The following is a 113,135-nucleotide window of genomic DNA, read 5'->3' on the forward strand; positions in this document are numbered from 1 at the left end:
GGGCGATCATGCCCCCGTGTCGTCAAAAAGCTACCAGCCAAATATCCTGTCAGAACACTGAAGGTGCCTAAGTGAACTGCATTAGCGCTTTCGAGCGCCGTTTTTAATTTTCCTATTGCAGATAATAATTATCCACGATAGTATATATCCATGATAAAGGAGCCGATCCAATGAAGCTGGGCGAGGGCGTTGAGGCAGCTATCCATTGCGCTGCCACGCTGGCTAGTGTGGAGGGGAACAGCACCATGCCTGGCGCCGCTCTGGCCGAGTCCTTTGGCCTGTCGCCTAGCTATCTGCTGAAGCATCTCAACATGCTGAGCGCGGCGCGCATCCTGGAATCGGTGCCCGGGCCTGCCGGTGGCTATCGGCTGGCGCGGCCGGCCGAGCGCATCACGCTGCTCGACATCGTGCTGGCCATCGAAGGGCGCGAGCCGGCTTTCCGTTGCGGCGAGATCCGCCAGCGCGGTCCGGTGAAGCTCGATGCTTCGGCCTATGTCAAACCCTGCGGCATCAACGCCGCGATGCTGAAGGCCGAGCGTGCCTATCGCGCCGCGCTCGCCGAGACCAAGCTGTCCGATATCGTGGCCACCTATGCGGCAGAAGGCGATCCCAGGTCGCTTGCTGCGAGCTGCGCCTTCGTCGAGCGCCACCAGCGGCCGCAGAAATCCAGTTAACCCCGTAGACCCAAACCCAAAGCAGATTTGAAAGGACAGGAAGATGAAACAGAGGCTGCAATTTTTCGCCAAGGCGCCGGAGATCATGAAGGCTGTGTCGGCGCTCAACAAGGCGGTGGACGAATGCGGGCTCGAGGTGAGCCTGCTGCACCTGATCAAGCTCAGGGCATCGCAGATCAATGGCTGCTCGTTCTGCGTCGAGATGCACAGCCGCGAGGCGAGGCGCGACGGCGAGACCGAGCAGCGGCTCTATCTGGTTTCAGCCTGGAAGGAATCGCCGCTGTTTTCCCTGCGCGAACGCGCTGCCCTGGCCTGGACCGAAGCCGTCACCTTGATCGCCAGCAATGGCGTGCCGGACGAACTCTATGCAAAGACGCTCGAGCATTTCTCGGAAGAGGAACTGGTCAAGCTTTCCGTTGCGCTCGGCATGATCAACACCTGGAACCGGCTGTGCATCCCGTTCCAGGCCATTCACCCGGTGCCGGCGGCGAAGGCCGCCTGATTGTCCGGTTATGTTGGGAGCGCCGTCGAAAGGCGGCGCTCCACTTTCAAAGGGAGCGTTTGATGCCTGCCGATTTGCCTTCGACCTTGTTGTTTCTCGCTCGCCTGTTGCTCGGCGGCGCCTTCGTCTTCGCCGGCCTGCGCAACATCCAGAACGCGGCCTTCCTGACCCAGCTGATGGCCGCGCGCGGTGTGCCGCAGGCAAGATTGGCGCTGTGGCTCGGCATCGTGCTTCAGATCGCCGCCGGCGTGCTGGTCATCGCAGGATTGTGGACGGCACTCGCGGCCGCGGTGCTGCTGCTGTTCCTCATCGTCGCCACGCCGATGTTTCACAATTTCTGGGACCATCAGGGCCAGGACCGTGCGTCCCGCATCAACGGCTTCGTCGGCAATGTCGCGCTGAGCGGTGGCTTTCTGACCCTGATCGCGCAATCTGTTTGACGCACAGTTCCATGCCGACTGCGGCCTCTGGTGCCCACGGCTCGATCATAAAATCGGAACCAATCGAGCCGTTGACGCATTTCACACCTGCATGCCCAGCATCCAGGATGGAATATGAAAATCGCCCATGTCGCGCCGCTTTATGAATCGGTGCCGCCAAGGCTCTATGGCGGCACCGAGCGCATCGTCTCGTATCTGACCGAAGCGCTGGTCGATCTGGGCCATGAGGTGACGCTGTTCGCCAGTGGCGACAGCCAGACTTCCGCGACGCTGGTACCCAGCCGGGAACGCGCGCTGCGCCTCGATCCGCGTCCGCTTAAATCCGAGATCGCGGCGCATCTTTCGATGCTTGCGCAGGTGAGGGAACGGGCGTCGGAGTTCGACGTCATCCACTTCCATCTCAGCCATTTCCTGCACTTTTCCTTCTTCGAGGATCTCGCCGACCGCACGGTGACGACACCGCATGGCAGGCTGGATTATGTCGACCTGGCGCCGGCCTATGAACGGTTTCCGCGTTTTCCCCTGATTTCCATTTCGCACAGCCAGAAGGCGGGCTTTGCCAACGCCAACTGGTTGGCGACGATCCATCACGGATTGCCGACCACTCTCTACGAACCGACTTTTGAGACGACGGCGGAAGAACCCTACCTTGCCTTCCTCGGCCGGTTCTCACGCGACAAGCGCCCGGACCGCGCCATCGAGATCGCCTTGCGTTCGGGGCTCAAGCTCAAGCTCGCGGCAAAGATCGGCGACGACGACCGCGCCTATTTCCACGAGGTGGTCGAACCGTTGATCGACGGCGATCGCATCGTCTATGTCGGCGAGATCGAGGAGGACCAGAAGGCGGAATTTCTCGGCAAGGCGGCCGGCCTGCTGTTCCCGATCGACTGGCCGGAGCCGTTCGGCCTTGTCGCCATCGAGGCCATGGCCTGCGGCACGCCGGTCATCGGCTGGAATTGCGGCGCGCTGCCCGAAATCATCGATCAAGGCGTCACCGGTTTCATCGCTGACACGGTGGACGGCGCGGTCGCCGCGGTGCCCGACTTGCTGCAACTCGACAGGCGAAAGGTGAGGGCCGTTTTCGAAAAGCGGTTCTCCGCTCGAAGAATGGCTGGCGATTATCTGGCCGCCTATGCGGGCCTGATCGGCGTCCCGAGCGCGGCGAAGGCGTCTTGAGCAACGACGTGCTCGAGCCACGACAACGAAACAACAGGGATCTTTGACGAATGGCCCAACTCGATGAGCGCCAGCTCGATCCCGCGGTTGCGCTTGCATCGCTCGACGCCACCGCCCCTCGCGAGCCGCATCGGTTGTTTGCCCTCAAGCAGGGCGATTGCTTCGCGGTTGCCGACGCCTATGGCGACATACGCGGAGCCGGCGACGGTTTCTTTCGCGACGACACACGGGTTCTTTCCGAGTTCCGGCTGACCGTCGGCGGCAGGCAGACATCGCTGCTCGGCGCCTCGCTCAGCCAGGACAATGTGCTGTTCACCACCAATTTGACCAATCTGCCGATACAGAGCGCCGGTGGACGCGACATCCCGCAGGGAGCCATTCACATCGAACGCGTCAGGCTGCTTTGGCAGGACAGGCTGTTCGAACGCATCACCCTTTCCAATTACAGCCGGGAACACTCGACGATCAGCGTTTCCCTGCACTATTCCGCCGATTTCCGCGACATGTTCGAAGTGCGCGGCTCGACACGGCTGAAGCGCGGGCTGGCCCATGCCGCCGAAACAGACGCGACGTCCGTCCTGCTGCGCTATGACGGGCTCGACGGCCTGGCCCGCCTCTCTGCGATATCGTTCTCGCAGGCGCCGGACCAACTGACAGCCACCCGTGCCGATTTCCTGATCGCCGTCACCAAGCGCAGCAGGAAGGTGCTTTATGTCGAGGTCGGTCCCGAGGTGGCCGATAAGCCCGACCGCGACCGGTTTCGCGCCGCTGCCGCCCGCGCCCGCTTTGGCATGCGGGCCAAACGTCGCCATGGCGCGACGGTGCGCAGCTCGGGCCGCGTCTTCAACGACTGGGTCGAGCGCGCCCGCGCCGATGTCGCGCTGCTGACCACCGAACTGGCGACCGGCCCCTATCCCTATGCCGGCATCCCCTGGTTCTCGACGGCGTTCGGTCGTGACGGCGTCATCTCGGCACTGCAGATGCTGTGGCTCAATCCGGGCCTGGCGCGGGGCGTGTTGGCCTTTCTGGCCCAGCATCAGGCGACCGAGACATCGCCGTTCAGCGATTCGCAGCCGGGCAAGATCATGCACGAGACCCGCAAGGGCGAAATGGTGGCGCTGCGGGAGCTCCCCTTCGGCCGCTACTACGGTGGCGTCGATACGACACCGCTCTACATCTATCTTGCTTGTGCCTACGCCGATCGTACCGGTGACACGGCGTTCATCGACGGCTTGTGGCCATCGCTGTGCGCTGCGGCCGAATGGACGGAGGAGGCGGGCCGGGAGACCGGATTCGTCACTTACCAGCGAGCGGCCGAGTCCGGCCTCGCCAACCAGGGATGGAAGGACAGTTTCGATTCGGTCTTCCATGCCGATGGCCGCATTCCCAAGGGTCCGATCGCCCTGGTCGAAGTGCAAGGCTATGTCTTTGCCGCTTTCCGGGGGCTGGCCAAGCTTGCCCGCCGCCGTGGGGAGGACGACAGGGCCGACCATTGGGATGGTCGCGCCGAGGCGATGCGGGTCGCCGTGGAACGCGATTTCTGGCTTGACGATCTCGGCTTCTATGCCCTCGCGATCGACGGTGCGGGCGAGCCCTGCAAGGTGCGGACCTCGAATGCCGGGCATCTGCTTTTTGTCGGATTGCCTGAGCCGGCGCGGGCCCAGATGGTCGCCGACCAGCTGCTTTCCGCCTCCTTCCATTCCGGCTGGGGACTGCGGACGCTCGCCGACGATGCCGTGTTCTTCAATCCGATGTCGTACCACAATGGCTCGATCTGGCCGCACGACACCGCCCTGTGCGGTGCCGGCCTGGCGCGCTATGGCGAGCGTGAAAGCGTGGTTCGCCTGATGAGCGGCACATTCGAATCCGCGGTCCATTTCAACATGCGGCTGCCCGAACTGTTCTGCGGTTTTACACGCGCGCCGGGCGAAGCACCCATCGCCTATCCTGTCGCCTGCCTGCCGCAAGCGTGGTCGGCGGGCTCGGCCTTCATGCTGATGCAGGCCTGCCTTGGCCTGGAGATCGACGGCTGGGATGGCGAAATCCGCGTCACCCGCCCGAGGCTGCCGATCGGCATCGACACGCTGACACTGCGGCACCTGGGCGTCGGCGACCGGGTCGTCGATCTCACCTTCCAGCGCGTCGGCGATCGGGTCGTCGCTTTCCTTGCCGACCGCCATGAAGGGCTGGTGCCGCTCATCGTAAGGACATGATCCGAACAAAATTGGCGGAACCGATCCGAGCTTTGTGCGTTGCAAAAATACGGGTCCGAACGCCGACCACGTGGTCGGCGGACCTTTTCAAACGGGAAACACGAAAAAACGGTCGCCGACGGCCGGGTGAGTTGACATTCAATGACAAACTACGGTGCGGAACTGCTCTGGGTTCTGATCTTCGCGAGCCTCGGTTTTTCCGCTCTTGCCGTATTCCTCTGCCTATCGCGGCAGCGCCGCAGCCACCCTCCGGCGGTTGCCCATACAGCGGGCGAAGACGTGGCCGCGGAGGCGGCGCGCAAGGTGATACGTGAGTTCGAAAAGAACGGCCAATCGGCCGATGCGGCGCTGGTGACGTGGTCGCCCGAGACATTGCGCAAGATCCTTGCCGACGATCTGCCCGATGCGCAGGTCATCGTGGTCTCCAACCGCGAGCCCTATATCCACAACATCAAAGATGATGGTGTCGAATTGCTCGTGCCGGCCAGCGGGCTGGTGTCAGCGCTCGAACCGATCACCCGCGCCTGTGGCGGCACCTGGATCGCCTATGGCGGTGGAACCGCGGACCGTCTGACGGTCGACCAAAATGATCGCGTACAGGTGCCGCCCGGCCATCCGTCCTACACGCTGCGCCGGGTCTGGCTGACCGAGGAAGAGCATCAGGGCTACTATCTCGGCTTCGCCAATGAAGGCCTCTGGCCGCTTTGCCATATCGCCTTCACCCGGCCGATTTTTCGCGCCTCCGACTGGGCTGCCTATGAAGCCGTTAACCGGAAGTTTGCCGATACGGTGGTTGCCGAAGCGCGCAACGAGCGGCCGATCGTGCTGGTCCAGGATTACCACTTCGCGCTGCTGCCGCGCATGATCCGCGAGCGCCTGCCGGAGGCGATCGTCATCACCTTCTGGCACATCCCATGGCCGAACTCGGAGGTGTACAGCATCTGCCCTTGGCGTGAACGCATCCTCGAGGGGCTGCTCGGCAGCTCTATCATCGGTTTCCACACCCAGTTCCACGCCAACAATTTCACCGAAAGCGTCGATCGCTTCCTGGAAAGCCGCATCGAGCGGGCCGATGCGGCGATCTCCTATGGTGGCCAGACGACGCTGGTGCACGCCTATCCCATCTCGATAGAATGGCCGGCGGACCTGTTGGCAAAATTGCCTCATGTCGATGACTGCCGCGCCCGCCTGCGCAATAGGTTCGGACTGAAAGCGGATGTGAAGCTGGCCGTGGGGGTCGAGCGTCTCGATTACACCAAGGGCATTCTGGATCGGTTTCAGGCGCTGGACGAATTGTTCAAGCGATACCCTGAATGGATCGGAAAACTGGTTTTCCTGCAGGTCGCGGCCCCCAGCCGTGGCACGCTGCCGGCCTACAAGCTGCTCCACGACGAATGCCACCGCTATGCCGAGGAGCTCAACCAACGCTATGGCAGCGAGGGCTACAGACCGGTGATCATGGTGGCCGAGCATCACTCGCAGGAACAGGTCTATGAGATCTATCGCGCCGCCGACATATGCATGGTCACCAGCCTGCATGACGGCATGAACCTGGTCGCCAAGGAGTTCGTCGCGGCGCGCGACGACGAACAGGGCGTCTTGATGCTCAGCACCTTCGCCGGCGCCTCGCGCGAATTGCTGGAGGCGCTGATCGTCAACCCTTACGACGCCGCCATGATGAGCGAAGCGCTGCTGCAGGCGCTGATCATGACTTCAGACGAACAGCGCGAGCGCATGCGGCCCATGCGCGAGACGATCCGCAACAACAATGTCTATCGCTGGGCCGGCAGCATGCTTCTGGATGCAGCGCGCTTGCGCAAGCGCGGTGACCTCGACCGGGTAACCGGTGTCGGTGACCGGCTGCCTAGCGTCGACAATGTCGTGTCCATGTTCGAGCGCAAGCGGGTAGTCATGTCATGAACGAGGTTCTGCAAAAGATGATCAGCGAAAGCCCGCAAAAGCCGCAGGCCGTCATGCCGAAACCGCAGACTGTGCTGACCGGCGAATGGGCGTTGTTCCTCGACATCGACGGCACCCTGCTGGAACATGCCGAACACCCGGACGCCGTCTCGGTCAGCGACGAGCTTCGCTCCTTGCTGCAAGGCCTGGACCGCAAGCTGGACGGGGCGTTGGCGTTCATCACGGGCCGGTCCGTTGCGGCTGTCGACCATCTGTTTCAGCCTTTGAAACTGCGCGCGGCCGGGCTGTATGGATTGGAGCACCGGCTTCTCCCGGACGACGACGTCGAAGTCGCGGACGAGCCGGCGGATATCGCGGCCCTTGCCGACGAGATCGAGGCCGAGCTCGGTCGTGGGGCCTATATCGAGCGTAAGGGAAGGGTGCTGGCCATCCACACGCGCGCCGCCCCCCATCTGCTTCCGCGTGCGACGCAGCTTGTCGAGCAGGCGCTGGCCACGCTGCCAAAGGGCTACCGGGTGGTTGCCGGCAACGCCGGCGTGGAATTGCTGCCGCTGGAGGCCGCCAAGGGCGCCGCGATCCGGCGTTTCATGGAGATCGCGCCATTCACGGGCCGTCGCCCGGTCTTCCTGGGCGACGACACGTCGGACGAAAACGGCTTCGAAACCGTCAATGATGCGGGCGGCATATCGATACGGGTCAAGCCACCGGCGCACACCACCGCGCAGTACGGGCTGGTCGGCGTTGCCGAGACGCTGGCCTGGCTGAGAGGTCAACTTTAGGTCCAGCTGACGCACCGCGATCGCGCCTCCTGGAAAAGACAAGGAAAGGAACGGTTTCGATGGGACGCTTTGCACAATTGGTCCGAGAGATCACCCCGAACTGGCTGCACTCTCGCTCCTCCCGCGATGAGATTGCCGACGTTTCACCGTCGGACGCGGATTTCAGCTGGCAAGAAGCGGTCGACAACAAGATGTATGGGGCGGATACATCTGACTATTCCCATGTGTCGGAAAAGCCTGTTTCGGCAAAACCGACAGGCGACAGGCCTGCGGACGAGAACGACCGTGTTCCCAAGAAGGCCAATTAAGGGTCCCGCCGGAGCCCGATAATCGCTGTTCCTATGCCGCAAATCGCAGGCCGCCATCGCAGGTCAGCACCTGGCCGGTCATGAAGCCGTTGGAGACGAGGAAGGCGATTGCGTCGGCGACGTCTTCGGCCCGGCCGACGCGGCCGACCGGGGTCTTGCCGGCATAGTCGGCAAAGATCGTTTGCTTTTGCTCCTCGGCCAGAAAATCCCACCAGGGCGTGTCGATGACGCCGGGCGCCACGACATTGACGCGCAGCGGCTTCAGTTCCACCGCCAGAATCGGCACCACGGTCAACAGCATGCCGTTGATGGCGGCGATGCCGGCAACGCCGGGCGTCGCGAGTTGCGCCGAGACCGCCGAGACGAAGGTCACCGAGCCGGCCTTGTTCAGCGTCGGCAGGGCCGCCTGCAGGCAGGACAGCTGCGGCCGGACTTTCTCATCGACGCCACTGCCGATGTCGCTCAGGTCAAGCGTCGGGAAGGGGCCAAGGCCCTTGCCGCCGCTGGCCGCCAGCACCAGATGGTCGATAGGCCCGAGGCTCTCGAAGAACTGGCGGACCTCATCCGGCTTCGAGGCGTCGAAAGCAGCCTTCTCGGCAGCGCCACCAAGGTTTTTCCAAGCGCTCTTCAGTTTGTCCTCATTGCGCCCAGTGATGGTCACCTTCATGCCCGGGCCGAGCAGCTTGCGTGCCGTCGCCAGGCCGATGCCGGACGAGCCGCCGATGATGACGGCATGTTGGATTGTCTTGGTCATCAATGGTCTTCCTTCGATGTGAGGGAGGCCGGGTCGATGAGATCGAGGCTCAAGCTTCGCAGCCGTTGTCTTGTCTTGGCGTCATAAGCCTGGGCGTCGGCACGGGATTCCCGCAGGCCGTCGAAATAGAGGCCGCTTTTTCCGTCGAGCGCGGGTGAGGCGGCGAGGTTGAGGATGGCCTCGGCACCGGTCTCGACCGAACTCCACGGCGTCACATCAGCCTGCCGGACCATGGTGGTATTCATGTAACTCGCCGGGTGCAGCGCGTTGACGGTGACGCCGGTACCTTTCAACTGTTCGGCCAAATCGACGGTGAACAGGATCTGCGCCAGCTTGCTCTGGCAATAAGCGCGCACGCCGTCATAGGCGCGGGTCAGCATGACATCGCTGAAATCGATCGCCTGCTGCCCCGCCGAGGCGACATTGACGATGCGGGCCGGCGTGCTCGCCTTCAGTAATGGCAGAAGCTCCGATGTCAGCACGAAACCGGCGAGATAATTCACCGCGAAGCGCAGTTCGTAGCCGTCGGCGCTGATCTGTCTTTTGGCACCTTGGCCCGCCGTGCCGATGCCGGCATTGTTGATGAGGATGTCCAGCCGATCCGTCCTGGCGCGCACCGCCTCGGCGAGATGGTGCACTTCGGCCAGCGACGAGAGGTCGGCGACCAGAAGCTCCGCCATGCCGCCGGCCGCTTCGATCTCGGTGACAACAGCCTTGCCGCGCCTCGCATCGCGGCCATGCACCATCACACGGGCGCCCGCGGCGCCGAGCCGTTGCGCGACGACGCGGCCGACGCCATCGGTCGAACCGGTGATGAGGATCGTCTTGTCTTTGAGTTCCATGTTCAGAGCCTCCGTTCTGTTGCTCTGAACGGAAGATGGGACAGTTGGCGCGAGCCAAACAGTTCAAACTTTATCCTGGTATCAATACTGCTATACTGGGCGCATGGAGTCCCAACCCCACGCGGCCCCAAACCACTCCGCTGAAGACAGCCGCCGGCGCGAACTCGGCGCCTTCCTGCGCTCGCGCCGCGAAAGGCTGACGCCCTCGGCCACCGGCATCGCCACCGGTCTCAGGCGGCGCACGCCGGGACTACGGCGCGAGGAGGTGGCGATGATCGCCGGCGTCGGCACCACCTGGTACACATGGCTGGAGCAGGGGCGGGAGGTCAGGCCCTCGGTCGAGGTGCTGACGGCACTCGCCGAAGCACTGCGCCTCGACGCCGCCGAAAAACAGCATCTGTTCATCCTTGCCGACCGCCAGCAGCCGGAGCGCCGTGCCGTGGCGCCGGAAAGGGTCGACGGCCCCTTGCTGCACATGCTGCAGAGCCTGGTGCTGCAGCCGGCCTATGTGGTCGGGCGGCGCTGGGATGTGCTAGCCTGGAACCCGGCGGCGGTGGCGGTGTTCGGCGACTATGGCCTGCTGGAAGGGGATGCCCGCAACATCGTCCACATGGTGTTCACCAGCCCGCACCACCGGCGCCTGCTGGTCGACTGGGAGCAACTGGCGCGCACCGTGCTGGCCTCGTTCCGGGCCGCGAGCGCCCGCTATGTCGGCGATCCGGATTTCGAGCGGCTGATCGAGTTGATGACGCGTTCGAGCCCCGAATTTCGTGCCTGGTGGCCGCAGCGCGACGTCGCGCACCGATTGTCGGGGGTGAAACATGTCCGGCACCCGAGCGCGGGCGCCATGAGCTTCGAGCATATGAGCCTGTCGATCGGCGACGGCTCGGACATGAAGCTGATCGTCTACACGCCGCTCGCCGAGCAGAATTCGATCGCCAAGCTGCAGACATTGCTGGATGAACTGCCGGCCAAGCGGCGCAGCGCCTGAAGCGTCAGGTCTTCGGCTTCAGCCCATCAAGAAACAGTTGTTCCAGGAAGCGGGCCGCATCCTCGAAGCGGCCGTCGCCGCCGCGGTTCGGCCCGAGCACGGCGCGGACCTGGACGTCGAAATCGGCATAATGCTGCGTCGTTGCCCAGATCGAGAAGATCAGGTGCCACGGATCGGTCTTGGCGATCTTGCCAGCGCGCATCCAGCCCTTGATGACGGTCGCCTTCTCGTCGACCAGCGTCTTCAACTCTCCGGCCAGCAGCGGCATGATGCGCGGCGCGCCTTGCAGGATCTCGTTGGCGAACAGCCGGCTCTCGCGCGGAAAGTCGCGCGCCATCTCCAGCTTGCGCCTGATGTAGCTGCGCAGTTCGGTAAGGGGATCCCCAATGTCGTCGAGTTCGCGCAGCGGCGCCAACCAGGTGTCGAGCAGGCGCTGCATCAGCGTTTCGTGGATGTCTTCCTTGCGGCGGAAATAATAGAGCAGGTTGGGCTTCGACATGCCTGCGGCTTCGGCGATCTGGTCGATGGTCGAGCCGCGGAAACCGTTGGCGGAGAAAACCTCGAGCGCCGCCTCCAGGATGAGTTCGCGCTTTTCCTGCTGGATGCGGGTGCGGCGAGGGGCGTCCGTGGCGATGGTCACCGTTGCAAGCCCTCGTGTTGAGGGTCCTCTGGACCAATTCTCTGGACCAGTTTTTCCCTAGCCTGTGGAACGCACTTCAGGTGCCGCATTTCCGCTAGTAATCCTTGACCGCCGAGAGGGCGGTGCTAACGTTTGTCCAATCGGTCAAAAATTTGCGTAGCATGAAAACGCGGCAAAGACCAAGCGTTGGGCGCAGCGAAACAGTTTACAAGGGGAAGTCCTGGTCATGTCCAACCGGCTGAAAGTCACGCCGAACGATCTCAGCGCATTCTGGATGCCGTTCACGGCAAACCGGCAGTTCAAGCAGGCGCCGCGCATGATGGTGTCCGCCAAGGACATGCACTACACGACCAGCGACGGCCGCAAGGTGCTCGACGGCACCGCCGGCCTGTGGTGCGTCAATGCCGGCCATTGCCGGCCGAAGATCACCGAAGCGATCCAACAGCAGGCCGCCGAGCTCGACTATGCGCCCGCCTTCCAGATGGGCCATCCGATCGTGTTCGAACTGGCCAACCGCCTGGTCGACCTCGCGCCCAAGGGCATGGATCATGTCTTCTTCACCAATTCCGGTTCGGAATCGGTCGAGACGGCGCTCAAGATGGCGATCGCCTATCACCGTGTTAAAGGCGAGGGCTCGCGCACCCGGCTGATCGGCCGCGAGCGCGGCTATCACGGCGTCAATTTCGGCGGCATCTCGGTCGGCGGCATCGTCACCAACCGCAAGATGTTCGGCACGCTGCTCGGCGGCGTCGACCATATGCCGCACACGCATCTGCCGGAAAAGAACGCCTTCACCAAGGGCGTGCCGGAGTATGGCGCGGAACTCGCCAACGAACTGGAGCGTATCGTCGCTCTGCACGACGCTTCCACCATCGCTGCCGTCATCGTCGAGCCGGTCGCCGGCTCCACCGGCGTCATCCTGCCGCCGAAGGGTTATCTCGAGAGGCTACGCGAGATCTGCACCAAGCACGGCATCCTGTTGATCTTCGATGAGGTCATCACCGGTTTCGGCCGTCTCGGCACGCCGTTCGCCGCCGACTATTTCGGTGTCACGCCCGACATCATGACCACCGCCAAGGGCGTCTCCAACGGCGTCATCCCGATGGGCGCGGTGTTCGTGAAGAAGGAGATCCACGACGCCTTCATGACCGGCCCCGAGCACATGATCGAGTTCTTCCACGGCTACACCTATTCGGGCAACCCGATCGCCTGCGCGGCCGCACTCGGCACGCTCGACACCTACAAGGAAGAGGGCTTGCTGACCCGCGGCGAGGAGCTGGCGCCGTACTGGGAAGACGCGCTGCATTCGCTGAAGGGCGAGCCGAACGTCATCGATATCAGGAACATCGGCCTGATCGGTGCGATCGAGCTGGCGCCGATCGCCGGCCAGCCGACCAAGCGGGCCTTCTCGGCCTTCGTCAAGGCGTTCGAGCGCGGCGCGCTGATCCGCACCACCGGGGACATCATCGCGCTGTCGCCGCCGCTGATCATCACCAAGGGCCAGATCAACGAATTGATCGACCATGTGCGGGAAGTGCTGAGGTCCATCGATTGACGGACTGACACGATATCCCTCGCCCTGGAGGAGAGGGTCGCCGCGAAGCGGTCGGGTGGGGTCGGTGCGGCAGCGCGCCGACCTGATCTTTTGCTGCAACGAACGGTTGCAGTCAGGCGGGCAACGCGCCGATCCCGGTCAGGATCACCCGCTTGATATTTTCCTTGGCTTCCCGCCATTGCCGGTCGGACAGCGGCTTGCCGCCATTGAGCGTCTCGATCTGGTGACCGAAATCGGCGTAGTGCTGGGTCGTAGCCCAAAGCATATAGAGCAGATGGCGCGGATCCACCGGGTCCATCTTGGCTTCCTCGATCCAGCGCCTGATGATCTCGACGCGGCCGTCCGTCCATTCGCGCAGCGTCGATTCCATATAGTCCTGAAGCACCGGCGCACCGTGCATCACTTCAGAGGCCCAGACCTTGGAGCCGTCAGGATGGCGGCGTGATATTTCCATCTTGGCGTCGATATAGGCACTGATGCCGTCTATGGGTCCGCGCGCCGCGTCGAAGCAATTGGCCGCCTGTAGCCAGATTTCAAAGATGTTTTGAACGACCGACCGGTAAAGCTCTTCCTTGGTGGCGAAATAGTAGTGGAGATTTGCCTTCGGCAGTCCCGCCAGATCCGCAATCAACTGCATCGTGGCGCCGCCGAACCCTGCCTCCGCAAACACCTTCTCGGCAGCGACGAGAATGGTTTTTTCATTCTCTCGTCGGATCTCCTGTCGCCGCATGGGGCGGGTGGGTTCTGCCATATCTACCCCAAGATTCTAGTTGACCGCTTGGTCAGGTTGTGTAGTTTAAAAGCTGACCATACGGTCAAGCTGTAAATCACTCAAGGGGCGACAAGAACCCTGGCGTAGATGGGAACTCAAGATGGCCGCACCCGGTGAGAATCTGCGAATCAATTCAGACCGTTTGTGGGATTCCATCATGGAGATGGCGAAGATTGGCCCCGGCATTGCCGGCGGCAACAATCGTCAGACCCTGACCGACGAAGACGGCGAAGGGCGGCATCTGTTCAAGCGCTGGTGCGATGCGGCCGGGCTCGAAATGGGCGTCGATGAAATGGGCACGATGTTTGCCCGCCGCGAAGGCACCGATCCCAGCCTGCCGCCGGTCTATGTCGGCAGCCATCTCGATACGCAGCCGACCGGCGGCAAGTATGACGGCGTGCTCGGCGTGCTGGGTGGGCTTGAAGTGGTGCGCTCTCTCAACGATCTCGGCATCAAGACCAAACATCCGATCGTCGTCACCAACTGGACGAACGAGGAGGGCTCGCGCTTCGCGCCGGCGATGATGGCGTCCGGCGTGTTCGCCGGCGTGCTCGACCAGGCCGATGTGTACGGGCATGTCGACAAACAGGGCAAGAAATTCGGCGAGGAACTCGAGCGCATCGGCTGGAAAGGCAGCGAGAAGGTCGGCGACCGTAAGATCCACGCCTTCTTCGAACTGCATATCGAACAGGGTCCGATCCTCGAGGACGAAGATATCGACATTGGTGTCGTCACCCATGGCCAAGGCCTTAAATGGCTGCAGGTGACGCTGACCGGCAAGGAAGCCCACACCGGCTCGACGCCGATGCCCAAGCGCCGCAATGCCGGGCTCGGCATGGCGCGGGTGATCGAACTGGTGCACGAGATAGCCATGGACTACCAGCCCGATGCCGTCGGCGCGGTCGGCCACATGGAGGTCTATCCCAATTCGCGCAACATCATCGCCGGGCGCACCGTCTTCACCGTTGATATCCGCTCGCCGGAAAAGGAAGTGCTGGACGCGATGGATGGCCGCATCCGCGAAGGCATCGACACGATCTGCGATGCACTCGACATTCGCTACGAGATCGAACAGGTCGGTGCTTTCGATCCGGTGACCTTTGATGCCGGCTGCGTCAAGGCGATCCGTGATGCCGCCGAACGCCTCGGCTATTCCCACCGCAACATCGTCTCCGGCGCCGGCCACGACGCCTGCTGGATCAACCGCGTCGCGCCCACCGCCATGGTGATGTGCCCTTGCGTCGATGGCCTCAGCCACAACGAGGCCGAGGAGATCACCAAGGAATGGGCTTCGGCGGGCGCGGACGTTTTGTTCCACGCGGTGGTGGAGACGGCGGAGATCGTCGGGTGAGAGGTCGGCGCTGTACCCCCACCCCTAACCCCTCCCCACAAGGGGGAGGGGGACTTCCGTTGGTGCTAATCTTGGCAAATTGTCTACGTTTCCACACCGAGAGGAAAGTTTGGGCTCGCGGCAGCGTTCCCTCCCCCTTGTGGGGAGGGTTAGGGTGGGGGTCCACCTTCGCAAGAATCCTTTTTATGCATTCTTTCAAAGGCTTTGAACGTCGGGCTGTGATAGCGCGACGCCAAGTCTCCCTCCCTTGCGGGGAGCGATTGAGGGTGGGGGGTACTCTTGGCACCGACCGGAATTGATCCTGCTGCTATCGAACGTGCCAGGGTCCTGCGTCGGAACATGACGGAAGGCGAGCGGAAGATCTGGTCCGAGTTGAAGGAGTTCCGTCGCCTATACGGTTTACACGCCAGAAAGCAGGCACCGATCGGCCCTTACGTTGCTGACTTTGTTCTGCATGAGAAGAACCTCGTTATCGAGGTGGATGGAGAGCATCACTTCACGCCGGAGCAAATGGAGAAGGATCGGACACGCGACGCATGGTTTGGCCGACAGGGCTATCGTGTATTGCGGTTTTCGACCGGAGATCTGGCGAACTCTTTCGATGGTTGCATCGAGGAGATATTGGGAGAAGTTGGAGTCATGTAGCGCCGCCGCTTCGGTCCTGAACCGATCTGAAACACTACCGAGACGCTCGTAAGAAGCGCGGCAAGAACAAGGGAACAGCCAATGACCAAAGTCATCCGAAACGGCACCATCGTCACTGCTGACCGCACCTGGAAGGCCGATGTGCTGATGCAGCACGGCAAGATCGTGGCCATCGGTTCGGGCCTGCATGGTGACCACGAGTTCGATGCCACCGGCTGCTACATCATGCCGGGCGGCATCGACCCGCACACCCATCTCGAAATGCCGTTCATGGGCACCTATTCGGCCGATGATTTCGAATCCGGCACGCGCGCGGCGCTCTCCGGCGGCACGACCATGGTGGTCGATTTCTGCCTGCCGGCGCCGCAGCAGTCGCTGCTCGAAGCCTTGCAGATGTGGGACAACAAGACCTCGAAGGCGTCCTGCGACTATTCCTTCCACATGGCGATCACCTGGTGGGGCAAGCAGGTGTTCGACGAGATGGCCACTGTCGTCGACAAGGGCATCACCTCGTTCAAGCATTTCATGGCCTACAAGGGCGCGCTGATGGTCGACGACGACGAGATGTATGCGTCGTTCCAGCGCTGCGCCGATCTCGGCGCGCTGCCGCTGGTGCATGCCGAGAATGGCGACGTCGTTGCCGCCCTGTCGCAGAAGCTGCTGGCTGCCGGCAACAACGGCCCCGAGGGCCACGCCTATTCACGGCCACCCGAAGTGGAAGGCGAGGCGACCAACCGCGCCATCATGATCGCCGACATGGCCGGCGTGCCGCTCTATGTCGTGCATGTCTCCTGCGAGCAGAGCCACGAGGCGATCCGCCGGGCGCGGCAGAAGGGCATGCGGGTGTTCGGCGAACCGCTGATCCAGCACCTGACGCTGGACGAGAGCGAGTATTTCGACAAGGACTGGGACCATGCGGCGCGCCGCGTGATGAGCCCGCCCTTCCGCAACAAATTGCACCAGGATTCGCTGTGGGCGGGCCTCCAGGCGGGCTCGCTGCAGGTGGTGGCGACCGACCATTGCGCTTTCACCACCAAGCAGAAGCGCAACGGCGTCGGAGATTTCACCAAGATCCCGAACGGCACCGGCGGGCTCGAAGACCGCATGCCGGTGCTGTGGACCACAGGCGTCAACACTGGCCGGCTGACGATGAACGAGTTCGTCGCGGTGACCTCGACTAACATCGCCAAGATCCTCAACATGTATCCGAAAAAGGGCGCCATCGTCGAAGGCGCGGATGCCGACATCGTCGTCTGGGATCCCAAGCGAAAGAAGAAGATCACTTCTAAGCAGCAGCAGTCCGTCATCGACTACAACGTGTTCGAAGGGTTCGAGGTGACCGGTCTGCCGCGGTTCGTGTTCTCGCGTGGCGAACTGTCGATCCAGGAGGCCGAGATCAAGGCCAAGCCCGGGCATGGAGAATTCGTCGGCCGAGAGCCGAATGCGGCGGTCAATCGGGCGCTGTCGACGTGGAAGGAAATCTCCGCGCCGCGCAAGGTGGAACGCACCGGCATCCCGGCGACCGGGGTTTGAGCTTGGCGCGTTCGGCCGCGCTCATTTCGTTGGTCCTGATGGCAACTGCCTCAGGTCCGGCAGCAGCGGACGGCCTACTGGCCGGCTCCTGGGGCAATGATGTCGGCTGCGCCGGCGTCAAAGCCGGTTATCAGGAGAGCGATGCCTATATCGTGCTGACCGCCGAAGGCGTCGAGACCTATGGCAGCGGCTGCCGGTTCACACAGCAATTGACATCGGTGCTGGGCGCGCAATCGCTTGGCGCGACCTGTTCGGCGGAAGGCGAGGCGGGAACGACAATCGAAACCGTCATGGTCACCAACAAGGGGGAGGATGGTTTCTTCGTCACCATCCCCGGCCTTGAGGAAATGGGGCCGCTGCAATTATGTTCGTGACGGTGCCGATGGCGGCCATTCCGTCGATGCTGGCCTCACGCGACCAGCGCATCCAGTTCCGGCAGCAGGACGACGCTTTCCTGTTCGTTGGAATCGGTGCGCGCAATGACGGCCGAAGACGGGGCGCTGCTCAGATTGGCCGGCAGATGCGGCACGCCGGCGGGAATATAGAAAAGGTCGCCGGCCTTGGTGACGATATGATGCTCGAGCCGGTCGCCGTACCAGGTGTGGACTTCGCCGGAGAGCACATAGATCGCCGTCTCGTGGCTCTCATGCATATGCGCCTTGGCGCGCGCGCCGGGCGGGATGGTGAGCATGTGCATGCAGATGCCGGAGGCGCCGACGGTTTCGGCGGTAATGCCGGCGAAATAGGTCAATCCCTGCTTGCCTTCATAAGTGCTTTCAGGGCGGATAAGATGACAAGTGGGTTTGGGCGACATCGGGGAAACTCCGGGCGTCGATCGAGTGGGACAAGACCAATGGGACAGGGCGAGTGGAAAACAACATCGCGATAAAAGCAATCGGATTCCAGCCGCCGCAGGGACGGAAACAGGCAGGCGGCAGCCGATGACGGGGACTTCGCCAGCCGTCGTCGCGGCAAGCAAACTCGGACTGACCTTCCAGACCAATGACGGGCCGGTGCAGGCGCTGTCCAATGTCGATCTCACCATCGGCAAAGGGGAGTTCGTCTCCTTCATCGGGCCTTCGGGCTGCGGCAAGACCACGCTGCTGCGCGTCATCGCCGATTTGGAGAAGCCGACCTCGGGGACGATTTCGGTCAACGGCATGACAGCAGAACAGGCGCGCGAGAAACGCGCCTATGGCTATGTTTTCCAAGCCGCCGCGCTGTTTCCCTGGCGGACGATCGAGCGCAATGTCGGGCTGCCGCTGGAGATCATGGGTCTGTCCAAGGCGGAGCAAGGCGAGCGTATCAAGCGCACGCTCGAGCTCGTCAACCTCTCTGGCTTCGAGAAGAAATATCCCTGGCAGCTCTCGGGCGGCATGCAGCAGCGCGCCTCGATTGCCCGTGCGCTGGCCTTTGATGCCGACCTGCTGCTGATGGACGAGCCGTTCGGCGCGCTGGACGAGATCGTGCGCGATCATCTCAACGAGCAATTGCTGGAATTGTGGGGACGCACCAACAAGACGATCTGCTTCGTCACCCACTCCATTCCGGAGGCCGTCTATCTGTCGACGCGCATCGTCGTCATGTCACCGCGCCCGGGCCGCGTCAGCGACATCATCGAATCGACGCTGCCGAGAGAGCGGCCGCTCGACATCCGCGAGACGCCGGAGTTTCTGGCGATCGCAGCGCGCGTGCGCGACGGGCTGCGGGCAGGGCATAGCTATGATGATTGAGCGCCCTGGCAAGCGAGCGGCCACCCACGCCTTCGTCATCCTAGGGCGCCGCGAAGCGGAGTGCGAAGAGGGAGCGCCCCACCAGACCTTCGTCATCCTAGGGCGGAGCAGGCGCGAAGCGGCCTGCGCAGACCCTAGGATCCATGCCGCGACGTGCGCCGAAGGGCAAAAACGGTTCAGAATATCGGCCAAGCAGGGCGAGGCACAGGGAGCCTTGTTCCGCACCGTTGCGGAGCACAGAGGTAACGGCATGGATCCTAGGGTCTGCGCCGCGTCGCTTCGCTCCTTGCTTCGCCCTAGGATGACGAAGGCGTGGTGGGCCGCCCGCGTTACGCAGAGCGCACGCCTCGCGGGCGAGGGCCGCTAGATGGACACCTTCCGCGACAAACTCATCCCCGTCACCTCGATCCTCGCCGGCGTGGTCGTGCTCTGGTATGTTTTCGCCGTCATCCTCAACACGCCGTTCCAGCGCGATCTCGACCGCCGTGCCAATGAGACCTCCACGTTCAGCCAACTCATCGGCAAGACGCTGTCGCAGCCGAAGCCGACATTGCCGGCGCCGCACCAGGTGGCGGTGAATTTCTTCGAGAACACCTTCCTGCGGCCCATCACTTCGAACCGCAGCCTCGTCTACAATGCCTGGGTGACGCTGTCGTCGACACTGCTCGGCTTTGCCTTCGGCACTGCGCTCGGCATCATCATTGCGGTCGGCATCGTGCATTTGGCAACGCTCGACCGCAGCCTGATGCCGTGGATCATCGCCTCGCAGACCATTCCCATCCTGGCAGTGGCGCCGATGATCATCGTCGTGCTGGGGGCGATCGGCATCAGCGGCCTGATCCCGAAGGCGATGATCTCGACCTATCTGTCGTTCTTCCCGGTGACTGTCGGCATGGTGAAGGGGCTGCGCTCGCCCGAGATCATGCATCTCGACCTGATGCACACCTACAATGCCAGTCGTGCGCAGACCTTCTGGAAGTTGCGCGTGCCGGCCTCGGTGCCGTTCCTGTTCACCTCGATGAAGGTGGCGGTGGCGGCAAGCCTGGTCGGCGCCATCGTCGGCGAATTGCCGACGGGCGCGGTCGCCGGCATCGGCGCCAAGTTGCTCGCCGGCGCCTATTACAGCCAGTCCATCGACATCTGGTCGGCGCTGGTTGCTGGGTCCGTGGTGGCGGCACTTCTGGTCATGGTTGTCGGCATTGCCGGGCGTATCGTCGACCGCGCCATGGGCGGGAGGCCGGCATGAACTGGCTGAAACCCTCCTGGCAAGCGGTGCTGGCGATCGTGCTGTGCCTGATCGCTGTGGCGCTCGGCGCGATCGCCGTGCCGAAAGTGGATGCACTGGCGCAGCCCGCAGGGACGTTGATATATCCCTATGCGGCGACGAACTGGCTGATCTTTGGCGTGCTGCTTGTCGCCGCTTTGATCTCGATGGCCAGAATACCGTCCATCGTCGAAGCCGTTGTGCTTTTCATCGGCGCGCATCTGGTCGCCTGGCTGCTGATTGGCGGCATCGCCGGCTTCGAAGGTCTGGCGCGGGCGCCGTATTTCCTGCTGCTCGCGGCCGCATGGCTGCTTGGCTGGCGCTGCGTGGCGGTGCTGTCATCATTGCGTCCTTTCGCCAAATGGGCTCGCACCGCGCTGCGCCTGATCATCCCGGCCATCTTCGGCGCCTGGATCCTAATCATCTGGGAAGCGGTGACGCGCGGGGCCGGCATACCCTTCATCCTGCTGCCGCCGCCAAGCGCGATCGGCGCACGCATCGCCGGTTCGCTGCCGGTGCTCGGCGCCGATGTCCGCCAGACCATCTTCAAGGCGGTGATCTTTGGCTATGTCGTGGGCAGCGGCGCCGGCTTCATCACCGCGGTCCTCGCCGACCGTGTGCCGTTCCTGCGGCGCGGGCTCTTGCCTATCGGCAACATGGTCTCGGCGCTGCCGATCATCGGCGTGGCACCGATCATGGTGATGTGGTTCGGCTTCGACTGGCAGTCCAAGGCGGCGGTGGTCATCATCATGACCTTCTTCCCGATGCTGGTGAACACGGTCGCCGGCTTGGCCGCCTCCGGTCACATGGAGCGCGACCTGATGCGCACCTATGCGTCGGGCTACTGGCCGACGCTGCTGAAGCTCAGGCTGCCGGCAGCCGCGCCCTTCATCTTCAACGCGCTGAAGATCAACTCGACGCTGGCGCTGATCGGGGCCATCGTCGCCGAGTTCTTCGGCACGCCTGTCGTCGGCATGGGCTTCCGCATCTCGACCGAGGTCGGGCGGATGAACATCGACATGGTCTGGGCCGAAATCGCAGTTGCAGCACTTGCGGGTTCGGTCTTTTATGGCGTGGTCGCTCTTGTCGAAAGAGCCGTCACGTTTTGGCATCCCTCTGTCCGTGGTGGATAGGGGCGGTGGGTTTAGGGCACTAACTTCAGAGGGTAAAAAAATGAAAAGACTGATTATTCCCGTTCTGGCCGGCGCGATGTCGCTCGCCGCGTTCCAGGCAATGGCCGCCGACAAGGTGACGTTGCAACTGAAATGGGTCACGCAGGCCCAGTTTGCCGGCTACTATGTCGCCAAGGCCAAGGGTTTCTATGAGGCCGAAGGTCTCGACGTCGACATCAAGCCGGGCGGTCCCGATATCGCGCCCGAGCAGGTGATCGCCGGCGGCGGCGCCGATGTCATCGTCGACTGGATGGGCGGTGCGCTGGCTGCCCGCGAAAAGGGTGTGCCGCTGGTCAACATCGCCCAGCCGTTCAAGAAGGCCGGCATGGAACTGGTCTGCCCGAAGGACGGCCCGATCAAGACCGAAGCCGACTTCAAGGGCCACACGCTCGGCGTCTGGTTCTTCGGCAACGAGTATCCGTTCTACGCCTGGATGAACAAGCTCGGCCTCAAGACCGACGGCGGCCCGGACGGCGTCACCGTCTTGAAGCAGAGCTTCGACGTGCAGCCGCTGATCCAGAAGCAGGCGGATTGTATCTCGGTCATGACTTACAACGAGTACTGGCAGTTGATCGACGCCGGCTACAAGCCCGAACAGCTGACCGTGTTCAACTACTCGGCCATGGGCAACGACCTGCTCGAGGACGGGCTCTATGCGTCCGAAGACAAGCTCAAGGACCCGGCCTTCGAAGACAAGATGGTGCGTTTCGTGCGCGCCTCGATGAAGGGCTGGAAATACGCCATCGACAACAATGACGAAGCCGCAGGCATCGTCATGGACGGCGGCGGCCAGGACGAGAACCACCAGAAGCGCATGATGAGCGAAGTCGCAAAGCTGATCGACAATGCCGACGGCAAGCTCGACCCGGCGACCTACGAGCGCACCGCCAAGGCGCTGCTCGACCAGAAGATCATCACCAAGGAGCCGACCGGCGCCTACACCACTGCCATCACCGACAAGGCCGTGAAGTAAGCCTGGTCGGCAACACATCTATCCAGAACGCGGCGCCTCCGGCAGAAATGTCAGAGGCGCCGTTCCTTTATGGTGTTCATGACGAAACTGGTTTCGATCGAGGCGACGCATTTCAGCCGCGCGATCTTTTCCTTGATGAAGCGCTCATACTGCTCAAGGCTTCCCGTCACCACCTTCAGCACATAGTCGCGCGAACCGGTGACGAGGTGGCATTCCAGCACCTCTTCCCAGCCGCGTATCGCGTCCTCGAACATGACGATCTCGTCCTCGTTCTGGCGGCTGAGCCGGATGGTGGCGATGGCGACCATGTTCCAGCCGAAGGCTGAGGGATCGACCAGCGTGGTGTAGCCCCTGATAATTCCGGTTTCCTCCAGCCGCCGCACCCGCCTCAGGCAGGGCGACGGCGACAGGCCGATCCGCTCGGCAAGCTCGTTGTTGGTGATGCGGGCGTCTGCCTGCAGTTCGCGCAGGATCTTGCGGTCGAAATCATCGGCTATCTTCTGCTGCATTTTTGCGCCCATTCAGCAATTCGTTGCGGGAGTGCAGTCATATCAGCTTGAAAATAGCAAGGACTGGCGGATGAGGATCGCATAAATTGCCGCGCGATATCACTCGAAAAAGGCAGGAAAGATCATGACCGCGCCACGCCCGTCGAAAACCCATATCGGCAACCACAAGCTCCACCCGGAGACGCTGATGCTGAGCTATGGCTTCGATCCGCAACTTTCGGAGGGCGCGGTCAAGCCGCCGGTGTTCCTGACCTCGACCTTCGTGTTCAAGTCGGCGGAAGAAGGACGCGACTTCTTCGATTACACCTCCGGCCGCAAGGAGCCGCCGAGCGGCACGGCGTCCGGCCTGGTCTATTCGCGCTTTAACCATCCCAACAGCGAGATCGTCGAGGACCGTCTGGCAATCTATGAAGGGACGGATGCCTGCATCCTGTTTTCATCAGGCATGTCGGCGATCGCCACGACACTGCTCGCCTATATCAGGCCGGGCGACGTCATCCTTCATTCGCAGCCGCTTTACGGCGGCACCGAGACGCTTTTGACGCGCACGCTCTCCAGTTTCGGCATCGGTGCTGTCGGTTTCGCGGACGGCGTCGACGAGACGGCGGTGCGCACGGCCTCCGACGCCGCCGTCGCGAAGGGCCGCGTGTCGGTCATCCTGATCGAGACGCCGTCAAATCCGACCAACAGCCTGGTCGACATCGCGCTGATGCGGAAGATCGCCGACGAGATCGGCGCGAGCCAGGGGTCGACGCCGATCGTCGTCTGCGACAACACGCTGCTCGGCCCGGTGTTCCAGCGGCCGATCGAACATGGCGCCGACGTGTCCGTCTATTCGCTGACCAAATATGTCGGCGGCCATTCCGACCTGATCGCGGGCGCCGCCATGGGCGGCAAGGCGGTCACCAAGCCGATCAAGGCGCTGCGCGGCGCGATCGGCACGCAGCTCGACCCGCATTCCTGCTGGATGCTCGGCCGCTCGCTGGAGACGCTGTCGATCCGCATGGAGCGGGCCAACGACAATGCGCGGCTGGTCGCCGAATTCCTGCGCGACCATGCCAAGGTCGAGAAGGTGCATTACCTGCCGTTCCTGGGCGAGGAAACGCCGGCTGGCCGCACCTACAGGGCGCAATGCACTGGTGCCGGCTCGACCTTCTCCTTCGATATCAAGGGCAGAGAGAAGGCGGCTTTCGCCTTTCTCAACAATTTGCAGATCTTCAAGCTGGCGGTGAGCCTGGGCGGAACGGAATCCTTGGCCAGCCACCCCGCGGCCATGACGCATTCGGGCATACCCTTCGAGGTGCGCGAGCGCATCGGCGTGCTGGAGACCACGGTCAGGCTGTCGATCGGCGTGGAGCACCCGGACGATCTGATCGCCGACCTGACGCAGGCGCTGGCGGCGGTCTGACGCTCCCCGTATCCGGGGTATCGCGCGGTCCATTAGTTTGCACGTAAGTGTTACTCGCGCGCAGCCATTCGCTCTTATAAGCGTTGTGCCGATACATCCGCGCGCCGGGGAGCCGTGGCTGGAAGTCATCAGCAAACGGAGATCCTCATGCGTATCCAATCCTTGGCGCCGATGCTTTCGGCACTGGCCATCTCGGCGTCCTTCCTTACGGCAGCGCCGGCCCTGGCCGAGACGGTGAAGCTGAAAGCGACGCTCGACGGCGCCCAGCAGAACCCGCCGGTGACCACAAAAGGCAAGGGCACCGCAGCTCTTACCTTCGACACGGCGACGAAGAAACTCAGCTGGAACGTCAAATATTCCGGCCTCAGCGGGCCGGCGACCGCGGGACACATTCACGGCCCGGCTGCGATGGGCGAAAACGCCGGGGTGGCGATCCCGTTCAAGGGCAAGCTCAAGAGCCCGATCAAGGGATCGGCTGTGCTGACCGACGCGCAGGCCGCCGACCTGATGGCCGGCAAGGACTATGTCAACGTACACACTGCGGCCAACAAGGACGGCGAAATCCGCGGACAGATCGAGGCCGCGAAATAGCGCAAGCCGCATGACGAAAAGGGGCGGGCGACCGCCTCTTTTTTTGTTTGGATTACGCCTTGTCGCGTATCTGCGTCATCGTCTTGGTCGGCGTGATCGCTTCGGGGTCGAGGCGGATTTCCACGATCGCCGGCTTGCCGCTGGCGCGGGCACGTTCGAAGGCCGGGGCGAAATCGGCGGTCTTGTCGACCGTTTCGCCATGGCCGCCATAGGCGCGGGCGAGAGCCGCGAAGTCGGGGTTCTTAAGATCGGTGGCGACGACGCGGCCGGGATATTCGCGCTCCTGATGCATGCGGATGGTGCCGTAGATGCCGTTGTTGACGACGACCACAATGATAGGCAGGTCATACTGCACGGCGGTGGCGAATTCCTGCCCGTTCATCAGGAAGCAGCCGTCGCCGGCAAAAGCGACCACGGTGCGCTCCGGAAACAGCTCTTTGGCAGCGACGGCCGCAGGCGTGCCATAGCCCATCGAGCCCGATGTCGGCGCACCTTGAGTGGCGAAGCGGCGGAAGCGGTGGAAGCGATGCACCCAGGTCGCGTAATTGCCGGCGCCATTGGTGAGAATGGCGTCGTCGGGCAGCATCTTTTCGAGGTAGTTCATGATCGGGCCCATCTGGACCGAGCCGGGGCCGCCTTCAGGTGGCGTCGACCAGTCGAGATAGGCGGCATGCAGCTTTGGTGTCTCGGCTGCCCAGGTCGGCTCCGAGGCCGGCTTGCGCTTGGCGAAAGCGTCGATGAAGGCGGACGGCGAGGCGTTGATCGCCAGTGTCGGCCTGTAGACGCGGCCGAGCTCGCCAGCGTCGGCATGGACATGGACCAGCGTCTGGTCGGGGTAGGGGCTTTTCAGCAGCGTGTAGTCGGACGACGGCATTTCGCCCATGCGGCCGCCGATCAGCAGCACGAGATCGGCCTGCTTGATCGCTGTCGCCAGCTTCGGATTGATGCCGATGCCGACATCGCCGGCATAGTTCGGGTGCAGATGATCGAACAGCATCTGGCGGCGGAAGGAGCAGCCCACCGGCAGCGACCACGCCTCGGCGATCGTGCGCATTTGCGCCACCGCCTCGGCGTCCCAGCGCGTGCCGCCGAGGATGACGAACGGCCGCTTGGACTTGGCCAGCAGCTTTTCCAGCGCATCGAGCTCCGCTTCGCCCGGCCGTGTCTCAACCGGCGTGTGCGGCAAGGCGATAGGTGCTTCGACGATGCTGGTCAGCATGTCTTCGGGCAGCGAGATCACCACCGGGCCGGGCCGGCCCGATGTCGCCACCGCGAAGGCGCGGGTGACGAATTCGGGGATGCGCGAGGCGTCGTCGATCTCGACCACCCATTTGGCGATATCGCCGAAGAACCTCTTATAATCGACCTCTTGGAACGCTTCACGCTCCTTGGCGTGGCTGGCGACCTGGCCGATGAACAGGATGACGGGTATAGAATCCTGCATGGCGATGTGGATGCCGGCCGAGGCGTTGGTGGCGCCGGGGCCGCGGGTGACGAAGCAGATGCCGGGCTTCCCGGTCAGGCGGCCGTGGCAATCGGCCATCATCGCGGCACCGCCTTCCTGGCGGCAGACGATGGTGCGGATCGCAGAATCGTGCAGCGCGTCGAGCACCGCCAGATAGGATTCACCCGGCACACAATAGATGCGGTCGGTGCCGTTGGCTTCGAGCGCGTCGACGATGAGTTGTCCGCCGGTCTTCATTGTCCAGACTTCTCCAGTTCGGCAAGGATTTCTTGCGTGTGCTCGCCCAGGCGCGGCGAGGGGCGCTCATAGACCAGCGGCGTGCCCGACATCACCATCGGCGCACGCACCGAAGGCAGAAGATTGCCATGGCCGTCCTCGAGATCAAGCCGCATGCCGCGCGCGATCGTCTGCGGATCGGCAAACATCTGGCCGATCGTGTTGATCGGGCTCGCCGGCACGCTGGCCGCTTCCAGCTTGGCCAGCAGCGGATCGCGGTCAAAAATCTTCAGCGCGTCGATCATGCGCTCACGCAATTTCACCCGGTTGGCGACCCGGGCGGGGTTGGTGGCGAAATCGGGATTGGCAGGCAGATCGTCCAGCCCGACAGCGGCGCAGAATTTGGCGAACTGGCCGTCATTGCCGACCGCCAGGATGATGTGCCCGTCCCTGACCGGCACCACCTCGTAGGGGGCGATGTTCATATGCGCATTGCCCATCTGCACCGGCGATTTGCCGGAGACGAGATAGTTCAAATTCTGGTTGCCGAGCGCCGAGATCTGGGTGTCGAAGAGCGCCATGTCGACGTGCTGGCCTTCGCCGGTTTGTTCGGCATGGCGCAATGCTGCCTGGATGGCGATGACCGAATAGAGGCCGGTGAAGATGTCGGAGATGGCGACGCCCGCTTTTTGCGGCTCGCGGCCGACCTCGCCGGTGATCGACATCATGCCGGCCATGGCCTGGATGATGAAGTCGTAGCCGGCGCGCGGCGCATAGGGTCCGTCCTGGCCGAAGCCGGTGATCGAGCAATAGACGAGGCGCGGGTTGATCTTGCGCAGGCTGTCATAGTCGAGGCCGTATTTCTTCAGACCGCCGAGCTTGAAGTTCTCGATCAGCACGTCCGAGGTGGCGACCAGCCGGCGCACGGTCTCGGCCCCTTCCGGTGTCGAGAAATCGATGGCGATGGAGCGCTTGCCGCGATTGCAGGAATGGTAATAGGCGGCCGACAGGTTCTCGCCGTCCTTGCCCATGACGAAGGGTGGCCCCCATTTGCGGGTGTCGTCGCCGCCATCGGGGCTTTCGACCTTGATGACATCGGCGCCGAGATCGGCAAGCAACTGCCCGGCCCATGGCCCGGCAAGGATGCGGGCGAGTTCGACGACGCGGACGCCTTTCAGCGGGGGCTCAGCCATGGATCACCGTGGTTGCCGCAATCACCGTGACTGCTGCGAAAGCAGAGCCTCTATCAAGCCCTGCAACGGCTGTCACGGCTCTTGCAATGGGCCAATCCGTGACGCTTTGAGGACTTTGTCGGCCCAGGCGGCGAAATCATCCATGATGATGTCGCGATTCACCTCGTTCAGGCTTTCGTGGCGGGTGTCGGCGTAAACCTTTGAAACCAGATTCGAAAAGCCCATCGCGCGCATGCGGCTGGCAAGATGCGTGATCCCTTTGCCATAATCCGAGGCGGGATCTCTTTCGCCGCCGACGATGCTGATGGGCAGGTCGCGCCGGATGCCGGCAAAGCCGGCATCCTTGCCGCCGTTCAGCGCCATCGAGACCACATCGCGCCACATCGATACCGAGGCATCCCAGCCGCAGAGCGGATCGGCGATGTATTTCGCCACTTCCGCCTCGTCGCGCGACAGCCAGTCGAATAATGTGCGGTGATTGGGCACCGCCTTGCCCCAGGCCTGGAAGGTGAGCTTTGGCAGAAGGCGCGACGGCACGTCGGAGCCGAGCCGCATCCGTTCCCAGGCAAGGATGCCCAGCGCCGCCTGCCCGAGCAGGCCTTGCGAAAAATTGCCGTTCCAGATCGCGGCGGCATGAATGCGCGGCGAATGGCGCAACAGGTAGTTCAGCGCGACCGACGCTCCCATCGAATGACCAAACAGGATGACCGGTCTGTTTGGCTGTTCGCTGGCGATGAGATCATGGATGGCGCCGACGTCGGCTATCACCTTGGCCGGGCCGCCGCTGGCGGCGAACCTGCCGAGCGGCGCGTCGGGCGCCTTGGTCGCGCCATGGCCGCGATGATCGTGGACATAGACATCGAAGCCGCGGGAGCCAAGAAAATCGGCAAAGCGGGCATAGCGCGCTGCGTGCTCGGCCAGGCCATGATTGATCTGGACGACGGCGCGTGCCCGGCCATCGGCCTGCCTGACGAAAAGATTGAGCTCGGCACCGGTTGGGGAGCGAACCACGCGCTGCTGGCTGAATGACATGCCGCTCGGTCCCGCCCTTGCATTATCGTCGTTGGCTTTGTTTGCGCCGGCCCACATTATGCGTCAATCCAGCAAACCCGCTTTTCGCGACGATGTTTCTTGCGTTTGGCCAGCAAAATATCGCAATTCTGACATGGAGACAGCTTCAGTCTGTCGCCCACTTGTCCAGCCGAGGATTTTCCATGCGCATTGGTGTCGTTTTCGGATTGGCCATGCTGGCCGCGTCGCTGGCCGGTGCCGCGCGTGCCGACGTCAAGATGAGCGTTTCCTTTGTGGCCGACGCTGCCTGTCCGGCAACGCAAGCCATCAAGAACGGCAAGAACCCCGGCAATGTCTCGACCGATGCCGGGCAGAGCTATCAGCTGCTTGCCGGCAACAAGGATACGCCGACGCATTATCTCATCCTGGTGCCGGGCGCCGATCCGGAGCGCCGCTGGGTGAAGGTCAGCTGCGGCCACGTTTCCGGCAGCAGCGCGGCGACCGTGCCGGCCGCACCTGACGGGCAAGGCAAGCCGGCGGCATCGGGGAAACCCGAATACGTCTTCGCGCTGAGCTGGCAGCCGGCGTTTTGCGAGACAAAGTCGAACAAGACCGAATGCAGGGCGCAGAGTGCTGGTGATTTCGACGCCACGCATTTCACCTTGCACGGTCTCTGGCCGCAGCCGAACGGCAATTTCTATTGCCAGGCGACGGCGAGCGACAAGGCCAACGACAATCCGGCCCACTGGAAAGACCTGCCGCCGGTCAATCTTGACGCCAACACCCGCACGGAACTCGATCAGGTGATGCCCGGCACGGCCTCCCACCTCGATCGGCATGAATGGATCAAGCACGGCACCTGCTACGGCAAGAGCCAGCAGGACTATTTCTCCGATGCGCTCAACCTGATGCGCGCGGTGAACAGCTCGCCGGTGCGCGAACTCTTTGCCAAGAACATCGGCGGCAAGCTGACGGCGGACCAGATCCGCGGCGCTTTCGACACTGCCTTCGGGGCGGGAGCAGGGGATCGCGTGCGCGTTTCCTGCGTCATCGATCCGTCGAGCGGCAGGCGGCTGATCGGCGAACTGACGCTCGGCCTCGCGGGTCCGATCGGGCCCAACAGCTCGCTTAAGGATCTGCTGCTGGCTTCGGTGCCGACCAACAAGGCCGGCTGCCCGACAGGCAATGTCGACGCGATCGGCTTCCAGTAACTCTCAACAGAGATACCGGACTGTCGCGCTGCCGCGCCCTGGTGCTATGCTGCGAGCGCATCATTCTGGCGGGGGCGGCAATGGATGGCATGACGAGCAGCGCGCTGGCGCGGCTGGCTTTCTGGGCCAAGGGCATGGTCTCGATAAACGATGCCCGCATGGAATGGCCGGGCTTTTCGTATACCGACGCCGAGTGGGCACGCATGCGGACGCTCTCCGAACCGATCGGCGTCGGCACCTACCAGCTGTTCACGATCGTCAATGCGGCGATCTTCATCACGATCGCGGCGATCGGCATTTTCGGTGTCTTCCTGCCGCTGGCGACGCTGCTGTTTCCCATAGCGGCGGAAACCAGCGCGCTGAAGTTTTCGCTCCTGCTGGCCGCTTGCGCTTTCCTGATCATCGGGCTCGGTCTGCCGATCTCGATGCACCTTTCGGCCATGCTGGTGGGCGGCAAGACGGTGCGGGCGGTGCTGGTTCCAGCACTCGGCGACGAGGCGTTGGCGTCAAAAGTGTCCTGGCAGATCAACCGCATCATGCTGGTCATGTGCGGCCTGCTGGTGCCAGGCATCCTGCTGTTCATTGCCTACGATATCCAGGCCGGGCCGATCATCACGGTGCTGAAATGGCTAGCGATCGCGCTGATGGCGGTTTCGACCGTGACGGGCTTTCGACGGCAGAGGAATTCGTAACGAACTAGATCTGTGCGGATTTGGTCCGCGCAGCGGCCGTGTCGGCTTCTTGGCCGCCCGGCTCGCCGACGACGCGATCGCGGCCGGTCGACTTCGCCTTGTAGAGACGCTGGTCGGCAAGCGCGAACAGGTCGGCAAGGCAGCGCGTGGTTTCGCTGACGCTGGAAACGCCGGCGCTGACGGTGAATTCGAATCGACTGGTAGCCGCTGAAGCCTTGATCGCATGGCGAATGCTTTCGCCAAACAGCCTGGTGACCGAGTGCGGACGAGAACTGAGGATGGCGAATTCCTCACCGCCGATGCGGAACACCTGGTCCTCGGGACTGGCGACCTCGCGCAGCAGCGCGGCAACGGCTTTCAACACCTTGTCGCCTTCGGCATGGCCGAAACGGTCATTGATCGATTTGAAATGGTCGACATCGATGATCAGCAGGCTGAGCGGCCTGGCGGTGCGCAGGCTGGCCTGGACGGCGGCTTCACCGTCGGCGTCGAAGCGCCCGCGGTGCAGCAGGCCGGTCAGGCCGTCCCGCCCGACATGTTCGACCAGCGCTTCGTAGCGTTCGCGATAGGTCAGCGTATCGAAGATATCGGTCAATCCGCGCGGCGCGGTGACTTGGCGCTCCTCGAACCATTTGAGATAGGCGACGAGCATGGTGCTGAACGTCACCGCCGCCGCCATCTTGGCGAACCAGCCGCCGAAAAAGACGGCTATCGGCGCGCCGGCAACGAAATGCAGGGCGGTGAAAAACCCGGCCTGGTCGAATGTCAGCACGCAAGCGACCGAAATCAGGATGCGCGCGAACGGCGCCTTGCGCAGATAACGCCCGAGCTTTTCATAAAGCAGGATGATCAGGATGGCATCGACGAACAGCAGCGTCGTGCCCCACACCATCAGCCAGCCCATCTGGTCGATGAAGCCGATGTCTGGGAGCCTGCCGTCGGGAAGTGCCGCGATGACGTGCAGGCGCAGCAGCAGCACCAGCCCGATCATCAGCGCATTGCCGAGCAGCAGGCCGTAGATCGGCTGACGCACAGTTGCAGCGTCCTCTTTCATATAGAGCAGCAAAAGCATCACCAGCTTGCCGGAAAACAGCACCGCCGAGCCAGGCGAGACCATGCCGAACGGCAAGGCGACATAAAAAACGCTGGCGAGGTAGGTCTCGAGGAAGTGCATGACACCGAGCGCGCAGATGAACACGCCGAGGCCGATGCGCCTCCGGAAGCGGAAAAGCGTCACCATGACGCTGAAATAGACGACCGCTTCGGCAAGGAGCAGGAAACTGTTCAGCAATGCCGTCGACCCGATCTCTTTCTCGAAATCGCGAATAGCGAGCGATTCCACTCCGATCCTGTTTTGACGCCGAAGAGTTAACCGGAGATTTCAGCACGCTTCGTGCTGGTGGAAAACTTCGGCGGTTGGCGGACACTTCCGCGTGTGACCGGGCAGATATGGCAAAAGCGATTGCCGTTCGCCGCCGCATCGCCTACATAGCGGCCAACCTCCACTCAATTCGACAGATCCAGTCAGTTTTCTGGGCCAGTCAGTTTTTTTCAGGGAAAGCGCGCGTGGCACGCCAGTTCATCTATCACATGGCCGGCCTCAACAAGGCCTATGGCACCAAGAAGGTGCTCGAGAATGTCCATCTCTCCTTCTATCCCGACGCCAAGATCGGCATCCTCGGCCCCAACGGTTCGGGCAAGTCGACGATCCTCAAGATCATGGCCGGGCTCGACAAGGAGTGGAACGGCGAAGCCTGGCTGGCCGAAGGCGCAACCGTCGGCTACCTGGCGCAGGAGCCGGCGCTCGATCCGGACAAGACCGTGTTCGAAAACATCATGGAAGGCGTCGCCGCCAAGACCGCGATCATCGAACGCTATAACGAATTGATGATGAACTACTCCGACGAGACGGCCGACGAGTCGGCCAAGCTTCAGGACGAGATGGACCGGCTCAACCTGTGGGATCTCGAACAGCAGGTCGAGATGGCGATGGAAGCGCTGGGCTGCCCGCCCAAGGATTCGGAAGTCACCAAGCTTTCGGGCGGCGAGCGGCGCCGCGTCGCGCTTTGCCAACTCTTGCTGCGCCAGCCCGACCTTTTGCTGCTCGACGAACCGACCAACCATCTCGACGCCGAAACCACGGCGTGGCTGGAAAAGCATTTGCGTGCCTATCCGGGCGCCGTGATGATCATCACCCACGATCGCTACTTCCTCGACAACGTCACCGGCTGGATCCTCGAACTCGATCGCGGCCGCGGCATTCCCTATGAGGGCAACTACACCAAATACCTCGAAGCCAAGGCCAAGCGGCTCAAGCAGGAAGGCCGCGAGGACGATGCCCGCCAGCGCGCCATCGGCCGCGAGCGCGAATGGATCCAGTCGAGCCCGAAGGCCCGCCAGACGAAGTCCAAGGCGCGTATCCAGGCGTTCCAGGATCTTTTGGATGCAGCCGACAAGCGGCGTCCGAGCGATACGCAGATCGTCATCCCGCATGGCGAGCGGCTCGGCAATGTGGTGATCGAGGCGGAAGGCCTGTCGAAGGGCTTTGGCGACACGCTTTTGATCGACGGCCTGGAATTCAAGCTGCCGCCCGGCGGCATCGTCGGCGTCATCGGCCCGAACGGCGCCGGCAAGACGACGCTGTTTCGCATGATCACCGGCCAGGAAAAGCCGGATGCGGGCTCAGTGCGCGTCGGCGAAACGGTGAAGCTCGGCTATGTCGACCAGAGCCGCGATGCGCTCGATCCGTCAAAGACGGTATGGGAAGAGATTTCCGGCGGCGCAGAAGTGGTCAAGCTCGGCAAATTCGAGGCCAACACGCGTGCCTATTGCGCGTCGTTCAACTTCCGTGGCGGCGACCAGCAGCAGAAGGTCGGCAATCTGTCCGGCGGCCAGCGCAACCGCGTGCATCTGGCCAAGATGCTGAAGACCGGCGGCAATGTGCTGCTGCTCGACGAACCGACCAACGATCTCGACACCGAAACGCTGGCGGCACTCGAAGACGCGCTGGAAAACTTCGGCGGCTGCGCCGTCATCATCTCGCACGATCGCATGTTCCTCGATCGCCTGGCGACGCACATCCTCGCCTTCGAGGGCGACAGCCATGTCGAATGGTTCGAGGGCAATTTCGAGGATTACGAGCAGGACAAGATCCGCCGCCTCGGGCCGGATGCCGTCAACCCGCACCGCATGACCTACAAGAGGCTGACGCGGTAAGGGGTTTTCCGGGCGGCGAATTCTCAAGAAGACGTGAGGAGTTCACATGGCTGATTGGTCCGCCGCCCAATATCTGAAATTCGAGGACGAGCGCACGCGGCCCGCGCGAGACCTGGTGGCACAGGTGCCGGTGGACTTCCCGCGCCGGGTCGTCGACATCGGCTGCGGGCCGGGCAACTCGACCGAGCTGCTCGTCGAGCGCTGGCCGGATGCGCAGGTGAGCGGCTTCGACACTTCGCCCGACATGATCGAGAAGGCGAGGGCGCGTCTGCCCGAGGTCACCTTTGATCTGGCCGATGCCTCCAAATGGCAGCCGGCGGAGCCGGTCGACGTGATCTTCGCCAATGCGGTGTTCCAGTGGCTGCCCGAGCATCCCGCTGTGTTCCAGCGGCTGATGGGTTTTCTTGCGCCAGGCGGCGCGCTGGCCATCCAGATGCCCGACAATATGGGCGAGGACTCGCACCGCCTGATGCGTGAAACCGCCGCCGAAATGCCGTTTGCCGAAAAGCTCAAGGGCGCGGCACGCGGGCCGTTGCCGCCGGTGTCGTTCTATTATGATCTTCTGTCGCCGCTCAGCGATCGGCTGGATATCTGGCACACCATCTACAACCACCCGCTTGCCGATGCGCAGGCGATCGTCGAATGGGTGAAGTCGACGGGCCTGAAACCGTTCCTCGATCCGCTGGGTGCCGATGAGCGGACGCTGTTCCTCGAATGTTACACGGCCAAGATCGCCAAGGCCTATCCGAAGACGGCTGATGGCAAGGTGCTCTTGCGCTTTCCGCGCATTTTCATTGTCGCAAAACGAGCTTGATTATCCGTGTTGCGCGGCGTCTTAGGGCCGCTTGGCTTTGCCTGTGGCCATGTCAAGGATCGGCTTAAGTCGGCCCAGATCTTTGGTTTAAGCCGGCGTAAACCGCCTCGGTGAGAAAACTGTTGCGCCGGAGCATTCCGGCGCCCACATGAAGCCGCAGCGCCTGCGGATGGGACGGACTGGACATGCATCGCGTCATCATCAGCGGCATCGGCGTTGAAATCCCCGAACCCACAATCACCAATGAAGAACTGGTCGCCAGCTTCAATGCCTGGGTCGACACGGAAAATGCGCGCCGCCAGGATACTGGCGAGCCGCCGCTGCCGAAATCGGACAGCGACTTCATCGTCCACGCCTCGGGCGTGCGCACCCGCCATGTCATCGAGCGCGAGGGCATTCTCGATCCGACCCGGATGGCGCCGCGCATTCCGGCGCGGCCCGACGACGCGCTGTCGCTGGAGGCGGAGTTCGGCATCGCCTCTGCGAAGAAGGCGCTCGACCACGCCGGGCTGCAGCCGTCGGATATCGACCTGGTGATCTGCTCGGCCTCGCATCACCAGCGGCCCTATCCGGCGATCGCCATCGAAATGCAGGAGGCGTTGGGCACCAAGGGCGCCGGCTTCGACATGGGGCTTGGCTGTTCCTCGGCCGCGGCCGCCTTGCACGTCGCCGTCAACCTGGTGCGGTCGGGCGCGCACAAACGCATCCTGGTGACGACGCCGGAGATCATCACCGGGCATCTCAATTTCCGCGACCGGCAGACGCATTTCATCTTCGGCGACGCTTCGGTGTCGATGGTGGTCGAAGGCCTGGCCAAGGGCGACAAGCGGCCGGGGCGCTTCGAGGTGCTCGACACGCGCGTCTGGACGCAGATGTCGAACAACATCCGCACCAATCTGGGCTATCACACCCGCACCGCCCAGGAAGATCCTTACATGATCAACCTGGAAGGCAATCTGATCAAGCAGGTCGGCAACAAGGTGTTCAAGGAAGTCACCGTCGCCGGGCAAAAATTCATCGTCGAATTCCTCGCCGAGCACGGGCTGACGCCGCAGGCGATCAGGCGCTTCTGGCTGCATCAGGCCAATGCGCGCATGAATGCGATGATCCTGAAACTGTCGTTCGGCCACGAAGTCGACCACGACCGCGCGCCGATGGTGCTGGAGCGGCTGGGCAACACGGCGGGCGCCGGCGCCATCGTCGCGCTGTCGGAGAACCACGCCGACATGAAGCCCGGCGATTTCGGCCTGATCTGCGCCTTTGGCGCGGGGTATTCGATAGGTGGTGCGCTGTTGCGGATGCTTTAAGCTTGTCTGGTCAAGCTGGTGCGAACGGGCACTGCCCAACTCGCCGCGTAGGAAGCTTTCTTCCAGTCTTGCCTTGGTCACGATGCCGATGATGAGCAGGGCGGTTCCGGCTATGCCCCAGAGGGTGCCCTTGGCCGCCATGGTGGCGAGGATCGCCAGGCAGCAATCCGGTGTAGATCGGATGCCGGACAACGCCATACGGGCCGGTATTGATGACCCGATGCCCGGCCTTGGCGGTGATGGCGCCCGACCACAGCCTGCCGAGATGCAGGCGCGCCCACCAGGCAAAGGCGATGCCGATGGCGATCAGGGCGACACAGATCCAGGCTTCGGAGAGATCAGGCATCCACAGCCTGAGCCGGCCTTCATAGCCGTGCGCCGGAATGAACAGCAGCACCGCGCCGGCCAGCCATAGACCCGATAGCGGGCCTCCGCCCTGAACCCGGCGCGCTTCTGGGCAGGGTCGGACCACAGGGCGGCGACGGCCCAGATTCCTGCCCAGATCAACCAAAGCAACGTGATTGCCGTCACAGGTCGCATGATCAGCCTCCGCAAACTGTCTGGACGTAACCATGAAACCGGCACCGCGCGGCGGCAATGCGGCGCGAAATCGATGAAAGGTAAGAAAAGCGTGATCGCGATCCTATCGGTGCTGTTGATCGGACGATCAGCACTTTCGACTGGACGCCTCGGAGCCCGCCCGGCTAACTCGTCGAATGACGATTGGAAAGAACGCCATGTCGGATCTCTTCCCCGAGGCTGAAAAGCCGGTTGAAATCATCCCCGCGCGAAAGCTTGCCGCCAGGGCGGCAGCGCTTTACGTGGCGCCGGCGGATCATTTTCAGACCCGCCCGGTGGACGAATTGCGGCTGGGTTTCGACGGCATTTCAGGCGATTTCCATGCCGGACCGACACGGCGCTCGGGCGGGCGCGAGCCCTGGTATCCGCGCGGCACGGAAATACGCAACGAACGGCAATTGTCCGTCGTGGCGGCGGACGAGCTGGCGGTTGTCGCCGAACGCATGGGCCTGGCCGAGATCAGGCCGGAGTGGATCGGCGCCAATCTTGTGATCGAAGGGGTGCCGAACCTCTCCATGCTGCCGGCCGGCACGCTGCTGTTCTTCAAGGGCGGCGTCACCATCAAGGTCGACGCACAGAACGGCCCGTGCCGCATCGCCGGCCGGTCGATCGCCGAAAACGCCGGATTGGCCGACGTCGGAGCCGGCGCGCTGTTGTTCCCGAAAGTCGCGAAACGGCTGCGCGGCGTCGTCGCCTGGGTCGAGAAGCCGGGAACGGTCATGGCCGGCGAAGAAATCTCGGTGCGCGTGCCGGAGCAGTGGATCTATCAAGCCTGAGGGCAGGCTGCGCTGCCCATGGAGCGTAGCAAAAGTGGTGGCCTCAATCCTTGCGGTTTTTCTCGAGACCTTGCTGACTATCAGGGATAATTCACAGGGCTCGACCACGCCGGATCCTCGTGCTTCTCCCAATAGAGCGCCATCAGCCGGCTGGTGATCGCGCCGACCTTGCCGTCGGCGATCCGAACACCGTCGATCTCCGTCACCGGCATGATGCCGCCTGCGGTCGAGGTGATGAAAACCTCGTCTGCCTCGTGCAATGCGGCAACGCTGACATCGGTGGCGGTGGCTGCAAGACCTTCTTCGGCGCACAGATCAAAGACAGTGCGGCGGGTGATGCCGGGCAGCACACCGATGGAAGGCGTCGACAGTTTGCCATCCTTGACGCAGAAGACGTTGAAGCCCGGGCCTTCGGCGACATTGCCGTTGAAGTCCAGAAGCAACGCAGTCTCGGCGCCGCGATCATAGGCATCGTAGAGGCCGCGCACCAGATCGAGCCAGTGGTAGTTCTTGATCGCCGGATCGATCGAGGCCGGCGGAATGCGCACCTTGTCGCTGATGGCGACACGCAGGCCGCGATGCAGCTGCTCGGCATTGGCGACCGAGCCGAACGGCACGGCGAACGCCATGAAGCGGTTGAGTGCCTGGCGCGGGTCGCGGCTGAAAGTCGGGGAGGCGCCGCGCGTGCACAGCATCTCGACATAGGCGGCGCGATGACCCGACAGCGCCACGCAATTGTGCAGGATTTCGGCCACGCCTTTGCGGTCGAAGGGGATGGTCATGCGCAGTTTTTCCAGCCCGCCGAAGAAGCGGTCGAGATGCAAATCGAGGCGGAAGAAGCGGCCATTCCAGACATGCACGGTGTCGTAGGTTGCGTCGGAATGCAGAAAGCCCCAGTCCAGAACCGAGATCTTGGCCTGCGACATCGGCAAATATTGGCCGTCGAGGAAAGCGACGCCCTCGGGGTAGGAGTGCGGGTCGACATGGCGGTCGCCAACTATGGGCAGTTGCTTCTCGTCCTGTGTTGCCATCGTCCGGCTCATCGAGGCCTCCTGTCAAGCAGGCGAGAGGCTAGCGGCGCTGGGCAGAAGGCATAGAGCCACCCGCCCGGCGCTGTTCGGCCTCCATGACGATCTGGCCGATACATTCGATCGCGATTGCCCTATCGTTCCGGGTCTGAACGGGAGGGGAAAATGGGCAGGTTTGGGGCCGTCACAGCGGCAATGATGATGTTCGCCGCCGCGGGCCAAGCCAGCGCCCAGTGCCCACGCGAAGGCGAGGAATTGTGCCAGAGCGGCCAGACCTATCGCTGCGAGAAAACCGGCAGCGAATTGACGTCGATCTTCCAGAACGTGCCTTGCGCGGTGAATGTGCCGACGCTGAGCGGCACCTGGCTCGGCAGCGGCCACCAGAGCCCGGCCGGCGATGCCGGACCTGATTGGGCGATCGCCATGACGATCAATGATGGGGGTGCGTCCATCGACTATCCGTCGCTCGGCTGCGGCGGATCCCTGTCGCAGACGTCCAGGGACGACATTTCGGCGGAATACCACGAGAGCATCACCTACGGGCAGGACAAGTGCATCGACGGCGGCAACATCACGGTCAGGTTTTTCAAGGGAAATCTGTCCTGGACTTGGGTCGGCCAGGCCGACGGCCAGCCTTATAATGCGGTCGCAGTGCTAAAGCGGAAGTAGCCGTGGTCATTCCTCCTCGTCGTCGGCGTCGAGCAGGCGGGTTGCGCGCCAGCGGGTGAGCACGATGTTGGTCTGCTCGATGACGAAGAAACGCGCCGAGTCGCGGTCATAGCCTTCGCTGAGCAGTTTTTCGTAATCGGTGTGCATGTGGCGGATATGGGCAATGGTCGCCAGCCATACGGCGATGCCCGGCGGCAGGGTCTTCATGTGAACCGCGCCGGCGTCGGTGCGGATCTTCTCCATATCGGCATAGGGCGCCAGCGGCAGAAGTGCGGTCAGCGCCTTGGCGATGGCGCGGCGGCGGCCGGTCGGCGCTGTCATCGCCGGATCCCATTGGGCTCGTCGCGCCCTTCGATGGTCGCCTCTGATATGGCGTCGGTCGAGGCGAAATAGGGTTTTAGGTCGATGACCGGCGTGCCGTCGAGCACGTCGATGGCGTCGAGATCGATGCGGCCGGTTTCGATGTTGACGGCAATCAGCCTGGCGATGTGCAGCCCGATGGGGTTCGGGCGGGCAGGGGAGCGCAGCGCAAATACACCTTTCGCTTCAACGGCATGGCGCGGTCTCTGCACAATCAGAGTCCGCGGCGCATGATGCAGCCAGGATAGGATGATGACGTGGCTGGCGCGCTCCAGCCCCTGCAGGCCCCTTCGGTAGGGCGCGTCGATGGTCAGCACCGCCTTCTGTCCGGTCTCGCGCGCGACGCGCATGTTCTTCGGGCAGGTTTCGCGCGTCGTCCACGGCGAGGCAATGCGGCCGATGAAGACGATGCCGCCATCAGGCGGCATCAGGGCCGGATCGTTTTCCAGCCTCTGCTCCCCTTCGCGCGCCTCAAACATCTCACGCGTTTCAGTCATGGCCCGCGTCTCTTAAAACGCCACACGAGCGGCATTTTCTGGTCCGGAAGCGACATAGCGCTTGCAAGGTTTCGAAAACCGACATAAACATATGTTTATATCTTTTCAAAGAGAATACGCTGATGCATGTCTCGCTCGACACCATGGTTGATACATTGAAGGCGGCGGCCGAATCCAGCCGATTGCGCATACTGGCACTTCTGTCGCGCGGCGACCTCACGGTTTCCGATCTTACCGAAATTCTCGGCCAGTCGCAGCCGCGCGTTTCGCGTCACCTGAAGCTCTTGCTGGAGGCCGGGCTGATCGGCCGCTACCAGGAAGGGTCCTGGGCCTTCTTCCGTCTGTCGGATGCGGATTCAGCGCGTGACTTCGTCATGGGACTGGTTTCCGGCATTCGCGGCGCCGATCCGCAGGTCGAGCGCGATCTTGAGCGTCTGGCCTCGGTCAAGCGCAAGCGGCAGGACCGCGCGGTCGCGTATTTTTCGGTGAATGCGGCAAGCTGGGACCATATCCGCTCGCTGCATGTGCCGGACCGCGCCGTCGAAGCCGCAATGTTGAAGCTGGTGGGCAAGCGGCCGTTCCAGTCGATGCTGGATCTCGGCACCGGCACCGGGCGGCTGCTTGAAATCTTCTCGCCGCTTTATCGGCGCGGTGTCGGCATCGACATGTCGCGCGAGATGCTGACCGTGGCGCGCGCCAATCTCGACAAGGCCGGGGTTTCGAACGCACAGGTTCGGCAGGGCGACATCTTCGCACCGCCGGTCGAGCGCGATGCCTTCGATCTCGTCACCATCCATCAGGTGCTGCACTATCTCGACGATCCCGCCCGCGCCATCCACGAGGCGGCGCGGCTTTTGCGTCCGGCCGGACGCCTGGTCATCGTCGATTTCGCGCCGCATGCGCTGGAATTCCTGCGCGAGGAGCACGCGCATATGCGGCTCGGTTTTTCCGACCGGCAGATCGCCGACTGGTTTTCGGAAGCCGGCCTCGATCTTGAAGACAGTCAGGAATTCGAGCCGCGCGGCGGCAACGAGGCCAGGCTCACCGTAAAACTCTGGCTTGGCCGCGACCGGCGCCTCTTGATCGCCGATCCTTCCAACGACACAAGGCAGGCCAAAGCGAACTCGATAGGGGAAATCGCATGAACCAGTTCCGCTTTTCCCGCCGCCCCGACATTGGCGACAAGGTCAGGGTTTCCTTCGAATTCTTCCCGCCGAAGACGGACGAGATGGAAGCGAGGCTGTGGGAGACGGTAACAAAGTTGGAGCCGCTGAAGCCGAAATTCGTCTCGGTGACCTACGGCGCCGGCGGCTCGACGCGGGAGCGTACCGCGCGCACTGTAAAGCGCATCCTGACGGAAACCGGTATTCCTGCAGCGGCGCATCTGACCTGCGTCGGTGCAACACGCGACGAGGTCGACGCGGTCATCCAGGATTACAGGTCGATCGGCATCAACCGGTTCGTGGCGCTGCGCGGCGACCCGGCCTCCGGCGTCGGCGAACCGTATCGGCCGCATCCCGGTGGCTACGAGAACGGCGCGGAGCTGGTCGCCGGGCTCAAGGCAATCGCGGACTTCGACATCTCCGTCGCGGCTTATCCGGAAAAGCATCCGCAAAGTCCCGATTTCGCCACCGACATCGAGATGCTGAAGCGCAAGGTCGACAATGGCGCGACGCGCGCCATCACCCAGTTCTTCTTCGACAATGATCTCTACGAGCGCTATGTCGAGCGCGTCCGCCGCGCCGGCATCTACATCCCGATCGTGCCGGGAATCCAGCCGGTTCACAGTTTCAGGCAGGTCGCGAACTTTTCCGCCAGGGCGGGCGCGCATGTGCCCGGCTGGCTGGCGGAGCGTTTCGAAGGCCTTGACCGGGACCCGCAGACGCATGCGCTGGTGGCGTCGGCGGTGGCAGCCGAACAGGTGATGGATCTGGTCGAGCGCGGTGTCGGCGATTTCCACTTCTACACCATGAACCGCGCCGATCTGGTCTTTGCCATCTGCCATATGATCGGCATCCGCTCGCACGAGGCGGCGGCCGGATCAGCCGCGGCTTGAGGTCGGGTTCAAACAAAAGGCCGGGAAAAACCCGGCCTTTTGAATTGGTTGGACTATTTGGGTGCTGGTCTTCCCCGCTTTGGCGGTCAGGGAAGGAAGCCCATAATAAGGGCTCCGATAAAGGCGAACGCAGCACAGATCATCAATGCGTTGATAGGCCTCGTAAGTCCCATAACATAGCCTCCTCTTAAAGAGCTATGTCATGGAGTCTAGGTTCATTTGTGCCACAGGCAAGCGGAAAATGTGCTGCATTGCGACGTGATTGTGAAATCCGCGACATGTCTTTTGCCGTTAGGCTTTGAAACTCCTAGGCAAAAACCGGCTTCAGACCTGTGAATAAAATGTGGCCCGCTCGTGTCGCTGCTGTGTCATGGCAGCGCTACCCCCGCGAAAGCCTAATTCGGCTTTCGCGATGCGGGGGCAATTAGGCGGTTAGAGCATTCTTTGCGCGTCCAGTGGACGCGCGGCGCTCTAACGTCGGCCGAACAACCGCCCGTCGATGGTGACGAGGCCGAGCGCGATCAGCACCACGCCGCCGATTTCGAACAGCTCCAGCCGCTCGCCAAGGAACAGGAAGCCGAGCAGCATGGCGCTGGCCGGCACGACAAGCGTGACCAGCGAGGCGTTGGTCGCGCCGGCCGAGGCGACGAGGTTGAAATAGAGGATGTAGGCGAAGGCGGTGGACAGAAGCGCCAGCGCCAGCACCGCCGCCCAGACCGGGGGCGAGGCCGAGAACAGGCCGGATGGACCGTAGGTGAAGAGCACGATCGGGATCATGATGATGGTCGACGCCGTCAACTGTCCGGTGGCGATGACCGGTGAGGGCACGCCCTTGAAGCGGCGGGCGACCATCAGCGCAATACCATAGGACAGCGAAGCACCGATCAGCGCGAACTTGGCCCAGACCGGGCCGCCGAGCCCGGTAAGCAGGCCGGGGCCGATCATGACGGCCGTACCGGCGATGCCGAGCGCAATGCCGGCGAGCTTGTTCCAGGAGAGCTTTTCGTCGGATGTCAGCGCGTTCGCGAGGATCAGCGTCCAGAACGGCGTCGTCGCGTTGAGCACCGAGGCGACGCCGGCGCCAAGCTCCGTCTGGCCGACGAAGATCAGCGAGAAGGGCACGACATTGTTGGTGAGCGCCAGCAGGAAGAACAGGCCTGCATGCGGAAGCGCGAGGCGGAAGGACGGACCGCGCAGACCGAGATAGATCTGCAGCGCAATGGCGGCGATGGCGACGCGAAACAGCACCAGCACCAGCGGGGGGAGTTCCGCCACCGCGATGCGCGCAAAGAAGAACGAGCCGCCCCAGATCGCGCCGAGCAGCAGGAGTTGCCCCCAATCCTTGAGCACCATCGGCCCGCGTGGTGCGGATGTCGCGGCCATTGCCATGTGAGTCGCCCTCCCAGACTGCCTGAATGCCAGTCACTCAGGCAGAAGCCATATCGGCGCCAGTGACAAGGGCCACCCGAAACCTGATCGCTGGCAAACGTTGCTGGCAAAGACCTAGCGCCGCTGCGTCAGCCGCACGAGACACAGAATTGTTTTCATTAGCCGCTAGCTTGGATTAATTGTGCGCAGGCTAGGTCAAGGATTCGTCGATGCAGCGATTCGAAAATGCCCGCGAGGCGGCACTGGCGCTTCGTCCGGACGATCCGGTCTATTGCTTCCGCCCGCAAGTGCTGATGGCGGATGCCAGGCAGTTCATGGGCATGTTCCCCGGCAAGACCGCCTATGCGGTCAAGACCAATGGCGAGCAGATCGTGCTGAAGACCCTGGTCGAAGCCGGTGTCAAGGCTTTCGACGTCGCTTCGCCGGGCGAGTTCGCCGCCGTGCGCGCGGTCTCTCCGGATGCCGAGATGCTCTACATGCATCCGGTCAAGGCGCAGTCGGACATCAAGCTGGCGCTGGAGAAATACGCCATCCGCGTCATTTCGCTGGATCACGAGGACGAGATCACCAAGCTGACGCGAGTGGTGCGGGCGCTCGACATCGATCCGGGCTCGATCAGCGTGTTCGTGCGGGTGCAGACCAAGGGGCATGCCGCCTACGAATTGTCGAAGAAGTTCGGCGCCGGGCCGGCCTATGCGGTCGAACTGGCCGAGCGGCTCAACCGCACCGGCTACAAGGTTGGTCTGTGTTTCCATGTCGGCAGTCAGATCGAGGATCCCGACACCTATGAGCGGGCGCTGGCTTCCGCCGATTGGGTGCGCAACCGGCTGACCTTCGATATTGCAGGGCTCGACGTCGGCGGCGGTTTCCCCGCCGAATACGGCCACGATCCCAACCGCAAGCAGATCGAGATGCCGTCGCTCGGCCAGATCATGTCGCGGCTTTCGGGCGATCTGAAAGAGTATCAGTTCGACCAGATGCCGCTGGTGGCCGAGCCGGGCAGGGTGATCGTGGCGCGCTGCCTGTCGCTGATCGTGCGGGTGCTGCTGCGCAAGGGCAAGCGGCTTTACATCAATGACGGCATCTGGGCGTCGCTGTCGGATTCATGGACCGGCAAGATCACGCTGCCGGCCCGCTTCATTCCCGATCCTGCGATCCGCTCGCGCAATGGCGAGGAGAAGAACATCGTGCCGTTCAAGGTCTGCGGCGCGACCTGCGATTCCGTCGACATCCTGTCGCGGCCATTCTGGCTGCCGGAAACGGTCGATACCGGCGACTGGATCGAGATCGGCCATATCGGCGCCTATTCGCTGTCGCTGAGGACCCGATTCAACGGGTTTTACCCCGACACCTTCGTCGAGGTGACGACGCCGTTCGACGAGGGCGACGCGCCGCAGGGGTTTGCGAGTCTGGAGACGATGGCGGATTAGGGAATAGGGAATAGGGAATAGGGGTGGCAGGCACGGCTTTCGGAGTAATTTTCTACTGCCTACTGCCTACTGCCTACTGCCTACTGCCTACTGCCCTAAAATTTCCCCAATAGCTCCGGCGTCGGCCAGCCATCCACCGGCAGGCCTAGCCGCATCTGCTCCTTGCGGATCGCCTCGCGGGTGTTGGTACCCAAAATGCCGTCGACAGTGCCGACATCGTAGCCCCTGGCTTCCAGCTTGGTCTGCAACGCCTTCATCTGCTCGTTGTTGAGGCCGGTTTCGGGATTGCGCGGGTCGAGCGGCGGCGCGCCTGCGAGTCGTGCGGCAAGGTTGGCTGCCGTCAGCGCATAGGTGAAGGACTGGTTCCATTCGAGATAGACGTCGAAATTGTCGTAGGTGAGGAAGGCAGGCCCCTTGCGGCCCATCGGCAGCGCCAGGCCTGCTTTCAGGCCGTTGTCGACCAGCGGCGCGCCGCTAGGGTAGGTGACGCCCCATTGCGCCCACTGCGACAGCGGCAGCTTGTTGGTGCGGCCGGTCTGGTCCCACGGCATGTCTTCGGGCGCGCGGACTTCCTGGATCCAGGGCTGGTCGCGTTTCCAGCCGCGCGACAGCACTTTGTTGGCGGTGGTCATGATCACATCGGGCACGCTGCCGCGCAGGTCGATCTTGCCGTCGCCGTCGCCGTCGACGCCGCGTGCCAGATAGTCGGAGGGCAGGATCTGCGTCTGGCCGATCTCGCCGGCCCAGGCGCCCCTGACATCGGCCGGCAGCACGCCGCGATCGATCAGCTCCAGAAGCGGCACCAGCTGCTGCCGGAAGAGCTGCGGCCGGCGGCAATCATGGGAAAGCGTCACCAGGGCGCTCAGCGTGTGGAAGTCGCCCTGCACGGCGCCGAAATCGGTCTCCAGCGCCCAGAAAGCGGCGATGATCGGCGCCTGGACGCCGAACTGCTGGTCGGCGCGGGCGAAGACGTCGGCGTATTTCTTCAGGTTTGCCGCACCTTGCTTCAGGCGATAGGCCGAGATCATGCGGTTGGAAAACTCGACAAAGGTTTGGGTGAAGACGCCCTGGGCGCGGTCGCGTGCCAACACCTTGTCGTCGAAGGTTGCCGCTCCAAGGGCGTCGAGACCCGCTGTACCTACGCCAGCCGCCTTGGCTTCCGCAGCGACGCCCTGCTTCCAGGATTCGAAGTCGCCGCCGCATTCCTGCGCCATCGCCGGCAAGGCCGTGGCGCACAGGGTCAGCGCAGCCGCGAGGACTTTGGAACGCAGTCGCATCAGCTTCCTCTCGAAACGAATAGCGGGCAGTTGTTGTGCTCCCCGGAAGCCCAACGCCCTGAATTACTGGCGGTTGCACTTTTCACCGCTGGCTGTGTCGAAAAGCAGGCGGCAGGCCCGGTGTCAACGGGTGTTCTGCCGCAGCCACTTGTTCCAGGCGGCTTCACTGCCGTTGAAGACGTTGATGTCGGACTTGCCGCTTACGCCCGGAACGATGCCGGTTCCCGTGTATTGCCAGAAGGTGAAGGGGTGGCTGCCGTATTTCTCACGCGGATGGCCGGCGACGGAGCGCAGCCAATAGGGATAGCCGCGAAAGCTCGACAGCTCGTTATCGTCGAAGAAGTCGATCGAGGTGTAGATGATCGGCTTCTTGCCGTAGTGCCGTTCGACGATTTCAAGGAAGGTGGTCATCTCCGCGCGCACCGTGGCAGCGTCGGGACGCAGCCTGCAGGTCGGCGATTGCGGGTTCCATTCCATGTCGAGGACCGGCGGCAGCGCCGAGCGGTCGACGGGGACGTTGCGGATGAACCAGCGCGCCTGCACGGCAGCCGGGGTGCAGAAATAGTAGAAGTGATAGGCGGCTCGCGGAACGCTGGCAGCTTTCGTGCGGGTCCAATGCTCGTTGAAATACTCATCGAAGCGATCGCCGCCCTCGGTCGCCTTGATGAAGGCGAAGGAGATGCCGCTGGCCTTGGCCGCCGGCCAGTCGACCGAGGTCTGGTATTTGGAGACGTCGGTGCCGTGAACGGCATAGTTCCATGGCGCTCCGCTTTCCCATTCATGCGGCTTGGAATCGGCAAAGCGCGGCGCGCGCACGGCAACCGTCGGGCTGCTCGACGCGGACGGCGACAGCGGCGAGAGATCGTCCACGGTCGAGCAGGCGCCAAGCAGCGTCAGCATGATGAGGCCCGCAAGACGGCGCATCGCAATTCCCGAGCCGGATTCAGCCGGTCGCTGATGGGTCTATACACTGATGGCCGGTTTTGTGATCGGGCCCCCTCCGAGCGATCGCCCCACAGCATCGCTCAGCATATCCTGTGATCGCCGATCATGGTTGATAATCCGTTGATGGCGCTCGACAAGCATTGTGATTTGCGGAAGCAATGGCGGCAAATCGATGACATAAGGGTCGCGCAGGGCCCGGAGGAAATAAATGCGGATCGTGGTCAAGATCGTCAAATGGCTGCTTGGCCTGATCGTTCTGGCGATCGCCGCCCTTTTTGCCTGGCTTTATATCGCGCCGCCGGAGTTGATCAGGGTCGGCTCGGGCTACTCGGCCAAGATCGTCTGTTCGAACGTCTTCATTGCCGGCCGCGATCCCAATGAGGTGCTTGCCGTCGACGTGCAGGCGCCCGGGCATCCCCTGCTGCGGCTAATGCGGGTTTCGGTGGACAAGAACAGGGGAACGGTGTCGGCGGGCCTGTTCGGCTTCCTCGGCAAGAGCATCGCCGTCGCCCGTGACGGGCTGGGCTGCGCTTCGGTTCCGGACGGCGATGTAGGCAAGGCGCGGCGGACCGCGATCCAAGCGGAGCCGTCGGCGGCCACCATGGGCGACCTGTGGCCGCAAGGCGAGCGCGTCGAGGCATCACAGGATCCGGTGATTGCCAAGCTGCTGGACGATGCGGCGCTGGCCGGCACCGGCATGCGCGCGGTGGTGGTGGTCAAGAATGGCCGCGTCGTCGGCGAGCGCTACGGCGATGGCTTTTCCGCCAAGACGCCGCTGCTCGGCTGGTCGATGACCAAGACGGTGAACGCCGCCATCGTCGGCACGCTGGTCAAGGACGGCAAGATGGCTTTCGACGACAAAAACCTGTTTGCGCCGTGGAAGGCGGACGGCCGCACTGCCATCCGCCTCGCCGACATGATGGCGATGTCGAGCGGGCTGGAGTTCAACGAGGATTATGGCGACGTCGCCGACGTCACGCGCATGCTCTATCTCGAACCTGACATGGCGGGCTTCGCCGAATCCAAGCCGCTGGCTGCAGAGGTCGGCAAACAGTTTTCCTATTCGAGCGGCACGGCGGTGATGCTGTCGCGCCTCTGGCAGGACGCGATCGGCGACAAGGCCAAGGCGCTGACATGGCCGCGCACGGCGCTGTTCGAGCCGCTCGGCATGCACAGCGCGGTGCTCGAGACCGACGAGCAAGGCACCTTCGTCGGCTCGTCCTATCTCTACGCGACTGCCCATGACTGGGCGCGCTTCGGCCAGTTCCTGCTGCAAAGCGGGGTGTGGAACGGCAACCAGATCCTGCCAACCGGTTTCGTCGACTGGATGCGCGAGCCGGCATCCGCCTCGAAAGTCTACGGCAAGGGTCAGTTGTGGATCGAGGCCCCGGGCGATGAGGAAAACCCCGGCGCCGGCGTCGCGGCAGGCCTGCCCAAGGACACGTATTGGATGGAAGGCCATGACGGGCAGACGGTCGCCATCATCCCCTCGGAGCAGTTGGTGGTGGTGCGGCTAGGGCTGACGCCGGCCAAGCTCGGCTACCGGCCGCAGACGATGGTCGGAGCGCTGGTGAAGGCGCTGCATTAGACCAGGCGCCGCAATTCTTGCTATGCAGCAGTGGCCAAAGGCTTGGCACGGTCAACCCGCGCCCGCTCGTCGGGCGAGTTCATGACCTGCCAGAGATCGCTGCGGCGCTGGACGTTCAACCAGAAATCCGGGCTGTTGCCGAACACCCGTGCCAGAATGAGCGCGGTCGCCGCCGTCACGTTGCGGCGGTCGTTGCACAATTCGTTCACATGTTTGCGCTGGACCCCCATCGCCTCGGCCAAAGCCGCTTGCGTCAGGCCAAGCGGCTGCATGAATTCTTCCGTGAGAATTTCGCCAACCGTTGCCGGCTTGCGTGTGGTCATCAACATGTTCTCACCTCAAAGCTGCCCCACCTCATGAAGAATTGGAGCACCTTGCCCTTCCGATAGCAATAATCAGAGGGCTATCTTGATAACCGCCAGCCAGGCATAGCCGCGATAAAGCGTGCGGAAACGGAAGCTTGCGCCGGTTCGCTGGGATTGCGATTCCAGAACCTCGCGCAAGGATTCACGCGGCGCTACGTGGAATTTTTTCAACCAATTGCGCAGCAAGGTCCGGAACCAGCCGGGCAGGCCTTCCTGCTGGCCGAAATCGACGATGTGCAGCGAACCGTTCGGTAACAGCGCGGCCAGCGCTGCCGACACAGTTTTTTCCCAGCCGGGGATCATCGACAGCGAATAGGACACGAAGACGCGATCGAAGCCGTTGCGCCCGAACAGCGCCTTGGCATCGAATCCCGTGGCGTCGCCCTGGGCGAGCGTGACACGATCGACCAGGCCCTCGCGGGCAATCGCGGCGCTGGCCGTCTCCAGCATTTCGGCTGAAATATCGAGGCCGAAGAAGCCGGCGTCGGGGTAGCGACGCGCGGCCAGGATGATGTTGCGGCCGGTGCCGCAGCCGAGTTCCAGCACGGTGCCGCCGGCGGGCACATCGAGCCCTGCGATCAGCCGGTCGCGGCCAAGCAGGTAGTATTTGCGGGTCAGGTCGTAGATGTGGCGCTGCCAGCGGTAGACGCCGTCCATCAATTCGGCATGGTCGGCCGGCAGCTCGGTCGTGCTCATGCCGCACGCTTCACATAGAGATGGAAGCCGCCATAGATGGCCGAACGGTCGCGGACCGAGAATTCGCGCGAAGCCTCATCCTGGTAGGTCCACTGGTCGAGCAGCGAGCTGGAGACGCGGCCCGGCAACAGGCTGGGTTCGGCGGCGGTGCGGAAGATCACGCGGGCGCCGGCCGAAGCCGTACGGGTGATTTCCGCCCACAGCGCGTTGAGCTGGTCATCGGTCATCCAGTCCTGAGCGTCGAGCAGGACGAAGCGGTCGACGGAGCCTGCGTCCTTGCCGGCGAGGAACTCGATCAGATTGGCATGGTGGATGGCGACGCGGTCGACATTGCCGCGAATGGTCTCGTAGTTCTGTTTTTCGAGATAGGCGGGCAGGGCGGCCTCGCCGGGGTTCGGATAGCGCCGGGCGAAGGCCTGCCAGGCGAAGTAGTTGTTCTCCAGCGGAAAATCGCAAGCGAGCTTTTCCAGCCGGGCTTTCAGCACGCTGGCCATGGTGCCGTCGCCAGAAGTGATCAGCGAATCGTACTGCGCCGGCGGAATGCCGAGGCCGAACAGAGAGGCCTTGCGCGACGTCGCCCATTTCAAAAGCTTCTTGTCGAAGACCGGCGCCAACTCCTCGTTGAAGAAGCGGCGCTGCTCGCCGATGTTCTTGGCCTGCATGATGCCGGCAGGGTCGACGCCGAAGAATTTTGCCGTGCGGTGGCCCATGGCGATGAACAGGCCGAGCAGGCCGGTCTGGTAGAAATTGCGGTCGAACACAGTGATGCGACGGCGGCCGCGCCAGTTGCGGCGCTCCCAGTAGTGACGGCTGACCGGATCGAGATGCGGCGCGATGAAACGGTCATACGCTTTCGAATTGTGGCTGGTGTCGGCGGCGCCGAAGAAGCGGAACAGGTCGCTCTGCGATGGCAAATGGCGCACCGCCTCCAGCTTCATGCGGTTCAGCGCGATGTGCGCGGTGTTGAGGTCGACGGCGTCGACCCGGGCCGGCGAGCGCGTGAGGTAGGCCAGGATGTTGCAGCCGCCGGAGGCGATGGTGACGACGCGGTGGCCCTGGCCAAGCTGCATCGCCTCCATGTCGACATCGGGGTCTTCCCAGATCTGCGGATAGACGAGGCCGGAAAACAGGAAGGCGAACAGCCGCTCCGAAATGCCGGCCTTCGACAGCGGGCGGTTCTGGTAGACGGCCTTTCCAACTTCCTTGCCGCGGCGAAAAACCAGATCTGCGGAAACGTCCGTCATGGCAAGATGATTCCCCATTTGCTTTGCCGCAAGCGGGTAACCCAGGGTCATGACAGGCCGGTGACAGCCTGTTGATGCCTCCTTACGGCTTGCCAAATCCGCCCGGCGTCGGCGTCGTCAGTATGACGGCGTCGCCGGCCTGCAGCACGGTCTGATCGCAGGCTTTCAGCACGTCGACCGTGCCGTCGTTGCGGCGGATCTTGGTCGAGCCGACCTCGCCGTCGCCGCCGCCGTCCAGCCCTTGCGGCGGGCGGTTGCGGTGCGAGGAGAGGATCGCGCATTCCATCTTTTCGAGGAAGCGGATGGTGCGTTTGGTGCCGTCGCCGGCGCTCCATTTGCCCTTGCCGCCGGAGTTTTCCCGAATGTGGAAATCCTCGAGCAGCACGGGAAAGCGCAATTCCAGCACTTCCGGGTCGGTGAGGCGCGAGTTGGTCATGTGGGTATGGACGCCGGAGGTGCCGGCAAAGCCGCGGCCCGAGTTCATCTGGCCGGCCGGCGAGCCGGAACAGATCGTCTCGTAGTATTGGTAGGTCTTGTTGCCGAAGGTCAGGTTGTTCATCGTGCCTTGCGCGTTGGCCATGGCGCCCATGGCGCCGAACAGCGCATTGGTGACATGCTGCGAGGTCTCCACATTGCCGGCGACGACGGCGGCGGGGTAGGCGGGTTTCAGCATGCAGCCGTCGGGAATGATGATGTTGATTGGCCGCAGACAGCCGGCATTCATCGGGATCATGTCCTCGACCATGACGCGGAAAGCATAGAGCACGGCCGCTCGGGCGACGGGTTCGGGCGCGTTGAAATTGTTCTTCATGACCGGCGACGTGCCGGTGAAGTCAACGGTCGCCTCGCGCTTTTGCCGGTTGACCGTGATCTTCACCTTGATGATTTGGCCGGTGTCGGTCGGGTATTCGTACTGCGAACTATCGGGCAGCCGCTCCAGCACGCGGCGCACGCTTTCAGCCGCATTGTCCTGGACATGGCCCATATAGGCCTCGACGACATCGAGGCCGAAATGCGCGACCATCTTGCGCAGTTCCGCGACGCCCTTCTCGTTGGCGGCGATCTGCGCTTTGAGGTCGGCGATGTTCTGGTGCGGATTGCGGGCCGGGTAGCGGTGGTCGGTGAGCAGCGTTTCCAGCTCCTTCTCGCGGAATTTTCCACGATCGACGATGCGGAAATTGTCGAACAGCACGCCTTCCTCGTCGACCGTGGTGGCAAGCGGCGTCATCGAGCCGGGTGCCGTGCCACCGATATCCGCATGATGGCCGCGAGAGGCTGCCCAGAACAGGATTTCGCGTTGGGCGTCGTCGAACACCGGCGTCACCACGGTGATGTCGGGCAGATGCGTGCCGCCATTGTAGGGCGCGTTGAGGGCAAAGACGTCGCCGGGGTGGATGTCGCCGGAATTCAGCCGGATGATGGTTTCGACCGAGCGGTCCATCGAGCCCAGATGCACCGGCATATGCGGCGCATTGGCGACCAGCGCGCCAGTGCGATCGAAGACGGCACAGGAGAAATCCAGCCGTTCCTTGATGTTGACCGAATAGGCGGTGTTCTGCAGCGTCACGCCCATCTGCTCGGCGATCGACATGAAGAGGTTGTTGAAGACCTCCAGCATGACCGGATCGGCCTCGGTGCCGAGCGCTGCCTGCCGGCGCTTTTTCTCGACACGGCGCAGGAGCACATGGTTCCTGGCGGTGATTTCGGCCTGCCAGCCCGGCTCGATGACGATTGTCTGGTTCGGCTCGATAATCAAGGCAGGTCCCGCAACCCTGTTTCCCGGCTTCAGCGCCTCGCGGCGGAAGATGGGTGAAGTGTGCCACTCTCCTTCGGTGAAGATTTCGCGGGTTTGCGAAGGGCTTACGGCAAGGTCTTCGGTTCGCGATTCAGTTTCGTCGCGCCCGGTGCCGCCGGTGTCCGCGCCTTCGACGCCGACGGTCTCGACGATCATCGGCTTGTCGTCATAAACGAAACCGAACTGCGCCTTGTGGGCGATTTCAAAAGCGCGCCTGGCCTGGAAAATCGAATCCGCCTCGAAATTCACCGGCAGTGTCGTGTCGGTGCCGTCATAGCGAATGTGCAGCACCGGCTTCGTGGCGACCGTATCCTCGCCGATGCCTTGCGCCGCGAGTTCGGCGATGACGGCTTCTCTCAAGATGGCAATGAGGCTGCCGATCTCTGTTCTGGACTCTTCGGCAAGCGGCTTTAGCAGCGCCTGCTGGCGCGAGGCAAAGACCGAGGACAGGCCGATGCCATAGGCCGACAGCAGGCCAGAGAAGGGATGGATCAGCACCGCCTCCATGCCGAGCGCGTCGGCGACCAGGCAAGCGTGCTGGCCGCCGGCGCCACCGAAGCAGTTCAGGAGATACTCGGTGACGTCGTAGCCGCGCTGCACGGAGATCTTCTTGATGGCATTGGCCATGTTCTCCACGGCAATGGTGACGAACCCTTCGGCGACAGTCTCGGGCGACCGGCCATCGCCGATTTCGGCGGCGAGTGTTGCAAATTTTGCTCGCACCGTCTCGACGTCGAGCGGTTCGTCCTGGCCGGGTCCGAATATTGCCGGAAAGAAATCGGGCTGCAGCTTGCCCAGCATGACGTTGGCGTCGGTGACGGCGAGCGGGCCGCCGCGCCGGTAGGCTGCCGGGCCGGGATTGGCGCCGGCCGAGTCAGGTCCGGCGCGAAAACGGCCGGCCTCATAGTGCAGAATCGAGCCGCCGCCGGCGGCGACGGTATGGATGCGCATCATCGGCGCGCGGATGCGCACGCCGGCGACCTCGGTGTCGAAGGCGCGCTCATATTCGCCGTCATAATGGGCGACGTCGGTGGAGGTGCCGCCCATGTCGAAGCCGATGACCTTGTCGAAGCCGGCGAGCCTGGCCGTCTCGACCATGCCGACGACGCCACCGGCGGGCCCCGACAGCAGTGCGTCCTTGCCCTGGAACATGTCGGCGGCGGTGAGACCGCCCGACGACATCATGAACATGAGGCGAGGCGATTGGCCGATCTCCCCCCTTGTGGGGGAGATGCCCGGCACGGCAAAGGGGGGCGTGACAGAATAAGGCGTTGGCGGGACAGCGCCCCCCTCTGTCGGCTTCGCCGACTGCCCTTCGCTATGGCTCCGGGCGTTCGTCGCTGAAAAAGCCAAATCGTTGGTTTTTTCTCGGCCTTCGGCCGATCGCTCCTCACCTCCCACAAGGGGGGAGATTGGCGCCACGCCCAGCTCGCCCGCCACCCTTTGCACATAGCGCGACAGGATCGGCGACAGATAGGCGTCGACCACGGTGGTGTCGCCTCGGCCGACCAGCTTGATCAGCGGCGAGACCTCATGGCTGACCGAAACCTGGCTGAAACCAAGCTTTCGGCAGACCTTTGCCACGGCCTTCTCGTGGTCGGGGTATTTCCACGCATGCATGAAGACGATGGCGACGGCGTCGATGCCGTCGGCCCTGGCCTGTTCGATCGCCGGCCGGCAGGCGGCGATGTCGAGCAATTGTTCGACGCGGCCATCGGCGCGCACACGCTCGTTGATTTCGATGACGCGCTCGTAGAGCTGTTCGGGAAGGACGATCTCCTTGGCGAAGATGTCGGGGCGCGCCTGGTAGGCGATCTTCAGCGCATCGCGAAAGCCCTTGGTGATGAGCAAAAGCACGCGGTCGCCCTTGCGCTCCAGCAGCGCATTGGTGGCGACCGTGGTGCCCATCTTGATGTCGCCGATCAGGCCGCTTGGGATCGTGTCTCCGGACGACAAGCCAAGGAGGTCGCGAATGCCCTGGATGGCGGCATCGTTATAGGCTTCGGGATTTTCGGAGAGAAGCTTGCGCGGGTGCAGCCCGCCTTCCGGATCTCGGCCGATGATATCGGTGAATGTGCCGCCGCGGTCGATCCAGAAATCCCATTTTTCGGTCATGACAGCCCCTGTCGCTCTTCTGTTCGATCGGTGGTTCGGCACATTCTGTTAGTTGGCCACGGCCCGAGCGGCAATCGCAAATGAACCAGACGATGTTACATGCGGAAACGCAACGTTACGAAACTCATGGTCGTCTGACGCATTTGTCCTTCGACCGCTCACGGCAACGTGAGCGTGTGTTGAAGGAGAGACAAAATGAAAAAGCTCATTCTCGCGTCCGTTTCCGCTCTGGCCTTGCTTGGCGTCGCCGCCTGCAGTGACAGCGGTACGGACAATACCACCACCCAGAGCACCAATCCGCCGGCCGCCGAGGAACCGATGAAGCCGGCTACCCCGGAAGCCACGCCGCCGGCCGCGACGCCTCCGGCAACGGATAATTCGACCACGAAGAGCATCACACCCGAGAAGCCTGCCGAGCCGGCTCCGGCAACACCAGCTCCTGCGCCCGCGCAGTAGTGAGCAAGCAGTACTTCGTGTGATGAATGAGAAAGGCCGGCTCGCGCCGGCCTTTTTCATATTGTCCGAGCGCCGTGGCGTTCGAGTCCGATCTATTTGTCGCGCAAAGCCTGCGGCACTGTCCCGGCTTGATAGGAGCGGGCGGTGGCTCTAAGAAGCAGGCCATGTCGATTTGGGATCGCCTCGGCGAATTCATCACCCGTGTTTCATCCTCAGCCTCGTCGGGTGTCGCCGACGTGGTCGAGGCCGTGCGCACGGTTTTCGCCGGCGATGCGGATTTGCGCCGGCGTGTCGCCTTTTCGGTGGCGATGATCGCGCTGTCGGCCAAGATGGCCAAGGCCGATGGCATCGTCACCCAGGACGAGGTGCGCGCGTTCCAGGAAATCTTCGAAGTGCCGCCGAAGGAGACGCGCAATGTGGCGCGTCTGTTCGATCTCGCCCAACGCGACGTGGCCGGTTTCGAGACCTATGCCGAGCGGATGGCGCAGATGTGCGGTTCCGGGCATTCCAATTGCGTGATGCTGGAAGACATACTCGACGGTCTGTTCCACATCGCCAAGGCCGACGGGCTGGTGCACGAGCGCGAAGGCCACTTCCTGCACCGCATCGCCGAGATTTTCCGCATCGACGAAGCGCATTACGAGGCCATCATGGTGCGGCACGTCAATCTCGGCGCCGGGGATCCCTATGTCGTGCTTGGCATCGAGCGCGGCAAGCCGTTCGAAGAGGTCAGGAAACGCTATCGCAAGCTGGTTTCCGACAATCATCCGGACCGGCTGATCGCGCGCGGCCTGCCTCAGGAATTCATCAAGATCGCGACCACCAGGGTGGCGGCGATCAACGCCGCCTACGAGATGATCGAGCGGGGCCTGCGCCACGCATGAGCGGCTTTCTGCCCGACGAGCCACGTGCCGAAGTCAGGGTATCGCCGAATTTCGGCCCGCGGCGCGAGACGCCCAGGCCTGACATGATCGTGCTGCACTACACCGGTATGGCGACCGGCGCCGGGGCCGAGGCTTGGCTTTGCGACCCGGCCAGCGAGGTCTCGTCGCATTATCTCGTCCACGAGAATGGCCATATCGTGCAGATGGTCAGGGAAAGCGACCGCGCCTGGCATGCCGGCAAGAGTTCGTGGTTCGGACGCGCCGACGTCAATTCCTGTTCGGTCGGCATCGAGATCGTCAATCCGGGGCATTCGCTGGGTTATCCCGGTTTTCCCCGGCGGCAGATCGATGCGGTGATCGGGCTGTGCCGTGGGATCGCCGGTCGGCATTCGATCGCCGCCGAGCGGGTACTCGCGCATTCCGATATTGCGCCGGGGCGCAAGATCGATCCCGGCGAGAGGTTTCCGTGGCGGACGCTGTTCGAAGCCGGTGTCGGTCATCTCGTGGCGGCCGCACCCGTCAGGCGAGGCGCCACTCTGACAACCGGTGACACCGGCGGCGACGTCGAAGCGTTGCAGTCGATGCTGGCGCTCTACGGTTATGGCGTTGAAATATCCGGCGTTTTCGACCGGCAGACCGAGGCGGTGGTCGAGGCCTTCCAGCGTCATTTCCGGCCGCGCAAGGTGGACGGCGTTGCCGACGGCTCGACGCTGCGGACGCTGCAAAGGCTGCTTGCTTCCGTGAGGCGCTGACCCCCGGGAAGCCTCTTCCAAGCAATTCTTTCCAATCCTTAAGTTACAAGCTGTCACTCAAAGTGACTTGCCTGGCCTTGTTTGACACCAATTCGGGCGTCAAACGGCTGACGTGTAGATGTCGGACCCCAAGCCCCCGGGTTGTTCCGACGTTGGTTAGGCGTTGCTGCGCGAACATCTTCGCGCGGTTCAGACAGAACAGGATCACATGCAGAAATTTACCGTTTTAACGGCAGCTCTTGCTGCCGGCGTAATGACTTTTGCCTTCAGTGCCGCAGATGCCGCGCCCCTCAGCCCGCGAGCCGATCAAGGGCCTGTCGTGGCGTCCGCGAAAGGCGGCAAGGCCCCACAGGCCAGAAGCGGCAAGGCAGGCCAGGACGCCAAGGCGACGAAGCGGGCTTCCGCGAAAATGGAAAAAGCAAGCTGGTCCAAGCCGAAGAAGTCCGCCAGAAAGCAGACGAAGCGTGGCCGAAAAACCGTCGACATGACGGCAACGGCGTCGATCGGTGTCCGGAACGCGGCAGCCTCGGCGGCCACGGTGGCCAGCAGCGGGCAGTATTCCGCAATCGTTGCCCGCTATGCGGCGATCGAAGGCGTTCCGGTATCGCTCGCCTCGGCGGTTATCCAGATCGAAAGCAACTATCGGCCCAACATCGTCGGCGGCGCCGGCGAGATCGGCCTGATGCAGATCAAGCCGGCCACGGCTCGGATGATGGGCTACAGCGGCTCCGCCAAGGGTCTGTTCGATCCCGACACCAACATCAAATACGGGATGAAATACCTTGCCATGGCGCGGAGCCTCGGCGGCGGCACGACCTGCGGCACGATTTTGAAATACAATGCCGGCCACGCCGCAACGCGGATGAACCCGGTGTCGGCAGCCTATTGCGGCAAGGTGAAGGTGCAGATGGCTGCGCTGGGATCGCCCGCATAAGTCTGCTTTTTCGTTTGCGTTTTCGGGCGTGAACCCCTTTATACGCTCTGCCAGCTGGCTGGGCGGCCGCACCCGCAAACGCCGAAAGGTCGTGGGTGAGGAAAGTCCGGGCTCCATGGAAACACGGTGCCGGTTAATGGCCGGCGGGGGCGACCCCAGGGAAAGTGCCACAGAAAGCAAACCGCCACGATCCGGCTTGCCGGATTCGGGGTAAGGGTGAAAGGGTGGGGTAAGAGCCCACCGCGCGACTGGCAACAGGAGCGGCACGGTAAACCCCACCGGGAGCAAGACCGAATAGGGGCGGTGCGAGGGGAAACTCTCGAGGGCTGTTTCCGGCTCACCGTCCGGGTAGGTTGCGTGAGGCGCATGGCAACATGCGCCCAAGATGAATGGCCGCCACGTTCTCGCCTCGCAAGGGGCGAGGGCCATACAGAACCCGGCTTACAGGCCAGCTGGCAATTTTTTCTCCCGCGATATCGAAGAGAAGTCTCTTGAGATCAACAGGTTGCGCCCTCGGGCGCGCCTGCTGATTCAAGTTTGTTCACCGATCCATCCATGCGAGCGAGGGCCGGCTATTGCTTGAAACTGGTGCGATTAAATCGTACCATGGATCAGCTGATAGCATCGGGAGCCTCTCATGGGACAGGTCGACAAACGCAGCATCACGCTGTCGCCGGAACTGGCGGCGGCGGTGGACGATGTAGTCGCCGCCGGCGAATATGCATCGGCCAGCGAAGTGATCCGCGACGCGCTCAGACAGTGGAAAGACCGGCGCGACCTGCATGGCTACACGGTCGAGGAATTGCGCAAGCTGGTGCAGGAAGGGATCGACAGCGGGCCTGGTCGATTTGCGTCAATGGATGACATCAAGGCTGAAGCGAGGAGACGCCTGCGATCTGACGACGCGGCATGAATCTGCTGCCCATCGTCCGGAATGCGCGCGCAGAAGACGATTTGATCGCGATCTGGCTTCATGTTGCACGCGAGAGCGAGGCTGCGGCCGATCGGTTGCTCGATCGCATCGAGGCGCGGTGGCGGCAACTGGCCACCTATCCCTTCTTAGGCGCACCGCGCGACGACATCGCGCCAGGCATCCGTCATCTGGTCGTTGGCGACTATCTCACCTTGTACCGGGTCGATGACGACGCGATCGAAATAATCCGCGTGCTGCATGGCAAGCGCAACATCGAGGCCGATGACGTGGGCGCGTAGCCGTTTCGTCAGCCGCCGATCTTGTCCAGTGACGCCTCGATCGCCTTCCAGAGCTCGTCCACCGGCTCGCAGCCGACCGAGAGGCGAACGAAGCCGGCGGCAACGGCATCGCCTCGCTTCAAGCGCCGCTCGGCGGACGTGTGGACGCCGCCGAAGGATGTCGCGGCCTGCATCAAGGCGCAATTGTTGATGAAATCCTCGGCCTTGTCCTCCGAGGCGAGCTCGAACGAGATGAGGAAGCCGAAGCGCTCCATCTGGGCGCGGGCAAGGTTGTGCGACGGATCGCCTTCCAGTCCGGGATAACGCAGGCCGCTGATTGCCCGGTGGCCCTGCAGCCGCCGCGCGATGACTTCCGCCGAGGAACACATGCGATCGAAGCGCACATCCAGTGTCTCCAGGCCGCGGTGCACCAGCCAGGCTTCGAATGGTCCGGGAATGCTGCCGGAAACTTCGCGCCAGCCGGTCACGGCGGCGATGATATCGGCATTGCGGCTGGCCACATGGCCGAACAGCACGTCGGAGTGGCCATTGGGTGCCTTGGTGTCGGCGGCAACGACGATATCGGCGCCATGGTCGAGCGGCCGCTGGCCGAAGGGTGTCATGGTCGTGTTGTCGACGACAAGGATCGCGCCGGCTTTGTGAACAGCATCGGCAACGGCGGCGATATCGCAGATATCCAGCCCCGGATTGGCAGGGGTTTCGACAAACGCCAGCCGATAGCCATCGAAGCCGCCATCGAGGAAGGTCGAGGTCGGCCTGACGTCGTAGGTGATGCCGAGCGGCTTGAGGAAGCGATCGGCCAAAGCCCGCGTCGTGTGATAGCCGTCGGAAGGCAGCAGGATACGGTCGCCAGTTTTGAGCACGGCAAAGAACGCCGCCGAGATTGCCGCCATTCCTGAAGGGAACCCGACGCAAGGTGCGTCCTCCAGATGAGCCAGCATATGTTCGACCGCGTCCCAGGTCGGGTTGCTGAATCGCCCGTACTGGTTAAAACCAGTGGCGTCGCCGGGCGCATGAAAAATGGCGGCCATGGTCAGGGGCAGGGGAATGGAATCGCCCATGACAAGCCCGCTGCGACGCAGATGAGGAAGCGCTGCAGCGCGTGACTTTGCAGTTTCAGACATCGAATTTCCAACCCTGTTTGCGACGGCGATATGTGGCGAGACGCTATGCCCGGCAGCGGCGCGCGGCAAGGCGCGTCCGGTTGGGCCAAGCGGCTCTAAACGGTTCGTTAGGCTTAATAGACCATAAAGACGAGACGTGTCGGCGAGGCTGCTCTCATTGGTCGTGGCGCGCGTGTTTGTGAAGCCTATCCCGTTGACGCCCATAGTGCCCCATGATATCCCATCTAGACATCAAAGCCTTCGTTCCGTGTCAGGGTAAAGCGTACGCCAATCGGGCAGCCGCGGCGGCTGCGCGTTTGCCGGTTTTTGCCCGTGCGGACGAGGCTGATACGGGGCAGGGAACGCGCCGCGGCGGCGCGGGCGACAAGATGGAGAGGGGTGCGGCGGCGAAAGCGGCTGTAGCGTTTAATGGACCGGTTTCTGTCAAACACGGTGAGCAGGATCGATGCGAAGGGACGGGTGTCCGTTCCCGCGCATTTCCGTGCGGTCGTGCAGAAGCGCGGCTATTCGGAACTCTATGCGCTGCGGTGCCTGGATCTGCCGGCGATGGATGTCGGCGGGCTCGATCTGCTCGACCGCTACGAGCAGCGCATCGCACTCGAGGATCCCTTCCTGCAGACGGCGGACGATATGTCGTTCTTCTGCCATGGCGACGGAACCTTCTTGAAACTCGACCAGGACGGCCGCATCACGATGAGCGATTTCATTCGCGAACACACCGGCATTTCGGCGGAAGTAGCCTTTGTCGGGCGCGGCAATTTCTTCCAGATCTGGGAGCCGGGACGGCTTGCCGCCTATGGGGCGCAGGCGCGCGCACGGCTTTTGCAGCTTCGGCAGGGGACGAAGCCTGGGGAGCGACCGGAATGACGGCAGGCCACGGCGATGACCTTCCTCACGCCGTAGGTGGGCACGCCGTTGGCGGATCGGCCCGCCACATTCCGGTCCTCCTTGCCGAAGTGCTCGAAGCACTGGCGCCGGCGCAGGGCGACCTCATCATCGACGGCACGTTCGGCGCCGGCGGCTACACCAGGGCCATTCTGGCGACGGGCGCCTCGGTTGTGGCGATCGACCGCGATCCGGATGCGATCGCGGCCGGGCGCGATCTGGAAGTGCAGTCGGGCGGTCGGCTGCGGCTGGTGCAGGCGCCGTTCTCGACGCTGGACGAACATGTCGAGAGCGCCGACGGCATCGTGCTCGACATTGGCGTGTCCTCTATGCAGCTCGACCAGGCGGAGCGCGGGTTTTCGTTCCGCGCCGACGGGCCGCTCGACATGCGCATGGCGCAGGCTGGTTTGAGCGCCGCCGACGTCGTCAATTCCTTCAAGCCAGGCGACCTTGCCCGTATCTTCGGCTTCCTCGGCGAGGAGCGCCATGCCGGACGCATCGCCCGCATGATCGAGGCGCGCCGCGAAAAGCGTCCGTTCGAACGGACGCTGGAACTCGCCGACGCCATCGAGACGCATATCGGCCGGGCGCCGAAGGACAAGATCCATCCGGCTACGCGCGTCTTCCAGGCGCTGCGCATCTTCGTCAATGACGAGCTTGGCGAATTGGCCAAGGCACTGTTTGCCGCCGAACGCGCGCTGAAGCCGGGCGGACGGCTCGCCGTCGTGACGTTCCACTCGCTGGAAGACCGCATCGTCAAGCGCTTCATCGCCGACCGGGCCGACGTCGCGACCGGCTCGCGTCATCTGCCCGAGGCGCATGCGCGCACCGCGACGTTCCGCAAGGCGGGCGGCGGCGTGACTGCCGGCGACGCCGAGGTGGCGGCCAATCCGCGCGCCCGTTCGGCCAGACTGCGCGCGGCGATCCGCACCGAGGCGCCGGCGCGCAGCAGCGACTTTTCGATTTTCGGCCTTCCAAAGCTTCCCGGCCCAACACTTCCCGGCACAGGCCGACCGGGGGAGAGGTAGCTAAGTGTTTCGTACCAGCGACATTGTCCTGATCGCCGTCATGGTTGCGGTCGCGGCCCTTACCTACAAGGCCAAGCGCGAGGCCGAGGAACAATTGGCCGCGGTGCAGAAGATCCATGCGCAGATACGCTATGAGGAGGACACGATCGACCTGCTCAAGGCCGACTGGAGCCTGCTTACCCAGCCGTCGCGGCTGCAGAAGCTGGCTGAACTCTACAAGTCGCAGCTCGAACTCGAGCCGGTCAGCGCCCGCCAGATAGGCGGCATCGGCGACCTGCCGGCCAAATCCCTGGACATTCAGGACATCCTGAACGGACGCCAAGGTGGTATGGCCGACAATTCCGACCAAGCGCCTTTGGACAGTAAGGATCCCGTCGTGACCGGAGGCATCGCCCAATGATCGGCAAACTGCTGAAGCGTCGCGCCAGGACGAGTGAAGATGGATCGATCGTGGTCGAGGGCGCCCGCAAGGCGACCGGCGGCAAGGGCAGGACGCGCATCGTCATGACGATGGCGGTGTTCTTCGGTATCTTCTCGACCATATCAGGGCGGCTGGTCTATCTCGGCTTCCAGACCCCCGACATGTCGGGCGGTCCGCAGAGCCGGGTGACGGCATCGCGGCCCGACATCGTCGACCGCAACGGCGAAGTGCTGGCCACGGATATCAAGACGGCGTCGCTGTTTGCAGAACCACGCCGGATTGTCGACGCCGACGAGGCGATCGAGAAGCTGTCGACGGTGCTTCCGGACATCGACTATGAGCAGACCTACCATAAGCTGAAGAGCGGCGCCGGTTTCGTCTGGCTGCAGCGGCAGCTGACACCCAAGCAACAGTCCGATATCATGCAGCTCGGCATTCCCGGTTTCGGCTTCCGTACCGAAAAGCGCCGCTTCTATCCGAGCGGCGAGACCTCGTCCTACATTGTCGGCCTCACCAACATCGACAACCAGGGCATCTCCGGAATGGAGAAATATGTCGACGAGCAAGGCTTGAGCGACCTGCAGGCATCGGGCCTTGCCATTGCCAAGGATCTCAAGCCGGTAAAGCTTTCGATCGATCTGCGCGTGCAGCATGTGGTGCGCGACGAGATCGCCGCCGGCCTCGAGCGCTATCGTGCCATGGGCGCCGGCGCCGTTGTGCTCAACGTCAAGACCGGCGAAGTGGTGGCCATGGCCTCGGTGCCGGATTTTGATCCGAACAATCCCTACAATGCACAGGACAAGGACCGGCTGAATCGCATGTCGGCGGGCCTCTACGAGATGGGCTCGACCTTCAAGAGCTTCACCTCAGCCATGGCGCTCGATTCCGGCAAGGCGACGATGGCGAGCCGCTTCGATGCTTCGCATCCAATCCGGGTCGGCCATCAGGCCATTCACGATTTCCACGGCAAGAACCGTGTGCTGTCGTTGCCGGAGGTGTTCCTCTATTCGTCCAACATCGGGTCGGCCAGGGAAGCCGAGATGGTCGGCATCGAGGGGCATCGCGAATTCCTGCATCGCCTTGGCCTTCTGGACAGGATGCAGACCGAATTGCCGGAGACTGCCCGTCCGACTGAACCGAAGGTCTGGAAACAGGTCAATTCATTCACCATCGCCTTCGGCCATGGCGTGTCGACGACGCCGCTGCAAGCGGCTGTGGGCTGCGCGGCGTTGATGAATGGCGGCTTCCTGATGAACCCTACCTTTCTGGTGCGTACGCAGGCGGAAGCGATGGCCACCGCCAAGAAAGTGGTGAGCGAAAAGACCGTCGAAGGCATGCGCTACCTCTATTCGCTCAATGCCGAGAAGGGCTCTGCCCGAAACGCCAGAGTCCCTGGCTACCGCGTTGGCGGCAAGACCGGAACGGCCGAGAAGGTCGTCAATGGCCGCTACTCCAAGGACTTGAATTTCAACACTTTCGTCGCCGCCTTCCCGATGGACGATCCGCAGTATCTGGTGTTTACCATTGCCGATGCCCCGCACCCGGAAAAGCCTGGCATGACGGATGTCGCGGCCGCAAATGCGGGGGTCATGGCCGGCAATATCATCAGGCGTTCAGCTGCCATGCTTGGCGTGAAGCCAGATTTCAGCCATGAAAATGGTGCAACGCTGGTTTCCTATCAGTGATTCTTAGGGCGCGCCGGCAACAGCGCGCTATTTTGTTGCGGTGAACGGGACTCGATGAAGCTCAGAGATCTAGCCGGTATCCTGCCCGTCGAGGGAATAGCTTCCGTCGATCTGGAGGTTACAGGGATTTCTTCGGATTCCCGCCAGGTAAAACCGGGCGTTGTCTTTTTTGCGCTCGCCGGAACCAAGGCCGATGGTGCCGTTTATGCCGCCGACGCCGCCTCGCGCGGTGCGGCCGCGATCGTGGCGGGCAAGGGCAGCACCATTGCCGGGCTGTCGGTTCCGGTATTGGCGGTCGACGATCCCCGCCTGGCGCTGGCGCTGAGTGCCGCCCGTTATTCCGGCAAGCAGCCTGAGATCATGGTCGCGGTGACCGGCACCAGCGGCAAGACGTCGGTCGCCGCCTTCACCAGGCAGATCTGGGAGCAGGCCGGTTATGCCGCCGCTTCGATCGGCACCACCGGCGTGGTGGCGCCTGGACGCAACGATTATGGCTCGCTGACGACACCCGATCCGGTCGCCCTGCACCAATTGCTGCGGGAATTGGCGGATGCCGGCGTCACCCACGCTTCGATGGAAGCCTCCAGCCATGGGCTCGACCAGCGCCGCCTCGACGGCGTGAAGCTGGCCGCCGGCGGCTTCACCAATCTCGGCCGCGACCATATGGACTATCATCCGACCATCGAGGACTATCACCGCGCCAAACTGCGTCTGTTCGACACGCTGCTGCCGAAGGGCGCACCGGCCGTGATCTTCGCCGACGATCCATGGTCGGCGCCGACGATCGAGGCCGCACAGGCTGCCGGGCTCAATGTGCTGACGGTCGGCCGCCATGGCGATTTCCTCAGGCTGAAGCGGGTCGAGCACGAGCGCCACCGCCAACGCGCCGAAGTCGAGGCCGATGGCGTGCTCTACGAGATCGACCTGCCGTTGGCCGGTGATTTCCAGATTTCGAACGCGCTGGTTTCGGCGGGTCTTGCCATCTCCACGGGAACACCTGTCGCCAAGGCCTTGATGGCGTTGGAGAAACTGAAGGGCGCGCCGGGCCGGCTCGACCTCGTCGGCACCACCGCCAGCGGCGCGCCGGTCTATGTCGATTATGCCCACAAGCCGGACGCGCTGGAAAACGTTCTGGCCTCGGTCCGGCCGTTCACCACCGGCCGCGTCATCGTCGTGTTCGGCTGCGGCGGCGACCGCGACCGCGGCAAGCGACCGATCATGGGCGAGATTGCGACGCGACTTGCAGATGTCGTCATCGTCACCGACGACAATCCGCGCTCCGAAGTGCCGGAAACGATCCGCGCCGCTATTTTGGCCGCCGCTCCCGGTGCCATCGAGATCGGCGACCGGCGCCAGGCGATTCATGAGGCGGTCGCCATGCTGCATGCCGGCGACACGCTGATCGTGGCCGGCAAGGGGCACGAGGAGGGCCAGACGATCGGCTCCGAGACCTTGCATTTTTCCGATCACGAGGAGGTTCGCGCGGCACTCGTGGAGCGTGCCGCATGAGCTTGCTGTGGACCTCCGAGGCGCTGGTTGCCGCCATGGACGGGCGGCCGCTCGGGCCGATGCCGGAAGGCATTTCAGGCATTTCGATCGACAGCCGCAGCCTGCAGCCGGGCGACGCCTTCTTCGCTATCAAGGGCGAGGCGATGGACGGCCATGACTTCGCAACCGCCGCCATCAAGGCTGGCGCCGGCGTGCTGGTGGTGGCCGAAGGCAAGCTGCCGTCGCTCGGCCGGCTGACGGCGCCGATCATCGTCGTCGAGGACGTGCTGGTCGCGCTGGAAAAGCTTGGAGTTGCGTCGCGCGCCCGCTCGAGCGCGAAAATCATCGCTGTGACCGGTTCGGCCGGCAAGACCACCACCAAGGAAGCGCTGCGCCATGTGCTGCAAGCCGCCGGCAAGGTGCATGCCTCGGCGCAGTCCTTCAACAATCACTGGGGCGTGCCGCTGACTTTGGCACGCATGCCCGATGATTGCGACTATGCCGTGTTCGAGATCGGCATGAACCATCCCGACGAGATCCGTCCGCTGGTCAAGATGGTGAGGCCGCATGTCGCCATCGTCACCATGATCGCGGCCGCCCACCTAGGTTTCTTCCGCAATCTGGACGAGATCGCCAAGGCCAAGGCCGAGATTTTCGAGGGGCTGGAGCCCGAGGGGGCCGCCGTCCTCAACCGCGACGATACGCGCTTCAAGCTGCTCGACAAGATGGCCCATGCAGCCGGTGTCGAGCACGTCTACGGCTTCGGCGAGAATGCGCGCTCTACCTTCAAGCTCACCAAATGCGAACTGCATGCGGATCATTCCGATATCATCGCCAGGATCGGCGGCCACGAAGTGACGGCGCGGATCGGCGCGCCCGGCCGCCATATGGTGCAGAACGTGCTGGCGGTGCTGGGGGCGGCACATCTGGTCGGGGCCGATCTCGACAAGGTGACACTCGCACTGGCCGATCTTTCGGCCGAGCGCGGGCGCGGCAAGCGCCATGTGCTGCGCCATCCCGGTGGCTCGACTTCGAGCCACCCAGGTGGACCGATCACGCTGATCGACGAAAGCTACAACGCCAATCCGGCATCGATGGCTGCTGCCATGGCATTGCTCAACGCGACGCCTGTGACGGGCGAGGGCCGCCGCATCGCCGTGCTCGGCGACATGCTCGAACTCGGCGACCATTCGGCCAAGCTGCATGCAGCCCTTGCCGAACTCATCGTCGGCACCGGGACACAGACCGTCTTCCTCGGCGGCCCGGAAATGCGGGCGCTGGCCGAAGCGCTGCCGGCTGAGATCAAGACGGAATACCGCGCTGGTGTCGAGGAGCTGAAGCCGGTGCTGCTTGCCGCGCTTAAGCCGGGTGACGTGGTGATGATCAAATCGTCGAAGGGCATCGGTTTTGCAAAACTGGTCGATGCGCTGCTGGGCAAATTCCCGGCTGAATCGACAGCTAGAAAACAGACCTAGGTCGGGGGACGAAAACGCATGTTTACACTGCTCGTCGATTTTGCGGACAAGGTCTCGGTCTTCAATGTCTTCCGCTACATCACCTTCCGCACCGGCGGGGCGCTGATCACGTCGGCGCTGATCGTCTTCATCTTCGGACCGACCATCATCAATTCGCTGCGGCTGCGGCAAGGCAAGGGTCAGCCGATCCGCGCCGATGGGCCGCAGACACATTTCAAGAAGGCCGGCACGCCGACCATGGGCGGCCTGATGATCCTGTCGGGCATCATCGGCTCGTCGCTTTTGTGGGCGAACCTGTCGAGCATCTATGTCTGGGTGCTGCTGCTGGTGACGCTGGGCTTCGGGTCGATCGGCTTCTACGACGACTATCTCAAGGTAACCAAGCAGTCGCATCTCGGCTTTTCCGGCAAGGCACGCCTTGCGCTTGAATTTGTCATTGCCGGCATCGCCGCCTGGGTGATCATGCACAATGGCCAGGCGCCGTTCTCTTCGTCGCTGACATTTCCCTTCGCCAAGGAATTCATCGTCAATCTCGGCTGGTTCTTCATTCCGTTCTCCTGCTTCGTCATCGTCGGCGCCGGCAATGCTGTGAACCTCACCGACGGTCTGGACGGACTGGCGATCGTGCCGATCATGATCGCGGCGGCTTCCTTCGGTGTCATCGCCTATCTCTCCGGCAACGCCGTGTTCGCCGAATATCTGCAGATCCATTTCGTGCCCGGCACCGGTGAACTGGCGGTCGTGCTCGGCGCGGTCATCGGCGCTGGTCTGGGCTTCCTCTGGTTCAATGCGCCGCCTGCGGCGATCTTCATGGGCGACACCGGCTCGCTGGCCATGGGCGGCCTGATCGGCACCGTTGCGGTCGCCACCAAGCACGAGATCGTTCTGGTCATCGTCGGCGGATTGTTCGTCGTGGAAATCCTGTCGGTCATCATCCAGGTCGGCTACTTCAAGATGACCGGCAAGCGGGTGTTCCTGATGGCGCCGATCCACCATCATTTCGAAAAGCTCGGCTGGACCGAAAGCCAGGTGGTGATCCGCTTCTGGATCATCGCCGTCATCCTGGCGCTGGTCGGCCTGTCGACCCTCAAGCTGAGATAGGAAGCCCCTTGATCCCCGCCGCATCCTTTTCAGGCAAGCGCGTTTCGCTCTTCGGGCTCGGTGGCTCGGGGATCGCGACGGCGCGCGCACTGATCGAGGGCGGCGCGGACGTGCTGGCTTGGGACGACAATCCCGAAAGCGTGGCCAAGGCAACGGCTGCCGGCATCGCAACCGCCGATCTCCGCGGCGCCGACTGGGCGAAATTCTCGGCCTTCGTGCTGTCGCCAGGTGTGCCGCTGACGCATCCCAAGCCGCATTGGACGGTGGAGCTGGCGCGCGGTTCGGGCGTCGAGATCATCGGCGACATCGAGCTTTTCTGCCGCGAGCGGATGCTGAGCGCGCCAAATTCGCCTTTCATCGCCATCACCGGCACCAACGGCAAGTCGACGACGACCGCGCTGACCGCGCATATCCTGAAAGCCGCGGGACGCGACACCCAGATGGGCGGCAATATCGGCCGCGCGGTAATGACGCTCGATCCACCCGAGCCCGATCGGCACTATGTGGTCGAATGCTCGTCCTACCAGATCGACCTCGCGCCCTCGATCAATCCGACGGCAGGCATCCTGCTCAACCTGACGCCCGATCATCTCGACCGCCACGGCACCATGCAGCACTACGCCGCGATCAAGGAGCGGCTGGTGGCCGGCAGCGAGACGGCGATCGTCGGCATCGACGATTCCTGGTGCGCGCAGATCGCCGAGCGGTTGGAGCGGGCGGGCCGGCCTGTCATCCGCATTTCCAAGCGCCTGCCGCTGACCGATGGCTATTTCGCCGATGGCAGCAATCTGATGGAAGCCGTGCACGGCCGTTACAGCCGTGTCGCCTTCCTCGAAGGCATCGGCTCGCTGCGTGGCCAGCACAATGCCCAGAACGCTCTGGCGGCGGTCGCCGCTTGCCTCAAGGTCGGGCTGGAGCTTGGCGAGATCCAGTCGGGGCTGGAAAGCTTTCCCGGCCTCGCGCACCGCATGGAGCAGGTCGGCCGCAAGGACCATGTGCTGTTCATCAACGATTCCAAGGCGACCAATGCCGATGCGGCGGCGCCGGCGCTGTCCAGCTTCGCGCGCATCTACTGGATCGCCGGCGGCCTGCCCAAGGAAGGCGGCATCGAACCCTTGCGCGGCTTCTTCCCGCGCATCGCCAAGGCCTATCTTATCGGCGAGGCGGCGCCGGCTTTTTCGGCGACGCTGGGCGAGGCAGTTCCCTACGAGATTTCAGGCACGCTGGCCGCGGCGGTCGAGCACGCCGCGCATGATGCGGCCAAGGACGACAGCGGTGAGGCGGTGGTGCTGCTGTCGCCGGCCTGCGCCAGCTTCGACCAGTTCAAGAATTTCGAAGTCCGCGGCGAAGCCTTCAGGCAAGCTGCGAATGCTATCGAGGGTGTGAAACCCATCGGAGGGGCACGATAATGCAGAGCCGTCTCGACAAAAGTCCGGTTGCGACCTGGTGGTGGACGATCGATCGCTGGTTCCTGGCGGCGTTCCTGTCGCTGATGGGGCTTGGCATCGTCTTGTCCTTCGCTGCCAGCCCGGCGGTGGCCGAACGCATCGGCCTCGACAGTTTCCACTTTGCCACCAGGCAGATCATCTTCACCGTGCCGGCGCTCGGCGTGATGCTGGCCGTTTCCTTCCTCGATTCCAGGCAGATCCGGCGCATGGCGCTGGTCATCCTGTGCCTGATGCTGGTGCTGATGGTGGCGGTGCTCTACATCGGCGTCGAGGTGAAGGGTGCGCGCCGCTGGGTGTCGCTTGCAGGCCTGTCGATCCAGCCGTCGGAATTCCTGAAGCCGGCCTTCGTCATCATGTGCGCCTGGCTGTTCGCCGAGCACAAGCGCCAGCCTGACATTCCGGGCAATCTGTTTGCCATGCTGCTGCTGGTGCTGGTCGTATCGCTGCTGGTGGCGCAACCGGACCTCGGCCAGACCATGCTGACGACCGGCACCTGGGGCATCATGTTCTTCATGGCCGGGCTGCCCTGGCTGTGGATCGTCGCGCTCGGCGCGGCCGGCGTCGGTGGCGTCTTTGCCGCCTATACGGTGTTCCCGCACGTTGCCTTGCGCATCGACAAGTTCCTCACCGGCGAGGGCGACACGTTCCAGGTCGACATGGGGCGCGAAGCGCTGATCAATGGCGGCTGGTTCGGTGTCGGGCCGGGCGAGGGCACAGTCAAGCGCGTCATTCCCGATAGCCATGCCGACTTCGTCTTCTCGGTCGCGGGCGAAGAGTTCGGGCTGATCATGTGCTTCTTCATCATGTCGATCTTCGCCTTCATCGTGCTGCGCGGCCTCAACACGGCGCTGAAGGAGCATGACGATTTCACCCGCTATGCGGTCGGCGGCCTCGTCACCGTGTTTGGCCTGCAAGCGGTCATCAACATGTGCGTCAATCTCCAGCTTGTGCCGGCCAAAGGTATGACGCTGCCGTTCATCTCCTATGGCGGCTCCTCGCAGATCGCCATCGCCATCTCGATGGGCATGGTGCTGGCGCTGACACGCAAGCGGCCGGAAAAGCGCAAGCAGATGGGCTTTGGCCTGTCGCAACGCGCCCTGCCGGCGGAGTGATATGGCCAGAGGCGTCATCCTTCTCGCGGCAGGCGGCACCGGTGGGCATCTTTTCCCGGCCGAAGCGCTGGCGCATGAGCTGAACGAGCGCGGCTGGTCAGTGCATCTGGCGACCGACGACCGTGCAGAGCGTTTCGCCGGCCATTTCCCGGCCGCAGCCGTCCATCCGATCCAGTCGGCGACGATGGGCTCGAAAAACCCCTTTGCCCTGCTTGGTGCCTTCTGGAAAATCTGGCGCGGCGTGCGCCAGGCTTCCGCCGTCATCGCCAGGATCAAGCCGGATGCGGTCGTCGGCTTTGGCGGCTATCCGACCTTGCCGCCGCTCTACGCGGCGACACGGCGCAAGGTGCCGACCCTGATCCATGAGCAGAACGCGGTGATGGGGCGCGCCAACCGGGCGCTGGCCGGCCGTGTCGATGCCATCGCCGGCGGCTTCCTGCCGCAGGACACCAGTGCTGCCGGGGTCAAGACGGTGACGACAGGCAATCCGGTCAGGCCGGCCGTGCTGGAAGCTGCCAGGACGAATTATGCGGCATCGACCGGGGAACAGCCGTTCCGCCTGCTGGTGTTCGGCGGCAGCCAGGGCGCTCAGTTCTTTTCCGATGCCGTGCCGGGGGCGATCGCGCTGCTTTCCGATGCTCAGCGCAAGCGGCTGGTCATTACCCAACAAGCTCGCGCCGATGATGTGGCGCGGGTCAAGGCGGCCTATGCGGCACTGGGCGTTGCTGCCGAGGTCTCACCCTTCTTCACCGACATGGCGCAGCGCATGGCGGCTGCGCACCTGGTGATCTCGCGCTCCGGCGCCTCGACCGTTTCGGAGATCGCCGTCATCGGCCGGCCGGCGCTGCTGGTGCCTTACCCCTACGCGCTCGACCACGACCAGGCGGCGAACGCGGCGGCCCTTGCCGCTGCCGGCGGCGGCGAAGTGCACCCGCAATCCTCGCTCTCGCCCGAACGCATCGCAGTGCTCCTCGGCGGGCTGATCGACCAGCCTGAGCGGCTTGTGGCGATGGCGGCGGGCGCGAAATCGGCCGGCCGGCCGAACGCGGCACGGTTGCTCGCTGATCTTACAGAGGCTATTGCGTCCAAAAAAACCATTTCGGATTTCAGGAAGGGGACGCAAGCATGAAGATGCCGCAGACCATCGGCCTTGTGCATTTCATCGGCATTGGCGGCATCGGCATGAGCGGCATTGCCGAAGTGCTGCACAATCTCGGCTACAAGGTGCAAGGGTCCGATCAGGCCGAAAGCGCCAATGTGCAGCGGCTGCGCGACAAGGGCATCGAATGCTTCGTCGGCCATAGGGCCGAGAATCTCGGCGATGCCGAGGTTGTCGTCGTCTCGACGGCGATCAAGAAATCCAACCCTGAGCTCAAGGCCGCGCGCGAAAAGCTGCTGCCGATCGTGCGCCGGGCCGAAATGCTGGCCGAGCTGATGCGCTTTCGCCAGGCGGTGGCGATCGGCGGCACGCATGGCAAGACGACCACGACCTCGATGGTGGCGACCTTGCTCGATGCCGGTGGGCTCGATCCGACCGTCATCAATGGCGGCATCATCAATGCCTACGGCACCAACGCGCGCATGGGCGACGGCGAATGGATGGTGGTCGAGGCCGACGAAAGCGACGGCACTTTCCTGAAACTGCCGGCCGAGATCGCGGTCGTCACCAACATCGATCCCGAGCATCTCGATCACTATGGCAGCTTCGACAAGGTGCGGGAGGCGTTCCGCCAGTTTGTCGAGAACGTGCCGTTCTACGGTTTTGGCGTGATGTGCACCGACCATCCCGAGGTGCAGGCGCTGGTCAGCCGCATCGAGGACCGCCGGGTCATCACCTATGGCGAGAATGCGCAGGCCGACGTGCGCTTTACCAATCACCGCATGGCAGGTGCCATTTCGGAATTCGACGTGGTGATCCGCGACCGCAAGACAGGCGGCCAGACTGTCATAGCAGGCCTGCGCCTGCCGATGCCCGGCCGCCACAACGTCTCCAACGCGACGGCAGCGATCGCGGTCGCGCATGAGCTCGGCCTGTCGGCCGAGGCGATCAAGAAGGGCCTGTCGTCCTTCGCCGGCGTCAAGCGCCGCTTCACCCATACCGGTTCGTGGGACGGCGTCGAAATATTCGACGATTACGGCCACCATCCGGTCGAGATCTCGGCGGTGCTGAAGGCGGCGCGCAGCGCCACCCAGGGTCGCGTCATCGCCATTGCCCAGCCGCATCGCTTCACCCGGCTGCATGATCTGTTCAACGAGTTTTCCACTTGCTTCAACGACGCCGACACAGTGATGGTGGCGCCGGTCTACGCGGCCGGCGAAGAGCCGATCGACGGCGTCAGCTCGGACGCGCTGGTGTCGCGCATCCGCGCCGGCGGCCATCGCGACGCGCGCTACATCGAGGGTCCGGCGGCGATCGCGCCCGTCATCCGTGATCTGGCCAAGCCGGGTGACTTCGTCGTCTTCCTGGGCGCCGGCAACATCACCCAATGGGCCTATGCGTTGCCCAAGGAGCTTGGCGGGACCGTCTCATGATGCACGGCCAGGCCCTGATCGACAGACTTGGCGACCGGCTTGCCGGCCTGCGCGGCCGCCTCACGCCGAACGCCGAGATGGACAAGATCACCTGGTTCCGTGCCGGGGGCCTGGCTGAAGCGTTGTTCCAGCCGGCTGATGAGGAGGATCTTGCGGTGTTCCTCAAAGCCGTTCCTGAAGAAATACCTCTTACCGTCGTTGGCGTCGGCTCGAACCTTTTGGTCCGCGACGGCGGCATCGAGGGCTTTGTCATCCGCCTTTCGGCCAAGGGCTTCGGCGAGGCCGAGGTGATTTCGCCGATCAGGATCAAGGCGGGAGCTGCGACCCCCGACAAGCGTGTCGCAGCGGTGGCGCTCGAGGCCGGCATTGGCGGCTTTCATTTCTACCACGGCATTCCGGGTGCAATCGGCGGTGCGCTGCGGATGAATGCCGGCGCCAATGGTGTCGAGACGCGCGAGCGCGTCGTCGAAGTGCGGGCGCTCGACCGCAAGGGCAATGTGCAGACGCTGAGCAATGCCGATATGGGATACGCCTATCGCCATTCAGCGGCGCCCTCCGGGCTGATCTTCACCTCGGCCGTGTTCGAAGGCTTTGCCGAGGAGAAAACGGCGATCAAGGCGGCGATGGAGGCCGTGCAGAACCATCGCGAGACCGTGCAGCCGATCCGCGAGAAGACCGGTGGCTCGACCTTCAAGAATCCGGAAGGCACGTCGGCCTGGAAGGAGATCGACAGAGCGGGCTGCCGCGGCCTGATGATCGGCGGGGCCCAGATGTCGCCGATGCATTGCAACTTCATGATCAACACGGGAACCGCGACCGGCTACGACCTTGAATATCTCGGCGAGACGGTGCGCACGCGGGTGCTGGAGAATTCCGGTATCCGGTTGCAATGGGAAATCAAGCGAATCGGCAATTTCCGGCCGGGGCATGCCGTGCAGGAGTTTCTCGGGCAGCTCCTTTAAGGTGCACTTTGGCGCGCGTTGAAGTTCATGTGATGCATGAACTTCAACGAGGCCGAAACGGTCCGCGACCGTTGCCGCAAAGACTCAACGACACGCTTTTCGCATCCATTTTCTCAGAAAGTGAATCTCTCGGAATCGTAAGCACTTGCCAGTGAATCAACTCTCTGATTCTCTGCTCGAAAGCGTTTCCTGATTTGAGTCGTTCGACGCGTTTTCAGCGTTTTCCGTCTGGGGGGGGCAACCTGCCGGGAGACTCTGACTCAATGTTGCGGAAAATCTGGTTTTGGTCCGCCGTGAGAGAGGGGATGCCGGGGAATGAAAAACAAGCATGTGGCCGTCCTGCTGGGTGGTTTTTCGTCCGAGCGGCCCGTGTCTCTTTCGTCGGGAAGGGCTTGTGCCGATGAGCTCGAGAAGGAAGGCTACCAGGTCACCCGTGTCGATGTCGGGCGCGATGTCGGCTCCGTGCTTGCCGAGCTCAAGCCGGATGTCGCCTTCAATGCGCTGCACGGCCCTTTTGGCGAGGACGGCACCATTCAGGGCATCCTTGAATATCTCGGCATTCCCTACACCCATTCTGGCGTGCTCGCCTCGGCTCTGGCCATGAACAAGGAGCAGGCCAAGCGGGTTGCCAAGTCGGTCGGCATCGTGGTCGCCGAATCGAAGGTCGCCAGCCGCTTTGCCATCCAGAACAAGCATCCGATGAAGCCGCCCTATGTGGTCAAGCCGGTCAATGAGGGTTCGAGCTTCGGTGTCGTCATCGTGCATGAGGGCCAGTCGCATCCGCCGCAGGTTCTTGGCTCGTCGGAGTGGAAATATGGCGATACCGTCATGGTCGAGCGCTACATCCACGGCAGGGAGCTGACCTGCGCGGTGATGGGCGATGTGGCGCTGGGGGTCTGCGAGATCATCCCGACCGGCCATTCCTTCTACGACTATGATTCAAAATATGTCGCCGGGGGATCAAAGCACGAATGCCCCGCAAAAGTTTCACCGAATATTTACCAAAAAATACAAACACTGGCGCTCAAGGCTCACCAAGCGATCGGCTGTCGAGGCGTTTCCCGTTCGGACTTCCGTTATGACGATCGTCATTCCGAAAACGGCGAGATTGTCTGGCTCGAGGTCAACACCCAGCCGGGTATGACGCCGACGTCTTTGGTGCCTGAAATCGCCGCCCAAGCCGGGCACTCGTTTGGCGATTTGTTGAGTTGGATGGTGGAGGACGCTTCGTGTCTGCGTTGAAATGGGGACAAGGTAGGGAGAGGGGCGCGGCCGGGCCGGCGCTGTTCGGCCTGTCATTGTCGTTGGACCATTTCGTACTGCCGCGCATGCTTCGCCGCCCGGTGCGCATTCTGGCGCGCCTGGGCGTTGGGGAATTCCAGGCGCCGCGCTTTTCCGCGGCCATGATGTCGGCCGTGCTGATTTTCTCGAGCAGTGCCTATGGTGCCTACCTTGGCGGTCACGTCGACGGTATCGTGCAGAGCATCACCGCCCGTACCGGCTTTGCCGTCGATCAGGTCAAGGTGGTCGGCAATCGCCAGACCTCGGAAATCGATATACTCGACAGGCTTGAACTTGATGGCTGGACGTCGCTGATCGGCTTTAATGCCGAGGCAGCGCGCGAACGGATCTCCGGCCTGCCGTGGATCGAGGTTGCGGCGGTGCGCAAGGTCTACCCGCATACGCTGGAAGTACGTGTCGAGGAGCGCGAGGCTTTCGCGCTCTGGCAGCAGGGCGACGAGCTTTCGGTCATCGAGAGGAATGGTGCCATGATCGCGCCGTTCTCGGGCGGCAAGCAGGTGCTTCTGCCGCTGCTGATCGGCGCCGGCGCGCCGGCGAGCGCGCCCGATTTCCTGGCCAAGGTCGAAAAATATCCCGAGCTCGCGAGCCGGATCAAAGGGTATATCCGCGTAGGCGAGCGGCGCTGGGACCTGAAGCTGGACAATGGCATCACCATCAAGCTTCCCGAGGATGACGAGGAACAGGCGCTCGCCGAACTCGTGAAGATGGATCATGACAGCGGCTTGCTGTCGCGCGACATCGCCGCCGTCGACATGCGCCTGACGGACCGGCTGGTCGTGCAGTTGACGGCGGAAGCGGCGACGCAGCGCGAAGCCGCCCTCAACGAGAAACCCAAGAGCCTGAAGCGCAAGCCGGAGACGAAGATATGAACTGGCTTGGCGGTCCTGGCGATGCCGCGTCGCGCCGGTCCGGCACCCTGACGGTGCTGGATGTCGGTTCGAGCAAGGTCTGCTGCATGGTGGCCAAGCTGAAGCCGTGCGATGACGGCAAGCTGCTGCGCGGCCGCTCGCACCGGATCCAGGTGATCGGCATCGGTCACCAGAAGTCGCAAGGCGTGAAGTCGGGTGTCATCGTCGATCTCGACCGCGCCGAGCACGCCATCCGCCTTTCCGTCGACGCGGCCGAGCGCATGGCCGGGCTGACGGTCGATTCTCTGATCGTCAACATGACGGCCGGCCGGCTCAAGAGCGAAGCCTTCTCCGCCACCATCAATCTTGGCGGCCATGAGGCCGACGAGGCCGACATCAAGCGCGTTCTCGGTGCTGGCGCCAAGCAGGCGCTGAAGGCCGAGCGCGAGGTGATCCATTCGCTTCCCGTCGGCTTCTCGCTGGATGCCGAACGCGGCGTGCGCGATCCGCGCGGCATGGTCGGTGACGCACTCGGCGTCGACATGCATGTGCTGACCGGCGACGCCGCGCCGATGCGCAATCTGGAGCTTTCCATCAACCGCTCGCATCTGTCGGTCGAGCGCATGGTGGCGACGCCCTATGCCAGCGGTTTGGCGGCCCTGGTCGACGACGAGCTGGAAATGGGTGCGGCCTGCATCGACATGGGCGGCGGCACGACAACGATTTCGGTGTTTTCGGAAGGCAAGTTCGTCCATGGCGACGCCATCGCCATCGGCGGCAACCACGTCACGCTGGACATGGCCAAGGGGCTGTCGACCTCGCTCGATGCCGCGGAACGGCTGAAGGTGATGCATGGCTCGGCGCTGCCGGGCAGCGCAGACGACCGCGACCTGGTCTCGGTCCAGCCGATCGGCGACGATGGCGACGTGCCCTTGCAGATCCCGCGCTCGGTGATGACGCGCATCGTGCGCGCCCGCATCGACGAGACGCTCGAACTGCTGCGCGACCGGCTCAACAGGTCCGGCTATGGCAATGCAGTGGGCAAGCGTGTGGTTCTCACCGGCGGTGCCAGCCAGCTTGCCGGCCTGCCGGAGGCGGCGCGCCGCATCCTGGGACGCAATGTGCGCATCGGCCGCCCGCTCGGCGTGGCCGGCCTGCCGGAAGCGGCGAAGGGGCCGGCCTTCTCGGCCGCGGTGGGGCTTCTGATCTATCCGCAGATGGCGAGCTTCGAGAGCCATCCTGCGAAAGGAATTTCCGGTCTCAAAATGACCGGAACGGGCGGAAAACTGCATCGCATGAGTCAGTGGTTGAGAGACAGTTTCTAAAATTGACGGGGACAGCCCCATAGGCGGCCGCGGCGGCGAAGCGGCGTGAAAGGCAAAGGACGGAGACAATGACCATCAATCTGCAGAAGCCGGACATCACCGAGCTTAAGCCGCGCATCACCGTGTTCGGTGTCGGCGGCGGCGGCGGCAATGCCGTCAACAACATGATCACCGCCGGTTTGCGCGGTGTCGAGTTCGTGGTGGCCAACACCGACGCGCAGGCGCTGACCATGTCGAAGGCGGGCCGCCTGATCCAGCTCGGCGCGCATGTCACCGAAGGCCTTGGCGCCGGCTCGCAGCCGGAAGTCGGCCGTGCGGCGGCGGAAGAGTGCATCGATGAAATCCTCGATCACCTGACCAACACCCATATGTGCTTCGTCACCGCCGGCATGGGCGGCGGCACCGGCACCGGTGCTGCTCCCGTCGTTGCCCGCGCGGCGCGCGAAAAGGGCATCCTCACCGTCGGCGTCGTCACCAAGCCGTTCCACTTCGAAGGCCAGCGCCGCATGAAGACCGCGGATTTCGGCATCGAGGAATTGCAGAAATGCGTCGATACGCTGATCGTCATCCCCAACCAGAACCTGTTCCGGCTGGCCAATGACAAGACCACCTTCGCCGACGCCTTCGCCATGGCCGACCAGGTGCTCTATTCCGGTGTCGCCTGCATCACCGACCTGATGGTCAAGGAAGGCCTGATCAATCTCGACTTCGCCGACGTCCGTTCCGTCATGCGCGAGATGGGCAAGGCGATGATGGGCACCGGCGAGGCTTCCGGAGAGGGCCGTGCGATGGCCGCCGCCGAAGCGGCGATCGCCAACCCGCTGCTCGACGAGACCTCGATGAAGGGCGCCAAGGGCCTGCTGATCTCGATCACCGGCGGCCGCGACCTGACGCTGTTCGAAGTCGACGAAGCCGCGACCCGTATCCGCGAGGAAGTCGACCAGGACGCCAACATCATCCTGGGCGCCACTTTCGACGAGGAACTCGAAGGCGTCATTCGCGTCTCGGTGGTTGCCACCGGCATCGACAAGTCGGCGGCTGAAATCGCCGCCGCGCCGATCTCGATCCGCACGGCGCCTCCGAAGCCGGCCAGCCGCCCGGCGGCTCAGATCGCGGAGGTTCGTCCGGCGCCTGTCCAGCAGGCGGCATACGAGCCACGCGCTGTCGACCCGGTCGCGGAAGCCATCCATCTGGCCGAAGCTAATGCCGCGGCCATGGCGCAGGCGCGCCCGGCCCCGGTCGCCCACGCTGAAGATTTCCGCCCGCAGAGCAAGATCTTCCAGGCACCGCCCGCCCAGCCGATGCCGCAGCCGGTGGTCCAGCAGATGCAGCCGGCCCCGCAGCCGCGCGAGATGCTGCGCGAAGCCCCGCAGCCGGTTGCGATGGCGCCGCAGCGTATGCCGCGCGTCGAGGACTTTCCGCCGGTCGTCAAGGCCGAGGTGGATGCCAAGAGCCGCCCGGTCGATCACGAGAACAACAGCGGACCGATGGGCCTGCTGAAGCGCCTGACCAATGGCCTGACCCGTCGCGAGGAGGAACCCGCACGACTGCAGCCGGCGCAGCCGCGCGAGCCCAAGCTGCGCCAGGCAGCGCCCGAAGTACGCCGTCTTGCCAGTCAGGATGCGCAGCTGTATGCGCCGCGCCGTGGCCAGCTCGATGATCAGGGCCGCCTGACGCCGCAGGTGAGGACGACTCAGGAAGACGATCAGCTGGAGATTCCGGCGTTCCTGCGCCGCCAGGCCAACTGATTGGTAAACGGACTGTAACATTTGTTAACAGGTAAGCGAGGAATCGCTTGCCTGTTAACGTTTTAAATGATGGGATTTCAACGACTTACCAATTCGCACTCATTCCATTTCGCGGTTACACAGAGTAAGAAACCGTGATTTGGAGTCTCCCTGACGGGACATTATCTTCGCTGCCTACCATCATCGGTTTGCCGGGATTTCGGGGGAAGTCGCCCTGCCAGCCGATTCACACAAGAGCCGCGCCCTCGGGCTGGAGAAGCGGACCTAGGCATTACGGGCTTATGGGGATTGTCTTGCACGACTATCAGACGACATTGAAGACGCGCGCGTCGCTTACCGGCACCGGCGTCCACAGCGGCAAGGAAGTGTCCATCAGCTTCGTGCCCGCGGATGCCGACACCGGCATCGTTTTCCAGCTTTTCAACGGTGCGGAGCAGGGCCGCGAGTTTCGTGCCCTGGTCTCGGAAGTCGGCGCTACCGACCTGTGCACCATGCTTGGTGATCCCGCTGGCGAGCACATCGCCACGGTCGAGCACATCATGGCGGCGCTGTTTGGGCTCGGCATCGATAATGTCGCTGTCGAGATCGATGGTTCCGAGGTTCCTATCTTCGATGGCAGCGCCATGGCGTTCGTCGAAGCCATCGATCAGGCGGGCATCGAGACGCTTTCGGTCAAGCGCCGCTATATCAGGGTCATCAAGCCGGTCCGCATCGAGAACGGCGCCTCGTGGGCGGAGTTTCGCCCCTATGACGGGACCCGTTTCGAGATCGAGATCGACTTCGAAAGTCCGGCGATCGGCCGTCAGCTGTTTGCCTCCGACCTCAATGCCGATATTTTCCGTCGCGACATCGCGCGCGCCCGCACCTTCGGCTTCATGAAGGATGTCGAGCGGCTGTGGGCTGCAGGCTATGCGCTCGGCTCCTCGCTGGAGAACTCGCTGGTCATCGGCGACGACAACCGCGTCATCAATATGGGCGGCCTGCGCTATCCCAACGAATTCGTGCGCCATAAAACGCTGGACGCCATGGGCGACCTGGCGCTGGCCGGCGCCCGCTTCATCGGCTGCTTCCGCTCCTATCGCGGCGGCCACAGGATGAATGCCGCGGCCCTGCGCCGTCTGCTCTCGGACCGCACGGCATTCGAAATCGTCGAGACGACACGCCGCGAGCGTGGCCGCAGCGCCGAGATGAACGCCGTCAATGCGCCACTCTACGCGCCCTGGATGATCTGATTTCCCGGGTTTTTCGGGTTCCATGGGCGATAGCGCATGTGGCAGGAATGCACCACTCGCCAGTGAAATTGCGTTGACGTCCAAGCTGCGTCCGGCCGCCACAAAAATGTGCGATTGGCCGGAGATAGCGTTGTCGGGCAAGGCGGTTATGGTTTATGGCTGCTGCCGTCGATTATGCATGTCGTTCAAAAGTGGGGACCAGTTTTGAAACAATGGCATGCAACTGGCATTGAAATGGCGCCGAAAGGGCGAGATCCAATCATGTTCTTCAAGCGAGTTGGTCAATTGAAAGCACCGCAGAGGGCTGTTTTCCTGGCGCTTTCAGTAGTTGTTCCATCGCTCTTTCTGTCGGCCTGCATGTCGTCGGAGAAAGATATCGACCTGTCGACCTATGTCGACCAGACCGAGCCGGCCGATGTTCTCTACAATCAGGGCCTTGCCAATCTCAATGCCGGGCGCCTGCAGGAGGCGAGCAAGAAGTTCGACGCCGTCGACCGCCAGCATCCCTATTCAGAATGGGCCCGCAAATCGATGGTGATGGGCGCTTTCGCCGACTATCGCCAGGGCAATTACGATGAGGCGATCGGCTCGGCCAAGCGCTATCTCACGCTTTACCCGTCGACCGATGACGCCGCCTATGCGCAGTACATCATCGGCTTGAGCTACTACCGTCAGATCAAGGACGTGACGCAGGACCAGAAGGAAGCGCGTCAGACCGTCCAGACGATGCAGGATCTGGTCACGCGCTGGCCGACATCGGAATATGTCGACGACGCCAAGGAAAAGATCCGCTTCGCCAACGATCAGCTGGCCGGTAAGGAAATGCAGATCGGCCGCTACTATCTCGAGCGGCGTGAATACATCGCCGCCGTCAAGCGCTTCCGCACCGTGGTCGAGAACTATTCTAACACCCGCCATGTCGAGGAGGCGCTCGCCCGCCTGACCGAAAGCTATTACGCGATGGGTCTGACCTCGGAGGCGCAGACCGCCGCCGCCGTGCTCGGCACCAATTACCCTGACAGTTCATGGTACAAGGATTCATACAAGCTCTTGCAGAGCAATGGGCTTGCACCGCGCGAAAATGCCGGGTCGTGGATATCCAAGGCCGGAAAGATGATCACCGGCGCCTGATCCCAAGCAGACGTTGCAGGCTTCACCAACGCGCCGTCTGCCTGGTTTTGTTGCTTGTCGCGGGTTTTAGCCGCAAAACCGCACGACACTTTTGCGGAACCTGCCTGGAGCACTCGGATCGAAGCGTGCGCTTTTTCGGATTGATCCGGTGCTCAAACAAAAAGATAGTGCGGCGCTGCGACTCCAAACCGTCGCGTGCCGTTCTAGATTTGGGTTCTGATGCTTTCCAGACTGTCGATCCGCGATATCGTCCTGATCGAGAAGCTGGATATCGACTTCCAGCCGGGTCTTTCGGTGCTGACCGGCGAAACCGGTGCCGGAAAATCCATCCTGCTCGATGCCTTGTCGCTGGCGCTCGGAGCGCGCGGCGATGCTTCGCTGGTGCGCCATGGCGCGGCGCAGGGGCAGGTCATCGCCGTCTTCGACGTGCCGCGTAACCATCCGGCGCGTACGCTGCTTGCCGACAATGCGATCGAGGATGACGGCGACATCATCCTGCGCCGCCTGCAGACGGCGGACGGCCGCACCCGCGTCTTCGTCAACGATCAGCCTTCAAGCGTCACCCTGATGCGCGATGTCGGGCGCGCGCTGGTCGAGATCCACGGCCAGCATGACGAGCGCGCGCTGGTCGATCCCGGAGCGCACCGCGAGGTGCTCGATGCTTTCGGTGGCCATCTCGGCGCCGTCCGCTCGACCGGCGAGGCATGGCGGCACTGGCGCGCCTGCGAGCAGGAGCTGTCGCGACACCGCGCCAAGGTGGCGGCGGCGGCGCGCGAGGCTGATTATTTGCGCGCGGCGGTGGCGGAACTGACGAAGCTCGATCCGCAGCCGGGCGAGGAGACCGATCTCGCCGAACTGCGGGCGTCGATGATGCGAGCGGAGAAGATCGCTTCCGAAATCCATGATGCGCAGGATGTGCTATCCGGCCCGTCCTCGCCCTTGCCGCAACTGGCCAGCCTGCTGCGGCGGCTGCAGCGCAAGGTGACGGAGGCGCCCGGCCTGCTCGACGATGTCGTCAAATCGCTCGATGAGGCGATGCTGTCGCTCGACGCGGCGCAATCGGGCGTCGAGGCAGCATTGCGCGCCACCGAATATGATCCGCAACGGCTGGAGAAAGCGGAGGAGCGGCTGTTTTCGCTGCGTGCGGCCTCGCGCAAGCACAGCGTCGCCGTCGACGATTTGGCGCAGCTGCGCGACACGATGTCGGCCGATCTCGCCGATCTCGATGCCGGCGAGGAGCGCCTGCACGGGTTGGAAAAGCAGGCCACTGCCGCGCGCGAGACCTATGACATTGCCGCCGCGCAGCTGTCCTCGCTTCGTCATGCGGCGGCGGTCGGCCTGACCAAGGCGGTGATGGCGGAATTGCCGGCTCTGAAGCTCGAACGCGCCGCCTTTATCGTGGAAATGAAGAGCGAGGTCGAAAGCCGCATGGAAGAGGGGATCGATCAGATCGAATTCTGGGTGCGGACCAATCCAGGCACGCGGCCCGGGCCGATGATGAAAGTGGCCTCCGGCGGGGAGCTTTCGCGCTTCCTTCTGGCGCTGAAGGTGGCGCTGGCTGACCGCGGCTCGGCACCGACGCTGGTGTTCGACGAAATCGACACCGGTGTGGGCGGCGCTGTCGCCGACGCTATCGGCCAGCGGCTGGCGCGGCTGTCGAAGCGCGTGCAGGTGCTGTCGGTGACGCACGCACCACAGGTGGCGGCGCGCGCGGCGACGCATTTCCTGATCTCCAAATCCGGCACCACCGACCGTGTCGCCACAGGCATTGCCGAAATGGATCGGCCGGCGCGGCAGGAAGAGATCGCACGCATGCTGGCCGGCGCCACCATCACCGACGAGGCGCGCGCCGCCGCGGAGCGGCTGCTGCGTGAGAATACCGCCGTTTCCTGATGGCGCTGCTTCCCGATCGGGGGTGCCTCTAACTGGTGAAATTCGACACACGAACAGAGTCAGCATATGGCTCCATCCTGCTGTTTCGGCGTGGTTTTGTCAGAATTCAGCTCCCTTCCATCCGAATCCTGATCTATTGTCCCGGGCCAACAGCAGCCAGGTGCAAAACCATGTCCGAAAAACCAGTCGATGCCCTGACCGAAAGCGAGGCCGAAGCTGAGCTGAAGCGCCTCGCGGAAGAGATCGCCGAGCACGATCGGCGCTACCATACCGAAGACGCGCCAGTTATCACCGATGCAGAATATGATGCGCTGGCACGGCGCAACCTTGCCATCGAGGAGCGCTTTCCAGCGCTGGTTCGCGAGGACTCGCCATCGCTGAGGGTTGGTGCAGCACCCGCGGAAGGCTTTACCAAGGTGCGCCACGCCGTGCCGATGCTCAGCCTTGCCAAGGCCTATACCGACGATGACGTCACGGATTTCATCGAACGCGGGCGGCGGTTCTTCGATCGCGACAAGGAGCTCGACATCGCCTTCACCGCCGAACCGAAGATCGACGGGCTGTCGGCTTCGCTGCGCTACGAGAACGGTGTGTTCGTGCAGGGCGCGACGCGTGGCAACGGCGCCGTCGGCGAAGACATCACCGCCAATTTGAAGACTATCGCCGACATCCCTGCGAAGTTGAAAGGCTCGGGCTGGCCCGAAACCATCGAGATCCGCGGCGAGGTTTATATGACCTATGCGGAATTCGAGGCGCTGAAGCAACGCTCGGCAGCGGCCGGCGGCCAGGACTATGTCAATCCGCGCAATACGGCGGCCGGGTCGCTGCGCCAGAAGGATCCGTCCGTCACCGCCAGCCGCAACCTCAAATTCTTCGCCTATGCCTGGGGCTACACCTCGGCGGATCCCGCTCCGACCCAATATGATTCGGTACAGAAATTCGCCGAGTGGGGGTTCAAGATCAGTCCGCTGATGGTGCGGGCGAAATCGGCCGAGGAGTTGATCGCGCATTATCATCGGATCGAGGAGCAGCGCTCGGCGCTCGGCTACGATATCGACGGTGTCGTCTACAAGGTCGACCAGCTGGAATTGCAACGCCGATGGGGCTTCGTCACCGGCGAACCGCGCTGGGCGGTCGCGCATAAATTCCCGGCCGAACAGGCGATGACGACCGTGCAGAAGATCGACATCCAGGTCGGCCGTACCGGTACGCTGGCGCCGGTTGCGCGGCTGGCGCCGGTCACTGTCGGCGGCGTCGTGGTCGAGAACGTCACGCTGCACAATGAGGACTACATCAAGGGCCTGGACAGCACCGGCGAGCCGATCCGAGATGGCATCGATGTGCGCATCGGCGATACGGTCGTGATCCAGCGGGCAGGCGATGTCATTCCGCAGATCGTCAGCGTCGTCATCGACAAGCGGCCTGCTGATGCGGTGCCTTACGAGTTCCCTCACACTTGCCCGATCTGCGGCTCGCCGGCGACGCGCGAGATCAACGAAAAGACCGGCAAGGAAGATTCCCGCCGGCGCTGCACCGGCGAACTGATCTGCCCGGCGCAGGCGGTGGAGGGATTGCGCCACTTCGTGTCACGCGGCGCCCTGGACATCGAAGGGCTCGGCGCGGAAAACATAGACACGTTCTTCAATGCGGGATTGATCAAGACCGCCGCCGATATCTTCACGCTCAGGGACCGCCGTCCGGCTGTCACCAGGGCGCTGGCCGAGCGCCGTGAGGAGCAGGCAAGGCAGCGCGAGGCCGCATCGGGCAAGACACGCAAGAATGTGCGCAGCGTCGAGGATCGCAACTATGAGGGCCTCGACAAGCTGTTCGCCGCCATCGATTCGCGCCGCGAGCCGGAGCTGGACCGCTTCATCTTCGCGCTCGGCATCCGCCATATCGGTGAAACGACGGCCGCCGTGCTTGCCCGCACCTTCTCGACCATCGAGGAGCTGATCCGCGTCGGCAAGGAGACAGCGGCAGCGGAGAATCCACATACAGTTTTCCCCTCGGTCAACGGCATCGGCGATACCGTGATCGATGCTTTGCGCGACTTCTTCGGCAATGAGCGCAATGACGACGTGCTTGACGCGTTGCTCCGCCAAGTCAAGCCGAAGCCGTATATCGTCAACGTCTCGGCCGACAGCGAGGTCGCCGGCAAGACGGTCGTGTTCACGGGCTCGCTGGAGAAGATGACACGCTCCGAAGCCAAGGCGATGGCGGAGCGCCTCGGCGCCAAGGTCGCGGGCTCGGTTTCGGCGAAGACCGATCTTGTCGTGGCCGGGCCAGGTGCCGGCTCCAAGCTGAAGCTCGCCAGCGAACTCGGCATCGAGGTGATCGACGAGGATGCCTGGCTGGTGCGGATCGGCAAGGCATGACCGGACCGTTCAGCGGCTTCGGCCCCAAAGCCATTCCGTTCCTCAAGGCGCTGGATTTCCACCAGAGCCGCGAGTGGTTCCTGGAGAATCGCGACCTCTTCGAAAAGGATTTGCGCGATCCATTCGGTGATCTCGTCGAGACGCTGACCGCGCGCTTCGCGGAGGCAGGTCTCGGCCTGCGCGGCGACCGCAAGAAGTCGCTGTTCCGGATCAATCGCGACGTGCGTTTCGCTAGGGATAAGCGGCCCTACAACAGGCATTTGTCGGCCATCCTGTCGCCCGACGGCACCAAGATGGAGCAGGGCGTGTTCTACGTGCATATCGGGCTTGAGCGCTGCTTTGCCGACATTGCCTGGTGGCAGCCGGAGCCTGCGCTGCTGCTGGCGATGCGCAAAGCCGTCGCGACGAAGCCGGACAAGTTTCGCGCCCTGGTGGCGGCGCTGAAGAAGAACCGGCTTGAACTCGAGACCGAAGGCCGTATGAAGCGTACGCCACGCGGCTTCGAGGAAATCAGCGATCCCGATCTGGTCGCCGCCATCCGCCACCGGCATTTCTATGTCCAGCATGTCATCGATCCGGCCGGAATCCATACGGCTGATCTGGTCGATGAACTCGTCGATTTCACCTTGCGCGCCAAGCCGCTGCTCGACTGGGGCAGGGCGATTGAGGGCAAGATCCCGAAGGAATAAGCGTCTAACTCAGCCGATCCAGCGATCATTTCCGCTGATCGTTTGGCTCAAGCGAATTCGTGTGACACGGCGAGGCGCGCCACCTACATACCGCGCTTCCCTTGTTGTTGTGCATGTCGTTATCCCTGCTACGCACTTTTGGGCGACATGTATCAGGAGTGGTTGATGGCGACGGACGCAATTTCGGAGAGCAGCGAAAGAAGCGATTTCTGGCAGGGCGTGCGGCTGTCGATGCCTGTCGTGGTGGCGTCGGCGCCGTTTGCGGTGCTGTTCGGTGCGCTCGCCGTCGACAATGGTTTCTCGGTCCTGGAAGCCTTCCTGATGAGCGCGCTGGTCTATGGCGGCGCCAGCCAGATGGTCGGCATCCAGCTGTTCGGCCAGCATGTGGCGCCGTGGCTGATCGTGCTGTCGATCTTCGCCGTCAATTTCCGCCACGTGCTCTATTCCGCAGGCATCGGCCGGCGCATCGCGCACTGGCCTGTCACCCAGCAGGCACTTGGTTATTTCATCCTCACCGATCCGCAATTCGCGGTAGCCGAAGCGCGGGCGCAATCGGGCCAGACAGTCGGCTTTGCCTGGTATCTGGGGCTTGGCTTGCCGGTCTATCTGTTCTGGATCGTCGAAAGCGCGCTTGGCGCGCTGTTCGGCAAGCTGATCCCCGACACGCATGCGCTCGGCATCGATTTCCTGCTGCCGATCTATTTCCTCGGTCTCGTGCTGGGCTTTCGCAAGCGGCCGCTGTGGCTGCCGGTGGTCGTCGCCAGCGCCGCCGCCTCGATCATCGCCTACAAGACGGTGGGCTCGCCTTGGCATGTCTCGATTGGCGCTGTTTCCGGTGTGCTGCTGGCGGTCATCCTGCCTCCCCATCACAGCGGCGTAAAGGCACGGCCATGAGCACGACCTTCTGGATCATCATCGCCGGCGCAATCGCGACCTATCTGACGCGCATCGGTGGGCATCTGGTCATCTCCCGCTTCGAAACCATCCATCCGCGCGTCGAGGCCGGTCTCAACGCCGTGCCGGCGGCGGTGCTGACGACGCTGGTGGCGCCGGAACTGTTGAATGCCGGGCCGGCGGAATGGGCCGCACTGGTGGTCACCGCGGTCGTCTCGCTGCGCGGTGGGTTGATGGCGATGTTTCTGGCGGGTGCGGCGATGTTGATCGTGGCGCGGCAGTTCGTCGGGTAGGGCGTATCGATATTCAGGTGATGACGGCCTGCAAACGGCGGCTTCCTGCGCTTCCGGTGCTCACGTACCCAAAAGTACGCTCCGCTCCGGTTCTCGGAACCCATCGTTTTCGGCTCGTCCTGACCTGAATCTCGACACGCCCTCGGCGCCTCAGAAAATCAAATCTTCGCGTCGTGCGGCAGCGGCGCTGTCGCCTTCTCCAGCCAGGCCAGCGTTTCGCCGTCGAGCATCGGGCCGATCTCGGTCAGCACGCGCGCATGGTACGTGTCCAGCCAGTGCAACTCGTCGCGCGTCAGGAGGTCCGACTGCACCAGTCTTGTGTCGATCGGCGCCAGCGTCAGCGTCTCGAAGCCGTGCATGGCGATATCGCCGCCCTCGATCTCTTGCGCCGACGTCACCAGGATCAGGTTCTCGATGCGGATGCCGTAGGCGCCTTCCTTGTAGTAGCCCGGCTCGTTGGACAGCATCATGCCTTCGAGCAGCTTTTCGGTGCCGGTGCGGGCGATACGCTGCGGCCCTTCATGCACGGCCAGATACGAGCCGACGCCATGGCCGGTGCCGTGGGCGAAGTCGCAACCGTGCTTCCACAGCGCCATGCGCGCGACGGCATCGATCTCGGAGCCGCGCGTGCCGGCGGGAAAGCGCAAGGTGGAAATGCCGATCATGCCTTTCAGCACCAGGGTGAAGCGTTCGCGCATCTCCTGCGTCGGCTGGCCGATTGGCACGGTGCGCGTGATGTCGGTGGTGCCGTCCTGATACTGCGCACCGGAATCGAGCAGGAACAGCTCGCCGGCCTGCAGCTTACGGCTGGTGGCGCGCGACACGCGGTAATGCATGATGGCACCGTTCGGGCCGGCGCCCGAAATGGTGTCGAAGGAGACATCGCGCAACGGCATCTGGGTCTCTTCGCCGGTCTGCCGGCGCTGTTCCTCCAGCCGGGTGACCACCGATATCTCGTCGAGCGATCCGGGTTTTTGCCGCTCCAGCCAGCACAGAAGCTTCGCCACGGCGGCACCGTCACGCCGATGCGCGGCGCGCGAGCCGTTGATTTCGGCCTGGTTCTTGGTGGCGCGCGGGATGCGGGCGGGGTCGGCTGCGGCGATCACGGTGCCGCCATTGGCCTCGACCAGCATGCGCAGCCTGTCGGCCGCCAGCACCGGATCGAGCGCGATTTTCGCGCCACTCTTGGCAAGTGCCGCAATCGCCGCTTCGAATTCGCCGGGCTCATGCGGCTCGGCGAGCTGGGTGAGGTAGGCCGCGACCTGGCGCGAGAACTTGCGCTTATCCATGAAAAGCTGGTGCGACCCATCGGCGGCGAGGATGGCGAAGCCGAGCGCCAGCGGCGTGTGCGGCACGTCGCCGCCACGGATGTTTAAGGCCCAGGCGATGGAGGAGGGGTCGGTCAGCACCGCATGGGTGGCACCATCCTTGGCGATTGCCGCCGCCAGCCGCGCCAGCTTGTCCTTGGCAAGCTCGCCGGCAAAGCCGATCGGGTGAAGCTCGACGGGTGCCACCGGCGCCTCGGGCTGATCCTTCCAGATGATGTCGATCGGGTTCTTGTCGAGCGGCACCAGCACCGCGCCTGATTTGTCGGCCGAGGCCTGCAGCGCCTTGACCTCGCTGATCGTGTGCAGCCATGGATCGAAGCCGAGCCGTGCGCCCTTGCCAAGATTGTCTTTCAGCCAGACGGCCGGGGGATTGTCGACCAGGCTTTCGATCGAAAAGACGTCGAGATCGACCTCGCTGCGCACCTGCAGCGTGTAGCGCCCGTCGACAAAGACGAAGGCGCGGTCGCGCAGGACGATGGCGACACCGGCCGAGCCGCTGAAGCCGGTCAGCCATTTCAGCCGCGCCGAGCGGTCGGCGACATATTCGCCCTGATGCTCGTCGGCACGCGGCACGATGAAGCCGTCCAGCCCGTTGGCTTCAAGCCATTGGCGCAGCAGCGCCAGGCGTGGCTTGCCGACGGCCGGGTCGCCGGCGGAATCGAAGGTCTGGAACATTGTGGGCCTCCTGCGGTCAGCGCAACCGTAGCGTACGGTCGCGGAAATCGGAATCGATTTCCGGCTGGGCGCAACCTGCTACAGCATCGCTTGGCTGACAATCGGCGGAACTTGGTCCAAGCTCGGTCGTTGCCGGCCTGCATGCCTCAATGCTTCAGATGGATCGTCACCCAGCCTTCGCGGTGCAAGGTGCGCACGTGGCGAAAATTCTGGCCGACATAGGCCGATATGACGGCGTCGCGCTGACGCTCGAGGATGCCTGACAGCACGACCGAGCCGCCAAGTGCGATGTGACCAGCCATTTGCGGCGCCAGCCGCATCAGCGGCCGCGCCAATATGTTGGCGACGATCAGATCGAAGGGCGCGCGCTTGCCGAAGATCGGATGGTGAAAGCCAGGCGCGGTTGCTGTTTCCACCAGTGCCTTGACGTGGTTGAGCCGCGCATTGGCGGCAGCCACCCGCACCGCCACCGGATCGATGTCGGTGGCCAGCACAGGAATATGCGCCAGCTTGGCGACGGCGATCGCCAGCACCGCGCTGCCGGTGCCGAGGTCGAGCGCATTGCGCGGATGCTCGCGCCGCACCACTTTCTCCAGCATTTCCAGGCAGCCGGCTGTGGTGCCGTGGTGACCGGTGCCGAAGGCGAGGCCGGCCTCGATCTCGATGGCCAGTTCACCGCTGTGGCGCTTGCGGCGGTCATGCGCGCCGTGGACGAAGAAACGGCCGGCACGCACCGGCTTCAGCTCTTCCAGCGAATGCGCCACCCAGTCGATGTCGGGCAGGGCCTCGCGCTTGATCGGCTTCGATAGGGAAAGGCCGGCAAGGATCTCGTTCAAGCGGGTCTCGACCGCATCGACGTCGCCATCGGCATAGAGCGACACTTCGTGGATGTCCTTGTCCTCGTCGACCTCCAGGACGGCGATCGGCAGCCCCTCTTCCTCGAAGGCTGCCTCAAGCGCCGCGAAAATGCTGACGGACTCGATCTTTCCGGTGGTGAAGTAAAGGCGCGTCTGGGTCATGAAAAGGTAATCAGCCTTTCGCCGCCAGCCGCTTCAGCTTGGCGATGGCCGTATCGGCGCTTTCGCCGTAGGCGATGGTGCCGGCAAAGTCGCCATTGGCGTTGAGCAGCAGCACCGAGGCGGTGTGGTCCATCGTGTAGTCGCCGTCGCCGGTGTCGACCTTCTTCCAGTAGATGCCGAACGACTTGGCCATGGCATGGACCTTGTCCGGAGCGCCCGTGATGCCGACGATACGGTCGGAGAAATTGCTGACATAGGCGTTCATCACTTCCGGCGTGTCGCGCTCGGGATCGACCGAGACGAAATAGGCGTGCAGGTTCTTGCCGTCGTCGCCGAGCGTCTTCAGCCAGCCGGCCAGTTCGAACAGCGTGGTCGGGCAGACCTCGGGGCAATGGGTGAAGCCGAAGAAGACGACGCTGGGCTGCCCCCTGAAGGCGGCTTCGGTGATCGGCGTGCCTTTCTGGTCGACCAGGGTGAAGGCGGCCCCGAACGGTTCGCCGCCATAGTGGCCGCGGTACCAGTCGAAGGTCAGCCAGCCGATGCCGGCCGCCATCAGGACGAGAATGCCGACCAGGATAGAACGCATCATCATCAAAAGTCCGTCTGCAGAAATCGCCGCGCCGGCTCAATGCCGCGCCTGTGCGACAGTCTTAGCGGTTCGGCCTCGCACAGGCAAAGTGCCGCGTTGCCGCAACCGCGGCGGTGTCGACCTATCTGCTTGCAAAGCCGGGCTGCTCGCCCCACCTGTGACCGGCAACTCGAACCGCAGGAGGCTAGTTTGCGACGACTGGTTGGGCACGGACTGATTGGGCGAAAACTGATCGGCGGCGCATTGGCCGCGTGCGTTGTCCTTGGCGCCGGTGCCGCGGTCGCCGAGGAAGTCGGCAAGATCGGCGTCGACTGGCTCGGCAACGACATCATCGTCGAAGCGATCAAGGATCCGAAAGTGGAGGGCGTGACCTGCCATGTCTCCTATTTCGATCGCGGCATCATCGATCGCCTGCACAAGGGCAACTGGTTCGAGGATCCGTCCGATTCCTCGATCTCATGCCGCCAGACCGGTCCGATCACCATCGGTGACATCGACATGAGAGAGGGCGGCGAGGAAGTGTTCAAGCAAGGCATCAGCCTGATCTGGAAGAAGCAGGTGGTGAACCGCATCTACGACAAGGCCAACGAGACGCTGATCTATCTCTCGCATTCGCGCCAGGTGCAGAACGGCTCGGCCAAAATGTCGGTCACCACCGTGCCGCTCTACGGTCAGAACGTGGTGTGGAGCAAAGGCAAGCCGTAACAGGCTGCCGACCTTCGGACGATTGGTCCCGCTTGCGGGACCAATCGCTCGGGGGTAAAGCCGCCGGCATGGACCGTTCCGAAAACCTCGTCCCGAAAGACCCCGAGCCACGCATCCATCCGACCGCGGAGCTGAAGGCGTGCAAGCTCGGCCGCTATGCCTCGATCGGCGAGCGAGTGGTGCTGCGCGAGGTGAATGTCGGCGACTTCTCTTATTTTGAACGCCACTGTGAAGCGATCTACACGACGATCGGGAAATTCTGCTCGATCGCCGCCAACAGCCGCATCAATGCGCTGGAGCATCCCATAGAGCGGCTGACCCAGCACAAGCTCAGCTACCGGCCGAACGAGTATTTTCGCTGGCTGGGCGTCGATGCCGCCTTCCGCGAGCGGCGGCGGGCGAAAGCGGTGACCATCGGCCATGATGTCTGGATCGGCCACGGCGCGGTGATCATGCCTGGGGTCGCCATCGGCAACGGTGCCGTCATCGGCGCCAACGCCGTGGTGACGCGTGACGTGCCGTCCTATGCGATCGTCGCCGGCGTGCCGGCGAAGGCACTCCGGCCACGCTTCGCTCCGGATATGGCGGCGCGGATCGAAGCTCTCGCCTGGTGGGATTGGCCGGTCGAAAAGCTCGCCAGAGCGGTTCCCGACATGCAGGCAATGCCGATCGAAGCGTTCCTCGACCGCTGGGAAAACGACGCCGTCTGACCAGTTCAAGTGCGTAGCGTTGAGACGGAGTCGGGCGACGCGCTTCAAGGCCCGCCGGACTGAAACCCCTTCCGCCATGCGGGGGTGGCGCAGCGGAAGGGGCTGGAGTTAAACCGCTGTGAAGCGGAAGGAACAGGCACTCTTGCCTGCAGGGTTACTGTGACATTGAACCCATAAGCTGTGTTTTCTGCCTTATTCTCCTTATGCGTGCATTCGATTGCACTTACGTATTTGTTTGCGTCGGGAACCTGAAACGGTCGCTGATTGTTTCTCATCGCGCCGCAGCGTCGAGGATACGATAGATGGAAAAGCATTTCACCAAGGTCGCCAACTGGGTCGCCCGCATAGCCGGCCTGCCGCCTACATTCGCCGTCTGTTGCCTGATCGTCATCGTCTGGGCGGTGAGCGGTCCGTTCTTCGGCTTTTCGGACACCTGGCAACTCGTCATCAACACGGGCACGACCATCATCACCTTCCTGATGGTCTTCCTGATCCAGAACACTCAGAACCGCGACGGCGCGGCGATCCAGGCCAAGCTCGACGAACTGATCCGGGTCGGCAAGGGCCACAACCACTTCATAGGCATCGAGCATCTGACCGAATCCGAAGTCGAGGAAATCCGCGCCAAATGCGAGCGTGCGGCAAAGCGGCATGACGAACAGATCGCCGACATGGCAGCGAAGAAGGTTGTGACGAGGAAGCGCGGGTCGAAAAAGCAGGCGGCCTAAGATCAGTCCTTCATGAACGCCGCGAAACTGTCGTTGTGGTCCGGATGCCAGCGGGACAGGGCTGGGCGGTTCTCGATGATGTCGCCGATCGCCCAGGCCATGCGCTTTTCATCCAGCGGGCGGGCCGCCTCATTGTCCGGGCACAGGATGTAGAAATCGCCTCTGGTCAGGGATTCCAGCATGAAATCCACAACCTGTTCGCCGGTCCAGGCGCCGGCCGGTTTTTCCGTCGCGCCCTCGGTCAGGCCGGTAAAGGTGAAGCCGGGGATCAGCAGATGGGCAGCGACATGGGCGCCGGGTTCGTTGCGTAACGCATGCGCCAGGCCCTCGGTGAAGGTTTTCACCCCTGCCTTGGAGACATTGTAGGCAAGATTGCCGGGCGGCGTGGTGATGCCTTGCTTGGAGCCGGTGTTGACGATCAGACCCGGCCCGGCCGAGGCCAGCATGCGCGGCGCGAAGGCCTCCACGCCATGCACGACGCCCCAGAAATTGATGTCCAGCAGCCGTTTCCAGGCGTCGCGGTTTTCCCATGGCTTTCCGGGATTGTCGCCGACGCCGGCATTGTTCATCAGCAGCGACACGCCGTCGAAGGCGCCGAACGCCCTCTCGGCGAGGCGGTCCACCTCATCCGCCTTCGAAACGTCGGCGGCGACGGCAAGCACGGCATCGTCGCCGGCAATCGCAGAAACGGCGCGCGAGGCGTCGTCAAGCCGCGCGCCGCCAATGTCGGCCAGCACGATCTTCATGCCCATCAGTGCAAGCCGCTTGGCGGCCGCCAGACCGATGCCGCTGGCGGCGCCGGTGATCACGGCGGCATTGCCTGGGGCAAGCGCGGGCAGGGCGGTCTGGATCTCGGCGTCGGTGATCATGAGCGATGGGTTCCTTGTTCGATGCGCCGAACTTAGCGCCGGAACCGGTCGGTGCAAGCCTCTGCTCGCCTTGTCGGGTTGACCAGTTCGGTCGAGGCTGCGCATGTTGCCCTTTGCCTCCGCAAAAGAGATTTTGCCCTGGGGACAAAACAAACTTTAGCCCTGGGGACAAACGGAGATTTCCTGATTGACGGACTGGGTTGCAATCCTGAAAGAACAGACCGCCATTGGCGACCAGATGGGCCGCGAGGTGCCGCAGATGCTGGCCAATCCCGACATCAGCGAAACGCAGGTGAAGACGCTCTTTTCCGCCCTGGAGAAACAAGCCGAGTTCGTCGAGAAGCTGCGCATGGCGCTGGAAAAGTTCGGCCATGATTTCTCGATCATCAAGGCCGCGGAACGGCTGGAGGAGCGCTATGCCGACCTTGCCGCATCGGTGGCGGAAAAACTGAAAGCGATGCGCAAGTAGCGCAACTCTGGGAAAGACGTGCAACGCTTTGCCTTGAAAATGCGTGAAGACAGCTACTTTTCAATCACCCGCGCAAAGCGCGTATCCGGTACGAGCCATATCATCGCGACCAGCACATAGAGCGCGACGCCGATCCACTGGCTGACGAAGGTCAGCACGACGGCTGCGATGTAGACAGCCAGGGAGAGCTTCCCCTTGCGGTCAGTACCCAGCGCCTTGGCAAAAGCGGTATCATTGCCGTGCAGGCGATGCAGCGCGGCGGCGAGTATGGTGTAGGCGATGGCGCATAGCGCGAGGTCGGTGCCATAGACCGCGACCGGCACCGGCGCAAAGTGGTTCTCGCCCATGAAGGCTGTGGTCACCGGCATCAGCGACAGCCAGAACAGCAGATTGAGGTTGGCCCACAGCACGCGCCCGTCGACCCGCTGCACGGCGTGGAACATGTTGTGCAGGTTGTTCCAGTAGATGCCGACATTGATGAAGGACAGCACGTAGCAGAAGAAGATCGGCCACAACGGCACCAGGGCGGAGAAGTCCTCGCCGTGCGGCACTTTCAACTCAAGCACCATGATGGTGATGATGATGGCCACGACACCATCGGTGAATGCCTCGACCCTGCCTTTGCCCATGGATCCCACCTTTGCCCGCGATGAATTGTCGAAAGAGAGAGTAAACGCTAGCGGATGTTGGGGAGCCAATAAATGGCAACCGGGGAATTCCTCAACCATGTCCAAGGAAAATCCGGCATCAGTCCCGCTGGTCAGGACGATTACGGCCGCCCACCGTTGACTTTTCTTGGCTTGGCCGCTCCTCTTGCAGGGCAGTCTTGGCCGAAGCAGATGTACGGCTGGGATTCGAATGGAGGGGACTGATGAGATTTCGTTTTCTGCTTGTGGTCGCGACCATCCTGGCCGCGGTCTTCGGAACGTCGGCCGCGGCCTTCGCCTACAGCGCCCACACCTCGACCAACCTCAACGTCCGCAGCGGGCCGGGAGCGGGATACGCCAGGGTGGGAACGCTGCCCGCCGGCTTCAGGGTCAATGTCACCGGCTGCCAGCCGGGCTGGTGTAGAATCCACGGCGGCGGCGTGAGCGGCTGGGCCAGCGCCGGTTATCTCGAACGCTCCCAAATCGTTCGCCCGCCGATCATCATCGTGCGCCCGCCGCATCGGCCGCACTGGCAGCACAGGCCGCACCGTCCTCCGCACCATCGCCCGCCGCACAAGCCGCGCCCCGGCAAGTGCAAGATCGCGCCCGGCTTCCCCTGCAGGTGAGGCCGACCGGTTGAGCGATAGATGACGGATCGGAGCCGCTGGCCCCGATCCGAGCCTGTTCAGCCGGCAGATATCCCGCTCAAGCAATGTCCACGGTGCTGTCAGGAGCCTCCCTGTCGGCTGGAACGTCGTGGATGAAACCGCGTTAAATCCTCGATCCCCGAAATTGGTGACGAGGTTGGCCATGGCCATTCGCAATTTTGCGCATACGCACGAAGGAGCAGGTGGCGACGCTCTTGCAATCCCCACCGTCGCCGCGATGATTGCGGTGCTGTTTGCCGGCAGCACGGTGCTGACGCCGCTCTATATCGTGTACAAGCAGCAATTCGGCTTTTCACAAATCACCCTGACGCTGATCTACGCCGTGTATGTCGTCGGCAATCTGGCGGCATTGGTGATGTTCGGCGGGGTGTCCGATGTCGTCGGGCGCCGGCCCGCGAGCCTGGCGGCGATGCTTGTCGCCATCGTCAGTGCGCTTGTCTTCCTGTTTGCCGGAAACGTCGTCTCGCTCGACGTCGCCCGCATCCTGAGCGGGCTTGGCATCGGCGTCGGCGCGGGGACCGGAACCGCGTGGATTGCCGAGCTTCTTCCCGGCGCGGACAAGTCGCGCGCCAGTGTGATCGCCACCAGCACCAATTTCCTCGGCCTCGGCTTCGGCGCACTGATTTCGGGACTTCTGGCTGAATATGAGCCATGGCCGTTGCGGCTGATCTTCATCGTCTATCTGGCAGCACTTTTGGTGGTAACGGTCCTGGTCTGGCGCACTCGCGAAACGATGGCGAAGCCGGGCGGCCTGCGGCGGCTTTCCTTGCGGCCGCAACTTTCCGTCCCGGAGGAAATCCGTGCGCGCTTCGTCGCGCCGGCGGTGACCGGCTTCGGCGCGATGGCGCTGGTCGGGTTCTACGCCGCGTTGGCGCCGAGCATCCTGGCGCAGCAACTGCATGTGACCAACCACGCCGTCGCCGGCGCGCTGTTCTTCGAACTGGCGATCGTCACCGCGATCAGCATTGTCGTTCTGATGCACATGAAGAGCAACAAAGCGATGCTGGCTGCGCTGGCATTGATGATCCCAAGCGTCTCGTTGGTGGTGGCGGCGCAGATACTGGCCTCGATGGCACTGATGGTTGCTGCGACGGCCTGTTGCGGCGTTGCGGCGGCGCTTGGTTACCGTGGCGGGCTGCAAGTAGTGAACGAGATCGCGCCGAAGGCTCGTCGCGCCGAAGTGGTGTCCAGCTTCTTCATCTGCTGCTTTGTCGGCAACGCCTTGCCCGTCATCGGCATTGGCATCGTTTCGACCTATGCCAGTCCCATCGCCGCCAGCCTGGCATTCGCCGGCGTGATCGTGGCGTTTGCGTTGGTGGCACTGGCTTTTGAGCTGAAACAACACGGGCGTTGAGCCCTGGAGCTGTCCAGCGGAACCGGGTTGGCTTCAGCCGTTCGGTGTTTCAGGCGAAAGATGCGCGCGTCCGCGTGGCACGCCAAGACCGGTGTCCGGCGGCTCGCCGGCTGCCGGTCTGTTCTCGATCATGTGCGTGGTGCGCCAGCGGCCGAAACGGTAGTAGGCAGAGGCCAGTACAAGCGAGCTGATCGAACCCACCGGGAAACTCCACCACAGCGCTTCCTCGCCGATCACGCCACGCATGAAATAGGCAAAGCCGGTGCGCACGATCAGCACCGAAATGACCAGGATGATCAGCGGCGGCATCACGGCACCCGTGGCTCTTACGGTGGCAAACAGCACGATGGTTATGCCGAACAGAATGAACGACCACGAGGCGACATTGTTGATGTGGACGGCGATGTCGATCGCCGCGCTGTCGCTGCTCAGGAACAGGCTCAGCACCGAACGGTCGAAAACCGACAGCACGGCAACCAGCGCGCCGGTCAGGACCAGGTTGAAGCCTACACCGGAGGCGGCGATGCGGCCGATCCGGTCCCAGCGCCCGGCGCCGACATTTTGCGCCGCCATCGAGGACACCGCGGCGCCGATGGCGAGCGCCGGCATCTGGATATAGGTCCACAGCTGGGCGGCGATGCCGTAAGCGGCGGCGACCTGCGAGCCGTTGGAGTTGACCATGCCCATCACTGTCAATGCAGCCGCGGAGATGACAATCATCTGCAGACCCATCGGCACGCCCTTGAAGACGACGATGCGAAGCAAGGTGGGATCGGGCCGCAGCAGAGCGAGGTTGGCGCCGGCCAGCCGCAGCGGATGCTTGCGCACATAGAGCACGATCAGGATGGCGATCACGCTTACCGTCTGGCCGATCAGCGTGGACGTGGCGGAGCCCGCGATGCCGAGCTCGGGAAACGGCCCGATGCCGCGGATGAGCAATGGGTTGAGCACGATGTCGAGGACGACGGCCAGCGCCATGAAGAAGAAGGGCGTGCGTGAATCGCCGGCACCGCGCAGCACGGTCATGACGAAGGACAGAAGGTTCATCATCGGCACGGCGACGAAGATGATGCGCAGATAGGAGCGCGCCAGCGGCAAGGCATCGGCCGGTGTGCCGAGCGTGTTGAGAATGGCGTCGACCCAGATCCAGCCGCAGACCGCGAAGACAACCGAGACGAGGAAGAAGAACGTCGCGCTGGTGCCGACGATGCGGCGCGCCTCGGGCAGGTCGCGGGCACCGACCGACTGGGCCACCAGAATGGTGGCCGCCATGCCGATGCCGAACACAGTGCCGAGGATCAGGAACAGGACGAGGTTGGCGTTGGAGGTGGCGGTCAGCGCCGATTCGCCGAGGAAACGGCCGACCCAGACGGCGTTGATCGAACCGTTGAGCGACTGCAGCACGTTGGAGCCGAGCACCGGCAGGGCGAACAGCAGAAGCGTGCGCGGGATCGGGCCGCTGGTCAGGTCGCCGGTGCGCCGGCGCGCGGGCATTTTTTCGTCCATGGCGGGCAGCTCGGCGGATGGAGATTTGGATCCAGTCCACGATGATATCGCAGGCGGGACCGAGATGCACCCTTGCGAACGCGCCGCACGGTTGAAAGGCCGCTGCCCCGTTCATGCCCAGCCGCGAGCCCCAGCGGACGCGCCAAGCGCGCCCGCCCGGGCAGTGGTGGTTACTTCTTGGTCAGACCCGGCAGCGTGACCTGATAGACCAGGAACATGGTGTCGACATTGGCGCCGTCTTCGGCCTTGTAGGGCGCGCCGACCTGAAAACCGTCCTGGGCGAGGAAGTCGTTGTCGTTGGCGACGAACAGGAAGTAGTCGTCGGGCAGCTTCGGATCCAGAACGCTGACCACTGACATCGCCTCCCACTTCTCGGACAGGTTATCCTGGTCGTTGGGCGCGCCATTGTGCAGGCCGAAGCGGCCGAGCTCGGCACTGTCGTTGATGTCGATGAATGGCGTCAGCTTGGCCGGTGTCACCGATGGGTCGACGACGCCCTTGGGGGCGACCGGCTTGTCAGCGGCGTCGAAGGCGCCGCCGGCGATGTCGGTCGCGACCGAGACGTCGACGACGAAGATCTGGCGCACAAGCGAGGTGTCGCCCTTCAGCCCCTGGCCGTTGCCGCTGTCGCGCGCCAGCATCAGGAAAGTCTGATCCGACAGTGCCACGATCTCGCTCTGCGCGGCGACCTTGGTCTTGCCCTTGGCATCCTTGAACACCGGCAGCGGCACGACATACTCATGCGCCAGCTTGAGATGGCCGAGGTCGGATGCGTCGTAGACGAGGGCGCGGGTGTTCTGGCGCGTGGCGGGCGAATCGCCGCCGTCCTGCCGGGGCGCCGACTGCAGCACGGCGATCAGGAACTTGCCGTCTGGCGTCATTGCCATGCCTTCGAGGCCTTGGTTGTTCTGGCGGCCGGTTTCGGGATCCTTCGGATCGGGCTCGGCGGCACCGGGTCCCGGATTGTCCGAGGCGAAGTTCGGCGTGCCGTGGCGCATCGGCACGAGGGCGGCCGGTGGCTGGGTTGCCGACAGCAGATGCCCGTCGGCGGAAAACCGATAGATGTTCGGGCCGTATTCGTCGGAGATGAACATCGAACCATCGGGCAGCCGCACGATCGCCTCGTTGTCGAGCGCCAGCTTGCCATTGTCGGCTTGCGGCAGGATCGGCATGTCGCCGCTTGCCGCGCGCACGCCGTTGAGCGGGTCGAGGCCGGTGGCATCAGCGCCCTTGTCGTCGGTGAGCAGCATGGTGTCGGCGAGCGTCGCCTTGACGCCCGTCTGCTCCTGGCCGGCAGCGGGTGCGGCACCCAATGCGGTCGGCATGAATTCTATGCCGATGGTGTTGAGGCGCGGCCGGTAGTCGGTGGTGCCGACGACATTGTAGCCGCGGTCGGGCAGCAGCCAGAGCGAACCCTTGTAACCATCGGCGCCGTGCGTCCAGCCTGATGTGTCGATCGCCATGCCGGAGCCCGAGCCGAAGGTCTCGCCGAACTTGTCGCGCTGAGCGGCCGGGATGCGGCCGACACCGACCAGCCCCTTGTTGACGAGGCCGCCGACGGTCGCGGTGCTGTCGGCGAGCGCCGGCGTCAAGGCGGTGAACAAGGCCAGCGCGACGCCGAGCGACGCGGTTCGGTACAGGTGTTTCATGAATAATCCTCTTTGTGACGGATGTGCCGCGAGGCGCGACATCGATGATGCCGCGCAGGCCTCCCCGAAACGCGGTCTACGGCGCGAACATGATGCTTACGTGACAGCGCGCGGTGCATGCCGGCGGTCGACGAAAAACGATGCGCGCGCGCGCACTAGACACTTATGTCCAGTAAATCTATGCTCCAGCCTTCGGACTAACCGTGGAGGGGAAGCCTTGAAGTCGCACTACCGCGCAGTCGTCATCGGAGGTGGCGTGGTTGGAGCCTCGGTGCTCTATCACCTGACGCGGTTCGGCTGGAGGGATGTGGCGCTGATCGAGCGCGCCGAACTGACGGCCGGTTCGACGTGGCACGCGGCGGCAGGCTTCCATTCGCTCAACGCGGATCCCAACGTGGCGGCGCTGCAGGACTACACCATCAATCTCTACCGGGAGATCGAGGCCGAATCCGGCTGGGATATCGGCCTGCACATGACGGGCGGCGTCAACATCGCCAGCGATCCCGCGCGCTGGGAGTGGCTGAAATCGGCCTGGGCGGTGTTCCAGTCGGTCGGCATCGAGACCGCTAGGTTGGTAACGCCCGATGAGATCAAGACGATCTGCCCGATCGTCGACGTCACCGGTGTGCTTGGCGGGCTGCATGATTCCAACGAAGGCCATCTCGACCCGTACGGCACGACGCATGCCTATGCGGGTGCTGCGAAGAAGCGCGGCGCCGACATCATCCTGCGCAACCGGGTCGTCGAGTTGAAGCCGCGCGCCGACGGTCGCTGGGATGTCATCACGGAGCAGGGCACCATCATCGCCGAGCATGTCGTCAATGCCGGCGGGCTGTGGGCAAAGCAGCTCGGCCGCATGGCCGGCGTCGACCTGCCGGTGACGCCGATGGAGCACCATTATTTCATCACTGAGGACATTCCCGAGATCGCGGCGCTGGACAGGGAAATCGGCATCGCCGTCGATCTCGATGGCTTTTCGTATCTCCGGCAGGAGCGCAAGGGCGTGCTGCTGGGCGTTTACGAGCAGAATCCGAAGCACTGGAACATGGATGGTGCGCCATGGGACTACGGCATCGAGCTGATCCCGGAAGACATCGATCGCATCAGCCCGGAACTCGCCAAGGCGCATGAGCGCTTCCCCTGCCTGGCGACTGCCGGCATCCGCAAATGGGTCAACGGTGCCTTCACCTTCACCCCGGACGGCAATCCGATTGTCGGGCCGGTGCGGGGGCTGAAGAATTACTGGGTCGCCTGCGGCGTCATGGCCGGTTTCAGCCAGGGCGGCGGCGTCGGCAAGTCGCTGGCCGAATGGATGATTTACGGCGAACCGCAGGCCGACATTTTTGGCATGGACATCGCCCGCTACGGCGCCTTCGCCGCCAACCGGGAATATCTCAAGCAGACCACGCGCCAGTTCTATTCGCGCCGCTTCGTCATGACCTTTCCCAATGAACGGCTGCCCGCCGGCCGGCCGCTGAAACGCCCCGGTGCCTATGACGGCATGACGGCCGCGGGATGCGAATGGACGGCTTCCTGGGGGCTGGAAATCCCGGCCTATTTCGCGCCGATGGGATTTGCCGAGAACACGACGCTGCGGCGCTCCAACGCCTTCGACATCGTCGGCGACGAGGCGCTGCAGGTGCGGCGCGCCGCCGGTCTCGTCGATATCTCGGCCTATTCGCGCTATGCGGTGGCGGGGCCAGGTGCAGAAGCCTGGCTCGACCGGCTGCTCGCCTGCAGGCTGCCGAAGCCGGGGCGGGCCGGCCTGGCGCCGATGCTCGGTCTTGACGGACGGCTGAAGGGCGACCTCACCGTCTTCAACTGGGGCGGCGGCAGCTATTGGCTGATGGGCTCCTACTATCTCCGGGAATTCCACATGCGCTGGTTCGAGAGCCATGCGGCTGAAGGCGTCACCGTCGCCGACCTGTCCGACACGATGAGCGGCTTTCTGCTGACCGGGCCGAACGCGCGCAAAATACTGGAGCGAACGACGCATCAGGATGTTTCCGGCGCAGCGCTGCCGTTCATGGCCTGCGGCGCATTTGATATCGGCATGGTGCAGGCACGTGTTGCGCGGCTGTCGATATCAGGCGAACTCGGCTTCGAAATCAGTTGCCCCGTGACCATGCATGCCACTCTGCGCGACACGCTGCTGGGCGCTGGCGAGGATCTGGGCCTTGCCGAAATCGGCTACTATGCGCTCAATGCGCTGCGGCTGGAGAAGAGCTTTGGCATCTGGTCGCGCGAATTCACGCAAGGCTACACGCCGGGCCAGACCGGTCTCGACCGGTTCATCGCTTTCGGCAAGAGCGACTTCATCGGCCGCGAAGCTGCCTTGAAACAGCGCGAGGCCGGTAGCGGCCAAAGCCTTGTGACCCTGGAAATCGATGCGTTCGACGCCGACGCCAGCGGCTTCGAGCCGGTCTGGTATCAGGGCCGACGCGTCGGCTTCGTCACGTCGGGCGGCTATGGCTATACGGTCGGCAAGAGCCTGGCGCTGGCGCTGGTCGACCGCGATGTTGCAGGCGAGGGCACCGCGCTCTCCGTAAATGTCGTGGGTGAGGAACGGCCGGCGCATGTCGTCGCGGCCTCGCCCTACGATCCCGAGGGCAAGGCAATGCGGCAATGAGGAGGATTTCCGATGGTCGATGACGCGGCACGGGATGGCAGGCGCGAACGCCGGCGTGGACGCACGGGCGAGGCCGGCAGCGAAAGCAGCCGCCGGCCGAATTACCATTCGCTGAAGAACCCGTTCCTGCCGCAGCCGATCTTTTCGGACGATCAGGTGGCCGCGATTCACGACACCGCGCTGCGGGTGCTGGAAGAGCTCGGCATCAAGGTGCTGCTGCCGCAGGCGCGTGAGCTTTTCGCCAGCGCCGGCGCGCTGGTCGATCCGGACACCGACATGGTGCGCATCGGGCGCGACATGGTGACGACGGCACTCGCCTCGGCGCCGAGATCGATCCACGCTCACGCCGGTTCGCGCGCCCGCGATCTGACGCTGGAGCTCGGCTCGATGACCTTCCTGGCCGGATGCGGGGCGCCGAACGTCACCGATCTCGAGCGCGGCCGGCGGCCGGGAACACTGGCGGATTTCGAGGATCTCATGCGGCTGGTGCAGCATTTCGACGTGCTGCATATGCTGGGGCCCTGCATCGAACCGCAGGATGTCGACAACCGCTTTCGGCACTATGCCGTCAACCGCGCGCAGCTGACGCTGTCGGACAAGTTTCCATTCGTCTTCGCGCGCGGCACGCCGCAAGTCCAGGACGGGTTCGAGATGCTTCGTCTGGCGCGCGGCCTGTCGCAGGACGAGTTTCTGGCAAATGCATATTGCTACACCGTCATCAACACCAACTCGCCGCGCCAGCTCGACATCCCGATGGCGCAAGGCATCATCGATTTCGCCCGCGCGGGCCAAATCTCCGTCATCACGCCGTTCTGCCTGGCAGGCGCCATGGCGCCGATCACGGTGGCCGGCGCGTTGACGCTGCAGCACGCCGAAGCGCTGGCCGGGCTGACGCTGGCGCAGATCGTGCGGCCGGGTGCGCCGGTCGTCTATGGCTCGTTCTCTTCCAATGTCGACATGAAATCCGGTGCGCCGGCCTTCGGTACGCCCGAGCATGTCAAGGCGACGCTGGGCGCCGGCCAGCTGGCGCGCTTCACCGGACTGCCGTGGCGGTCCGGCGGCGGCAGTGCCGCAAACATCTCGGATGCGCAGGCCGCGCACGAAACGCAGTTCGCGCTGTGGGGTTCGGTACTGGCTGGGGCGACGATGTGCATCCATGCCGCCGGCTGGCTGGAGGGCGGCCTCAGTGTCTCCTTCGAGAAGCTGATCACCGACATCGAGGCGCTGCAGACGGTGGCTGAACTCTGTGCCGTAACCCCGGGTGACAGCGATGCCATCGGTTTCGAGGCGATCGCCGAGGTGCAGCCGGGCGGCCATTTCTTCTCGGCCGGCCACACCATGGTGCGCTACCGCACCGCCTTCTACGAACCGCTGGTGGCCGACTGGTCGAATTTCGGCAATTGGACGCAAAGAGGGTCGAAGACGGCGAGCGAGCGCGCCACCGGCGTCTGGAGGCGGGTGCTTTCCGATTTCGCGCCGCCGGCAACGGCTGCCGCCACCGCCGGCGTGCTGGATGAGTTTATCGCGCGGCGCACGGCAGAGGGCGGAGCGGCGCCGGTGTCTTAAGGCCGGCTCTCGCTGATCGCCCTGGTTGTGGCGCGATCCGGAGCCTACAGCGCCTCCCGCGCATTCAAGGTTGCGGCCGGTGCACTGCGGCACCGGTGTGCTGTTTGAGGGGAGGACGACATCGGCGGTCCTGCTGCCACCATCAATCGCTGTCGCGTGCGACCAGCTCCAGCGGCCAGACCTCGCGGATGATCCGCGGCCCCTCCGGGCCGGCGAAGGCGGGAAGCGACGCCAGCAGCATTTCGGCGAGGCGTTGTCCCATTGGCTCCAGCGCCGGGCGGAAGGCGGTCAGCGCCGGGGAAAAATAGCGGCAGAGCGGCGTGTCGACGATGACGGTCACCGCCATGTCTTGACCCGGCCTGATGCCCATCTCGGCCAGCGCCTTGCAGCCGCCCAGCGCCATTGCGTCATTGTTGAAGATGATGGCGGTCGGCGGGGCCTTGGAGCGCATCACCTGAGGCGTCACCTCGTAGCCGCCGGCCTCGTTGATGAAGCCGGAGGCGATCAGCTCGGGGTCGATCTCGATGCCGTGCCGCTTTAGGGCCTTGCGGTAGCCGGCCAGGAACAAATAGCCGAAGTTGAGGTCGAGCGACGGACGGACGGCTGCGATGCGGCGGTGGCCGCGCGCCACCAGGCGGTCGACGGCGTCGGCGCCGGCCTTCTCGAAATCGAGGTCGAGGGAAGGATAGGACTTGGCCCCGGAGCGACTGCGGCCGAGCGTGGCGAAGGGAAAGCCGGCTTGCGTGAGATAGTCGATGCGCTCGTCCTCGCGCCGCGTCCAGGCCAGCAGCACCGCGTCGGCGCGGCGCGTTTCGACGACACGGCGCAGGCGCTCCTGCTGGTAGTCGCCCGGCGCCCCCATGACCACGGTCAGGTCGAGCCCGCTTTCGGCAAGCCTGGCCTGCAGCCCGATCAGGAATGGAATGAAGAACGGCTCGCCATATTGCTGGTCACCGGGATGCGGCTGCAGCATGAAGGCGATCGAATGGGTGGCGCCTTGCCTCAGGCTGCGGCCGGACTGGTTCGGCGAATAGTTGAGCGTCCTGGCCGCCTCGAGCACGCGCTGGCGCGTGTCGGCATTGACGTCGGCGCGGCCGTTCAGCGCTCGCGACACCGTGCCGATCGAAATGTTCAGGTGACGGGCAAGGTCGTGAATGCTGGATGCCAAGTGACTGTACTCCCCTTGCTTGGCTAGCACCGGTGGCCGCTGAGGCCAAGGCGACAGGACGATTTTCGCCAACGGCCAATTGACATTCTACGCCTTCGGGTGTGTTCTCGTAAACGTTTACGGAAAAACGTTTACGGTCCTGCCGTGAATGCCGTGACGATCGGTCTGGAGGGACCGAGCGGAGGAGGAGCGCTGGATGATCGATGTCGTCCTGGTCGGCTGCGGAGCGATGAGCAAGGCCTGGCTCGATGCCATCAGGCAGATACACGGGCTCACCCTTGTCGGCCTCGTGGATCTCGATGCCGAGAGGGCACGGGCGAGGGCGCGCGAATACGATCTCACCAATGCCGTCATCGGCAGCAATCTCGACGCCGTGCTCGACCAGACCAAACCGCAAGCGGTGTTCGACGTGGTGGTTCCAGCCGCCCGGCGCGAAGTCGCTTTTTCCGCTTTTGCCCACAATTGCCATCTGCTGACGGAAAAGCCGCTCGCCGACAGTCGGGAAAATGCGCGCGCCATCGTCGAGGCCGCGCGCCGCGCCGCGCGCATCCATGCGGTCGTGCAGAACCGCCGCTATGTCGCCGATGTCAGGCGCATCCGCAGGTTCCTGGATTCCGGCGCCATTGGTACGCCGACCAGCATCCACGCCGACTTCTTCGTCGCGCCGCATTTCGGCGGCTTTCGCGAGGAGATGGCGCATGTGCTGCTGCTCGACATGGCGATCCACACCTTCGACGCCGCCCGCTACATGGTCGCCGGCGAGCCGGCCAATGTCTATTGCCAGGAATGGGAGCCGGCCAATTCCTGGTACCGGCAGGGATCGTCGGCCAGCGCCGTCTTCGATCTCGGCCGCGGCAAGGTCTTCACCTATGCCGGCAGCTGGTGCGCCGCCGGCTTCCGCACCAGTTGGGAAAGTACATGGCGCATCGTCGCCGAGCGCGGCAGCCTCATCTGGGACGGTCATGACGACCTGAGGGCAGAAGCAGTGATGCCGGGCCGCGACGGAATGTTCGACAAAACCCAGCCGATCGCGGTGCCGCCGCTCGATGCGTCCGATCGCGTCGGCGGCCATCTCGGCATTCTCCAGGATTTCGTGGACGCCATCGAGACCGGCACCGAGCCGGAAACGCGCGGCGCCGACAACATCAAGAGCCTGGCCATGGTTTTCGGCGCCATCGAAAGCGCCGAGACCGGCCGCCGCGTGACAATCGCAGAGGACGCACAATGACGCCGAACCCGCTTCTCGACATCCGGATCGGCACCATGGTGCGGGCCAATCTCGACGACCCGGCGGCTTACGTCAAACAGATCCTGCCGCTCGGCTTCGAGAGCATCCAACCCTTCTTCTGGCAGACGCTTGGCGGCAAGGACCTGCCGCTTCTCGCCGGCCAGATCCGCGAGGCGATCGGCGATGCCGACGTCACCGTGTCCTCGCTCGGCGTGTTCGGCAATCCGCTGGAAGACGGCGAGGTCGACCGCGGCGTGCTCAAGGCCTGGGAGACGGTGATCGACAACGCGCATCTGTTCGGCACCTCGATGGTCAGCGGCTTCACCGGCCGTCTGCGCGGCAAGCCTCTGCCGGACAGCCTGCCGCGCTTCAAGGAGGTCTGGGGACCGCTGGCCAAGCGCGCCGCCGACAAGGGCGTCCGCATCGCCTTCGAGAACTGCGCCATGGACGGCAACTGGGCCGCCGGCGACTGGAATATCGCCCACAATCCGGACGCCTGGGAGATGATGTTCAACGAAGTGCCGGACGACAATCTGGGCCTCGAATGGGAGCCCTGCCACCAGCTCGTCTATCTGATCGATCCGATGCCGCAGATCCGCAAATGGGCGCCGCGCATCTTCCATGTGCACGGCAAGGACGCGACGGTGCGTTGGGACGTGATCCGCGAGCATGGCGTGTTCGGCCGACTGCCCTTCGTGCAGATGCGCACGCCCGGTTTCGGCGACAGCGACTGGACCCGGGTGATCAGCGAATTGCGACTGGCCGACTACAAGGGGGCCATCGATATCGAAGGCTGGCACGACCCGGTCTATCGCGGCGACCTCGAGATCACCGGCCAGGTGCGGGCGCTGGAATATCTCAAGCAATGCCGGGGAGGGGCCAGCTACCTGCCGAACCCGATGTGAGGATCGGCCGGCGGGAGGAGCCGGCCGGGATGTCTGTAGCGCGCATTGCCGAAGCGAATGTCGAAACCCCTCGCTTGCGAGGACAAAAAGGGAGGATAAGTGCATGAGCATGACGATGAGAAGGACCGTTCTGCGCTCGACCGTCGTGGCCGCCGCCACGGTGCTTGCCGCTGCGATCTCCACCTTGCCCGCGCAGGCGCTCGACGCCAAATGGTGCAAGGATGTCCACATCCGCTTCTTCGTCGGCGGCGCCGAGGGCGACGCTTTCGGCACCATCGTCTATAATGGCGCCAAGCAGGCAGAGACCGATCTCGGGCCGAAGGTCGACTACATCTTCTCCCAGTGGGACATCGAAAAGATGGTGCAGCAACTGCGCGAGGCCGTCGCGGTCAAGCCCAACGGCATCGCCATGATGGGCCATCCGGGCGACGCGTCGATCATGCCGCTCGCCGAACAGGCGCACAAGGACGGCATCAAGATGATGTATCAGAACGTGCCGGTGCCGAAGGTGATGGCGGCATTTGGCGGCGGCTATGTCGGCGCCCAGCAGGAACAGCAGGGCCGCGCGCTCGGCGCCGAGGCGTTCAAGCTCGGCAAGCTGAAGGCCGGCGACAAGGCGATCATGATCGGTCCGTTCGAAAACGAAAGTCGCGGCGCGCGCGAGCGCGGCACGGTGGCGGCGCTCAAGGAGGCCGGCGTCGAGGTCATCCAGTTGTCCTCACCGCCGAGCGGCGAATGGGCGTCCGATCCCAATCTGGCCATTCCGGTGATCACCGCGGCGCTGCTCAACAATCCCGACGTCAAGGCGGTCGGCTATCCCGGCGGGCAGATGCTCGGCAATGTCTCGACCTACATGCAGGCGGCGGGACGCAAGGCGGGCGAGATCTTCAATTTCGGCTTTGACACCAGTCCGCAGATCGTCGAGGGCTTCAAGGGCGGCTGGGTGCAATTGACCGCCGACCAGCAACCGTTCCTGCAGGGCTATCTGCCGATCCTCAGCCTCTGCCAGCAGGTGGTGCTGGGGCTGGCGCCGATGAATGTCGACACCGGCGCCGGCTTCGTCACGCCCGAAAATTACGAGATCGTCGCCGAGCTCGCCAAGCAGGCGCTGCGCTGACCTCCCAAGCCGCCGGCCGGGATCTCAGGCCCCGGCCGGTGGGACCGCTGGCGACGAAGCCGGCAAGCGACAATCAAAGCGAGGATCCGATGGCAGAACGCCTCATCGAACTGCGCGACATCAGCAAATCCTATGGCCAGGTCTATGCACTGGGCGGGGTCAATCTCAGCGTCGACCGCGGCGAGGTCGTCGGCCTGCTCGGCGACAATGGCGCCGGCAAGTCGACGCTGATCAAGATCCTCTCCGGCGTGGTCAAGCCGACCAGTGGCGAAATCCTCGTGCGCGGCAAGCCGGTGACCGGGTGGAGCGCCGCGCGTTCCCGCGAGGCCGGCATCGAGACGGTGTTCCAGGACCGGGCGCTGGCCGTGCAGCAGACCATCGTTCGCAACGTCTTCATGGGCCGCGAGCTGACCGGATTCCTGGGCTTTCTCAGGGTCAACAAGGAGATCGAGGAGGCAAGCCGGCTGATGCGCGAGATCGGCTTCACCTCGAAAGTGTTCACGCCGCAGTCGATCGTCGGCCAGCTTTCGGGTGGCGAGCGCCAGGGCGTGGCGATCGCCCGCGCCATCTACAAGCAGGCGGAGTTGATCGTCCTCGACGAGCCGACGACGGCGTTGTCGCTGACCGAAACCGCCAAGGTGTTCCATTTCGTGCGCCAGGTGCGGGCGAGCGGCCGCTCGATCCTGTTCATCGGCCACAACATCCATCATGTCTTCGACATCGCCGACCGCTTCGTCGTGCTCGACCGCGGCAAGGTCGCACTGACGACCGACCGCAGCGAGGTCAAGTCGGCCGAAGATCTCATCAACTTCATGGAAGAGGTCGCGCATCCCGGCGGATTGGCCGGGCTGCACGATGCCGGCGACGCGGAGCAGAGAGCACGATGAGCAAGACCATGGAGCCCGATCTGCACGAGCCGTCCGCCGGCATTCCCCGCCCCAGTGCCCAGAAAGAGTGGAAACACCCATCCGATCACTGGATGCGCGGCTTCATCCTCGACAACCGTGCCGCGCTCGGCACGCTCGCCGTGTTCATCGTCATGATGACGGTGTTCCTGATCGCCAACCCGACCGTCTTCACCACCTGGTATCTCTACCGCTCGGTGCTGACGACGCTGCCGGTGGCGCTGTTCGTGGTGGTGCCGCTGGTGTTCGTCGTCACCTGCGGTGAGATCGACCTGTCGTTTCCGGCAACGATGGGTTTTGCCTCATGGGTCTTCGCGCTGGTCGTGCAGGCCGGCTACGATCCGTTTCTCGGCATCGCCGCGGCGCTCGTCACCGGCATGCTGCTCGGCTTCCTGGTAGGCTCGCTGGTCGTCTATGGCGGACTGTCATCGCTGATCGCCACGCTCGGCATGAATTTCCTGCTGCGCGGCCTGATCCAGATCATCAACGAAGGCAAGTCGATGGCGCTGACCAGCCTCAGCGACAGCTGGGCCTACACGATCTTCTCAAGCCAGCTCCTGGGCATTCCGGTGCAGATCTTCTGGGCCATCGGCTTCGTCGTACTGTCGGCGATGCTCTATAACAGGCATCGCTTCGGCGCGCAGGTGAGGGTGGTGGGCGACAATCCCGACAGCGCCCAGCAAATGGGCATCGACGTCAAGCGCGTGCGGGTGAAAGTGTTCGTCTTCGTCGGCATCGGTGCGGCGCTCGCCGGCACCTTCTCGGTGATGATCAACTTCACCTGGTGGCCGACCGCCGGCGATGGCTATCTCTTGCCGGTGCTGGCCTCGGTGTTCGTCGGCGGCACGCCGACCTGGGGCGGCATCGGCACCGTGGTCGGCGGCGCCATCGGCGCCGTCACCGTGTCGTTCATCCAGACCGGCGTCGTCGCGGCGGGGTTGAGCGGCTTCTACGTGCAGTTCTTCAACGGCCTGATCATCATCCTGTCGCTGCTCGGGCATAAGTGGAACCAGGCAAGGTATCGGTGAGGGCTGTTTCGTTGGCGAACCGCATGCCTTGCGCGGACGCCCATCATTTCGTCATCCACGGGCGAAGCAAGGAGCGTAGCGACGCGGCGCAGACCCGAGGATCCATGCCGCGACTTAAAAGTACCGCTGCGGTTGTGGAATTCTGCTCCGCTGCATTTCTGGGCGAAGGTCGCGGCATGGATCCTCGGGTCTCCGCGACGTCGCTTCGCTCCTGCTCCGCCCGTGGATGACGAAGGTGGGGCTTCCGCCAGAGAATGGTCGCTTGTAGGGCAAGCGGGCGCTCACACCGCCGCGACGAACCCGTCCAGCACGCGCTTCTGGCCGGCCTTGTCGAAGTCGATGGTCAGCTTGTTGCCTTCGATCGCGGAAATGTTGCCGTTGCCGAATTTCTGGTGGAAGACGCGGTCGCCGACATTGAAGGGCGATGGCGTGTCGGCGACGGATTTGGCGACCAGTTCGCCGTCGATGGTGCGGCCTTTGACCGAGGTGCGGCCGGCGCCGTAGCCGGAATCGGTCTCGCCATAGCCGATGCGCTCGACCTGGTGGCCGGAGCGCGAGCCCCAGTTGCGGTCGGTGGCTTCGGTGCGGTTGGCCTGCGCGCGCTGCCAGCCCGGCGTCGCATAGGTGTTGGAGAAGGCGCCGGATTTTTCGGTGTCGGCGCCGACATTGTCGAAGCGCGAGGCGCCATAGGGGTTCTGCCGTCCTGCGCCCTGGCCGCCGCGGCCGGAGGCAAAAGAACCGCCGCCGTAGGAGTTGCCGTAGCCGCCATAGGAGTTGCCGCTTTCGGCGACCTCGACATGGGCTTCCGGCAGTTCGTCGAGAAAGCGCGACGGGATGGTCGACTGCCACAGGCCGTGGATGCGGCGGTTGGAGACGAACCACAGATGCAGGTTCTTCTTGGCGCGAGTCAGGCCGACATAGGCAAGCCGGCGCTCTTCCTCCAGCCCGGAGCGGCCGCCTTCGTCCAGCGCTCGCTGGTGCGGGAACAGACCTTCTTCCCAGCCGGGCAGGAAGACGGTCTCGAATTCGAGGCCCTTGGCCGAATGCAGCGTCATGATCGAGACGGCGTCGAGCCCGGCGTTCTGCTCAGCGTCCATGACCAGTGCGACATGCTCGAGGAAGGAGCGCAGCGATTCATACTCCTCCATCGAGCGGATCAGCTCTTTCAGGTTCTCCAGCCGGCCGGGGGCTTCAACCGAGCGGTCGTTCTTCCACATGTCGGTGTAGCCGCTCTCTTCGAGAATGGTCTCGGCGAGTTCGGTGTGCGGCGTGGTTTCCAGCGCCTTCTGCCAGCGTTCGAAATTGGCCGCGACTTCGCGCAAGGCGGCGCGCGGCTTCGGCTTCAACTCGTCGCTTTCGGCGAGCTTGGCGGCGGCTTCCAGCATTGGGATGCGCAGCGCGCGGGCCGTGTCGTGGATCTGGCGGATGGTGGCTTCACCAAGGCCGCGCTTGGGCACATTGACGATGCGCTCGAAGGCGAGGTCGTCGGCGCCTTGCGCCACCACGCGGAAGAAGGCCAGCGCATCGCGGATCTCCATGCGCTCGTAGAAACGCGGGCCGCCGATGACGCGGTAGTTGAGACCGAGCGTGACGAAACGATCCTCGAATTCGCGCATCTGGAAGGACGCGCGGACCAGGATCGCCATGTCGTTGAGATTGTGCTTTTGCCGCTGGTAGGTCTCGATGGTCTCGCCGACGGCGCGCGCTTCTTCCTCGGAATCCCAGGCGGCGTGGACATGCACCTTGCCGTCCTCCGGCTCGTTGC

Annotated in this window: 104 protein-coding genes and 1 other RNA gene (1 of these 105 running past the window's edge); 74 read left to right on the top strand and 31 right to left on the bottom strand. The window is 63.5% G+C overall.

Going from position 1 to position 113,135, the window contains the following annotated elements:
* Positions 1–170 precede the first annotated feature (170 nt).
* The 8 genes from NKH95_RS18965 to NKH95_RS19000 all read left to right on the top strand — a co-directional run bounded on the left by NKH95_RS18965 (position 171) and on the right by NKH95_RS19000 (position 8,012).
* On the top strand, positions 171–674 hold the full coding sequence (locus tag NKH95_RS18965) for an RrF2 family transcriptional regulator (protein WP_023813203.1): 504 nt from the start codon (positions 171–173) through the stop codon (positions 672–674).
* Positions 675–717: 43 nt separating this feature from the next.
* Positions 718–1,176, top strand: a complete 459-nt coding sequence (locus NKH95_RS18970) for a carboxymuconolactone decarboxylase family protein (RefSeq protein ID WP_023813202.1) — start codon at positions 718–720, stop codon at positions 1,174–1,176.
* Positions 1,177–1,238: 62 nt separating this feature from the next.
* Positions 1,239–1,616, top strand: a complete 378-nt coding sequence (locus tag NKH95_RS18975; RefSeq protein ID WP_023813201.1) for a DoxX family protein — start codon at positions 1,239–1,241, stop codon at positions 1,614–1,616.
* 114 nt (positions 1,617–1,730) lie between these two features.
* Positions 1,731–2,792: a glycosyltransferase family 4 protein gene (locus NKH95_RS18980; RefSeq protein WP_023813200.1), complete on the top strand. Its 1,062-nt coding sequence runs from the start codon at positions 1,731–1,733 to the stop codon at positions 2,790–2,792.
* Positions 2,793–2,842: 50 nt separating this feature from the next.
* Entirely contained in the window at positions 2,843–5,005 is a 2,163-nt protein-coding gene (locus NKH95_RS18985) for an amylo-alpha-1,6-glucosidase (RefSeq protein WP_352892497.1), read from the top strand.
* A gap of 141 nt (positions 5,006–5,146) precedes the next feature.
* Entirely contained in the window at positions 5,147–6,925 is a 1,779-nt protein-coding gene (locus NKH95_RS18990) for an alpha,alpha-trehalose-phosphate synthase (UDP-forming) (protein ID WP_352892499.1), read from the top strand.
* A 17-nt stretch (positions 6,926–6,942) separates the two neighbouring features.
* The gene (gene otsB / locus NKH95_RS18995) at positions 6,943–7,704 is read left to right on the top strand and encodes a trehalose-phosphatase (RefSeq protein ID WP_502895270.1); all 762 of its coding nucleotides are present in this window, start codon (positions 6,943–6,945) and stop codon (positions 7,702–7,704) included.
* Between the two features lie 59 nt (positions 7,705–7,763).
* Positions 7,764–8,012 carry a hypothetical protein gene (locus NKH95_RS19000; RefSeq protein ID WP_352443086.1) on the top strand — a complete coding sequence of 83 codons (249 nt, stop codon included), beginning with the start codon at positions 7,764–7,766 and terminating at the stop codon, positions 8,010–8,012.
* Between the two features lie 31 nt (positions 8,013–8,043).
* Here the strand turns inward: NKH95_RS19000 and NKH95_RS19005 are convergent, their stop codons facing one another.
* Both NKH95_RS19005 and NKH95_RS19010 read right to left on the bottom strand, forming a co-directional pair.
* Positions 8,044–8,766, bottom strand: a complete 723-nt coding sequence (locus tag NKH95_RS19005; RefSeq protein ID WP_352443085.1) for an SDR family oxidoreductase — start codon at positions 8,764–8,766, stop codon at positions 8,044–8,046.
* A complete protein-coding gene (locus NKH95_RS19010; protein WP_352443084.1) occupies positions 8,766–9,608 on the bottom strand; it encodes an SDR family oxidoreductase in 843 nt (280 codons plus the stop codon). Before NKH95_RS19010 ends, NKH95_RS19005 begins: the two co-directional genes overlap by 1 nt.
* A 103-nt stretch (positions 9,609–9,711) precedes the next feature.
* Here NKH95_RS19010 and NKH95_RS19015 point away from each other — a divergent pair, with 103 nt between their 5' ends.
* Positions 9,712–10,599, top strand: a complete 888-nt coding sequence (locus NKH95_RS19015; protein ID WP_128303454.1) for a helix-turn-helix transcriptional regulator — start codon at positions 9,712–9,714, stop codon at positions 10,597–10,599.
* A gap of 4 nt (positions 10,600–10,603) precedes the next feature.
* On the opposite strand, the gene NKH95_RS19020 is transcribed toward NKH95_RS19015, so the two are convergent.
* Positions 10,604–11,239: a TetR family transcriptional regulator C-terminal domain-containing protein gene (locus tag NKH95_RS19020; protein ID WP_023813192.1), complete on the bottom strand. Its 636-nt coding sequence runs from the start codon at positions 11,237–11,239 to the stop codon at positions 10,604–10,606.
* Between the two features lie 226 nt (positions 11,240–11,465).
* Between NKH95_RS19020 and aptA the strand changes: the two genes are divergently transcribed.
* On the top strand, positions 11,466–12,794 hold the full coding sequence (gene aptA / locus NKH95_RS19025; RefSeq protein WP_128303455.1) for an omega-aminotransferase AptA: 1,329 nt from the start codon (positions 11,466–11,468) through the stop codon (positions 12,792–12,794).
* 112 nt (positions 12,795–12,906) lie between these two features.
* Here the strand turns inward: aptA and NKH95_RS19030 are convergent, their stop codons facing one another.
* Positions 12,907–13,545 (bottom strand): TetR/AcrR family transcriptional regulator, encoded by a 639-nt coding sequence (locus tag NKH95_RS19030; protein ID WP_013530908.1) that lies wholly within the window; start codon positions 13,543–13,545, stop codon positions 12,907–12,909.
* Positions 13,546–13,666: 121 nt separating this feature from the next.
* Between NKH95_RS19030 and NKH95_RS19035 the strand changes: the two genes are divergently transcribed.
* From NKH95_RS19035 to NKH95_RS19050, 4 genes are all read left to right on the top strand, one after another.
* On the top strand, positions 13,667–14,917 hold the full coding sequence (locus NKH95_RS19035) for a Zn-dependent hydrolase (RefSeq protein ID WP_352443083.1): 1,251 nt from the start codon (positions 13,667–13,669) through the stop codon (positions 14,915–14,917).
* Positions 14,918–15,196: 279 nt separating this feature from the next.
* On the top strand, positions 15,197–15,562 hold the full coding sequence (locus tag NKH95_RS19040; RefSeq protein ID WP_352443082.1) for an endonuclease domain-containing protein: 366 nt from the start codon (positions 15,197–15,199) through the stop codon (positions 15,560–15,562).
* Between the two features lie 81 nt (positions 15,563–15,643).
* Positions 15,644–17,095, top strand: a complete 1,452-nt coding sequence (gene hydA / locus NKH95_RS19045) for a dihydropyrimidinase (protein WP_023813189.1) — start codon at positions 15,644–15,646, stop codon at positions 17,093–17,095.
* Between the two features lie 2 nt (positions 17,096–17,097).
* The gene (locus NKH95_RS19050) at positions 17,098–17,469 is read left to right on the top strand and encodes a hypothetical protein (RefSeq protein WP_023813188.1); all 372 of its coding nucleotides are present in this window, start codon (positions 17,098–17,100) and stop codon (positions 17,467–17,469) included.
* A gap of 35 nt (positions 17,470–17,504) precedes the next feature.
* Here NKH95_RS19050 and NKH95_RS19055 read toward each other — a convergent pair whose 3' ends face one another.
* Complete coding sequence (locus tag NKH95_RS19055) at positions 17,505–17,909, bottom strand: cupin domain-containing protein (RefSeq protein WP_352892504.1); 405 nt, start codon at positions 17,907–17,909, stop codon at positions 17,505–17,507.
* A gap of 127 nt (positions 17,910–18,036) precedes the next feature.
* Between NKH95_RS19055 and NKH95_RS19060 the strand changes: the two genes are divergently transcribed.
* From NKH95_RS19060 to NKH95_RS19075, 4 genes are all read left to right on the top strand, one after another.
* Positions 18,037–18,828 carry an ABC transporter ATP-binding protein gene (locus NKH95_RS19060; RefSeq protein WP_127272369.1) on the top strand — a complete coding sequence of 264 codons (792 nt, stop codon included), beginning with the start codon at positions 18,037–18,039 and terminating at the stop codon, positions 18,826–18,828.
* A gap of 367 nt (positions 18,829–19,195) precedes the next feature.
* Positions 19,196–20,074 carry an ABC transporter permease gene (locus tag NKH95_RS19065; RefSeq protein WP_352892505.1) on the top strand — a complete coding sequence of 293 codons (879 nt, stop codon included), beginning with the start codon at positions 19,196–19,198 and terminating at the stop codon, positions 20,072–20,074.
* Positions 20,071–21,225 carry an ABC transporter permease gene (locus tag NKH95_RS19070; protein WP_352892507.1) on the top strand — a complete coding sequence of 385 codons (1,155 nt, stop codon included), beginning with the start codon at positions 20,071–20,073 and terminating at the stop codon, positions 21,223–21,225. The genes NKH95_RS19065 and NKH95_RS19070 overlap by 4 nt, the downstream gene beginning before the upstream one ends.
* Positions 21,226–21,265: 40 nt before the next feature.
* Entirely contained in the window at positions 21,266–22,237 is a 972-nt protein-coding gene (locus NKH95_RS19075) for an ABC transporter substrate-binding protein (RefSeq protein WP_013894623.1), read from the top strand.
* A 50-nt stretch (positions 22,238–22,287) separates the two neighbouring features.
* Here the strand turns inward: NKH95_RS19075 and NKH95_RS19080 are convergent, their stop codons facing one another.
* Positions 22,288–22,746: an Lrp/AsnC family transcriptional regulator gene (locus NKH95_RS19080; RefSeq protein ID WP_352551741.1), complete on the bottom strand. Its 459-nt coding sequence runs from the start codon at positions 22,744–22,746 to the stop codon at positions 22,288–22,290.
* 124 nt (positions 22,747–22,870) lie between these two features.
* On the opposite strand from NKH95_RS19080, the gene NKH95_RS19085 reads away from it, so the two are divergent.
* Together NKH95_RS19085 and NKH95_RS19090 are read left to right on the top strand one after the other, a co-directional pair.
* Entirely contained in the window at positions 22,871–24,154 is a 1,284-nt protein-coding gene (locus tag NKH95_RS19085) for a cystathionine gamma-synthase family protein (RefSeq protein ID WP_128303459.1), read from the top strand.
* A gap of 147 nt (positions 24,155–24,301) precedes the next feature.
* Positions 24,302–24,745 carry a CHRD domain-containing protein gene (locus NKH95_RS19090; protein ID WP_352758743.1) on the top strand — a complete coding sequence of 148 codons (444 nt, stop codon included), beginning with the start codon at positions 24,302–24,304 and terminating at the stop codon, positions 24,743–24,745.
* Positions 24,746–24,797: 52 nt separating this feature from the next.
* Here the strand turns inward: NKH95_RS19090 and NKH95_RS19095 are convergent, their stop codons facing one another.
* The 3 genes from NKH95_RS19095 to NKH95_RS19105 form a co-directional block, all read right to left on the bottom strand.
* Positions 24,798–26,447, bottom strand: a complete 1,650-nt coding sequence (locus NKH95_RS19095) for a thiamine pyrophosphate-binding protein (RefSeq protein ID WP_128303461.1) — start codon at positions 26,445–26,447, stop codon at positions 24,798–24,800.
* Positions 26,444–27,619, bottom strand: a complete 1,176-nt coding sequence (locus tag NKH95_RS19100; protein ID WP_352892516.1) for a CaiB/BaiF CoA transferase family protein — start codon at positions 27,617–27,619, stop codon at positions 26,444–26,446. The genes NKH95_RS19095 and NKH95_RS19100 overlap by 4 nt, the downstream gene beginning before the upstream one ends.
* Positions 27,620–27,691: 72 nt before the next feature.
* Positions 27,692–28,651: an alpha/beta fold hydrolase gene (locus tag NKH95_RS19105; RefSeq protein WP_352892519.1), complete on the bottom strand. Its 960-nt coding sequence runs from the start codon at positions 28,649–28,651 to the stop codon at positions 27,692–27,694.
* Between the two features lie 182 nt (positions 28,652–28,833).
* On the opposite strand from NKH95_RS19105, the gene NKH95_RS19110 reads away from it, so the two are divergent.
* A complete protein-coding gene (locus NKH95_RS19110) occupies positions 28,834–29,841 on the top strand; it encodes a ribonuclease T2 family protein (RefSeq protein ID WP_352892521.1) in 1,008 nt (335 codons plus the stop codon).
* A gap of 80 nt (positions 29,842–29,921) precedes the next feature.
* Positions 29,922–30,533, top strand: a complete 612-nt coding sequence (locus NKH95_RS19115) for a hypothetical protein (protein ID WP_128303465.1) — start codon at positions 29,922–29,924, stop codon at positions 30,531–30,533.
* Positions 30,534–30,537: 4 nt separating this feature from the next.
* Here the strand turns inward: NKH95_RS19115 and NKH95_RS19120 are convergent, their stop codons facing one another.
* Positions 30,538–31,824: a GGDEF domain-containing protein gene (locus NKH95_RS19120; protein ID WP_352892639.1), complete on the bottom strand. Its 1,287-nt coding sequence runs from the start codon at positions 31,822–31,824 to the stop codon at positions 30,538–30,540.
* Positions 31,825–32,099: 275 nt separating this feature from the next.
* Between NKH95_RS19120 and ettA the strand changes: the two genes are divergently transcribed.
* From ettA to NKH95_RS19135, 3 genes are all read left to right on the top strand, one after another.
* A complete protein-coding gene (gene ettA, locus NKH95_RS19125) occupies positions 32,100–33,749 on the top strand; it encodes an energy-dependent translational throttle protein EttA (protein WP_013530923.1) in 1,650 nt (549 codons plus the stop codon).
* A 46-nt stretch (positions 33,750–33,795) separates the two neighbouring features.
* On the top strand, positions 33,796–34,563 hold the full coding sequence (gene tam, locus NKH95_RS19130) for a trans-aconitate 2-methyltransferase (protein WP_023813173.1): 768 nt from the start codon (positions 33,796–33,798) through the stop codon (positions 34,561–34,563).
* A gap of 185 nt (positions 34,564–34,748) precedes the next feature.
* Entirely contained in the window at positions 34,749–35,870 is a 1,122-nt protein-coding gene (locus NKH95_RS19135) for a beta-ketoacyl-ACP synthase III (protein ID WP_023813172.1), read from the top strand.
* Between the two features lie 10 nt (positions 35,871–35,880).
* Here the strand turns inward: NKH95_RS19135 and NKH95_RS19140 are convergent, their stop codons facing one another.
* Positions 35,881–36,267 carry a methyltransferase family protein gene (locus tag NKH95_RS19140; protein WP_352892524.1) on the bottom strand — a complete coding sequence of 129 codons (387 nt, stop codon included), beginning with the start codon at positions 36,265–36,267 and terminating at the stop codon, positions 35,881–35,883.
* 340 nt (positions 36,268–36,607) lie between these two features.
* On the opposite strand from NKH95_RS19140, the gene NKH95_RS19145 reads away from it, so the two are divergent.
* Positions 36,608–37,225 (top strand): MOSC domain-containing protein, encoded by a 618-nt coding sequence (locus NKH95_RS19145; protein WP_352442214.1) that lies wholly within the window; start codon positions 36,608–36,610, stop codon positions 37,223–37,225.
* A gap of 80 nt (positions 37,226–37,305) precedes the next feature.
* Here NKH95_RS19145 and NKH95_RS19150 read toward each other — a convergent pair whose 3' ends face one another.
* Positions 37,306–38,268 carry a D-amino acid aminotransferase gene (locus tag NKH95_RS19150; protein ID WP_352442215.1) on the bottom strand — a complete coding sequence of 321 codons (963 nt, stop codon included), beginning with the start codon at positions 38,266–38,268 and terminating at the stop codon, positions 37,306–37,308.
* A gap of 150 nt (positions 38,269–38,418) precedes the next feature.
* Here NKH95_RS19150 and NKH95_RS19155 point away from each other — a divergent pair, with 150 nt between their 5' ends.
* Entirely contained in the window at positions 38,419–38,922 is a 504-nt protein-coding gene (locus tag NKH95_RS19155; protein ID WP_352892527.1) for a hypothetical protein, read from the top strand.
* 6 nt (positions 38,923–38,928) lie between these two features.
* On the opposite strand, the gene NKH95_RS19160 is transcribed toward NKH95_RS19155, so the two are convergent.
* Together NKH95_RS19160 and tsaA are read right to left on the bottom strand one after the other, a co-directional pair.
* The gene (locus NKH95_RS19160; RefSeq protein ID WP_127260329.1) at positions 38,929–39,243 is read right to left on the bottom strand and encodes a DUF2293 domain-containing protein; all 315 of its coding nucleotides are present in this window, start codon (positions 39,241–39,243) and stop codon (positions 38,929–38,931) included.
* Complete coding sequence (gene tsaA / locus NKH95_RS19165; protein ID WP_352442217.1) at positions 39,240–39,779, bottom strand: tRNA (N6-threonylcarbamoyladenosine(37)-N6)-methyltransferase TrmO; 540 nt, start codon at positions 39,777–39,779, stop codon at positions 39,240–39,242. Before tsaA ends, NKH95_RS19160 begins: the two co-directional genes overlap by 4 nt.
* Positions 39,780–39,901: 122 nt before the next feature.
* Between tsaA and NKH95_RS19170 the strand changes: the two genes are divergently transcribed.
* Positions 39,902–40,924, top strand: a complete 1,023-nt coding sequence (locus NKH95_RS19170) for an ArsR/SmtB family transcription factor (RefSeq protein ID WP_128303474.1) — start codon at positions 39,902–39,904, stop codon at positions 40,922–40,924.
* Complete coding sequence (gene metF / locus NKH95_RS19175; protein WP_352892530.1) at positions 40,921–41,835, top strand: methylenetetrahydrofolate reductase [NAD(P)H]; 915 nt, start codon at positions 40,921–40,923, stop codon at positions 41,833–41,835. The genes NKH95_RS19170 and metF overlap by 4 nt, the downstream gene beginning before the upstream one ends.
* 471 nt (positions 41,836–42,306) lie before the next feature.
* Here the strand turns inward: metF and NKH95_RS19180 are convergent, their stop codons facing one another.
* Positions 42,307–43,224, bottom strand: coding sequence for a DMT family transporter (locus NKH95_RS19180; protein WP_352551765.1), 918 nt, complete (start codon positions 43,222–43,224; stop codon positions 42,307–42,309).
* A gap of 209 nt (positions 43,225–43,433) precedes the next feature.
* Between NKH95_RS19180 and NKH95_RS19185 the strand changes: the two genes are divergently transcribed.
* The gene (locus NKH95_RS19185; RefSeq protein WP_013530936.1) at positions 43,434–44,654 is read left to right on the top strand and encodes an alanine racemase; all 1,221 of its coding nucleotides are present in this window, start codon (positions 43,434–43,436) and stop codon (positions 44,652–44,654) included.
* A gap of 95 nt (positions 44,655–44,749) precedes the next feature.
* On the opposite strand, the gene NKH95_RS19190 is transcribed toward NKH95_RS19185, so the two are convergent.
* Together NKH95_RS19190 and NKH95_RS19195 are read right to left on the bottom strand one after the other, a co-directional pair.
* A complete protein-coding gene (locus NKH95_RS19190) occupies positions 44,750–45,931 on the bottom strand; it encodes a lytic murein transglycosylase (RefSeq protein WP_128303477.1) in 1,182 nt (393 codons plus the stop codon).
* A 123-nt stretch (positions 45,932–46,054) separates the two neighbouring features.
* Positions 46,055–46,855, bottom strand: coding sequence for a glycoside hydrolase family 25 protein (locus NKH95_RS19195; protein WP_352551767.1), 801 nt, complete (start codon positions 46,853–46,855; stop codon positions 46,055–46,057).
* Positions 46,856–47,084: 229 nt separating this feature from the next.
* On the opposite strand from NKH95_RS19195, the gene NKH95_RS19200 reads away from it, so the two are divergent.
* Positions 47,085–48,464 (top strand): serine hydrolase domain-containing protein, encoded by a 1,380-nt coding sequence (locus NKH95_RS19200; RefSeq protein ID WP_352551769.1) that lies wholly within the window; start codon positions 47,085–47,087, stop codon positions 48,462–48,464.
* Positions 48,465–48,484: 20 nt separating this feature from the next.
* On the opposite strand, the gene NKH95_RS19205 is transcribed toward NKH95_RS19200, so the two are convergent.
* The 4 genes from NKH95_RS19205 to NKH95_RS19220 all read right to left on the bottom strand — a co-directional run bounded on the left by NKH95_RS19205 (position 48,485) and on the right by NKH95_RS19220 (position 54,679).
* Positions 48,485–48,793, bottom strand: coding sequence for a HigA family addiction module antitoxin (locus NKH95_RS19205; RefSeq protein ID WP_127321777.1), 309 nt, complete (start codon positions 48,791–48,793; stop codon positions 48,485–48,487).
* 66 nt (positions 48,794–48,859) lie between these two features.
* Positions 48,860–49,525 (bottom strand): class I SAM-dependent methyltransferase, encoded by a 666-nt coding sequence (locus NKH95_RS19210; protein ID WP_352551771.1) that lies wholly within the window; start codon positions 49,523–49,525, stop codon positions 48,860–48,862.
* Entirely contained in the window at positions 49,522–50,820 is a 1,299-nt protein-coding gene (locus tag NKH95_RS19215; protein WP_352892532.1) for a BtaA family protein, read from the bottom strand. The genes NKH95_RS19210 and NKH95_RS19215 overlap by 4 nt, the downstream gene beginning before the upstream one ends.
* Positions 50,821–50,851: 31 nt before the next feature.
* Positions 50,852–54,679 (bottom strand): hydantoinase B/oxoprolinase family protein, encoded by a 3,828-nt coding sequence (locus NKH95_RS19220; protein WP_352892533.1) that lies wholly within the window; start codon positions 54,677–54,679, stop codon positions 50,852–50,854.
* 195 nt (positions 54,680–54,874) lie between these two features.
* Here NKH95_RS19220 and NKH95_RS19225 point away from each other — a divergent pair, with 195 nt between their 5' ends.
* The 7 genes from NKH95_RS19225 (at position 54,875) to NKH95_RS19255 (ending at position 58,917) form a co-directional block, all read left to right on the top strand.
* Positions 54,875–55,135, top strand: a complete 261-nt coding sequence (locus NKH95_RS19225; protein ID WP_081734943.1) for a hypothetical protein — start codon at positions 54,875–54,877, stop codon at positions 55,133–55,135.
* A 164-nt stretch (positions 55,136–55,299) separates the two neighbouring features.
* On the top strand, positions 55,300–56,019 hold the full coding sequence (locus NKH95_RS19230) for a TerB family tellurite resistance protein (protein WP_352892535.1): 720 nt from the start codon (positions 55,300–55,302) through the stop codon (positions 56,017–56,019).
* The gene (locus NKH95_RS19235; RefSeq protein ID WP_352892537.1) at positions 56,016–56,771 is read left to right on the top strand and encodes an N-acetylmuramoyl-L-alanine amidase; all 756 of its coding nucleotides are present in this window, start codon (positions 56,016–56,018) and stop codon (positions 56,769–56,771) included. The genes NKH95_RS19230 and NKH95_RS19235 overlap by 4 nt, the downstream gene beginning before the upstream one ends.
* Before the next feature lie 208 nt (positions 56,772–56,979).
* Positions 56,980–57,705 carry a lytic transglycosylase domain-containing protein gene (locus NKH95_RS19240; protein WP_023813152.1) on the top strand — a complete coding sequence of 242 codons (726 nt, stop codon included), beginning with the start codon at positions 56,980–56,982 and terminating at the stop codon, positions 57,703–57,705.
* Between the two features lie 50 nt (positions 57,706–57,755).
* Positions 57,756–58,165: RNase P RNA component class A (gene rnpB, locus NKH95_RS19245), an RNA gene on the top strand.
* 177 nt (positions 58,166–58,342) lie between these two features.
* Positions 58,343–58,618, top strand: a complete 276-nt coding sequence (locus NKH95_RS19250; RefSeq protein WP_023813151.1) for a type II toxin-antitoxin system ParD family antitoxin — start codon at positions 58,343–58,345, stop codon at positions 58,616–58,618.
* Positions 58,615–58,917, top strand: coding sequence for a type II toxin-antitoxin system RelE/ParE family toxin (locus NKH95_RS19255; protein WP_128303486.1), 303 nt, complete (start codon positions 58,615–58,617; stop codon positions 58,915–58,917). The genes NKH95_RS19250 and NKH95_RS19255 overlap by 4 nt, the downstream gene beginning before the upstream one ends.
* 8 nt (positions 58,918–58,925) lie before the next feature.
* Here the strand turns inward: NKH95_RS19255 and NKH95_RS19260 are convergent, their stop codons facing one another.
* A complete protein-coding gene (locus NKH95_RS19260) occupies positions 58,926–60,041 on the bottom strand; it encodes a cystathionine gamma-lyase (RefSeq protein WP_352892540.1) in 1,116 nt (371 codons plus the stop codon).
* A 408-nt stretch (positions 60,042–60,449) separates the two neighbouring features.
* Here NKH95_RS19260 and mraZ point away from each other — a divergent pair, with 408 nt between their 5' ends.
* The 23 genes from mraZ (at position 60,450) to NKH95_RS19375 (ending at position 87,908) form a co-directional block, all read left to right on the top strand.
* Complete coding sequence (gene mraZ, locus NKH95_RS19265; protein ID WP_056582893.1) at positions 60,450–60,908, top strand: division/cell wall cluster transcriptional repressor MraZ; 459 nt, start codon at positions 60,450–60,452, stop codon at positions 60,906–60,908.
* Entirely contained in the window at positions 60,905–61,954 is a 1,050-nt protein-coding gene (gene rsmH / locus NKH95_RS19270; RefSeq protein ID WP_352892542.1) for a 16S rRNA (cytosine(1402)-N(4))-methyltransferase RsmH, read from the top strand. The genes mraZ and rsmH overlap by 4 nt, the downstream gene beginning before the upstream one ends.
* A gap of 4 nt (positions 61,955–61,958) precedes the next feature.
* Positions 61,959–62,354: a cell division protein FtsL gene (gene ftsL, locus NKH95_RS19275; RefSeq protein ID WP_352892544.1), complete on the top strand. Its 396-nt coding sequence runs from the start codon at positions 61,959–61,961 to the stop codon at positions 62,352–62,354.
* Complete coding sequence (locus NKH95_RS19280; protein WP_027034944.1) at positions 62,351–64,060, top strand: peptidoglycan D,D-transpeptidase FtsI family protein; 1,710 nt, start codon at positions 62,351–62,353, stop codon at positions 64,058–64,060. The genes ftsL and NKH95_RS19280 overlap by 4 nt, the downstream gene beginning before the upstream one ends.
* A 54-nt stretch (positions 64,061–64,114) precedes the next feature.
* Positions 64,115–65,569, top strand: coding sequence for a UDP-N-acetylmuramoyl-L-alanyl-D-glutamate--2,6-diaminopimelate ligase (locus NKH95_RS19285; protein ID WP_352892545.1), 1,455 nt, complete (start codon positions 64,115–64,117; stop codon positions 65,567–65,569).
* Positions 65,566–67,023: a UDP-N-acetylmuramoylalanyl-D-glutamyl-2,6-diaminopimelate--D-alanyl-D-alanine ligase gene (locus tag NKH95_RS19290; RefSeq protein ID WP_352442236.1), complete on the top strand. Its 1,458-nt coding sequence runs from the start codon at positions 65,566–65,568 to the stop codon at positions 67,021–67,023. Before NKH95_RS19285 ends, NKH95_RS19290 begins: the two co-directional genes overlap by 4 nt.
* Positions 67,024–67,041: 18 nt before the next feature.
* On the top strand, positions 67,042–68,124 hold the full coding sequence (mraY, locus tag NKH95_RS19295; protein ID WP_352892546.1) for a phospho-N-acetylmuramoyl-pentapeptide-transferase: 1,083 nt from the start codon (positions 67,042–67,044) through the stop codon (positions 68,122–68,124).
* Positions 68,125–68,132: 8 nt separating this feature from the next.
* Positions 68,133–69,533 carry a UDP-N-acetylmuramoyl-L-alanine--D-glutamate ligase gene (murD, locus tag NKH95_RS19300; protein WP_128303493.1) on the top strand — a complete coding sequence of 467 codons (1,401 nt, stop codon included), beginning with the start codon at positions 68,133–68,135 and terminating at the stop codon, positions 69,531–69,533.
* On the top strand, positions 69,533–70,684 hold the full coding sequence (gene ftsW, locus NKH95_RS19305; protein ID WP_128303494.1) for a putative lipid II flippase FtsW: 1,152 nt from the start codon (positions 69,533–69,535) through the stop codon (positions 70,682–70,684). The genes murD and ftsW overlap by 1 nt, the downstream gene beginning before the upstream one ends.
* 1 nt (position 70,685) lies before the next feature.
* Complete coding sequence (gene murG, locus NKH95_RS19310) at positions 70,686–71,813, top strand: undecaprenyldiphospho-muramoylpentapeptide beta-N-acetylglucosaminyltransferase (RefSeq protein ID WP_128303495.1); 1,128 nt, start codon at positions 70,686–70,688, stop codon at positions 71,811–71,813.
* The gene (gene murC, locus NKH95_RS19315) at positions 71,810–73,216 is read left to right on the top strand and encodes a UDP-N-acetylmuramate--L-alanine ligase (RefSeq protein WP_023813140.1); all 1,407 of its coding nucleotides are present in this window, start codon (positions 71,810–71,812) and stop codon (positions 73,214–73,216) included. Before murG ends, murC begins: the two co-directional genes overlap by 4 nt.
* The gene (gene murB / locus NKH95_RS19320; protein ID WP_031213597.1) at positions 73,213–74,178 is read left to right on the top strand and encodes a UDP-N-acetylmuramate dehydrogenase; all 966 of its coding nucleotides are present in this window, start codon (positions 73,213–73,215) and stop codon (positions 74,176–74,178) included. Before murC ends, murB begins: the two co-directional genes overlap by 4 nt.
* Before the next feature lie 315 nt (positions 74,179–74,493).
* Entirely contained in the window at positions 74,494–75,420 is a 927-nt protein-coding gene (locus NKH95_RS19325; protein ID WP_352442238.1) for a D-alanine--D-alanine ligase, read from the top strand.
* Positions 75,408–76,349 (top strand): cell division protein FtsQ/DivIB, encoded by a 942-nt coding sequence (locus tag NKH95_RS19330; protein WP_352442239.1) that lies wholly within the window; start codon positions 75,408–75,410, stop codon positions 76,347–76,349. The genes NKH95_RS19325 and NKH95_RS19330 overlap by 13 nt, the downstream gene beginning before the upstream one ends.
* Positions 76,346–77,653, top strand: a complete 1,308-nt coding sequence (ftsA, locus tag NKH95_RS19335; protein ID WP_352442240.1) for a cell division protein FtsA — start codon at positions 76,346–76,348, stop codon at positions 77,651–77,653. The genes NKH95_RS19330 and ftsA overlap by 4 nt, the downstream gene beginning before the upstream one ends.
* A gap of 68 nt (positions 77,654–77,721) precedes the next feature.
* Positions 77,722–79,401: a cell division protein FtsZ gene (ftsZ, locus tag NKH95_RS19340; protein WP_352442241.1), complete on the top strand. Its 1,680-nt coding sequence runs from the start codon at positions 77,722–77,724 to the stop codon at positions 79,399–79,401.
* Positions 79,402–79,682: 281 nt separating this feature from the next.
* A complete protein-coding gene (gene lpxC, locus NKH95_RS19345; protein ID WP_023813134.1) occupies positions 79,683–80,633 on the top strand; it encodes a UDP-3-O-acyl-N-acetylglucosamine deacetylase in 951 nt (316 codons plus the stop codon).
* 261 nt (positions 80,634–80,894) lie between these two features.
* A complete protein-coding gene (locus NKH95_RS19350) occupies positions 80,895–81,764 on the top strand; it encodes an outer membrane protein assembly factor BamD (protein ID WP_023813133.1) in 870 nt (289 codons plus the stop codon).
* 219 nt (positions 81,765–81,983) lie between these two features.
* On the top strand, positions 81,984–83,657 hold the full coding sequence (recN, locus tag NKH95_RS19355) for a DNA repair protein RecN (RefSeq protein WP_352442242.1): 1,674 nt from the start codon (positions 81,984–81,986) through the stop codon (positions 83,655–83,657).
* Between the two features lie 170 nt (positions 83,658–83,827).
* Positions 83,828–86,032, top strand: coding sequence for an NAD-dependent DNA ligase LigA (ligA, locus tag NKH95_RS19360; RefSeq protein WP_127296004.1), 2,205 nt, complete (start codon positions 83,828–83,830; stop codon positions 86,030–86,032).
* On the top strand, positions 86,029–86,721 hold the full coding sequence (locus NKH95_RS19365; protein ID WP_352442243.1) for a DUF2461 domain-containing protein: 693 nt from the start codon (positions 86,029–86,031) through the stop codon (positions 86,719–86,721). Before ligA ends, NKH95_RS19365 begins: the two co-directional genes overlap by 4 nt.
* Positions 86,722–86,886: 165 nt before the next feature.
* Positions 86,887–87,615, top strand: coding sequence for an AzlC family ABC transporter permease (locus NKH95_RS19370; protein WP_352892548.1), 729 nt, complete (start codon positions 86,887–86,889; stop codon positions 87,613–87,615).
* Positions 87,612–87,908 carry an AzlD family protein gene (locus NKH95_RS19375; RefSeq protein WP_352442244.1) on the top strand — a complete coding sequence of 99 codons (297 nt, stop codon included), beginning with the start codon at positions 87,612–87,614 and terminating at the stop codon, positions 87,906–87,908. Before NKH95_RS19370 ends, NKH95_RS19375 begins: the two co-directional genes overlap by 4 nt.
* Positions 87,909–88,066: 158 nt before the next feature.
* Here the strand turns inward: NKH95_RS19375 and NKH95_RS19380 are convergent, their stop codons facing one another.
* From NKH95_RS19380 to NKH95_RS19390, 3 genes are all read right to left on the bottom strand, one after another.
* Complete coding sequence (locus NKH95_RS19380) at positions 88,067–89,911, bottom strand: aminopeptidase P family protein (protein ID WP_352442245.1); 1,845 nt, start codon at positions 89,909–89,911, stop codon at positions 88,067–88,069.
* Between the two features lie 146 nt (positions 89,912–90,057).
* Positions 90,058–90,930: a 50S ribosomal protein L11 methyltransferase gene (locus NKH95_RS19385; protein WP_352442246.1), complete on the bottom strand. Its 873-nt coding sequence runs from the start codon at positions 90,928–90,930 to the stop codon at positions 90,058–90,060.
* Positions 90,931–90,940: 10 nt separating this feature from the next.
* Positions 90,941–91,519, bottom strand: coding sequence for an SCO family protein (locus tag NKH95_RS19390; protein ID WP_128303538.1), 579 nt, complete (start codon positions 91,517–91,519; stop codon positions 90,941–90,943).
* Positions 91,520–91,708: 189 nt separating this feature from the next.
* On the opposite strand from NKH95_RS19390, the gene NKH95_RS19395 reads away from it, so the two are divergent.
* The 3 genes from NKH95_RS19395 (at position 91,709) to NKH95_RS19405 (ending at position 93,662) form a co-directional block, all read left to right on the top strand.
* Positions 91,709–92,224, top strand: coding sequence for a CreA family protein (locus tag NKH95_RS19395; RefSeq protein ID WP_352442247.1), 516 nt, complete (start codon positions 91,709–91,711; stop codon positions 92,222–92,224).
* Between the two features lie 68 nt (positions 92,225–92,292).
* Positions 92,293–92,934 carry a transferase hexapeptide repeat family protein gene (locus NKH95_RS19400; protein WP_023813124.1) on the top strand — a complete coding sequence of 214 codons (642 nt, stop codon included), beginning with the start codon at positions 92,293–92,295 and terminating at the stop codon, positions 92,932–92,934.
* Between the two features lie 302 nt (positions 92,935–93,236).
* A complete protein-coding gene (locus NKH95_RS19405) occupies positions 93,237–93,662 on the top strand; it encodes a low affinity iron permease family protein (protein WP_352722485.1) in 426 nt (141 codons plus the stop codon).
* Positions 93,663–93,664: 2 nt separating this feature from the next.
* Here the strand turns inward: NKH95_RS19405 and NKH95_RS19410 are convergent, their stop codons facing one another.
* Positions 93,665–94,531, bottom strand: a complete 867-nt coding sequence (locus NKH95_RS19410) for an SDR family NAD(P)-dependent oxidoreductase (protein ID WP_352892551.1) — start codon at positions 94,529–94,531, stop codon at positions 93,665–93,667.
* Positions 94,532–94,718: 187 nt separating this feature from the next.
* Between NKH95_RS19410 and NKH95_RS19415 the strand changes: the two genes are divergently transcribed.
* Entirely contained in the window at positions 94,719–95,000 is a 282-nt protein-coding gene (locus NKH95_RS19415) for a hypothetical protein (protein WP_023813121.1), read from the top strand.
* 53 nt (positions 95,001–95,053) lie between these two features.
* Here NKH95_RS19415 and NKH95_RS19420 read toward each other — a convergent pair whose 3' ends face one another.
* Positions 95,054–95,629 (bottom strand): TMEM175 family protein, encoded by a 576-nt coding sequence (locus NKH95_RS19420; RefSeq protein ID WP_127293041.1) that lies wholly within the window; start codon positions 95,627–95,629, stop codon positions 95,054–95,056.
* A 242-nt stretch (positions 95,630–95,871) separates the two neighbouring features.
* Here NKH95_RS19420 and NKH95_RS19425 point away from each other — a divergent pair, with 242 nt between their 5' ends.
* Both NKH95_RS19425 and NKH95_RS19430 read left to right on the top strand, forming a co-directional pair.
* Positions 95,872–96,273, top strand: coding sequence for an SH3 domain-containing protein (locus NKH95_RS19425; protein WP_023813119.1), 402 nt, complete (start codon positions 95,872–95,874; stop codon positions 96,271–96,273).
* Between the two features lie 184 nt (positions 96,274–96,457).
* Positions 96,458–97,669, top strand: coding sequence for an MFS transporter (locus NKH95_RS19430; RefSeq protein ID WP_352794796.1), 1,212 nt, complete (start codon positions 96,458–96,460; stop codon positions 97,667–97,669).
* 33 nt (positions 97,670–97,702) lie between these two features.
* On the opposite strand, the gene NKH95_RS19435 is transcribed toward NKH95_RS19430, so the two are convergent.
* On the bottom strand, positions 97,703–99,175 hold the full coding sequence (locus tag NKH95_RS19435) for an MATE family efflux transporter (RefSeq protein ID WP_352892554.1): 1,473 nt from the start codon (positions 99,173–99,175) through the stop codon (positions 97,703–97,705).
* A gap of 170 nt (positions 99,176–99,345) precedes the next feature.
* Complete coding sequence (locus NKH95_RS19440; RefSeq protein WP_352794798.1) at positions 99,346–100,824, bottom strand: esterase-like activity of phytase family protein; 1,479 nt, start codon at positions 100,822–100,824, stop codon at positions 99,346–99,348.
* Positions 100,825–101,041: 217 nt separating this feature from the next.
* Here NKH95_RS19440 and NKH95_RS19445 point away from each other — a divergent pair, with 217 nt between their 5' ends.
* Entirely contained in the window at positions 101,042–103,453 is a 2,412-nt protein-coding gene (locus NKH95_RS19445) for a GcvT family protein (RefSeq protein WP_352892558.1), read from the top strand.
* Between the two features lie 12 nt (positions 103,454–103,465).
* A complete protein-coding gene (locus tag NKH95_RS19450) occupies positions 103,466–105,019 on the top strand; it encodes a trimethylamine methyltransferase family protein (protein ID WP_352892560.1) in 1,554 nt (517 codons plus the stop codon).
* 142 nt (positions 105,020–105,161) lie between these two features.
* Here the strand turns inward: NKH95_RS19450 and NKH95_RS19455 are convergent, their stop codons facing one another.
* The gene (locus NKH95_RS19455; protein ID WP_128303515.1) at positions 105,162–106,187 is read right to left on the bottom strand and encodes a LacI family DNA-binding transcriptional regulator; all 1,026 of its coding nucleotides are present in this window, start codon (positions 106,185–106,187) and stop codon (positions 105,162–105,164) included.
* Positions 106,188–106,383: 196 nt separating this feature from the next.
* Between NKH95_RS19455 and NKH95_RS19460 the strand changes: the two genes are divergently transcribed.
* From NKH95_RS19460 to NKH95_RS19480, 5 genes are all read left to right on the top strand, one after another.
* Positions 106,384–107,415 carry a Gfo/Idh/MocA family protein gene (locus NKH95_RS19460; RefSeq protein ID WP_352892565.1) on the top strand — a complete coding sequence of 344 codons (1,032 nt, stop codon included), beginning with the start codon at positions 106,384–106,386 and terminating at the stop codon, positions 107,413–107,415.
* The gene (locus tag NKH95_RS19465; RefSeq protein WP_352722477.1) at positions 107,412–108,320 is read left to right on the top strand and encodes a sugar phosphate isomerase/epimerase family protein; all 909 of its coding nucleotides are present in this window, start codon (positions 107,412–107,414) and stop codon (positions 108,318–108,320) included. Before NKH95_RS19460 ends, NKH95_RS19465 begins: the two co-directional genes overlap by 4 nt.
* Before the next feature lie 103 nt (positions 108,321–108,423).
* On the top strand, positions 108,424–109,437 hold the full coding sequence (locus NKH95_RS19470; protein ID WP_352892570.1) for a substrate-binding domain-containing protein: 1,014 nt from the start codon (positions 108,424–108,426) through the stop codon (positions 109,435–109,437).
* Positions 109,438–109,526: 89 nt separating this feature from the next.
* The gene (locus tag NKH95_RS19475) at positions 109,527–110,324 is read left to right on the top strand and encodes an ATP-binding cassette domain-containing protein (RefSeq protein WP_352892574.1); all 798 of its coding nucleotides are present in this window, start codon (positions 109,527–109,529) and stop codon (positions 110,322–110,324) included.
* Positions 110,321–111,370: an ABC transporter permease gene (locus NKH95_RS19480; RefSeq protein WP_128303519.1), complete on the top strand. Its 1,050-nt coding sequence runs from the start codon at positions 110,321–110,323 to the stop codon at positions 111,368–111,370. Before NKH95_RS19475 ends, NKH95_RS19480 begins: the two co-directional genes overlap by 4 nt.
* A gap of 281 nt (positions 111,371–111,651) precedes the next feature.
* Here NKH95_RS19480 and NKH95_RS19485 read toward each other — a convergent pair whose 3' ends face one another.
* Positions 111,652–113,135: the 3' portion of an ATP-dependent helicase gene (locus NKH95_RS19485; RefSeq protein ID WP_352611242.1), read on the bottom strand. It continues 1,180 nt past the right edge of the window; the window shows 1,484 of its 2,664 coding nt (coding positions 1,181–2,664); its start codon lies beyond the right edge, outside the window; it ends in the stop codon at positions 111,652–111,654.

It is taken from the genome of Mesorhizobium sp. M0848 (assembly GCF_040319805.1).
Taxonomy (GTDB): Bacteria; Pseudomonadota; Alphaproteobacteria; order Rhizobiales; family Rhizobiaceae; genus Mesorhizobium.

Excerpts from the sequence above, each read along its gene's own strand:
- NKH95_RS18965 (WP_023813203.1), top strand. The coding sequence starts at position 171 with ATGAAGCTGGGCGAGGGCGTTGAGGCAGCTATCCATTGCGCTGCCACG.
- NKH95_RS18970 (WP_023813202.1), top strand. The coding sequence starts at position 718 with ATGAAACAGAGGCTGCAATTTTTCGCCAAGGCGCCGGAGATCATGAAG.
- NKH95_RS18975 (WP_023813201.1), top strand. The coding sequence starts at position 1,239 with ATGCCTGCCGATTTGCCTTCGACCTTGTTGTTTCTCGCTCGCCTGTTG.
- NKH95_RS18980 (WP_023813200.1), top strand. The coding sequence starts at position 1,731 with ATGAAAATCGCCCATGTCGCGCCGCTTTATGAATCGGTGCCGCCAAGG.
- NKH95_RS18985 (WP_352892497.1), top strand. The coding sequence starts at position 2,843 with ATGGCCCAACTCGATGAGCGCCAGCTCGATCCCGCGGTTGCGCTTGCA.
- NKH95_RS18990 (WP_352892499.1), top strand. The coding sequence starts at position 5,147 with ATGACAAACTACGGTGCGGAACTGCTCTGGGTTCTGATCTTCGCGAGC.
- otsB (WP_502895270.1), top strand. The coding sequence starts at position 6,943 with ATGATCAGCGAAAGCCCGCAAAAGCCGCAGGCCGTCATGCCGAAACCG.
- NKH95_RS19000 (WP_352443086.1), top strand. The coding sequence starts at position 7,764 with ATGGGACGCTTTGCACAATTGGTCCGAGAGATCACCCCGAACTGGCTG.
- NKH95_RS19005 (WP_352443085.1), bottom strand. The coding sequence starts at position 8,766 with ATGACCAAGACAATCCAACATGCCGTCATCATCGGCGGCTCGTCCGGC.
- NKH95_RS19010 (WP_352443084.1), bottom strand. The coding sequence starts at position 9,608 with ATGGAACTCAAAGACAAGACGATCCTCATCACCGGTTCGACCGATGGC.
- NKH95_RS19015 (WP_128303454.1), top strand. The coding sequence starts at position 9,712 with ATGGAGTCCCAACCCCACGCGGCCCCAAACCACTCCGCTGAAGACAGC.
- aptA (WP_128303455.1), top strand. The coding sequence starts at position 11,466 with ATGTCCAACCGGCTGAAAGTCACGCCGAACGATCTCAGCGCATTCTGG.
- NKH95_RS19030 (WP_013530908.1), bottom strand. The coding sequence starts at position 13,545 with ATGGCAGAACCCACCCGCCCCATGCGGCGACAGGAGATCCGACGAGAG.
- NKH95_RS19035 (WP_352443083.1), top strand. The coding sequence starts at position 13,667 with ATGGCCGCACCCGGTGAGAATCTGCGAATCAATTCAGACCGTTTGTGG.
- hydA (WP_023813189.1), top strand. The coding sequence starts at position 15,644 with ATGACCAAAGTCATCCGAAACGGCACCATCGTCACTGCTGACCGCACC.
- NKH95_RS19055 (WP_352892504.1), bottom strand. The coding sequence starts at position 17,909 with ATGTCGCCCAAACCCACTTGTCATCTTATCCGCCCTGAAAGCACTTAT.
- NKH95_RS19060 (WP_127272369.1), top strand. The coding sequence starts at position 18,037 with ATGACGGGGACTTCGCCAGCCGTCGTCGCGGCAAGCAAACTCGGACTG.
- NKH95_RS19065 (WP_352892505.1), top strand. The coding sequence starts at position 19,196 with ATGGACACCTTCCGCGACAAACTCATCCCCGTCACCTCGATCCTCGCC.
- NKH95_RS19070 (WP_352892507.1), top strand. The coding sequence starts at position 20,071 with ATGAACTGGCTGAAACCCTCCTGGCAAGCGGTGCTGGCGATCGTGCTG.
- NKH95_RS19075 (WP_013894623.1), top strand. The coding sequence starts at position 21,266 with ATGAAAAGACTGATTATTCCCGTTCTGGCCGGCGCGATGTCGCTCGCC.
- NKH95_RS19080 (WP_352551741.1), bottom strand. The coding sequence starts at position 22,746 with ATGCAGCAGAAGATAGCCGATGATTTCGACCGCAAGATCCTGCGCGAA.
- NKH95_RS19085 (WP_128303459.1), top strand. The coding sequence starts at position 22,871 with ATGACCGCGCCACGCCCGTCGAAAACCCATATCGGCAACCACAAGCTC.
- NKH95_RS19090 (WP_352758743.1), top strand. The coding sequence starts at position 24,302 with ATGCGTATCCAATCCTTGGCGCCGATGCTTTCGGCACTGGCCATCTCG.
- NKH95_RS19095 (WP_128303461.1), bottom strand. The coding sequence starts at position 26,447 with ATGAAGACCGGCGGACAACTCATCGTCGACGCGCTCGAAGCCAACGGC.
- NKH95_RS19100 (WP_352892516.1), bottom strand. The coding sequence starts at position 27,619 with ATGGCTGAGCCCCCGCTGAAAGGCGTCCGCGTCGTCGAACTCGCCCGC.
- NKH95_RS19105 (WP_352892519.1), bottom strand. The coding sequence starts at position 28,651 with ATGTCATTCAGCCAGCAGCGCGTGGTTCGCTCCCCAACCGGTGCCGAG.
- NKH95_RS19110 (WP_352892521.1), top strand. The coding sequence starts at position 28,834 with ATGCGCATTGGTGTCGTTTTCGGATTGGCCATGCTGGCCGCGTCGCTG.
- NKH95_RS19115 (WP_128303465.1), top strand. The coding sequence starts at position 29,922 with ATGGATGGCATGACGAGCAGCGCGCTGGCGCGGCTGGCTTTCTGGGCC.
- tam (WP_023813173.1), top strand. The coding sequence starts at position 33,796 with ATGGCTGATTGGTCCGCCGCCCAATATCTGAAATTCGAGGACGAGCGC.
- NKH95_RS19135 (WP_023813172.1), top strand. The coding sequence starts at position 34,749 with ATGCATCGCGTCATCATCAGCGGCATCGGCGTTGAAATCCCCGAACCC.
- NKH95_RS19145 (WP_352442214.1), top strand. The coding sequence starts at position 36,608 with ATGTCGGATCTCTTCCCCGAGGCTGAAAAGCCGGTTGAAATCATCCCC.
- NKH95_RS19150 (WP_352442215.1), bottom strand. The coding sequence starts at position 38,268 with ATGAGCCGGACGATGGCAACACAGGACGAGAAGCAACTGCCCATAGTT.
- NKH95_RS19155 (WP_352892527.1), top strand. The coding sequence starts at position 38,419 with ATGGGCAGGTTTGGGGCCGTCACAGCGGCAATGATGATGTTCGCCGCC.
- NKH95_RS19160 (WP_127260329.1), bottom strand. The coding sequence starts at position 39,243 with ATGACAGCGCCGACCGGCCGCCGCCGCGCCATCGCCAAGGCGCTGACC.
- tsaA (WP_352442217.1), bottom strand. The coding sequence starts at position 39,779 with ATGACTGAAACGCGTGAGATGTTTGAGGCGCGCGAAGGGGAGCAGAGG.
- NKH95_RS19170 (WP_128303474.1), top strand. The coding sequence starts at position 39,902 with ATGCATGTCTCGCTCGACACCATGGTTGATACATTGAAGGCGGCGGCC.
- metF (WP_352892530.1), top strand. The coding sequence starts at position 40,921 with ATGAACCAGTTCCGCTTTTCCCGCCGCCCCGACATTGGCGACAAGGTC.
- NKH95_RS19180 (WP_352551765.1), bottom strand. The coding sequence starts at position 43,224 with ATGGCAATGGCCGCGACATCCGCACCACGCGGGCCGATGGTGCTCAAG.
- NKH95_RS19185 (WP_013530936.1), top strand. The coding sequence starts at position 43,434 with ATGCAGCGATTCGAAAATGCCCGCGAGGCGGCACTGGCGCTTCGTCCG.
- NKH95_RS19190 (WP_128303477.1), bottom strand. The coding sequence starts at position 45,931 with ATGCGACTGCGTTCCAAAGTCCTCGCGGCTGCGCTGACCCTGTGCGCC.
- NKH95_RS19195 (WP_352551767.1), bottom strand. The coding sequence starts at position 46,855 with ATGCGCCGTCTTGCGGGCCTCATCATGCTGACGCTGCTTGGCGCCTGC.
- NKH95_RS19200 (WP_352551769.1), top strand. The coding sequence starts at position 47,085 with ATGCGGATCGTGGTCAAGATCGTCAAATGGCTGCTTGGCCTGATCGTT.
- NKH95_RS19205 (WP_127321777.1), bottom strand. The coding sequence starts at position 48,793 with ATGTTGATGACCACACGCAAGCCGGCAACGGTTGGCGAAATTCTCACG.
- NKH95_RS19210 (WP_352551771.1), bottom strand. The coding sequence starts at position 49,525 with ATGAGCACGACCGAGCTGCCGGCCGACCATGCCGAATTGATGGACGGC.
- NKH95_RS19215 (WP_352892532.1), bottom strand. The coding sequence starts at position 50,820 with ATGACCCTGGGTTACCCGCTTGCGGCAAAGCAAATGGGGAATCATCTT.
- NKH95_RS19220 (WP_352892533.1), bottom strand. The coding sequence starts at position 54,679 with ATGACCGAAAAATGGGATTTCTGGATCGACCGCGGCGGCACATTCACC.
- NKH95_RS19225 (WP_081734943.1), top strand. The coding sequence starts at position 54,875 with ATGAAAAAGCTCATTCTCGCGTCCGTTTCCGCTCTGGCCTTGCTTGGC.
- NKH95_RS19230 (WP_352892535.1), top strand. The coding sequence starts at position 55,300 with ATGTCGATTTGGGATCGCCTCGGCGAATTCATCACCCGTGTTTCATCC.
- NKH95_RS19235 (WP_352892537.1), top strand. The coding sequence starts at position 56,016 with ATGAGCGGCTTTCTGCCCGACGAGCCACGTGCCGAAGTCAGGGTATCG.
- NKH95_RS19240 (WP_023813152.1), top strand. The coding sequence starts at position 56,980 with ATGCAGAAATTTACCGTTTTAACGGCAGCTCTTGCTGCCGGCGTAATG.
- NKH95_RS19250 (WP_023813151.1), top strand. The coding sequence starts at position 58,343 with ATGGGACAGGTCGACAAACGCAGCATCACGCTGTCGCCGGAACTGGCG.
- NKH95_RS19255 (WP_128303486.1), top strand. The coding sequence starts at position 58,615 with ATGAATCTGCTGCCCATCGTCCGGAATGCGCGCGCAGAAGACGATTTG.
- NKH95_RS19260 (WP_352892540.1), bottom strand. The coding sequence starts at position 60,041 with ATGTCTGAAACTGCAAAGTCACGCGCTGCAGCGCTTCCTCATCTGCGT.
- mraZ (WP_056582893.1), top strand. The coding sequence starts at position 60,450 with ATGGACCGGTTTCTGTCAAACACGGTGAGCAGGATCGATGCGAAGGGA.
- rsmH (WP_352892542.1), top strand. The coding sequence starts at position 60,905 with ATGACGGCAGGCCACGGCGATGACCTTCCTCACGCCGTAGGTGGGCAC.
- NKH95_RS19280 (WP_027034944.1), top strand. The coding sequence starts at position 62,351 with ATGATCGGCAAACTGCTGAAGCGTCGCGCCAGGACGAGTGAAGATGGA.
- NKH95_RS19285 (WP_352892545.1), top strand. The coding sequence starts at position 64,115 with ATGAAGCTCAGAGATCTAGCCGGTATCCTGCCCGTCGAGGGAATAGCT.
- NKH95_RS19290 (WP_352442236.1), top strand. The coding sequence starts at position 65,566 with ATGAGCTTGCTGTGGACCTCCGAGGCGCTGGTTGCCGCCATGGACGGG.
- mraY (WP_352892546.1), top strand. The coding sequence starts at position 67,042 with ATGTTTACACTGCTCGTCGATTTTGCGGACAAGGTCTCGGTCTTCAAT.
- ftsW (WP_128303494.1), top strand. The coding sequence starts at position 69,533 with ATGCAGAGCCGTCTCGACAAAAGTCCGGTTGCGACCTGGTGGTGGACG.
- murG (WP_128303495.1), top strand. The coding sequence starts at position 70,686 with ATGGCCAGAGGCGTCATCCTTCTCGCGGCAGGCGGCACCGGTGGGCAT.
- murC (WP_023813140.1), top strand. The coding sequence starts at position 71,810 with ATGAAGATGCCGCAGACCATCGGCCTTGTGCATTTCATCGGCATTGGC.
- murB (WP_031213597.1), top strand. The coding sequence starts at position 73,213 with ATGATGCACGGCCAGGCCCTGATCGACAGACTTGGCGACCGGCTTGCC.
- NKH95_RS19325 (WP_352442238.1), top strand. The coding sequence starts at position 74,494 with ATGAAAAACAAGCATGTGGCCGTCCTGCTGGGTGGTTTTTCGTCCGAG.
- ftsA (WP_352442240.1), top strand. The coding sequence starts at position 76,346 with ATGAACTGGCTTGGCGGTCCTGGCGATGCCGCGTCGCGCCGGTCCGGC.
- ftsZ (WP_352442241.1), top strand. The coding sequence starts at position 77,722 with ATGACCATCAATCTGCAGAAGCCGGACATCACCGAGCTTAAGCCGCGC.
- lpxC (WP_023813134.1), top strand. The coding sequence starts at position 79,683 with ATGGGGATTGTCTTGCACGACTATCAGACGACATTGAAGACGCGCGCG.
- NKH95_RS19350 (WP_023813133.1), top strand. The coding sequence starts at position 80,895 with ATGTTCTTCAAGCGAGTTGGTCAATTGAAAGCACCGCAGAGGGCTGTT.
- recN (WP_352442242.1), top strand. The coding sequence starts at position 81,984 with ATGCTTTCCAGACTGTCGATCCGCGATATCGTCCTGATCGAGAAGCTG.
- ligA (WP_127296004.1), top strand. The coding sequence starts at position 83,828 with ATGTCCGAAAAACCAGTCGATGCCCTGACCGAAAGCGAGGCCGAAGCT.
- NKH95_RS19365 (WP_352442243.1), top strand. The coding sequence starts at position 86,029 with ATGACCGGACCGTTCAGCGGCTTCGGCCCCAAAGCCATTCCGTTCCTC.
- NKH95_RS19370 (WP_352892548.1), top strand. The coding sequence starts at position 86,887 with ATGGCGACGGACGCAATTTCGGAGAGCAGCGAAAGAAGCGATTTCTGG.
- NKH95_RS19375 (WP_352442244.1), top strand. The coding sequence starts at position 87,612 with ATGAGCACGACCTTCTGGATCATCATCGCCGGCGCAATCGCGACCTAT.
- NKH95_RS19380 (WP_352442245.1), bottom strand. The coding sequence starts at position 89,911 with ATGTTCCAGACCTTCGATTCCGCCGGCGACCCGGCCGTCGGCAAGCCA.
- NKH95_RS19385 (WP_352442246.1), bottom strand. The coding sequence starts at position 90,930 with ATGACCCAGACGCGCCTTTACTTCACCACCGGAAAGATCGAGTCCGTC.
- NKH95_RS19390 (WP_128303538.1), bottom strand. The coding sequence starts at position 91,519 with ATGATGCGTTCTATCCTGGTCGGCATTCTCGTCCTGATGGCGGCCGGC.
- NKH95_RS19400 (WP_023813124.1), top strand. The coding sequence starts at position 92,293 with ATGGACCGTTCCGAAAACCTCGTCCCGAAAGACCCCGAGCCACGCATC.
- NKH95_RS19405 (WP_352722485.1), top strand. The coding sequence starts at position 93,237 with ATGGAAAAGCATTTCACCAAGGTCGCCAACTGGGTCGCCCGCATAGCC.
- NKH95_RS19410 (WP_352892551.1), bottom strand. The coding sequence starts at position 94,531 with ATGATCACCGACGCCGAGATCCAGACCGCCCTGCCCGCGCTTGCCCCA.
- NKH95_RS19420 (WP_127293041.1), bottom strand. The coding sequence starts at position 95,629 with ATGGGCAAAGGCAGGGTCGAGGCATTCACCGATGGTGTCGTGGCCATC.
- NKH95_RS19425 (WP_023813119.1), top strand. The coding sequence starts at position 95,872 with ATGAGATTTCGTTTTCTGCTTGTGGTCGCGACCATCCTGGCCGCGGTC.
- NKH95_RS19430 (WP_352794796.1), top strand. The coding sequence starts at position 96,458 with ATGGCCATTCGCAATTTTGCGCATACGCACGAAGGAGCAGGTGGCGAC.
- NKH95_RS19435 (WP_352892554.1), bottom strand. The coding sequence starts at position 99,175 with ATGGACGAAAAAATGCCCGCGCGCCGGCGCACCGGCGACCTGACCAGC.
- NKH95_RS19440 (WP_352794798.1), bottom strand. The coding sequence starts at position 100,824 with ATGAAACACCTGTACCGAACCGCGTCGCTCGGCGTCGCGCTGGCCTTG.
- NKH95_RS19450 (WP_352892560.1), top strand. The coding sequence starts at position 103,466 with ATGGTCGATGACGCGGCACGGGATGGCAGGCGCGAACGCCGGCGTGGA.
- NKH95_RS19460 (WP_352892565.1), top strand. The coding sequence starts at position 106,384 with ATGATCGATGTCGTCCTGGTCGGCTGCGGAGCGATGAGCAAGGCCTGG.
- NKH95_RS19465 (WP_352722477.1), top strand. The coding sequence starts at position 107,412 with ATGACGCCGAACCCGCTTCTCGACATCCGGATCGGCACCATGGTGCGG.
- NKH95_RS19470 (WP_352892570.1), top strand. The coding sequence starts at position 108,424 with ATGAGCATGACGATGAGAAGGACCGTTCTGCGCTCGACCGTCGTGGCC.
- NKH95_RS19475 (WP_352892574.1), top strand. The coding sequence starts at position 109,527 with ATGGCAGAACGCCTCATCGAACTGCGCGACATCAGCAAATCCTATGGC.
- NKH95_RS19480 (WP_128303519.1), top strand. The coding sequence starts at position 110,321 with ATGAGCAAGACCATGGAGCCCGATCTGCACGAGCCGTCCGCCGGCATT.